Here is a 112,900-nt window from a genome sequence, read left to right on the forward strand (position 1 = left end):
GGCGGTCGTGATGGCCGAGGTCGGTGTCGGGGTGGCGGAGTCGGTGGAGCCGCTGGGGTCGGTGCAGTCGGTGCAGCCGACGGACTTGGTGAAGCCGGCCGTGGCCCGGCGGCTGCCCCGGGTGCGGGGCTTCGCCGAGCGGCCCGTGGAGGGATCGCCCAAGGAGGAGGGGAAGGCACTGCGGCGCCGGGTGCCACGCGCGGCACACGCCGAACTCGACCTCGACGCCTCCCGCCCCGACGCGGTCGCCGCCGTGGCGGAGTCCAACCGGGGCCGCATCGAGGAGCTGACGCCGATACGGGTGGGCAGGATGGCGGCCACTCCCTTCGCGTTCCTGCGCGGTTCGGCGGGCCTCATGGCGTACGACCTGGCCCGCACGCCCGTGACCCGGATCCGCGCCCAGATCTGCGGCGACGCGCACGCCGCCAACTTCGGCCTGTACGGCGACGCCCGCGGCGGCCTGGTCATCGACCTCAACGACTTCGACGAGACCGTCCACGGCCCCTGGGAGTGGGACCTCAAGCGGCTCGCCGCCTCGCTCGTGCTCGCGGGCCGGGAGGCCGGCGCCACCGAGGACACCTGCCGCAAGGCGGCACGGGACGCGGTCGGCGCCTACCGCCGCACCATGCGGCTGCTCGCCAGGCTCCCGGTGCTGGACGCGTGGAACGCCATCGCGGACGAGGAGCTGGTCTCCCACACCGACGCCCACGACCTGCTCGGCACCCTGGAGCGAGTCTCCGAGAAGGCGCGGGCCAACACCAGTGGGCGCTTCGCGGCGAAGTCGACCGAGCTGACCGAGGACGGCGGGCGACGTTTCGTCGACGCCCCTCCGGTGCTGCGGGGCGTCCCGGACGCGGAGGCCGCGGCGGTCGCCTCGTCCCTCGAGCCGTACCTGGCCACGCTCTCCGAGGACCGCCTGCCGCTGCTCGCCCGGCACGCGGTGCACGACGTCGCCTTCCGCATAGTCGGCACGGGAAGCGTGGGCACCCGGTCGTATGTGGTGCTGCTCCTGGACCACCGTGGCGAGCCCCTGGTGCTCCAGGTGAAGGAGGCGCGGGCGTCGGCGCTGGTGCCGCACCTGGTGAGTGCCGGGTTCGAGGCGCCCTCGGTGGAACACGAGGGCCGCCGCGTCGTCCTCGGCCAGAAGCGCATGCAGGTCGTCAGCGACATCCTGCTGGGCTGGACGTCGGTCGAGGGACGGCCGTTCCAGGTCCGGCAGTTCCGCAACCGCAAGGGCAGCGTCGACCCGGCCGCGCTCGCCGCCGACCAGGTCGACGACTACGGCCGGATGACCGGCGCCCTTCTGGCCCGCGCCCACTCGCACAGCGCCGACCCGCGCCTGGTCGCCGGGTACTGCGGCAAGAACGAGGAGCTGGACGAGGCGATCAGCGCGTTCGCCGTCGCCTACGCCGACCGCACGGAGGCGGACCACGCCCAGCTGGTGGCAGCGGTGCGGGCGGGACGGATCCCCGCGGAGATGGGGGTGTGAGAGGCATCGACGTACTTCACGGGGTCCCGTGAAGTACGTCGGTCTCGACGGGCAGCCCGGTGGGCCGGCTGGGGTTGTCGACCGGAGGCGCGCGGCGGGGTGACGGGTGGGCCGGCCGGGGTCGTCGACCCGAGGCGCACGGCGGGGTGGCAGGCGAGCTGCCGGGACCTCTTCGTGCACCGGGTGGCCGCCGACCGTCCCCGGCTGGTGGAGCCGGACCGCCCCGGCGGTGGCCTACGCTGTTCGGGTGACGACCCCGGAAGCTGAGCAGGCGCGACCCGAGGAGCGGCTGGAGCGGGCCGTGCGGGCCGCCGAGCAGGCGCTGATCGAGTACGAGATCGCGGTGGAGACCTTCCGTGTGGAGGTCGAGAACTTCTCGCGGCTCCACCACCAGAAGCTCGGCCCGATGTACGCCCGGCTCGACGAGCTGGAGGCGCAGATCGCCGAGGCGAGAGCCGCCCGCACCGGCGATCCCGAGGACGTGCGCAAGGCGCAGGAGGCGCGCGCCCGGGTGCTGCCGATGCCGGGGGTCGAGGAGCTGTTCCACGGCTGGATGGACGGCGACGGTCTGTTCCCGGAGGCCGCGGCGATGCTCACGGACCAGCCGGTGCGGCCCCCGCAGCGGGTGCGCCCCAGCGACGAGGCCCGCAAGCTCTACCGCGAGCTGGCCCGCAAGGCCCACCCCGACCTGGCGCAGGAGGACGGCGAGCGGCAGCGGCGCGAGGAGTTCATCACCCGGGTCAACGCGGCCTACGCCCGGGGCGACGAGGCCCTGCTGCGGGAGCTGGCCGAGGAATGGGCGGCCGGTCCGGCGCCCGCCGAGCCGGCCCCGAGCCCCAGCGAGGAGCTCTACGCCCGCCTCGAGTGGCTGGCCCAGCGCAAGGAGATGCTCGCGCACGTCGCGCGGGACCTGGAGGAGAGCGCGATCGGCGAGATGCTCCGACTCGCTCCGGACGACCCCGACGCCCTCCTGGACGAGATCGCCGAGAAGCTCCTGGCCGACGTCGCCGCGCGAGAGGCGGAGCTGGCCGCGCTGCTGGGATAGCCGTGGCTCCGTCGCGGGGCGGTGCTTCAGGTAGCGTCGGAGACATGAGTTTCGGAGCTGGTGTGCCCACGGTCGAGGTCACGGACCTCAAGGACAGCGACTTCCTGCTGGACGTCCGCGAGGACGACGAGTGGCAGGCAGGCCACGCCGAAGGGGCACTGCACATCCCCATCAGCGAGTTCGTCGCCCGCTACGGCGAGCTGACCGAGGCCGCGCCGCAGGACGGCCGCGTCCATGTGATCTGCCGCTCCGGCGGGCGTTCGGCGCAGGTCACGATGTACCTGGTCCAGCAGGGCATCGACGCCGTCAACATCGACGGTGGTATGCAGGTGTGGGCGGCCGCGGGCCGTCCCGTCGTGACGGACGACGGCCGGCCCGGACACGTCCTGTAGCGATCCAGGGGTTCAGATCCAGGGGTTCAGCCGAGCGGGTGGGCGGCCAGCAGGTCGCCCAGGATCTCCTCATGAGCCGCCGCCGGGCCGAGTGACAGCTCCAGGTGCTTGGCCCAGGCGTGGTAGCGGTGCAGCGGGTAGTCGACGTCGGCGCCGAACCCGCCGTGCAGGTGCTGTGCCGTCTGCACGATCCTCCGTACGCCGTCCGAGGCCCAGATCTTGGCGACCACGACGTCACCGGAGGCGGGCAGCGCGCCCTGTGTCCCGGAGGCGAGCCGCCACGCGGCCTGCCACAGCGTGGCCTCCATCGCGCGCAGGTCGATGTAGCGATCGGCGGCCTGTACGGCGACGGCCTGGAAGCTGGCCACGGGGAAGCCGAACTGCTCCCGCTTGCCGGTGTACTCGCCGGTCATCCGCAGCACGTTCTCGCCCAGCCCCAGAGCGAGCGCGCACGTCCCCGTGGTCAGCAACCGGCGCAGCCACTCCCAGGCGCCCTCGGCGTCGATGACGTCGCGTGCCGCGATCCGCGCGGACTCCAGCCGCAGCTCGGCCAGCCGCTCGCCGGTGGTGGAGACCTGCTCGGCGAGCACGACCGACTCGTGGACGCGGGGGACCAGGGCGAGGAGGGTGCGGTCGGCGCCGGTGTGCGCGGGCATGTGCGCAGGTACGTGCGCGGGTACGAGGGTGTAGTCCGCGTTGTGCGCCCACGGCACCGCAGTCTGTACCCCGTCGAGGATCCACGCGTCGCCGTCCTGCCGTGCGGTCACGGCGAGTTCGGCCGGATCGTGGCCGGTGCGGCCGTGGGAGGCGACGGTCAGGACGACCTGGCCCCGCCCCGCCGCCGCGAGCAGCCCGGCCTTCAGCTCCTGTCCGCCGTAGGCCTGTACGGCAGCCGCGGCCGCGCAACTCTCCAGCAGCGGGACCCGGGCCAGCACCTTCGCCGACTCGCGCAGCACCAGGCACAGCGCGATGGCGTCCAGTCCGGCCCCGCCGTACTCGGCGTCGAGCAGCAGGCTCAGCAGGTCCGCGTCGGCGAGCCTGGCCCACAGCGCCCGGTCGAAGTCGTCGGCGACGGCGCCCCGGGTGAGCGCGGGACTGGGCACCCCGTCGGGCGCGACCCCGGCGAACACCCCCCGTGCCGCCTCGGCCGCCGCCTGCTGCTCCTCGGTGAAGGTGAAGTCCACGGTCCCTGCCCTCCCACGCGCACCCCGGCCACGGACCGGGCCGGCGGCCTGATCTGACGGCCTGATCTGACGGAGCGTCAAGATAGAACAGGTTCTAAGAGAAGGGAACGGGCAGGAGCGGAGGTCGATTGCCCGGCGTGGAACAGGATGCCGACCGATCGTTCGGTACCCGAGACTTGATCGCGGGACGGCCGTCGTAAGGTGTCAGCCGCTGGGGGCGGTGTGCGAGCGCCCGGGCGAGGGGCACGGCTGTGACCATGGTGAGATGGGTGACGGCCCTGGCACGGGCGGACCGGCCGGGCCGTCGGGGCTGTGCCGGGCGGACGGGTCTGAGTAACGTTCCCGTGCGACCGCCGCGGGGCGGCGCGCGTGGGCGGTACGGTGCCCTGCGGCCGCGGGCCGGGGCCGAGGGCCTGCGGCCCGGGGGCCGGAAGACGGACGGGGATCGGGAATCGGGGCGGAATGGACGCGTACGGCGCAATGGACGCGGCCGGCGGAGGCGGGAACGCCCGGCTCGGGTCGGGTGCCCGGCCCGAGCCTGAGGCGCCGGACGAGGCGGACGCCTTGACCGAACCGGACGCCTTGACCGAACCGGACGCCTTGCCGGAACTGGACGCCTTGCCGGAACCGGAAGTCTGGACAGAATCGGACGCCTTGCCGGAATCGGACGGCGCGACGCCCGCGCCCCACGACCCCGGTCCCGCGACCGGCGCGCCCTCCGAGCCCCGCACCGGCGTCGCCGCTCTCTCCCCCCGCTACCAGGTCGGTGCCGCCCTGGCGCTCGCGGTCGTCGCGGTCGCCGTCTGTGTGCACATAGGCATGATCTTTCTGCACGTCGCGCCGTCGAACACGGTCACCAAGAAGCACGGCAAGGCGATCGAGGAGTGGATCTACCCGGAGTTCGAACAGAACTGGAAGCTCTTCGCGCCGAACCCGCTCCAGCAGAACATCGCGGTCCAGGTCCGCGCCCAGGTCCGCGCGGGCGGCGAGGTCCGGACCACCGGCTGGTACGACCTGTCCGCCGAGGACGGGCGGGCCATTGACGGCAACCTGCTGCCCAGCCACGTCGACCAGAACCTGCTGCGCCGCTCCTGGGACTTCTTCGCGGCCACGCACGGCGCCGACAACCGTCCGGTGGGGATACGTGGGGCTCTTTCCGAGACGTATCTGCGCCGCATAGTGGTGCTGCGGCTGGACCGTGACGGCGCGGCCGGGCGGGACGGCGTCCTCGACAGCGTCCAGGTCCGCACCAGCACCACCAACGTGCGTCCCCCCGAGTGGAGCGGCGAGCAGATCTCGCAGAAGCCGGTGTACCGGGTGCTGCCCTGGTGGTCGGTCCCGGCGGACGAGGCCGAGGGGGCCGTGAAGTGAACCGGTTCTCCCTGACGGTGTCCGGCGGCATCGCCCGCGTCACCGAGTCGGTCCTCGGCCCGTACCAGACCGCCGTGATCCGCATCGGCTTCAGCGCGACCTGGCTGCTGTTCCTGCTGCGCGAGTTTCCCCACCGCCAGGAGATGTACGGCCCCGACGGCCCATGGGACTGGGACCTCGCCCAGCAGCTGACCGGACTCAACGGCGCCTTCACGGCGCTGATGTGGACGGACGGCCGGGTCTGGTTCGAGGCCGTCTACGCGCTCGCCCTGCTGTCGAGCGCGCTGCTGCTGCTGGGCTGGCGTACGCGCGCGATGTCCGTGCTCTTCATGGTCGGCGTGCTGTCGCTGCAGAACCGCAGCGTGTTCATGGGGGACGGCGGCGACAACGTCCTGCACCTGATGTCGATCTACCTGGTGTTCACGCGCTGCGGCCGGGTGTGGTCCCTGGACGAGCGGCGCGCCCGCCTGGCGGGGCAGGCACGCGCGCGTGGAGAGCGGGTGACGGACCGGACCGGACCCGTGCTGTGGGCGGTGCTCGGGGCGGTGCTGGTCGGGGTGACCGTGGCCGGGCGGCTCGACGGCGACCCGACCGTGCCGGCCCTGCTGTGGGTGGTGTGGCTGGCGTCGGCGCTGTGGTGGGTCGTCGGACGGCGCGCCAAGTCCGCGGAGCCCCGGATCCTGCTCGACGTCATCGCCAACATCGTGCACAACGGCGCCCTGCTTGTGATCATGACCGAGGCCTGTCTGATCTACGCGACGGCCGGCTGGTACAAGATCCAGGGCTCGCGCTGGCAGGACGGCACCGCGGTCTACTACCCCTTGCACCTTGACTACTTCTCGCCGTGGCCCGCGCTCGCCGACCTGATGTCCCTGAGCGGCACGATCGTGATGCTCGTGACGTACGGGACGGTCATCGTGCAGGTCGCGTTCCCGTTCACGCTGTTCAACCGGCGGGTCAAGAACGTCCTGCTGGTGGCGATGATGACCGAGCACGCGGTGATCGCCGTGGTGCTCGGGCTGCCGTTCTTCTCGCTGGCGATGATCGCCGCGGACTCGGTCTTCCTGCCGACGTCGTTCCTGCACCGGCTGGGCGACTGGGCGGCACGCGCGCGTGGACGCCTGTTTTCGCGCGGTGGCCACAGCCTGCCGGCGCAGCGCGACCGGCGTACCGCCGAGGACGCCCAGGACGCCGAGGACGCAGAGCGCGCCCACGTAGGCTTCACGGCATGACCGACCCCGAGAGCGCCCGGCCCGATGCTGCGGTGCCCGGCCCCGTGGGCGCCCGGCCCGACGCAGTGGCCGTCTGGCACCGGCTCGCGGACGCCGCCGTGCTGCTCGACGGCTTCCACGCCCTCAAGCACGCCGTGCGCTTCGGGGCCGAGGTGCCGGTGGCGGTCACCGCCGACCGGCGGGCGGCGCTCGCGCTGGCCGACGAGCTGGCCCCCGACGTACGGGACACGCTGGACGTGCTGCTGACGGAGGTCCCGGAGACGACGTACACGTCCCTCGTCCCGCGCCCGCATCCCACCGCCGTGGCCGCCCTTGCCGTACGGCCCTCCCGCGACGCGAACCTGCGCGCGCTGGCCCGCATGCCCCGCAGCGCGCCCGTCGTCGTCCTCGACAACCCGCGCAACCTGGGCAACGCGGGGGCCGTGATCCGGCTGGCCGCCGGTTTCGGGGCGACCGGGGTCGTCACCACCGGCACGCTCGACCCGTGGCATCCCACGGTCGTGCGCGGCGGGGCGGGGCTGCACTTCGCGACCGCCGTGGAGCGGTTGAGCGTGGCCGAACTGCCGCCCGGGCCGCTGTTCGCCCTCGACCCGGAGGGCGAGGACATCCGGGGGCTGAAGCTGCCGGACGACGCGGTGCTCGCCTTCGGCTCGGAGCGCAGCGGCCTCTCCGCCGACCTGCGCGCGCGTGCCGACCACCTGCTGTCCCTGCCGATGCGCCCCCAGGTCTCCAGCTACAACCTCGCGACCAGTGTGGCCATGACGCTGTACCACTGGAGCGCCACCGGGGGCGCCTCGACCTGAGCGGTCAGACCTCCCGTCGCACCTCCACCACCCGGAAGCGGCCGGCGACGAACGCGCCGTCGGTGAGAGTCGCATTGGCCGCCGGGTTGCCGCCCGAGCCGTGGAAGTCGGAGAAGGCGGCCGTCTGGTTGACGTACACCCCGCCGGTGAGGTTCAGGGAGAGCTGGGCGGCCTCCTCCAGGCAGACCTCCTGGACGGCCCGCTCGACCTCCTCGTCGGTGGTGTACGCGCCCACCGTCATCGCGCCCTTCTCGCGGATCGTCCGGCGCAGCAGCTCCACCGCGTCCGACGCCGAGTCGACCGCGACGGCGAAGGAGACGGGCCCGAAGCACTCGTTCATGAAGGCGGCCTCGTCGTCCGCCCCCTCCCAGTATTTCCGCGCACCGTCCAGCTTCACGATCACGGGCGTACGGACGACCGCTTCGGGGAAGTCCGGGTTGCTGATCTGCCGTGACGCGAGGGCGACCTCGCCCAGCCCCGCGGCCGCCTCCAGGCGGGCCTTCACGTCCGGGTTGACGATGGCGCCGAGCAGGGCGTTCGCGCGCGCGTCGTCACCGAGGAGGCCGTCCACGGACCGCGCGAGGTCGGCGACGACCTCGTCGAAGGTCCGGGGGCCCTCGTCGGTGCGGATGCCGTCGCGGGGGATGAGCAGGTTCTGCGGGGTCGTGCACATCTGGCCGCTGTACAGCGACAGCGAGAAGGCCAGGTTGGAGAGCATCCCCTTGTAGTCGCCGGTCGACTCGACGAGGACCGTGTTGACGCCGGCCTTCTCCGTGAAGACCTGCGCCTGACGGGCGTTGGCCTCCAGCCAGTCGCCGAACGCCGTGGAACCGGTGTAGTCGATGATCCGGATCTCCGGGCGGGTGGCCAGGGTCTTGGCGATGCCCTCGCCGGGCCGCTCGGCGGCCAGCGCCACCAGGTTCGGGTCGAAGCCGGCCTCGGCGAGCACCTGGCGCGCGACCTGCACGGTGAGCGCGAGCGGCAGCACCGCGCGCGGGTGGGGCTTGACCAGGACCGCGTTGCCGGTGGCCAGGGACGCGAACAGGCCCGGATAGCCGTTCCACGTCGGGAAGGTGTTGCAGCCGATCACCAGGGCGATGCCGCGCGGGACGGGCGTGAACTGCTTGGTGAGCGCGAGCGGGTCGCGTTTGCCCTGCGGCTTGGTCCACTCCGCGGTGTCGGGGGTGCGGACCTGCTCCACGTACGCGTACGCCACCGCCTCCAGACCGCGGTCCTGCGCGTGCGGTCCGCCCGCCTGGAGCGCCATCATGAAGGCCTGGCCGCTGGTGTGCATGACCGCGTGCGCGAACTCGTGCGTCCGGTCGCTGATCCGCTTGAGGATCTCCAGGCAGACCACGGCACGCAGCTCCGCGCCCGCGTCCCGCCAGGCCCGCTGACCGGCCTTCATGGCGGGCAGCAGCACGTCCACGTCCGCGTGCGGGTACGTCACGCCCAGCTCGACGCCGTACGGGGAGACCTCCCCGCCCACCCAGTCGTCCGTGCCGGGCTGGCCGAGGTCGAGGCGGGTGTTCAGGACGGCGTCGAAGGCGGCCTTGCCCGCCGCCGCGTCCAGGCTGCCGTTCTCGCCGTAGGCCTTGGGGTGTTCGGGGTGCGGTGACCAGTACGCGCGCGTACGGATCGCCTCGAGCGCCTGGTCGAGGGTGGGCCGGTGCTTGGCGATCAGCTCGTGGGCGGTCGCTTCGACGATCGGTTCGGCGGCCATGCGGGACCAACTCCTCTTTTCAAGAACTCTTCGTCGAGCTCATGACCTGGGCAGAACATGGGCAGAAACAGCTAGTCAGAGTTAGAGTAACCGAACGATCGGTCGGGACAAGGGGGCCTGCCGCATCTGTGGAAAACCCCGTGCGGGAGGATCGCGCACATGACAGCACTCGACCTCAGCAGCCCCGTGGCCGTCGTCGGCGCCGGCACCATGGGCCAGGGCATCGCCCAGGTCGCGCTGGTCGCGGGCCACTGCGTACGGCTGTACGACGCCGCCCCCGGACGCGCCCAGGAGGCGGCCGAAGCGATCGGTGCCCGCCTGGACCGGCTCGTCGAGAAGGACCGCCTCACCGCCGCCGACCGGGACGCGGCACGCGCCCGGCTGCTCCCCGCGCGCGAGCTCGCCGACCTCGCGGACTGCTCGCTGGTCGTCGAGGCCGTCGTGGAGCGACTGGACGTCAAGCAGGAGCTGCTGCGCGAGCTGGAGGGAATCGTCAGTGACGACTCCCTGCTCGCCACCAACACCTCGTCCCTGTCGGTGACCGCGATCGGCGGCGCCCTGCGCAACCCCGGCCGCTTCGTGGGCCTGCATTTCTTCAACCCCGCGCCGTTGCTGCCGCTCGTGGAGGTCGTCTCCGGCTTCGCCACCGACGTCACCTCCGCCACGCGCGCGTACGAGACGGCCCGCGCCTGGGGCAAGACGCCGGTCGCCTGCGCCGACACCCCCGGCTTCATCGTCAACCGCATCGCGCGGCCCTTCTACGCCGAGGCCTTCGCGGTCTACGAGGCCCAGGGCGCCGACCCCGCCACCATCGACGCGATCCTGCGCGAGTCGGGGGGCTTCCGGATGGGCGCGTTCGAGCTGACCGACCTGATCGGGCAGGACGTCAACGAGTCCGTCACGCACTCGGTGTGGCAGTCCTTCTTCCAGGACGTGCGCTTCACCCCGTCGCTCGCCCAGCGCCGGCTGGTCGAGTCGGGCCGGCTCGGCCGCAAGAGCGGACAAGGCTGGTACGACTACCGCGACGGCGCCGAGCGCGCCGAGCCGCACACCGCGGAGAAGGCACAGCCGCCGGCGTATGTGGTCGCCGAGGGCGGCCTGGGCCCCGCCTCGGAGCTGCTCGCGCTGATCCGCGAGGCGGGCATCCAGGTGCGCGAGGAGGACGAGGACCACGGCACGCGCCTGGTGCTGCCCGGGGGCGGCCAGTTGGCCCTCGCCGACGGCCAGACCTCCGTGGAGTTCCGGGACGTCGTCTACTTCGACCTCGCCCTCGACTACCGCAGGGCCACCCGCATCGCACTGTCGGCCTCTCAGGACACCGCTCCGCAGACTCTCGCCGAGGCCATCGGCCTCTTCCAGGCCCTCGGCAAGGACGTCAGCGTCATCGGCGACGTGCCCGGCATGATCGTCGCCCGCACGGTGGCCCGGATCGTCGACCTGGCGCACGACGCCGTGGGCAAGGGCGTGGCCACCGAGGAGGACGTCGACACCGCGATGCGCCTCGGGGTCAACTACCCGCTCGGCCCCTTCGAATGGAGCCGCAGACTCGGCCGCAACTGGGCGTACGCCCTCCTCGACGACCTGCACCTGCGCGACCCCGGCGGCCGCTACGCGCCGTCCCTCGCGCTGTACCGCCACGCGTACGCCACCGACAAGCGGGAGGGCACCCCATGACCACCGCCAAGCGCGACACGTACACGCCGGAGACCCTGCTGTCGGTCGCGGTGCGGGTCTTCAACGAGCGCGGCTACGACGGCACCTCCATGGAGCACCTGTCCAAGGCGGCCGGCATCTCCAAGTCGTCGATATACCACCACGTCACCGGCAAGGAGGAACTGCTGCGGCGGGCCGTCAGCCGGGCGCTGGACGAGCTGTTCGGGATCCTCGACGAGGAGCACGCGCGCGTGGGGCGGGCCGTCGAGCGCCTGGAGTACGTCGTGCGGCGCATGGTCGAGGTGCTGATCACCGACCTGCCCTACGTGACGCTGCTGCTGCGGGTGCGCGGCAACACCGGCACCGAGCGGTGGGCCCTGGATCGGCGCCGCGACTTCGACCACCGGGTCGCCGATCTGCTGAAGGCGGCGGCGGCCGACGGGGACGTGCGCGGTGACGTGGAGGTGCGACTCGCGACGCGCCTCGTCTTCGGGATGATCAACTCGGTCGTCGAGTGGTACCGCCCGGGGGGCGGGGGGATAGCCGAGGGCGACGTGGCCGATGCCGTGGTGCGGCTGGTCTTCGGGGGGCTGCGCAAGGCCGAGTGAGTCACCCGCAGGCTTGGCGGGTCACGCTCGGGTTCGGCGGGTCACGCTCGGGTTCGGCGGGCCATCCTGAGACTCGGTCGGTCACCCTGAGCCTCGGTGAGTCGCCCTCGGGCGCGCGGATCACCCCTGAGGCTCCAGGTCCTCCTCCTCGAACACCAGCAGCGTGCGCGTGCTGAGCACCTCGGGGATCGCCTGGAGCCGGGTGAGCACCACTTCGCGCAGCGCCCTGTTGTCGGGCGTGTGCACCAGCAGCAGTACGTCGAAGTCACCGCCCACCAGTGCGATGTGGGACGCCCCTGGCAGCTGTCTGAGCTGCTCGCGCACCGTGCGCCAGGAGTTCTGCACGATCTTCAGCGTGATGTACGCGGACGTGCCCTGGCCCGCGCGTTCATGGTCCACGCGGGCCCCGAAGCCACGGATGACGCCGTCCTCGACGAGGCGGTTGATCCGCGCGTAGGCGTTCGCGCGCGAGACGTGCACCCGCTCGGCGACCGTCCGTATCGACGCCCGGCCGTCGCCCTGGAGGATCTGGAGGATGTCCTGATCGATGGCGTCCAGCGGACGCGGCGGCGGCAGGGCGGTGCCGCCGTCCGGGCGTTCGGCCATTTGTTCAGGTGGCATGTCCCCCCGCCTCTCCGTCATGGACGTACTGCGTCCATCTCAGGTTGTGGAGAACCGTTTGTCCACAGCCTGAGGGTGCATGTAGCCAAAATGTGCTGACGACCGAACAATCGGTAGGTGAGGCGGGTCACAGCCGACACGTCTCCCGTAGCCACTCCCACGAGGAGGTGCCGTCATGACGGTGATGGAGCAGCGGGGCGGGTACCGGCCGGCGCCGCCGCCCGCCTGGCAGCCCCGGACCGACCCCGCGCCGCTGCTGCCGGACGCGGAGCCGTACCGCGTTCTCGGCACGCAGGCCGCCGTGAAGGCCGACCCGGAGCTGCTGCGGCGGCTCTACGCGCACGTGGTGCGCGGCCGCCGCTACAACGCGCAGGCCACCGCCCTCACCAAGCAGGGTCGGCTCGCCGTCTACCCCTCCAGCACCGGTCAGGAGGCGAGCGAGGTCGCCGCCGCCCTCGCCCTGGAGGAGCGCGACTGGCTCTTCCCGAGCTACCGCGACACCCTCGCCGCCGTCGTACGCGGCGTGGACCCGGTTCACGCGCTCACCCTGCTGCGCGGCGACTGGCACACCGGCTACGACCCCCACGAGCATCGCGTCGCGCCGCTGTGCACGCCGCTCGCCACCCAGCTCCCGCACGCCGTCGGCCTCGCCCACGCGGCCCGCCTCAAGGGAGACGACGTGGTCGCGCTCGCCATGGTCGGCGACGGCGGCACCAGCGAGGGCGACTTCCACGAGGCGCTGAACTTCGCCGCCGTCTGGCAGGCCCCGGTCGTCTTCCTCGTCCAGAACAACGGCTTCGCGATCTCCGTCCCGCTCGCCAAGCAGACCGCCGCCCCCTCCCTGGCCCACAAGGCCGTCGGGTACGGCATGCCGGGCCGCCTGGTCGACGGCAACGACGCGGCCGCGGTGCACGAGGTCCTCAGCGACGCCGTACGGCACGCGCGCGCGGGCGGCGGTCCCACGCTCGTCGAGGCGATCACGTACCGCGTCGACGCCCACACCAACGCCGACGACGCGACCCGCTACCGCTCCGACGCCGAGGTCGAGGCCTGGCGGGCGCACGACCCGGTCATGCTGCTGGAGCGCGAGCTGACGGAGCGCGGCCTGCTCGACGAGGACGGCATCCGGGCCGCGCGCGAGGACGCCGAGGCGTTGGCCGCCGGCCTGCGCGAGCGGATGAACCAGGACCCGGTGCTCGACCCGATGGACCTGTTCGCCCACGTGTACGCCGAGCCCACCTCCCAACTGCGCGAGCAGCGCGCCCAGTTGCGGGCCGAGTTGGAGGCCGAGCACGACGACCAGGAAGGTGCCCTCCGATGACCACGGTCGCCGTCAAGCCGGCCACCATGGCACAGGCCCTCACGCGCGCACTCCGGGACGCCATGGCCGCCGACCCCACGGTGCACGTCATGGGCGAGGACGTCGGCACCCTCGGCGGTGTCTTCCGCGTCACCGACGGGCTCGCCAAGGAGTTCGGCGAGGACCGCTGCACGGACACCCCGCTGGCCGAGGCGGGCATCCTCGGCACCGCCGTCGGTATGGCGATGTACGGGCTGAGGCCCGTCGTCGAGATGCAGTTCGACGCCTTCGCCTACCCGGCGTTCGAGCAGCTCATCAGCCATGTCGCCCGCATGCGCAACCGCACCGGCGGGAAGATGCCGCTGCCGATCACCGTCCGCGTCCCCTACGGCGGCGGTATCGGCGGGGTCGAGCACCACAGCGACTCGTCCGAGGCGTACTACATGGCGACTCCGGGGCTCCAGGTCGTCACGCCCGCGACCGTCGCCGACGCCTACGGGCTGCTGCGTGCGGCCATCGCCTCCGACGACCCGGTCGTCTTCCTCGAACCCAAGCGCCTGTACTGGTCGAAGGACTCCTGGAACCCGGACGCCCCGGCGACCGTTGAACCGATAGGCCGCGCGGTGGTGCGGCGCTCGGGCCGGAGCGCCACACTCATCACGTACGGTCCGTCGGTGCCCGTCTGCCTCGAAGCCGCCGAGGCGGCCCGGGCCGAGGGCTGGGACCTCGAAGTCGTCGACCTGCGCTCCCTGGTGCCGTTCGACGACGAGACGGTCTGCGCGTCGGTACGACGGACCGGGCGCGCGGTCGTCGTGCACGAGTCGGGCGGGTTCGGCGGCCCGGGCGGAGAGATCGCGGCCCGGGTCACGGAGCGCTGCTTCCACCATCTGGAGGCACCGGTGCTGCGCGTCGCCGGGTTCGACATCCCGTACCCGCCGCCGATGCTGGAGCGCCACCACCTGCCCGGCGTGGACCGGATCTTGGACGCCGTGGCGCGTCTGCAGTGGGAGGCGGACAACTGATGGCACAGGTGCTGGAGTTCAGGCTCCCCGACCTCGGCGAGGGGCTCACCGAGGCGGAGATCGTGCGCTGGCTGGTGCAGGTCGGGGACGTCGTCGCCATCGACCAGCCGGTCGTCGAGGTCGAGACGGCCAAGGCGATGGTCGACGTGCCCTGCCCCTACGGCGGCGTGGTCACCGCCCGCTTCGGCGAGGAGGGCACGGAACTACCCGTCGGGGCACCGCTGCTGACGGTCGCGGTCGGCGAACCGGCCACGCGCGACGAGGACACGGGATCCGGCAACGTCCTGGTCGGATACGGGACGGGGACGGCTCCGGCGCGGCGGCGCAGGGTGCGGCCTGCGGCCGGGCCCACGCCTTCCGAGGGCCCAAGGACACCCGGGACCACGGCACCGGAGACCACGGCACCGGAGACCACGGCACCCGGGACCACGACCCCCGAGGCCGCGACCCCCACGACCGCGGCCCACGCGCGCGTGGGCGCATTGCCCGTGGCCTCGCCGCCCGAAGAAGAACGGCCCGTTCCTGTGATCTCGCCCCTCGTGCGGCGGCTCGCCCGCGAGAACGGGCTGGATCTGCAGGAGCTGACGGGCTCCGGGCCCGACGGGCTGATCCTGCGGGCGGACGTCGAGTACGCGCTGCGGGCCGCCACCGCACAAGGGCGGCCGGCCGAGCCGCACGTACGGCCGGCGCCCGCGCGGACCACGACCCCCGAACCGCACGCCCCAGCGACCGCCCTCGGCGGCACCCGTGTCCCCCTCAAGGGCATCCGAGGCGCCGTCGCCGACAAACTGACCCGAAGCCGGCGCGAAATCCCCGACGCCACCTGCTGGGTGGATGCCGACGCCACGGAACTGATGCGGGCACGGACGGCCATGCAGCGCTTTTCTGGGGGACACCCCCAGACCCCCACCACCGCGGGCCCGAAGATCTCCCTCCTCGCGCTGCTGGCCCGCATCTGCACCGCCGCCCTCGCCCGTTTCCCGGAACTCAACTCCACCGTCGACATGGACGCCAGGGAAGTCGTCCAGTTCGACCACGTGCACTTCGGCTTCGCCGCGCAGACCGAGCGTGGGCTGGTCGTGCCCGTCGTCCGGGACGCGCACGCACGGGACGCGGAGGGACTGACCGCGGAGTTCGCGCGGCTGACCGAGGCGGCCCGGACCGGGACGCTGACGCCCGGCGAACTCACCGGCGGGACCTTCACGTTGAACAACTACGGAGTGTTCGGCGTCGACGGCTCCACGCCGATCATCAACCATCCCGAGGCGGCCATGCTCGGCGTCGGCCGCATCGTCCCCAAGCCCTGGGTGCACGAGGGAGAGCTGGCCGTGCGACAGGTCGTCCAGCTCTCGCTCACCTTCGACCACCGGGTGTGCGACGGCGGCACGGCGGGCGGTTTCCTGCGGTACGTGGCGGACTGTGTGGAACAACCGGCCGTACTCCTGCGCAACCTGTGATCACGGCGCTGCCCACACGTTCCCTGTGATCAGGCCGGGCCGCATACTCGGGGGGGTGACCGCATACGAGCCCCTCGGTGAACCCGACGCCGCTGCCGACAGCGCGCCGGGCACGGCCGGGACCGCGTACGGCACCGCCTACGACGCCATCGTGCTCGCCGGCGGTGCCGCCCGGCGGCTCGGCGGGGCGGACAAGCCCGGCGTGCGCGTGGGCGGACGCCCTCTCATCGACCGGGTGCTGGCGGCGTGCGCCCAGGCCCGCACCACCACGGTCGTCGCCGACCCCCGGCCCACCGCGCGGCCCGTGACCTGGGCGCGCGAGGAGCCGCCCGGCGGCGGACCGGTGGCCGCGCTCGACGCGGGCCTTCGGCACACCACCGCCGAGCAGGTCGTCGTACTCTCCGCCGACCTCCCCTTCCTCGGCGAGCCGACCGTACGGCGGTTGCTGGCGGCCCTGCGTGCGAGCGGCGCCGAGGGCGTGCTGCTCACCGACGCCGACGGCCGGGACCAGCCGCTCGTGGCCGCGTACCGGGCGCCCGCGCTGCGCCGGGAACTGGCGGCACTCACCCTTGAGCACGGGGCTCTCACCGGCCTGCCCCTGCGCCGGCTGACCGCCGGGCTCGACCTCACTCGCGTCCCCGACCCCGTCGCGTCCTTCGACTGCGACACCTGGGACGACATCGCCATCGCCAGGGCACGCATCAGGGAGCATGGACACGTGTTGGATGAATGGATTTCCGCAGTCAAGGACGAGCTGGGCATCGACCTCGACGTCGACACCGGCGTGCTGCTCGACCTCGCCCGAGACGCCGCCCACGGCGTGGCCCGGCCCGCGGCCCCGCTGACCACCTTCCTCGTCGGCTACGCGGCCGCGCGGGCCGGCGGCGGCCCCGAAGCGGTGACCGAGGCATCCCGCAAGGCCGCGGCGCTCGCGCTCCGCTGGGCGGACGAGGAGAGCGGCGCGGCCAAGCCCGACGCCAAGCCCGAGGCCGACCCCGACGCGGGCCCGGACGCCGGATGACCGCCCCCGGCATCCGGGCGGACGGAGAGACCGGGAACGCCGAGGACGCAGAGGATCTCGACGTCGAGGAGGTGCTCGCGCTCGTGAACGACGGCAGCGGCCGCATCCCGGGGAGCCAGGGCCCCCCACCCACCGCGCGGCGCGGGGCCCACGGGGCCTCTCGCAAGCCGGACGCCCACCACAGGTCGACCCCCTGGCCCGAGGCCCGTGCGATCGCCGAACGCGCGGGCCGTGCCGCCGGCCGAAGCGCCCACCGCACCCCCGTCTCCGTCCCCCTCGACGGCTCCCTCGGCCTCACCCTGGCCGCTCCCCTCGCCGCCCTCACCGACCTGCCCTCCTTCGACACCTCCGCGATGGACGGCTGGGCGGTCGCGGGGCCCGGCCCTTGGGACGTACGCGACGAGGGCGTTCTCGCCGGCCACGCCCAGCCCGAGCCCCTCACCGACGGCGAGGCCGTCCGCATCGCGACCGGGGCCCGTATCCCGGCGGACACCACCGCGGTCCTGCGCAGCGAGCACGGCCGTACGGACGACAAGGGCCGCCTGCACGCCACCCGCGAGGTCCAGCACGGCCAGGACATCCGCCCCCGCGCTCAGGAGTGCCGCTCCGGCGACCAACTCCTCGCTGTCGGCACCCTGGTGACGCCCGCCGTCCTCGGCCTCGCCGCGGCCGCCGGGTACGACACACTCACCGTGGTCCCCCGCCCCCGCGTCGACGTACTCGTCCTCGGCGACGAACTGCTCACCGAGGGACTGCCGCACGACGGTCTGATCCGGGACGCCCTCGGCCCGATGCTGCCGCCCTGGCTGCGTGCCCTGGGCGCCGAGGTCATCGCCGTCCGCCGCCTCGGCGACGACGCGAAGGCCCTGCACAAGGCCCTCACGACCTCCGACGCCGACCTGATCGTCACCACCGGCGGCACCGCCGCGGGCCCCGTCGACCACGTCCACCCCACGCTCGGCCGGATCGGCGCCGAGCTCCTGGTCGACGGCGTCAAGGTACGTCCGGGCCACCCCATGCTGCTGGCCCGCATCAAGGAGAACCAGCACCTCGTCGGCCTGCCCGGCAACCCCCTCGCGGCCGTCTCCGGCCTGCTCACCCTCGCCGAACCCCTGCTGCGGACGCTCGCCGTACGCCCCGCCCCGGAGCCGTACGCGCTACCGCTCCAGGAGGCGGCGCACGGGCATCCGTACGACACCCGGCTCATCCCCGTGGTCCTGCGCGGGGACCGTGCCGTGCCGCTGCACTACAACGGTCCGGCCATGCTGCGTGGCGTCGCGGCGGCCGACGCCCTCGCGGTCGTACCGCCGGGCGGCGTCCGGCCGGGTCAGGAGACGGACCTTCTCGATCTGCCGTGGGCGGCCGCCGGAATCGGGGCGTGTTTCACGTGAAACAACGCCACCGCGCCGCTCTCAGGACTCGAGAGCGGGCACGGCCCGGCTCACCGTGATGACCCGGTCCCCCGCGCGCAGGCTTGTCAGCCGGGGGTCGGCGTAGTCCAGCAGCTTCCCGTCGCGTACGGCGGCCACGACCAGGTCCGCGCAGTCGCGGGGCGCTCGGCCCACCTCGTCGGCCGCGACCGGGCGCTCGGTGAGGTCCAGGCCGCTGCCGAGGGTCATGAGGTCCTCCAGGATCCGGGCCACCGACGGGCTCACCATGGACACCCCGAGCAGCCGGCCGGCGGAGCTCGAGCTGGTGATGACGGTGTCCGCGCCGCTCTGCTTGAGCAGGGGCACGTTCTCGTCCTCCCGGGCGGCGGCGACGATCGTGGCGCGCCGGTTCAGCTGCCGGGCGGTGAGCGTGACCAGGGCGGCCGTGTCGTCGCGCTGCGGGGCGACGATCACCCGGGAGGCGTTCTGGGCCTCGGCCTTGAGGAGGGTCTCCGAGCGGGTTGCGTCCCCGGTCACGGACACCAGCCCGTCGTCGCCGGCCAGGTCCGCGGCCTTGCGCTGCGCGTCCACGACGACGATCCGCTCCTTGGCGACGCCCTGTCCGACCAGTGTCTCCACGGCGTGCCGGCCCTTGGTGCCGTACCCGACGACCACCACGTGGTCCCGGATCCGGGCGCGCCACCGGTGGATGCGGACCTGCTGGCGGGTGCGCTCGGTGAGGACTTCGAGGGTGGTGCCGACCAGGATGATCAGGAAGACCACGCGCAGCGGCGTGATGATGAGGATGTTGGTGAGCCGGGCGGCGTCGCTGACCGGGGTGATGTCGCCGTACCCGGTGGTGGAGAGCGTGACTGTGGCGTAGTACGCGGCGTCGAGGAGGTCGAGGGAGCCGTCGGCGCTGTCGCGGTAGCCGTCGTGGTCGGCGTAGACGATCAGCGTGGTGGCGGCGAGCACCAGCAGGGCCAGGGCCAGGCGCCGCAGCACCTGTTGCAGCGGGGGCGTGGCGGTCTGGGTCGGCATCGTGATGGACCGGCCCGCCTCCGCGTCGTCGCGGGCCTCGGTGCGCGTCCGGTACCAGACGGCGCGCAGGAGGGAGAGCCTCCGCGCCCGGTACGGCGGTCGTGCCTCGTCGTTCATCGCGTGCCCCCTGTGGCGGTGATCCGGACAGTCGAACACCATGGTTCCCGACCGGCACCATGGTTCCCGACGTGGACGCGCGCGTCACGAAGCAACACGTCCGCCGCAGTAGCCTCCACCGCAACACCGTCAACGCAACACCCTCACCGCAACACCTTCACCGCGGCACACCAACATGGGAGGTCCACCTTGCGCGACCACACCGTCGTCGTCGGCTTCGGCACGAAGGGCCGGTCCGCGATCCGGACCGTCTGTGCGACGGGGCTGAAGAGGGGCCAGGTCGTCGTGATCGACCCCAGTGCCAAGACGATCGACGCCGCGACGGCCGAGGGCTTTGCGGGGATCGTCGGGGACGCGACGCGCAGTGATGTGCTGCGGCAGGCCGAGGTGCAGCGGGCGGGGCGGATCATCATCGCCACCCAGCGCGACGACACGGCCGTCCTGGTGGCACTGACGGCCCGGCAGCTCAATCGCGGGGCGAAGATCGTGGCCGCGGTGCGCGAGGAGGAGAACGCTCCGCTGCTGAAGCAGTCCGGCGCCGACGAGGTCATCACCAGCGCCGGTGCGGCCGGCCGGCTGCTGGGCCTGTCCGTGCTCAGCCCCGCGGCCGGGCGGGTCATGGAGGACCTCATCCAGCAGGGCGACGGGCTCGACCTCGTCGAACGGCCCGTCACCAAGGCCGAGGCGGGCCGCAGCCCCCGCGAGACCGACGACCTCGTGGTGAGCGTCCTACGCGGGCACCGGCTCCTCGGATACGACGATCCGGCCCTCGGCGTCCTGGAGCTGACGGACCGCCTGATCACGATCGTCCGGGCCGCGCCGGACGGTGAGCCGGACGCGTCCGACACGCGAGGCATCCCGCCGCTCCCCCCGGCCTGAGCACGGTCCGGCCCCGCTCGCGGTTGTACAGCCGCCGAGGAGGCCGTTACCGGCCAGGGCGCCCGCTCTTTTCCGGAGCACCTGCCCGGGAACGAAGGGGCAGCGGGGGTAGCGTCCCTCTCATGTATGCGATCACGATTCCCGAACCTGGCGGACCCGAGGCACTGGTGTGGGCCGAGGTCCCCGACCCGGTGCCCGGTGAGGGCGAGGTCCTGGTCGAGGTGGTGGCCAGCGCCGTCAACCGCGCCGACATCCTGCAGCGGCAGGGCTTCTACAACCCGCCGCCGGGCGCTTCGCCGTATCCCGGCCTGGAGTGCTCCGGCCGGGTCGCCGCGCTCGGCACCGGTGTCTCCGGCTGGAAGGTCGGCGACGAGGTGTGCGCGCTGCTGGCGGGTGGCGGTTATGCCGAGAAGGTCGTCGTCCCGGCCGGTCAGCTGCTGCCCGTACCCGAGAGCGTCGACCTCAGGCAGGCCGCGGCGCTGCCCGAGGTGGTCTGCACGGTCTGGTCCAACGTCTTCATGATCTCCCACCTCCGCCCGGGCGAGACGCTGCTCGTGCACGGCGGCTCCAGCGGCATCGGCACGATGGCGATCCAGCTCGCCAAGGCCGTCGGTGCCAGGGTCGCCGTCACCGCGGGCACCAAGGAGAAGCTGGAGAAGTGCGCGGAGCTCGGCGCGGACGTCCTGATCAACTACCGGGAGCAGGACTTCGTCGTCGAGGTCGACCAGGCCACGGGCGGGGCGGGTGCCGACGTCATCCTCGACAACATGGGCGCCAAGTACCTGGACCGCAACGTCCAGACCCTCGCCGTCAACGGCCGCCTGGCGATCATCGGCATGCAGGGCGGCGTCAAGAGCGAGCTGAACATCGCCACGCTCCTCAACAAGCGCGCCGCGATCAGCGCGACCTCGCTGCGGGCCCGCCCGCTCTCCGAGAAGACGGCCATTGTCGCGGCCGTACGCGAACATGTCTGGCCACTGATCGCCACAGGCCGCGTACGCCCCGTCGTCGACCGCGAACTTCCCATGAACGAAGCGTCCGCCGCACACCGGACGGTGGAGGACAGCGGCCACATCGGAAAGGTGCTGCTGGTCGTTCCCGAGAACCTGACCTAGAACCTGATCCGGGGACGGACCTGCGGCCCGCTCTAACCGCGCCGCAGCCGCAGCCCCACGAAGGCGAGGCCGAGGCCGAGGCCGATCAGGACCAGTCCGCTGCCGAGGGGCAGGATCTGAAGGACGGGTTCGGCGGACTGGTCGGGTTGCGCGGCCGTCTGCCGGCCGGGCTCGCTCGGGGGTGTGGAGGGCGTCAGACCGGCCTGCCCGGGCGACGCGGTGGCCCGGCCGGCCTCCGAGGCGTCCGGGCCGACGGTGGCGCTCCCGCTGTCCTCGTCCTCGTCCTCGTCCGTGCCGTCCGGATACCCCGAGTCCTCGCCCCCGTCCTCGTCCTCCCCCTCGACCTGCGCCGCCGTCTCCTCCCGCCGCCCGGGCCGCTGCCGTCCCTCACCCGCCACGCTTCCGGCCCGGTCCGGTTCGGCGGCCGAAGCGGATGACGAGGCGGAAGCGGACGCAGAGGCGGAGGCGGACACCGAGGCGGACGCGGAGGCGGACGCCGATGCCGATGCCGATGCCGATGCCGATGCCGAGCGGACCGGGGCGGGGTCGGGCGAGGTTTCGTACGCCGACCCGGTCCCGCCGGCCAAGGTCCCGGACAGCCCCAGCACCCCGCACACGCCCACCGTGCGCAACACGTACCGCCATGGAGTCACGTCGGTGACCCCCTCCCGGTGCCCAGTCGTCAGGTTGCCAAGATCGTGCGATCAGCGTCACACGGGGTGGCGATCCGGGCATTTCGGGTTCCGCCGAGGGAGGGAGGTGATGAGGTGTACGGGTGCGAGAGAATGACGGCATGGAGATGCCGAGGAACGAAAGGTCGCCGGAGAACGCCCAGAGAATCCTGGTCGTGGGCCAGGACGGCATGGCACTCGGTGGCACGGACGCGGACGATGACTCCCGTGAGATCCCGGTGACGGAGATGGTGGAGCAGCCCGCGAAAGTCATGCGGATCGGCAGCATGATCAAGCAGCTGCTCGAGGAGGTGCGCGCGGCTCCCCTGGACGAGGCGAGCCGGGTCCGGCTCAAGGAGATCCACGCGAGCTCGGTGAAGGAGCTGGAGGACGGCCTGGCCCCGGAGCTGGTCGAGGAGCTGGAGCGGCTCTCCCTGCCGTTCGCGGACGAGGCGACCCCGAGCGACGCGGAACTGCGTATCGCGCAGGCCCAGTTGGTCGGCTGGCTGGAGGGCCTCTTCCACGGGATCCAGACCACGTTGTTCGCCCAGCAGATGGCGGCTCGCGCCCAGTTGGAGCAGATGCGTCGCGCCCTCCCGCCGGGCGTCGGCCACGAGGGCCCCGAGGACCCGCGCGCGGGCGGCCGCTCGGGCGGACCGTACCTCTGATCACACCCAGACCAAGGGGCCCGGCGAAGACCGCCGGGCCCCTTCCCCGCTCACTGACTGGGATTGCCCGTCGAGACACTCAGTTCGATCTTGCCCATGCTCTTCGGATCGACATCGGTGCCCGCGGAGGGGAACTGGTCGAGGACGGTCCCGTCACCCCAGGTGTTGTTGTCCTCTTTCTTGATCTCGTACTCCCAGCCGGCAGCCTGGAAGCACGCCTTCACCGAGGCGATGTTCTTGTACCTGAAGTCGGGCAGCTGGATCTTGTCCTCGTCGTCGTACGACTCCTGCGGTTGCGTGCACTCGGTCTCGTCGACCGTCCTCGACGTGTCCGGACCCCGGTAGCCGGCCTTGTGGCTCGACGCCGATGCCGAGGGGCCGGCGCCGCCGCCCCTGTCGTTGTCCTCGGGGCCGCTGTTCAGTGTCAGCGCGACGACCAGGGCGACGACCGCGACGAGGGACACCGCGATCGAGCCGATGATCACCGGCTTGTTGCCCTTGCCACCGCCCCCGCCCGGGGACGGCACCGACATCTGGGGCGTGACGTTGTACGGCGGCGGGGTCGACGGGGCCTGCATGCCGTACCCGCCGACGGGGGGCGGCGTCCGGTAGCCGCCCTGCTGCGGGTAGCCGTACGCCGGGGTGGGGCCCGCCGGCGCCGGGGTGCCGTACGGGTTCGGTGCCGGTATCGGCTGGTACGGCGTCTGTACGGGGCCCGTCGGCGCCGGGGGCGCCTGGCCGACCGGCGGGAACACCGCGGAGCCGACGCCCGCGCCGCTCGACGTCTGTGCGCCGGGGACGATGCTCGGCGCGGCCGCCTGGAGGGAGGCCGCCACGCGCAGGCACTCGTCGTGCATGGCGACGGCGCTCGGGAAGCGCTCGTTCGGGTTCTTCCTCAGCGCGCGGGCGATCAGCGCGTCCACCGCCGGCGGCAGCGCGCGGTTGATCGACGAAGCGGCTACCGGCTCCTCCTGCACGTGCGCGTACGCGATCGCCAGCGGAGAGTCCGCCTCGAACGGCAGCCGCCCGGTGACCAGCTGGAACAGCATGATGCCGACCGAGTAGAGGTCACTGCGCGCGTCCACGCCCCGGCCGAGCGCCTGCTCGGGGGAGAGGTACTGCGGGGTGCCGACGACCATGCCGGTCTGCGTCATGGAGGTGACGCCGGACTGCATGGCGCGGGCGATGCCGAAGTCCATCACCTTGACGACGCCGCGCTTGGTCACCATCACGTTGCCCGGCTTGATGTCGCGGTGGACCAGCCCCATCTCGTGGCTGATCTCCAGCGCGGCGAGCACGTCCGCGGTGATCTTCAGGGCCTTGTCGGCGGGCATCGCGCCGAGCGTCCGTGCGTCCTCGTCGAGGACCGAGCCGAGCGGGCGGCCCTCGATGTACTCCATGACGATGTACGGAGTGGTCGTCCCGTCGACCTCGTCCTCGCCGGTGTCGAAGACGGAGACGATATTGGTGTGCGTGAGCTTGGCCACGGCCTGGGCCTCGCGGCGGAAGCGCTCGCGGAAGGCCTGTTCCCGGCCCAGTTCGGTGTGCAGGGTCTTGACCGCGACCTGGCGGTCGAGCACGGCGTCGTAGGCCAGGTGCACCGAGGCCATGCCGCCCTCGCCGAGCAGGTCGCGCAGCTGGTAGCGGCCGCCGGCGAGCGCCCGCCCCGCATACCGGCCGTACGCACCGTCCTGGCTCATGTTTCCCTGTCCCCCGTAGCCGTCAGGCGCCTTGGCCGTCGTTGATCGAATGTCTCAATCCGGGCCAAGTCTGCCGGAGGGCACTGACACGTCAAGCTCGGTGCCCGTTCCGTGACCGTACGCGAAAGAAGCGTCGCGCAAGCGTTACAGGTGGCGTACCGCCGGTACACAGAATTTGCACGACAGGGTGTGCTGCGGCTTTGATGGCCGGTCCGTCTCGGACCGGTCGCGGGAGCTGACCCGGACCGGAGGCTTGCGCTGAGGCTGTAGCGTGGCCGACGGAGACCGTGACAACACCGCGCGCACCGCGGGCAGAAACGACGGCGAGGACTGATGGCACAGCAGCAGCGCGCTCAGGGCCCGTCCGACCCCGAGGCGACTGGCGGCGGAATGTCAGATGCGCCGGAATTGTGGGGTAACGGCGGACTTGTTGGGGACGGTCGGTACCGGCTGACTCACAGACTCGGCCGGGGCGGCATGGCGGAGGTGTTCGCCGCGGAGGACGTGCGCCTCGGCCGCACCGTCGCGGTCAAGCTGCTGCGTGCCGACCTCGCCGAGGACCCCGTCTCCAAGGCCCGCTTCACACGTGAGGCCCAGTCGGTGGCCGGCCTGAACCACCACGCGATCGTCGCCGTGTACGACTCCGGCGAGGACTTCGTGGGCGGCCAGTCGGTGCCGTACATCGTGATGGAGCTGGTCGAGGGCCGCACCATCCGCGACCTGCTGCTCAACGCCGAGGCGCCCGGGCCGGAGCAGGCCCTGATCATCGTCTCCGGTGTCCTGGAGGCACTCGCCTACTCGCACCAGCACGGGATCGTGCACCGCGACATCAAGCCGGCGAACGTCATCATCACCCACAACGGCGCCGTGAAGGTGATGGACTTCGGCATCGCCCGCGCCCTGCACGGGGCGTCGACGACGATGACGCAGACCGGCATGGTCATGGGCACCCCGCAGTACCTGTCGCCCGAGCAGGCGCTCGGCAAGGCCGTCGACCACCGCTCCGACCTGTACGCGACGGGCTGTCTGCTGTACGAACTCCTCGCGCTGCGGCCCCCGTTCACCGGCGAGACCCCGCTGTCGGTGGTCTACCAGCACGTCCAGGACATCCCGACCCCGCCGTCCGAGGCCGCCGAGGCCTGCCCGCCGGAGCTCGACGGGCTCGTCATGCGTTCGCTCGCCAAGGATCCCGACGACCGGTTCCAGACGGCCGAGGAGATGCGCGGGCTGGTCCAGTACGGCCTTCAGATGCTGTACGACCAGGGCGGCCACACCGGCACCTGGAACACCGGCCCGGTGCAGACGCACGCCGGCCGTCACACCCCGTCGGCCGGCTTCGCGAGCACGACCGTGCTGCCGCACCACGGCGACGGCTCCGGCACCACGCAGATCCCGCAGCCGATCCTGCCGTCCGGATACGGCGGCGGTGACGACGGCGGTTTCGAGGGGCACGGCAACAGGGGCAGCGGCCGCGGCAAGCTGTGGATCCTCGCCGTCCTGGCCGTGATCGCCATCGCGGCGGGCGTCGCCCTGGCGCTGAACGGCGGCGGCGGCGACGGCGGCGGCGCCGACACCACGCAGTCGCCGACCACCTCGCAGACCAGCACGGACGACAAGTCCAGCGAGAGCCCGAGCGACGAGGCCACCGACAGGCCCACGGACACGGCGACGGACAACAGCGATCAGGGCACCGGCTCGGACTACACGCCGTCGTACACGCCCTCGTACACGCCGTCCGAGACCGCCACCACCCAGCCGTCGTACGAGCCGACCGACGAGCCGACCAGCGAGGACCCGTCGGCCGACCCGACGGAGACGGCGTCGGAGCCGTCCACCCCGACGGACCCGGCGGACGGCGGCACGGATGACGGCGGCACCACGGACGGAGTGACGGGCGGCCTCTGACGGGCCGTCGGCCTCCCCGACGTCACCAGCACGCGCGCGTGGACCCGTTGACCGGGCACCACGCGCGCGTGGCGTTTCACCGTCCGGGTGGGGTGGCCGTGCCTCACCCCGCGAACGCCTCGCACACCGCGTCGTACTCCCGCGTCCACCACACCACGAGCGCCGAGGCCGCGGGGAACTGGGGATCGGCGCGGGTGTCGCCGCGTTCGTAGTGCCAGCGCAGCATCCAGAAGTCGTTCAGGCGCTCCCACCACACACGGTGCACGGCCGCGGCCAGCTCCGAGGGCGTGGCCCCGGCCGCCCGTCGGTACGCGCGCGCGTACGCCCGCACCTTCGGCAGGTCGAGCGCACCGACGGGGCGTACGAAGAAGATCGCGGCGGCGCGTACGGCCTCCTCCGCGCGGGGCTGCACGCCCAGGCGGTCCCAGTCGACGATCGCGGCCGGGGCGTCGCCCTTGTAGAGCAGGTTGAACGGGTGGAAGTCCCCGTGCACCCAGCCCACCGAGGCCCCGCGCGGGGGCCGCCGGTCCGCGTGCCGCTCCAGGAGGGCGCGGCGCTCGAGCAGCCGGTGCCGGGCCAGTTCGTCGAAGGAGTCGGCGGGGCGGTGACGGCGTACCCGGGCGAGCAGGTCGTCGATGAGGGCGAACGTGGAGTCCGGATCGGCGCTCTCCACGGGGTGTGGGCTCGTGGCGGGGCGGGTGCGCCCCTTCGGTGGCATCACGCGCTCCAGGCAGGCGTGTACGGCGCCCAGGAGCGCACCGAGGCGCGCGCACTGACCGGTGGTGAGCTGGCCGCCGTGGCGGTGGCGGCCGTCGATCCACGGGTGCAGGGCATAGGCGTGGCCGCCGACGACGGCGACGGTGCGCCCGTCACGGCCGGTCAGCGGAGGGGCCACCGGGACGCCGAGGGCGGCCAGGCGCTGGGTGGCCCGGTGCCGGCGTTCGATCGCGGCGGGGTCGGCGGTGTCGGGGTCGAAGTGGTGCTTCAGGAAGTAGCGGCCGCGGGTGGTGCACAGGCGGTAGCCGCGGTTCAGCAGCCCCTGGTCGACGGGCTCGCAGGCGAGGGCGGACCCGGCTGCGTACTGGCGGAGGAGGGCGCTCAACGGGGGCGCATGGGGCACGGGGGGTGGTACACATGGGCGCGGCACGCGGCAGATGCTAGGGCACGGGGCAGCCCTGTGAGCTGGGCGTTGTCACACTAAGTCGCGGATAGTCGCTTCTGGTCACATAGTGTGCTCGAACTGGCGCGGAGGGCCGTTGTCGGTGATGTGCACCGTCACCGACCGGGGAAGTTATGACACGGAGTAGGCCCGGTGGTGGTGGTCCACGCGGCTCAGTGCTTCTCGGCCTGCATGCGAGCCACATAAGCGGCCGCCTGAGAGCGCCGCTGCATACCGAGTTTGGAAAGCAGACTCGACACGTAATTCTTGATCGTCTTTTCGGCGAGGTGCAGCCGCTCGCCGATCTGGCGGTTGGTGAGGCCCTCGCCGATCAGGTCGAGGATCCGGCGCTCCTGCTCGGTGAGCCGGGCGAGCCTGTCGTCGTCCTTGGCCTCGTCCCCCTTGCGCAGCCGCTTCAGGACGCTGGCCGTGACCACCGGGTCGAGCAGGGACTTTCCGGCGGCGACGTCCCGGACCGCGGTCAGCAGTTCATTGCCCCGGATGGCCTTCAGGACGTATCCGGAGGCGCCCGCCATGATCGCGTCGAAGAGGGCCTCGTCGTCCGCGAACGAGGTCAGCATCAGGCAGGCGACGGAGTCGTCCCGCGACCGGATCTCCCGGCACACCTCCACGCCGCTGCCGTCCGGGAGCCTTACGTCGAGCACCGCCACGTCGGGCCGGATGGCCGGAATCCGCGCCAGCGCCTCGGCCGCCGTACCGGCCTCGCCGACCACCTCGATGTCGTCCTCGACCGACAGCATCTCGTGGACGCCCCGACGGACGACCTCGTGGTCGTCGAGGAGGAATACCCTGATTCGTCCCTCTTTGTGCATCTGATCAGTTTCACACACAAACTCTTCCCGTGACATGGCCGAGCGGGATAACGTGCCGTTGCTCCGGCCTCCTGCAAGGCTGTGACCAGCGACCTTCCCGTCCTTTCCGATTTACTTGGAAATCCAAGCAAAATCGCAGGTCAGGAGGGGTTTCACAGAAATGTGGAGCACTGGGTAACGTGACTGTTGCAGGGCGCTCGCCGGGGCACCTGTCACGCCTGTTCCCGGCCGAGGGCACACACCCCGTGCCCGGGTACCGGAACAGGTGAGCCGCACTGGCCTACCGGCAACCCCGGGGGCCGGACCGACGGAGGAGCACACGTGACCGTGGAGAGCACTGCCGCGCGCAAGCCGCGACGCAGCGCCGGTACCAAGCGCACCAGCGCCAGCAAGTCACCGGGCACATCGAGTCCAGGGCCCGAACTCGTCCAGCTGCTGACGCCCGAGGGCAAGCGCGTCAAGAACACCGAGAACGCCGTCTACGACAAGTACGTCGCCGACGTGACGCCCGAAGAGCTGCGCGGTCTGTACCGCGACATGGTGCTCACCCGCCGCTTCGACGCCGAGGCCACCTCCCTGCAGCGCCAGGGCGAGCTCGGCCTGTGGGCCTCGCTGCTCGGCCAGGAGGCCGCCCAGATCGGCTCCGGCCGGGCCCTGCGCGACGACGACTACGTCTTCCCGACCTACCGCGAGCACGGCGTCGCCTGGTGCCGCGGGGTCGACCCGACCAACCTGCTCGGCATGTTCCGTGGCGTGAACAACGGTGGCTGGGACCCGAACAGCAACAACTTCCACCTCTACACGATCGTCATCGGCGCCCAGACCCTGCACGCCACGGGCTACGCGATGGGCATGGCCAAGGACGGCGCGGACAGCGCGGTGATCGCGTACTTCGGCGACGGCGCCTCCAGCCAGGGCGACGTCGCGGAGTCCTTCACCTTCTCCGCGGTCTACAACGCCCCCGTGGTGTTCTTCTGCCAGAACAACCAGTGGGCGATCTCCGAGCCGACCGAGAAGCAGACCCGGGTGCCGCTCTACCAGCGCGCACAGGGCTATGGCTTCCCGGGCGTACGCGTCGACGGCAACGACGTCCTCGCCTGCCTGGCCGTCACCAAGTGGGCGCTGGAGCGGGCCCGCAACGGCGAGGGCCCGACGCTGGTCGAGGCGTACACCTACCGCATGGGCGCGCACACCACCTCCGACGACCCGACCAAGTACCGGGCCGACGAGGAGCGCGAGGCGTGGGAGGCGAAGGACCCGATCCTGCGTCTGCGCGCGTACCTCGAGTCCTCAAACCACGCGGACGAGGGATTTTTCGCGGAACTCGAAGCGGAGAGCGAGGCGTTGGGCAGGCGAGTGCGCGAAGCGGTCCGCGCCATGCCGGACCCGGACCACTTCGCCATCTTCGAGAACGTGTACGCGGACGGGCATGCGCTCGTCGACGAAGAGCGGGCCCAGTTCGCCGCCTACCAGGCGTCGTTCGCGAGTGAGTCCGAAAGCGGCTTCGCCGCGGGTGAGGGGGGCAACTGACATGGCGGAGAACGTGACGTCCAAGGCCGTGACATCCAAAAACATGGCGATCGCCAAGGCGATCAACGAGTCGCTGCGCCGCGCCCTGGACTCCGACCCGAAGGTCCTCGTCATGGGCGAGGACGTCGGCAAGCTCGGCGGCGTCTTCCGTGTGACGGACGGACTGCAGAAGGACTTCGGCGAGAGCCGCGTCATCGACACCCCGCTCGCGGAGTCCGGCATCGTCGGCACGGCGATCGGTCTCGCCCTGCGCGGTTACCGCCCGGTGGTGGAGATCCAGTTCGACGGTTTCGTCTTCCCGGCGTACGACCAGATCGTCACGCAGCTCGCGAAGATGCACGCCCGCTCCCTGGGCAAGGTCAAACTCCCGGTCGTCGTGCGGATCCCCTACGGCGGCGGCATCGGCGCGGTCGAGCACCACTCCGAGTCCCCCGAGTCGCTGTTCGCGCACGTGTCGGGCCTGAAGGTGGTCTCCCCGTCGAACGCCGGCGACGCCTACTGGATGATGCAGCAGGCCATTCAGAGCGACGACCCGGTGATCTTCTTCGAGCCCAAGCGGCGCTACTGGGACAAGGGCGAGGTCAACACCGAGGCGATCCCCGGCCCGCTGCACAAGGCACGCGTGGTCCGCGAGGGCACCGACCTCACCCTCGTCGCCTACGGCCCGATGGTGAAGCTCTGCCATGAGGTCGCCGACGCGGCCGCCGAGGAGGGCAAGTCGCTGGAGGTCCTGGACCTGCGCTCGGTCTCCCCGCTGGACTTCGACTCGATCCAGGCGTCGGTGGAGAAGACCCGCCGTCTGGTCGTCGTCCATGAGGCGCCGGTGTTCTTCGGCTCGGGCGCGGAGATCGCCGCCCGGATCACGGAGCGCTGCTTCTACCACCTGGAGGCTCCGGTGCTCAGGGTCGGCGGCTACCACGCCCCGTATCCGCCGGCGCGCCTGGAGGAGGAGTACCTGCCGGGCCTGGACCGGGTACTCGACGCCGTCGACCGTGCCCTGGCGTACTGAGGAGAGGGTCGTGACGACGATGACCGATGCGTCCGTACGCGAGTTCAAGATGCCCGACGTGGGCGAGGGACTCACCGAGGCCGAGATCCTCAAGTGGTATGTCCAGCCCGGCGACACGGTGACGGACGGCCAGGTGGTGTGCGAGGTCGAGACCGCCAAGGCGGCCGTCGAACTCCCCATCCCCTATGACGGAGTGGTCCGCGAGCTGCGCTTCCCCGAGGGCACCACGGTGGACGTGGGCACGCCGATCATCTCGGTGGACGTGGCGGGCGGGGCGCCGACCGCCGAGGCCCCGGCCCCGGCTGTCGCCGAGCCGCAGCAGGAGGAGCCGAAGCCCCAGGGCCGCCAGCCGGTCCTCGTCGGCTACGGCGTGGCCGAGTCTTCCACCAAGCGCCGCCCCCGCAAGGGCGCGGAGGTCCCGGAGACCCCGGTCCCGGAGGCGTCGGTGGCGGTCCAGAGCGAACTGAACGGCCAGGGCGGCCCGGCCCTTGCCGGCGAGCAGCGTCCGCTGGCGAAGCCTCCGGTGCGCAAGCTGGCGAAGGACCTGGGAGTGGACCTGGCGCAGGTGGTTCCGTCCGGCCCGGACGGCATCGTCACGCGTGAGGACGTGTACGCGGCGGCGGCTCCCGCGCAGCCGGCCACCGTCACCGCCCCCGCTGTCGCCACCGAGCCCGTGGCTCCGGCGGCTCCGGTTCAGGTTCCGGCGCCGGTCGCGACGTACGACGGTGCCCGCGAGACCCGTATCCCGGTCAAGGGTGTCCGCAAGGCCATCGCCCAGGCCATGATCGGCTCGGCGTTCACCGCGCCGCACGTCACGGAGTTCGTCACGGTCGACGTGACCCGCACGTTGAAGCTCGTCGAGGAGTTGAAGCAGGACAAGGAGATGCAGGGTCTGCGGGTGAACCCGCTCCTGCTGATCGCCAAGGCCCTGCTGGTGGCCATCAGGCGCAACCCGGACGTCAACGCCTCCTGGGACGAGGCCAACCAGGAGATCGTCCAGAAGCACTACGTCAACCTGGGCATCGCGGCCGCGACCCCGCGCGGTCTGATCGTGCCGAACATCAAGGACGCGCACGCCAAGACGCTGCCGCAGCTGGCCGAGGCACTGGGCGAGCTGGTGTCGACGGCGCGCGAGGGCAGGACCCCACCGGCGGCGATGCAGGGCGGGACGGTGACCATCACCAACGTCGGTGTCTTCGGCGTCGACACGGGCACGCCGATCCTCAACCCGGGCGAGTCCGCGATCCTCGCCGTCGGTGCGATCAAGCTCCAGCCATGGGTCCACAAGGGCAAGGTGAAGCCTCGTCAGGTCACCACACTGGCACTGAGCTTCGACCACCGGCTGGTGGACGGCGAGCTCGGCTCCAAGGTGCTGGCGGATGTGGCGGCGATTCTGGAGCAGCCCAAGAAGTTGATTACCTGGGCGTGAGGCCCTCTCGGCCGGATAGGTTGAACGGAGAGGGGTCGGTCGCAAATTCCGCTTGCGACCGACCCCTCTGCCTTCGCCGTCCCGGTCAGGGACGGTTGAGCACGTAGATCGGTGCCCCGTCCTCGCTGCCGCCCTGGGAGTGGTTGCAGGCGTGCTTGCGCAGCATGCTCACCCTGCTCGAGCAGGACCGGGACGATCACCACCGCCACCGCCCAGACGTCCGACGTCACGGACAACCGCTTCCGCCAGTCGGCCAGTACGGACTCCGTGGTCGGGTTGGCGGAGAAGGCTGTGGCGGGCGCCGGACGATCGACGGCCAGGACGTCTCGTCGCCACTCCCTACCTGCGGGAATGCTGAGACCGTAACTTCCAGTCACTGTCTCAAGACTTTCTCGATGTTCCTCTGGTACATGGTCGAGGAGCGCCTTCTGGGGCGTCGTGTACCCCAACTTCTTGCAGACATCCCCCGCCGGAACCGTTGAGCCCCTCCCGGCATGGTCAGCCGGCGGACCCGGCGCAATGATGTTCACCATTGCGAGTGAATCGAACGGGAAAGCAGTGAAGGGGACCTGCCGCTTTCGCGGGAGGTCCCCTTCACGATCACGCCGTGCGTGTCAGCCGGGAGTGTCAGCCGAGCTTCGCGAAGCCGTAGTTGAGGAGCTTCGTCGCGTCCGTGGCGCGCTGCGTCGCGTTCGTGTCGGCGAGAACCGTGCCGATGACGGTCTTGCCGTTGCGGGTCGCGGCGAAGACGAGGCAGTACTTCGCCTGGGTGCCGGAGCCGGTCTTCACGCCGATGGCGCCGCTGTAGCTGCTGAGCAGCGTGTTCGTGTTGGTCCACGCCGCCATGGTGCGGGTGGTGCCGGTCTTGGTGATCGTCTTCGCGGTGTACTTCTTGGTCTTGACGACCGTGCGGAACGTGGAGTTCTTCATCGCGCTGCTGGCGAGCTTCGTCAGGTCCTTCGCCGTCGAGTAGTTGGCGCCGTTGCCGATGCCGTCGAACGAGTCGAAGTGCGTGTTCGTCAGACCGAGGCTCTTCGCGGTGGTGTTCATCTTGCCGATGAACGACTTCACGCGCGCGGCCCGCGTCGAGCCGCTGCCGTACTTGTCGGCCAGCGCGTACGCGGCGTCGCAGCCGGACGGCAGCATCAGCCCGTACAGCAGCTGGCGGACGGTGACCTTGTCACCGACGATCAGGTGGGCGGACGAGGCGCCCTTCGACACGATGTAGTCGCTGTACGCCTTCTGGATGGTGACCTTGGCGTCCAGGTTGAGGTTGGTCTGCGCGAGCACGACCTTCGCGGTCATGATCTTCGTGGTGGAGCCGGTGGACAGCTTGGTGTCCTGGCCCTTGCCGTAGAGCTTCGCGCTGTTCGCGTTGTTCATCACGTAGCCGGTCTTGGCCACGATCGAGGGCGTGGTGACCGCCTGCGCGGGTGCCGCGGTGAGGGCTCCGGTGGCCAGCACGGCGCCGGTGGTGACGGCGACGGCGGCGGCACGACGGAAGCGAGTGCCCTGAATGCCCTTTATCAAGTGAGATACCCCGAATACGTTGAATGTCCCTGAGGTGCGGCCGAGTTGGAGGGGGAAAGCGAGTGGGGCCGCAAGTGTGTGACACGTAAGTAGCACAGATGGTTGTGCTGTTGCTGAGAGGGCTTCTCGATGGGGTGAAGGGCGCGCCCGGCGACGTCCGCATGATGAAACGAGCACATCATGCGTACGTGTTGTATCTATCCTGTAGGCATGAGCCTGGCCGTGAAGCAACCTCCCGCCACCGACCGCGTCTACACCCATGTCAAGCAGGGCGTACTGGAGCGCCGTTACGAGGGAGGGACCCTGCTCACGGAGGGCGAGCTCGCCGAGGCCGTCGGGGTCTCGCGCACACCGGTGCGCGAGGCGCTGCTGCGGCTGGAGGTCGAGGGCCTGATCAAGCTCTACCCGAAGAAGGGCGCCCTGGTCCTGCCCGTCTCCGCGCAGGAGATCGCCGATGTCGTGGAGACCAGGCAGCTGGTCGAGGAGCACGCGGCACGCAAGGCGGTGCCCGCGCCGGCGGGGCTCGTCGAACGGCTCGAGGAGCTGCTGGCCCAGCAGAAGGCGGAGGCCGCCGCCGGCGACCTGGCCGCCGCCGCCGTCACCGACCGCTGTTTCCATGCCGAGATCGTCCGCAGTGGCGGCAACGAGATCCTCTCCCGTCTCTACGACCAGCTCCGCGACCGACAGCTGCGGATGGGCGTCGCGGTGATGCACTCTCACCCCGACCGGATCGCCAAGACCCTCGCCGAGCACGAGGAGATCCTCAGCGCACTGCGCTCCGGGGACGCGGACGCGGCTGTCGCCGTCGTCCACCGGCACGTCAACTGGTTCTCCCACCTGGCCCGGGGTGAGGTCCGATGAGCAGCAGCTCCAGGACCGCGATCGCACTCCCCGGAGATCCGCCGGGCGGCCGACGCGCCGTCGCCGTCTGGTCCATCGGCGTCGCGGTCTACTTCGTCGCCGTCATCTTCCGTACGTCCCTGGGCGTGGCCGGCCTGGACGCGGCCGACCGCTTCCATGTGGGCGCCTCCGCGCTCTCCACCTTCTCCATCCTCCAACTCCTGGTGTACGCGGGCATGCAGATACCTGTGGGGCTGCTGGTGGACCGGCTCGGCACCAAGAAGGTGCTGACCATCGGAGTCGTGCTGTTCACGGCGGGACAGCTGGGCTTCGCGTTCTCACCGTCGTACGGCACGGCGCTCGCGTCGCGGGCGCTGCTCGGGTGCGGTGACGCGATGACGTTCATCAGCGTGCTGCGCCTCGGCACGCGCTGGTTCCCGGCGCGGCGTGGCCCGCTGGTCGCGCAGTTCGCCGGTCTGGCCGGCATGGCGGGCAACCTGGTGTCGACGCTGGTGTTGGCCCGGCTGCTGCACGGCATCGGATGGACGGCGGCCTTCGCGGGCAGCGCCCTCGCGGGTGTCGTGGTGCTCGTCCTGCTGCTGCTGTTCCTGAAGGACCACCCCGAAGGGTGCGAGCCGGAGCCGCTCCCGCACCAGGGCGCGGCCTACGTCCGCCGCCAGATCGCCGCGTCCTGGCGGGAGCCGGGGACGCGGCTGGGGCTGTGGGTGCACTTCACCACCCAGTTCCCGGCGATGGTGTTCCTGCTGCTGTGGGGGCTGCCGTTCCTGGTCGAGGCACAGGGGCTCACCCGGGCCACCGCCGGGGACCTGCTCACCCTGGTCGTGCTGTCCAACATGGTGGTCGGCCTGGTGTACGGCCAGATCGTCGCCCGGCATCACGAGGCCCGGCTGCCGTTGGCGCTGGGGACCGTGGGGGCTACGGCTGTGCTCTGGGCGGTGACGCTCGCGTGGCCCGGTGCGCATGCGCCGATGTGGCTGCTCATCGTGTTGTGCGCGGTGCTCGGGGCGTGCGGGCCGGCGTCGATGCTCGGCTTCGACTTCGCGCGGCCGGCGAATCCGCCGGAGCGGCAGGGGACCGCGTCCGGGATCACGAACATGGGGGGTTTCGTCGCCTCGATGACGACGCTGTTCGCGGTGGGCGTGCTGCTGGATGCCACTGGTGACGACTACACCGTTGCCTTCTCCGTGGTGTTCGTTCTCCAGGCGCTCGGGGTCAGCCAGATTCTGCGGCTGCGGAAGAGGGCGGCGAGGCGGGAGCGGGAGCGGTTGGTTGCCAGTCGGGTGGAGACGGTGCACGTCCCCGCGTGACGGTGCCCTGGGCCGGTGCGCGCGGGTGGGTTTCGCAGCCCGGCGCTCACGGGGGTGCCGCCTTGCTCTGGGACGGGTGCCGCTCCAGGCGGCACGCATGCCCGCGCCCGACGACTACTTGGTTACTTGGTCACCTTGAAGTTCCGCAGAATCGCCTCCGTGAGCTCCGGATCCCCCTCCGCCTTCACCCGGTCCGCCACCGCCTCCGGCGTCACGCGGCCGCAGGCCAGGCGCACGTAGGTTTCCCAGTCGAGGGTGAGGGTGGCGGCGGGGCCGAGGGCGGGGGCCGTTTCCAGGGTGCCGCGGCCCTGGATGTCGACACGGATCGTACGCAGGAACTCGATGGGACCGTGGACGTCGAAGACGACCGCCGAACTGCGGGGGGCCTCCGCCTTGTCGGCCACGACCTGGGGGAGCTCCGCGAGCAGCACGTCGCGGGCGATGTGCGCGCCGGGGGAGTCGAGGTTGCCGGGGCGGCCGAGGGCGGTCCGCAGGTCCTGCTCGTGCGCCCAGACGTTGAACGCGTGGGTGCGCATGGACTCTTCGAGGGTGATCTCGGTGCTGAGGTGGCCGCGGACCTTCGTGCCGGGGTCGCGGGACTCGTTGCGCAGCTGGCGGTTGCGGCGGATGACCGTGTACTCCAGCTCCGACGTCATCTCCGGCGCCGTGTGGTGGCGGCGGACGTCGACCTGCATCTCCATGTAGCGCTGGTGCTCGTTGGTGACGTGGAACAGGTCGCGCGGGAGGGTGTGGATGGGGCGCGGGTCACCCAGCATCTCGCTGTCCAGGCCGATGACGTGGGAGACGATGTCGCGGATCGACCAGCCCGGGCAGGGGGTCCGCCGGTTCCACTCGCCCTCCACAAGCGGCTGCACCAGCTCGGATATCGATTCGATGGAGTGGGTCCAGGCGTCGGCGTAGGGCTGGAGGGTGGGATGCAGACTCACGGAACGGGACCCCTCGGCGGTCGGTACACGGGTGGTTTGTGGCAGCGTTGCCAGCGGGACGTGGCTGTCGGCGGGTGTCTTGGAACTCCCCCAATTCTCGGCTGCGCTCGAATCGGGGGGACCCCCAAGTTACGCTGCTGTGAGGCACCCCGGCAGGCCTTTGGTGTGACGATCGTAGGCCCGTGTGGACGACTCGAATGCCAGGACGGTGGTAGTGTGCGCGCCTCTTTGATCCAGATCGCCGTGGACGATGACGAATCGGTCGAATCGCGTCGAGCGCGGGTGGCCTCCCTGGTACGGGATCAGGCCGATGCCGCGGACCTGGTGATGCTGCCTGAACTGTGGACCACGGGCGCCTTCGCCTACGAGCGGTTCGGCAGCGAGGCGGAGCCGCTCGAGGGGCCCACCTACGAGGTGATGGCGAAGGCCGCGAGCGATGCCGGGGTGTGGCTGCACGCGGGCTCGATTCCGGAGCGGGCTGCGTCCGACAGCGGCTCCGCCGCGGGGGACGGGCCGCTGTACAACACCTCGCTCCTCTTCTCCCCCTCCGGCGACCTGGCCGCCGCCTACCGGAAGATTCACCGTTTCGGCTTCGACAAGGGCGAGGCCGTGCTCATGGGCGCGGGTACGGAACTGGTCACGGCGCGGCTGCCCGAGACGACCGTCGGTCTGGCCACCTGCTACGACCTCCGTTTCCCCGAACTCTTCCGCGGCCTCGTCGACGCCGGCGCCGAGGTCCTCCTGCTCCCGGCCGGCTGGCCGGCCCGCCGCCGGTCGCACTGGACGCTGCTGGCTCAGGCGCGGGCGGTGGAGAACCAGGCGTTCGTGCTCGCGTGTGGAACGGCCGGGACGCATGCCCGAGTTCCCCAGGCGGGTCACTCGATCGTGGTCGATCCGTGGGGCGAGGTGCTCGCGGAGGCGGGCCCCGACGAGGAGGTCCTCACGGTGGAGTTCGACCCCGCCAGGGTCGCCACGACCCGGGAGCAGTTCCCCGCGCTGAAGGACCGGGTACTGGGGCTGGCGACGCCCCGCCGCTGAACCCCGGGCGGACACGCCCCGCCCTTGACTGGGGCGTACCGGTCCGCCTCACCGCGGGCGGGACGGACCGGCTGCCGCTGGTCCTGGCCGGAATGGACGACCAGAAGACGGCACAGGACGCCTGAGCGGCGGCGCGGTCGCGGTGCCGGTTCGAACAGTGCCACCCCGGCCGCCACCAGCGCGGTGGCGGCCACCCTCAGCGCCATGCTGTTCATCCACACTCCGGTGGCGGCCGGCGTGGCGCCTGCGGCGCCGGTGGTGCCGGCGCCGATCACTCTTCTGTGTTCGCCCTGTGACTTCGGCTCATACGCCGTATCCGTCGGAATAGCCGTCCCGGTGGTGATGGTGCCGTTCCTCCTCGATGACGGTCGTCGTCGGCGGCGGTACGAGCACGCGCCTGCGCTTGGCGATACCGCTGAACGTCGCCACGCCGATCAGCCCGACGAGCATCAGGATGATCCCGACCAGGTCGAGGTTGACCCCCTCCATGTGCCAGTCGGTCGCGAACGTGAGGATGGCTCCCACGGCGATGAGGATGATGCATCCGCCGAGGCCCATGAGTGTCGCCTCCCTGTCCGGACCGGTCGGTCCGGTCCGTGACACCGAGTACCCCCGCACCCGGCACCCATGCGGCCAAGGCCCTTGCGGTCACCGGCCGTTCTACCCCTCCAGGAACGCCACCAGCGCGTTCGCCAGCAGGTGCGGGTCGTCCGCGCCGCACAACTCCCGTGCGCTGTGCATCGACAGGATCGCGACCCCGATGTCGACGGTCCGGATGCCGTGCCGGGCCGCGGTGATCGGGCCGATGGTCGTGCCGCACGGCATGGAGTTGTTGGAGACGAAGGACTGGAAGGGGACGTTCGCCTTCTCGCAGGCGGCGGCGAACACCGCGCGGCCCGAACCGTCGGTCGCGTAGCGGTTGTTGACGTTGACCTTGAGGATGGGGCCGCCGTTGACGCGCGGGTGGTGCGTCGGGTCGTGCCGCTCCGCGTAGTTGGGGTGGACCGCGTGACCCGTGTCGGAGGACAGGCAGACGGTGCCGGCGAAGGCACGCGCCCGGTCCTCGTACGACCCTCCGCGCGCGAACACCGAACGCTCCAGCACACTGCCCAGCAGCGGGCCGTCCGCGCCGGTGTCGGACTGCGAGCCGTTCTCCTCGTGGTCGAAGGCGGCGAGTACGGGGATGTACGGCAGGTCTCCCACGGCCGCCACGGCCGTCAGCGCCGCCGTACCGGCGTGCACCGACAGCAGGTTGTCCATGCGCGGGCCGGCCACGAGGTCCTCGTCGCGGCCCAGGTAGGCCGGCGGCTCCACGGAGTGCACCATCAGGTCCCAGCCGGTCACCTCGCCCGCCGGAAGCGCCGACTCCTCCTCCAGGAAGGCGATCAGGTCGCCGTCGCGCACGTCGTTGCCCAGACCCCAGATGGGCTGGAGGTGCCGCTGCTTGTCGAGCTTGAGGCCCTCGGTGTTGACCGCACGGTCGAGGTGGATGGCGAGCTGCGGGACCCGCAGCAGCGGCCGGCCGATGTTCACCAGGCGCGTCGAACCGTCCCGCAGCGTCAGCCGGCCCGCCAGGCCCAGGTCGCGGTCGAGCCAGGAGTTCAGCAGCGGCCCGCCGTAGATCTCCACGGCCACCTGCCGCCAGCCGTGCGCCCCGGTGTCGGGCAGCGGCTTGACCCGCAGGTTGGGCGAGTCGGTGTGGGCGCCGACGATCCGGAAGGGGGTGTGCGGCGCGGCGCCCTCGGGCACGTACCAGGCCACGATCGCACCGCCGCGCAGCACGTACTTGCCGCCGCTCGTCCCGTCCCAGGCGTCCGTCTCCGAGACCTGCCGGAAGCCGGCCTTCTCCAGCCGCTCGGCGGCGTTCGCCACCGCGTGGTACGGCGACGGGCTCGCCGTCAGAAAGGACATGAGGTCGTCGGTGTGGCCGCGGTCGAAGCGGGAGGGTTCGCTCATGGGGTTCACCTTAACGACGTACGAGGGCCCGCTCCCCCTCACCGGGAGCGGGCCCTCGTAAGGGCTGTGTGGAGTGCGTGTCCGTGGACCGGCTCCGATGGGGGCAGACCCTAGAACGCGGCCTCGTCCAGCTCCATCAGGTCCAGGTCGACGTCCGAGGCCACCTTGCGGGCCAGGGTGACGCCGGGCAGGACGTTGGCCGCGAAGAACTTCGCCGCCGCGATCTTGCCGGTGTAGAAGGCCACGTCCTTGCTCGACGCCGTCTGGAGCTTCTCGGCGGCGATGGCGGCGCCCTTCAGCAGCAGGTAGCCGACGATCACGTCACCGGAGGCGAGCAGCAGGCGCGTGGTGTTCAGGCCCACCTTGTAGATGTTCTTGACGTCCTGCTCGGTCGACGCCAGGTCGGTCAGCATCAGGCCGACGATGGCCTCCAGCTCGACGGCCGCCTTGGCGAGGTGCTCGCGGGCACCCGCCAGCTCCTCGCCGCCCGTGCCGAGCGCCAGGAACTTCTTGATGTCCTCGGCGAGGGAGTTCAGCGCCGCGCCCTGGTTGCGGACGATCTTCCGGAAGAAGAAGTCCTGGCCCTGGATCGCGGTGGTGCCCTCGTACAGGGTGTCGATCTTGGCGTCGCGGATGTACTGCTCGATCGGGTACTCCTGCAGGAAGCCGGAGCCGCCGAAGGTCTGCAGCGACTGGGCGAGCTGCTCGTAGCCCTTCTCGGAGCCGTAGCCCTTGACGATCGGCAGAAGCAGGTCGTTGAGCGCGTGCTCGGTGGAGGCGTCCTCGCCACCCGCCTCCTTGACCGCGATCGCGTCCTGCACGGAAGCGGTGTAGAGGACGAGGGCGCGCATGCCCTCCGCGTACGCCTTCTGCGTGATCAGCGAGCGGCGCACGTCCGGGTGGTGGGTGATGGTGACCTTCGGCGCGGCCTTGTCCATGAAGTTCGCCAGGTCGGGACCCTGGACGCGCTCCTTGGCGTACTCCAGCGCGTTGAGGTAGCCCGTCGACAGCGTGGAGATGGCCTTCGTGCCGACCATCATCCGGGCGAACTCGATGATGCGGAACATCTGGCGGATGCCGTCGTGCTTGTCGCCGATCAGCCAGCCCTTGGCGGGGTGCTGGTCGCCGAACGTCATCTCGCAGGTGTTGGAGGCCTTGAGGCCCATCTTGTGCTCGACGTTCGTGGCGTAGGCGCCGTTGCGCTCGCCCAGCTCGCCGGTCTCGAAGTCGAAGAGGTACTTCGGGACGAGGAAGAGGGACAGGCCCTTGGTGCCGGGGCCGGCGCCCTCGGGGCGGGCGAGGACGTAGTGGAGGATGTTCTCCTCCATGTCGTGCTCACCGGACGTGATGAAGCGCTTCACGCCCTCGATGTGCCAGGAGCCGTCCTCCTGCTGGATCGCCTTGGTGCGGCCGGCGCCGACGTCCGAACCGGCGTCCGGCTCGGTGAGCACCATGGTGGAGCCCCAGGTCCGCTCGACCGCGATCTGCGCGATCTTCTTCTGCTCCTCGGTGCCCTCGTCGAAGAGGATGCCCGCGAAGGCCGGGCCGGAGGAGTACATCCACACGGCCGGGTTCGCGCCGAGGATCAGCTCCGCGTACGCCCAGATCAGGGACGGCGGGGCGGTGGTGCCGCCGATCTCCTCGGGCAGACCGAGCCGCCAGTACTCCGACTCCATGAACGCCTTGTAGCTCTTCTTGAAGCTCGCCGGTACCGGAGCGGTGTTCGTCTCCGGGTCGAAGACCGGCGGGTTGCGGTCGGCGTCCGCGAAGGACTCCGCCAGCTCGTTCTCCGCGAGGCGCGTCAGCTCCTCGAGGATGCTCTTCGCGGTCTCGGTGTCCATCTCCTCGAACGGGCCGCTGCCGTACAGCTTGTCGCGGCCGAGTACCTCGAAGAGGTTGAACTCGATGTCGCGGAGATTCGACTTGTAGTGCCCCATGGCGACGGCTCCGTAGAGGGATCGGCGAGGCACTGACTCCTCGCGCTTTTCACGTACCAACTTCATGTACCAAGCAGTAGCTACGATGATGCTACCCGTCGGTAATAAGAAGCAACCCCGATTGGGTCATCTGTGACTCGTTACTCTTTGGGGCATGTACGGCTACGAGCAGAGCGCGGGTGCCCAGCAGGGGTACACCCCGCCGCAGCAGCAGATGCCCGGCGGTGTCGGCGGTTACGGCCAGCAGCCGCCGCTCTACCCGGAGCCGTCGCCCCCGTCCCTCGCGGACGCGGTGCGCGCCTTCACCACCGGCCAGCTGGCCGCCGAGGACTTCCAGCAGGTCTTCGCGACCTCCAAGGTCTACTGCCCGCGCGGCGACAACCCGGGCTTCCTCGCTCTGCACAACACCCAGCAGCCGGTGATCCCGATGTTCACCTCCCTCAAGGAGCTGCGCCGGTACGCGGGCAAGGAGTCCAAGTACTTCGTGATCACCGGCGCCGAGGTGATCGACCTGCTGCCGACCGGCTACGGCTTCGTCCTCGACATGGAGGGCGAGCACCGGATGGTCTTCGACGCGAAGGCCGTCGAACAGATGGTCGAATTTGCGATGCGGCGCATGTACGGCTGACCGGCCCCGTTCTCGTGGCGAGCCCGGAGGGAATTTCCTCCGGGCTTTCTCTGTTTGGGCTGGCAGAAAGTTCAACGCTCAACTAAACTGGGTGCACAAGGAGGTACCGACATGCCTGCAGTGACCGTCGAGAACCCGTTGACGCTGCCCCGCGTGGCCGCTCCCGCCGACGCGGTGGCTCGCCCCGTGCTCACCGTGACGACCGCGCCGAGCGGTTTCGAGGGTGAGGGCTTCCCGGTGCGCCGTGCGTTCGCCGGGATCAACTACCGCCATCTGGACCCGTTCATCATGATGGACCAGATGGGTGAGGTGGAGTACGCGCCGGGCGAGCCCAAGGGCACCCCCTGGCACCCGCACCGCGGCTTCGAGACCGTCACGTACATCATCGACGGGATCTTCGACCACCAGGACTCGCAGGGCGGTGGCGGCACCATCACCAACGGCGACACCCAGTGGATGACGGCAGGTTCGGGTCTTCTGCACATCGAAGCTCCGCCGGAGTCGCTGGTCATGTCCGGCGGTCTCTTCCACGGCCTTCAGCTGTGGGTGAATCTCCCGGCCAAGGACAAGATGATGGCCCCGCGCTACCAGGACATCCGCGGTGGCAACGTCCAGCTGCTCAGCACCCCCGACGGCGGCGCGCTGCTGCGGGTCATCGCCGGTGAGCTGGACGGTCACCAGGGCCCCGGCATCACGCACACGCCGATCACGATGGTCCACGCGACGCTGGCGGCGGGCGCCGAGCTCACCCTGCCGTGGCGCGAGGACTTCAACGGCCTCGCGTACGTGCTGGCCGGGCGGGGTTCGGTGGGAGCCGAGCGCCGGCCGATCCGGCTGGGCCAGACCGCTGTGTTCGGCACCGGCTCCTCGCTGACCGTCCGCGCGGACGAGAAGCAGGACTCCCACACGCCGGACCTCGAGGTCGTCCTCCTCGGCGGACAGCCCATCCGCGAGCCGATGGCCCACTACGGCCCGTTCGTGATGAACACCCAGCAGGAACTCCAGCAGGCCTTCGAGGACTTCCAGAAGGGCCGCCTGGGGACCGTCCCGGCGGTGCACGGAATGACCGAGGGCGGGCCGCAGGCCTGACATCCCGTCACCCGGGCGGGCCGTCCTGACGGGACGGCCCGCCCGGTACGTGGTCGGGTGGAGGCGTGCACCTGCTCCCCGATCCCGTCCGGCGGCTCGCCGCCTGGTGCGCCGTCGTCCTGCTCGTCGCCGGGGTCGGCTACGTCGGGATCCGGCTGTGCGCCGAGTTCCGTACGGCCGTGACGCCGGTGCTGCTCGCGCTGCTGGGGACCGCGCTGCTCGGGCCGCTGCACCGCCGTCTGGTGACGGCCGGGGTCAACCGGTCCGTGGCGGCTGCCATCACCTGCGTCGCCGTCGTGGCCGTGGTCGGCGGGGCCGTGTACATCGTCGTCGCGGCGCTCATCAACACCGGGGACGAGATCATCGCCTCGCTCAAGAACGCGGCGCAGGGGATCGCCGACCACTTCGGGGCCGCCGGGACCTCGCTGGACGACCTCGCCACCAACAGCAAGGACCTGCTCACCAAGTTCGGTGGGACCGCCGCCTCCAACGTCATCAGCGGGGTCAGCGTCGTCGGCGAGGGCATCGCCATGGCCGTACTGGCCCTGCTGCTCGTCTTCTTCTTCCTGCGGGACTCCCACCGGACCTCCGACGTGCTCAGGTCACTCGCCCCGCGCGGCACCGCCGACACCGTGGAGGCGATGGCGCGGCGGGCCTTCGAGGCCGTGGAGGGGTTCATGCGCGGGACCACCTTCATCGCGCTGATCGACGCGATCTGCATCACCATCGGGCTGCTGATCCTGCGTGTGCCCGGGGCCGCAGGGCTCGGCGCGCTCGTCTTCGTCGCCGCCTACATTCCCTACCTCGGCGCCTTTCTCTCCGGGTCCGTGGCCGTGCTGGTCGCGCTCGCCGACCGCGGGTTCGTCATCGCGCTGTGGGCGCTCGGCGTGGTGCTCGCGGTGCAGGTGCTGGAGGGGCATGTGCTCCAGCCCATGATCCAGAGCCGGACCGTGCAGATGCATCCGGCGGTGGTGATGCTGACGATCACCGCGGGCGCGTCGGTGGCCGGGATCCTGGGCATGCTGCTGGCGGTGCCGTTGACCGCGGCCGCCTTCGGCGTTCTGCACGAACTGCGCACGCGTTACGCGGCGCCCGAGCCGTCGGACACGTAGCGGGCCCTACGCCCTTCGACGCCGTCAGCGCGGGCCTCACGGCCCTCGGCGTCGTCCGGCTCGTGGAGATCGAACCAGATGCTCTTGCCCACGCCGCGCGGTGCCACGCCCCACGTGTCCGCGAGCAGCTCGATGAGGAGGAGGCCGCGGCCGGAGGAGGCCAGTTCGCCCGGTGTGCGCTTGTGCGGGAGGTCGTCGCCGGCGTCGGTGACCTCCACTCGTATCCGCCGTTCGCCCGGAAAGCCGGTCACCTCGGCGACCAGCAGTGCGTCGGTGTCGGTGTGCACGAGGACGTTGGTGAGCATCTCGGAGACGAGCAGCACGGCCGAGTCCACCTGTTCCGCGGAGGGCCAGTCGTGCAGCAGCTCGCGCAGTTGCTGCCGGCCCTCCGCGATCCGCTCGGGCTCGACCTGTGCGACCGTGAGCATCGTGCGGCGCACCGTGGGCCGTACGGCGCCCGGGGCGCCGCGGCCGCACGGCTCCTCCCCGTGCCGGCCGAGCAGCAGGACGGCGATGTCGTCCTCGCGCCGGTCGGAGAGCGGCCCGGTGGTGTAGTGGGAGGAGGGCCCGTGCACGGCCCGGACGAGCGCGTCGGCGAGCTCCTCCAGGTCGCCGTCGTGGTCCTCGAGGGTCTTGCGGAGGCGCATCCAGCCCGTCTCCAGGTCGTGGCCGCCGGTCTCCACCAGGCCGTCCGTGCAGATCATCATCGTCTCGCCGGGTTCCAGGGCGAGCCGGGTGGTCGGGTAGTCGGAGTCCGGGTCGACGCCGAGGGGCAGGCCGCCGGCCGTGGCGCGGATCAGCACCGTTCCGTCCGCCATGCGGATCACCGGGTCCAGATGGCCGGCCCGGGCGGTCTCCAGGACCCCGGTCACGGGGTCGACCTCGATGTACAGACAGGTCGCGAAGCGCAGGTCGGCCGGGTCGTCGGTGTGGGTGAGGCCGCAGAAGAAGCGGGATGCGCGGGACAGTACGGCGTCGGGGCGGTGGCCCTCGGACGCGTACGCCCGCAGGGCTATGCGGAGCTGGCCCATCAGGCCCGCCGCCCGCACGTCGTGCCCCTGTACGTCGCCGATGACCAGGGCGAAGCGCCCGTTGGGCAGCGGGATCATGTCGTACCAGTCGCCGCCGACCTGGAGGCCGCCGCCGGTGGGGACGTAGCGGGCGCTGAGGCTCATGCCGGGGATCTCGGGGCCCAGTGTGGGCAGCATGGAGCGCTGGAGTCCGTCGGTCAGCTCGCGCTCCGACTCGGCCGTGCCGGCCCGGCTCAGGGCCTGCGCGAGCATCCGGGCCACCGTCGTCAGCACGGACCGCTCGTCCGGAGTGAACGCGACCGGGTAGGCGAAGGCCGCCAGCCAGGCGCCCATCGTGCGGCCGCCGGCGGTCAGTGGCAGATACGCCCAGGAGTGCCGGCCGAACCGCTCGACGAGCGGCCAGGTGGCCGGGTAGCGCTCCTTGTACTCCTCGGGCGAGGACAGATACACGGCCCGGCCGGTGCGGACGACCTCCGTGGCCGGGTAGTTCGTCTCGAGGGGCATGTGCGAGAAGGGGGCCTCGGTGCCCGGCCGCTGTCCGTGGTGGCCGATGATCGTCAGCTGGTCGCCCTCCACGCCGAACACCGCCAGGCCGTCCGGTGAGAAGCCCGGCATCGACAGGGTCGCAGCGACGCGCAGCACCTCCTCCGTGGACCGCGCCTCGGCCAGCGCCCGGCCGGCGTCCAGCAGGAACGCCTCCCGGGAGCGCCGCCAGTCCCCGGTGACCGCGCTGCGCCCGGCCGGCGTGCCCGGTGACGGCTCGGCCACCTCCTGGAGGGTGCCGATCAGCTCGAACGCCCGCCGGACGGGGTCGTAGCTCGGCTTGGAGCGGCTGCGCACGGTGCGGATGATCCGGCCCCGCTCGTCCATGATCCGTACCCGCACCTCGGCGAGGGTGCCCTCGGTGACGGCGAGCCGGACCACTCCGGTGATCTCGTTCCAGTCGACCGGGTGGAGGCGGGCGCGCGCCTGGGCCTCCGTGAGGGTGGTCTGCTCGGCGGGCAGCCCGAGCAGCCGTGCTGCCTCCGCGTCGACGGTGACCAGCCCGGTTGCGGTGTCCCAGTGCCACATCCCGGTCGCGAGGGCGGCGAGGACATCCCCCACGCCGGGCAGGGGCTCACCAGTGCGCATTGCCCCACTTTATTGATAAATGATCCGATAGTGCCAATGATGGCGTGCGGAAGGCGGACCCTGACCCCCGGGGCAATGGACTCCGACTCCCCGGGTTAATGGTGGGGAGGCCATCTCGGGGTGCCCGGTACGCTTGGGTGAAGTTGTTTCACGTGAAACACGACCCCGATCCGCGAAGGCTGGATGAACGACGATGCATCGGTACAGGTCCCACACCTGCGGCGAGCTCCGCGCCTCTGACGTCGGCACCGACGTCCGGCTGAGCGGCTGGCTGCACAATCGGCGCGACCTGGGCGGCATCCTCTTCATCGATCTGCGCGACCACTACGGCATCACGCAGCTCGTGGCCCGCCCCGGCACGCCCGCCTATGAGGCCCTCGACAAGGTGACCAAGGAGTCGACGGTCCGCGTCGACGGCAAGGTCGTCTCCCGTGGCGCCGAGAACGTGAACCCCGACCTGCCCACCGGCGAGATCGAGGTCGAGGTCGGCGAGGTCGAGCTGCTCGGCGCCGCCCAGCCGCTGCCCTTCACGATCAACGCCGAGGACGGGGTCAACGAGGAGCGGCGCCTGGAGTACCGCTTCCTGGACCTGCGCCGCGAGCGCATGCACCGCAACATCATGCTGCGTACGGCGGTCATCTCGGCGATCCGTCACAAGATGACGGCGCTGGGCTTCAACGAGATGGCGACCCCGATCCTGAGCGCCACCTCTCCGGAGGGCGCCCGCGACTTCGTCGTCCCGTCCCGTCTGAACCCGGGCAAGTTCTACGCGCTGCCGCAGGCCCCGCAGCAGTTCAAGCAGCTGCTGATGATCTCCGGCTTCGACCGGTACTTCCAGATCGCGCCCTGCTTCCGCGACGAGGACGCCCGCGCGGACCGTTCGCCGGGCGAGTTCTACCAGCTCGACGTGGAGATGTCCTTCGTCGAGCAGGAGGACGTCTTCCAGCCCATCGAGAAGCTCATGACGGAGCTGTTCGAGGAGTTCGGGAACGGCCGTCACGTGACGTCTCCCTTCCCGCGCATCCCGTTCCGCGAGGCGATGCTGAAGTACGGCTCCGACAAGCCGGACCTGCGGGCCCAGCTGGAGCTGGTCGACATCACCGACATCTTCGAGGGCTCGGAGTTCAAGGCGTTCGCGGGCAAGCACGTGCGCGCTCTGCCGGTGCCGGACGTCTCGGCGCAGCCCCGCAAGTTCTTCGACCAGCTCGGTGACTTCGCCGTGACGCTGGGCGCCAAGGGCCTGGCCTGGGTCCGCGTCGCCGAGGACGGCTCGCTGACGGGGCCGATCGCGAAGTTCCTCACGGAGGAGAACGTCGCCGAGCTGACGAAGCGCCTGTCGCTGTCGGCCGGTCACGCCGTGTTCTTCGGCGCGGGCGAGTTCGACGAGGTCTCGAAGATCATGGGCGCGGTGCGGGTCGAGGCCGCCAAGCGGGCCGGCCACTTCGAGGAGGACGTCTTCCGCTTCTGCTGGATCGTCGACTTCCCGATGTACGAGAAGGACGAGGAGACCGGCTCGATCGACTTCTCGCACAACCCGTTCTCGATGCCGCAGGGCGGCCTGGAGGCCCTGGAGACCCAGGACCCGCTGGACATCCTGGGCTGGCAGTACGACATCGTCTGCAACGGCGTCGAGCTGTCCTCCGGTGCCATCCGGAACCACGAGCCGGACATTATGCTCAAGGCCTTCGAGATCGCGGGCTACGACCGTGAGACCGTCGAGGAGAAGTTCGCGGGCATGCTCCGCGCCTTCCGCTTCGGCGCCCCTCCGCACGGCGGCATCGCCCCCGGCGTCGACCGCATCGTCATGCTCCTCGCGGACGAGCCGAACATCCGCGAGACGATCGCCTTCCCGCTCAACGGCAACGCCCAGGACCTGATGATGGGTGCGCCGACGGAGCTGGAGGAGGCGCGGCTGCGCGAGCTGCACCTTTCGGTGCGCAAGCCGCAGCCGAAGTAGGCGCGAGCAACGGGAGTGGCCCGGAACCGGATGCCGGTTCCGGGCCACTTCTGTCTTCGGGTCCCCATGCCTTTGTGTTCCCCGGCGGCTCAACGGCACGGCGACGGACCTCGTCGCCGCGTACAACAGGCAGTAGAGCAGGCATGAGTGGGGCTGGGGTCCGGGAACAGTCCGTTCCCGGGCCCCCTTTTTATTGACCCTCACATGGCAATGCACAGTCTGTGCCCACGCTCCTGACAGGGTTCTTACCTAGCGTCGCCGCCCATGACGGGAATTCAAGGACCAGCACACAAACGGAACATGACCCGACGCAAGGTCGTCGTGGCGGGCGGAGCGGCCGTGGCCGTGGCGAGCGTGGGTGGCGGCATCGCCGTGAACGCCTTCGCGAGCGAGACGAGCGACAGCTCGACCTCGTCGGACGCCTCCACGGAGACGTGCTACAAGCTCACCTCGGAGACCACCGAGGGCCCCTACTACATCGACGCGGACAAGCTCCGCCAGGACATCACCGAGGACAAGGAAGGCATCCCGCTGACCCTGACCCTCAAGGTGATCGACTCCGAGACCTGCAAGCCGGTCAAGAACGCGGCCGTCGACGTCTGGCACTGTGACGCGCTGGGCATCTACTCGGGCTACGAGAGCCTGTCGACCGGTGCCGGTGGTGCCGCCCCGACCGACGCGCCTTCGGGCATGCCGTCCGACGCGCCCACGGGTGAGCCGCCGTCGGGTGCGCCGTCCGGCGGCCCCGGCGGTGGTGGCGGTGGCCACCAGGAGCCCACCGACGACGAGCGTTACCTGCGCGGCACCTGGAAGACCGACAAGAGCGGTCACGTCACCTTCAAGACGATCTTCCCGGGCTGGTACCAGGGTCGCTGCGTCCACATCCACGTCAAGGTGCACGTGGACGGCGAGTGGACCGACGCCGGCTACGAGGGCGGGCACACCTGCCACACCGGCCAGTTCTTCTTCAGCGAGGAGTCCGTCCTCGCCTCCGCCGAGGTCGAGCCGTACTCCACGAGCACCACCACCCGCACCACGCTCACCGAGGACACGATCTACGACCAGAGCGGTACGACGGGCGGCCTGCTGAAGCTCACGTACAACAAGAAGAACATCGCGAAGGGCGTCCACGCGTCGATCACGATGGGCGTCGACCCGGACGAGACCCACGACGGCACGGACGACGCGGTCCAGCCGGGGGCGTCGGCGTCGGCTTCGGCGTCGTAATTCCGCGTAGGTAGGTGAGAGCGCCCGGGACGGTGAAAGTCCCGGGCGCTTTCGGGGTGCGTCAGGCTTCGGCCTGGTCCGAGGTGTCCACTGCGTCCTCGGCGAAGAGATCGTGCACGCACTCCGCATGGGGCGTCCGGTCCAGCCAGCGGTTGAGGAGGTCCAGGTCGGTGCAGCCGGCGATGCGCTCCCGGGCGTCGTCCGGGACGGAGATGCAGCGCGCCTCCAGGAAACGGAGGATGGCCTTGGCCTCGCCCCTGGCCTCGCCCTTGGCCTCGCCGTCGAGGTAGACCTCTTCCAGGATGGTGCCCCGGCCGGGGAAGAAGTTGGTGAAACCCATCAGCTTTCTCCATGTCTGTCGGGCCGGAGTGTCTCCCAGGCCGATCTCCAACAGGCCGCCGAAGTACTGGGCGGTTTCCGTGTCTGTTGTCTTGAGAGCGCCGACCAGGGCCTCCAGTATGGCCGTGGCGTTCGGATTGCGGCTATGTGTGATGGCGGAGAACGTCGCCATCGCCAGGTTCCGACCGGCTGTGCGCTGGTCGGTGATCATCGGTACGTTGTCCGGGCCCAGGACCAGGGGATGTGCGCTTTGGGTGGTCCAGCCCCGGACCTCGCAGGTGAACGGTCCGGTCGCCCACCGCGCGGTGGGCCGGTCCTGGCAGGTCACGAGAAGGAGCACCGGAAGGCAGAACTTCTCCTGTAAGTACGTCACGTAGTACGGCCGGCTCGTCACCTTGCGCTTGTCGCGCCGCCCCTGTGTCTCGATGGCGAGCAGGAAGTGGTCCCCGTCGGACGGTTCGACGCGCAGGACCGTGTCCACTCTTCGCTCCAGCGGCTGGATCTCCGTCACGTCGGCGCTGAGGACCGCCACCGATGCCTTGGCGGACATCGGGACGCCGAGGAGGTCGAAGACAGGGGTGAGGAGCTCCGGCCGGTCCTGGAAGATCCGATGAGAGGCCTCGTGGGTGGAGGTGACCATGCGCGCAACCTAGGCGGACCAGGGGCCGGGGCGTCCGGCGGGCGGCATGGGTTCACCCGTTCGGGGAAGGCAAAAACGTTCACGCTGCCCTGGTCAGCTCGCACCACACGTACTTGCCCCGGCTGCCGGCCCCACAGGTCGGCGCGGACGAGGGCCAGGCCCCGCCCCCTCGCCCCCACCGCCCTGGCGGCCCTCCTGCGCCGGGTGCGCAGTGAGGGCCGCTGACGGGGCTACTTCGCTACGAACTGCGTCAGGATCGCCTGGACCTCGTAGATGTCCACACCCTTCGTGAACGTCTTCTCGATCGGGGTCGGCGAGCCGGAGATCCAGATCTTCAGCTCGGCGTCGAGGTCGAACGTGCCGGCGGTCTCGACCGCGAAGTGGGTGATGCTGCGGTACGGGACGGAGTGGTACTCCACCTTCTTGCCGGTGATGCCCTGCTTGTCGACCAGGATGAGGCGGCGGTCGGTGAACAGGATGGTGTCGCGGATCAGCAGGTACGCGGCGTGTACCTGCTCCCCCTGACCCAGCAGACGTGCGAAGTCCTGCTGCGCCTGGGTCGTGTCGATGCTGTGTGCGTTGCCGAACAGTGCCATGGATGGCCCCCCTCTTTACAAGATCTCCGCAATGTATACCGGGGTGAGAAGGCCGTCCAAGGGGCGCACGTCGGTCCGATGCGTCGGTCCAGGCGGGGCCGCTGAGTTCAGCGCCGGTCGACCAGGGCCCGTCGACCGGACGGCGTATCTCCGGACCGGCGTGAGACGTACGGCAGGGCTGTTGTGGACATGTAGATGTGCAGGTGGTGCGTGATGCGCACCCATGGACGCGACGGATGTGACGGACACGTACGAGGGAGAGCGATGAGTCTGCGAGACGACGCGAAGGCGATCCAGGGGGACCTGTCCGTGCTGCGTCGAGCACTGCACCGGGAACCCGAGATCGGCCTGCACCTGCCACGCACCCAGGAGAAGGTGCTGGCCGCGCTGGACGACCTGCCCCTGGAGATCAGCACGGGTACGTCATTGTCCTCCGTCACCGCGGTCCTGCGCGGCGGTGGTGGCGGTGAGGGGGGCGGTGGCGGCCCCGTCGTGCTGCTGCGCGGCGACATGGACGCCCTGCCCGTCACCGAGCGTACGGGCGAGGCCTTCGCCTCCCGCGTCGACGGCGCGATGCACGCCTGCGGCCACGACCTGCACACCGCCGGTCTGATCGGCGCCGCCCGGCTGCTGGCGGACCGGCGCGCGAGCCTCGCCGGGGACGTGGTGTTCATGTTCCAGCCCGGCGAGGAGGGCTGGAACGGTGCCGGGCACATGGTCGGGGAGGGCGTACTGGAGGCGGCCGGGCGGCCGGTCGACGCCGCCTACGGACTGCACGTCAGCTCGTCGACGTATCCCGCCGGCGTCTTCGCCTCCCGTCCCGGGCCGATGATGGCCGCCTCGGCCGGCCTGCGCGTGCGCGTCGTCGGCGCCGGCGGTCATGGTGCGCGGCCGCATGCCGCGCTGGACCCGGTGCCCGCCGCCTGCGAGATGGTCACCGCGCTGCAGACCATGGTCACCCGGCGCTTCGACGTCTTCGACCCGGTCGTCGTCACCGTCGGCACCTTCCATGCGGGCACCCGGCGCAACATCATCCCGGACGACGCGGTCTTCGAGGCGACGGTACGCACCTTCAGCGCGTCCGCCGCAGAGCGCGCCGCCGAGGTCGCCGTACGGCTGTGCCACGAGATCGCCGCGGCCCACGGCCTCACCGCCGAGGTGGACTTCCGCCCGGAGTACCCCCTCACCGTCAACCACGACGGCGAGCACGACTTCCTCGCCCATGCCGTACGCGAGGTGTTCGGCGAGGAGCGCTTCCAGCCGCTGGCCGATCCGATCACCGGCTCGGAGGACTTCTCGCGCGTCCTGGACCGGGTGCCCGGCGCCTTCGTGTTCCTCGGCGCCGACGCCACCGGTGAGCCGGGCACCGCCCCCTCCAACCACTCACCGCTCGCGGCCTTCGACGACGGTGTGCTGTCCGACGGGGCGGCGCTGCTCGCGGAGCTCGCGACGCGACGCATCGAGAAAATCGAGAAGGCGGAGGGATGAAGAGCGGGCCCCGGCTCGGTGGAGCCGGGGCCCGCTCTACGTCAGGCAGGTGTGCGGCCACTCCGCACGTCGGGCAGGTGCGCGGTTACTCCGCGGGCTCGCCGCCGAAGCGCTCCTTGTAGCTCTCCAGGTCCTCGTCCGTGAGCTTGGCGAACAGGACCGGCGGGACGGTGAAGGGGGTGCCGGCCGGGACCGCGGTGAGGGACCTGGCCTCGGTCTCGCTGATCCAGGTCGCCGTGTCGTCCGGGAGGGAGAAGGCCGTACGCATCTTCGCCGCCGTCGACGGGATGAAGGGCTCCGAGACCACCGAGTAGAGGTGGATGAGGTTCATCGCCGTGCGGAGGGTGAGGGCCGCGCCGTCCTTGTCGGTCTTGATCTCCAGCCAGGGGGCCTTCTCCTCCAGGTAGGAGTTGCCCGCCGACCAGAGCGCGCGCAGGGCGGCGGCCGCCTTGCGGAACTGGAGGCTCTCCATGTGCGACTCGTAGTCGGCCAGGAGCGTCGCGATCTCCTCGCCGAGCTTCGTCTCGGCCTCGCCCGGCTCGCCGCCCGCGGGGACGTCGTCGCCGAAGCGCTTGCGGGAGAAGGACAGGACCCGGTTGACGAAGTTGCCCAGGGTGTCGGCCAGGTCCTTGTTCACCGTCGCCGTGAAGTGCTCCCAGGTGAAGGACGAGTCGTCCGACTCCGGGGCGTTGGCGATCAGGAAGTAGCGCCAGTAGTCCGCCGGGAGGATGTCCAGCGCCTGGTCGGTGAAGACGCCGCGCTTCTGGGACGTGGAGAACTTTCCGCCGTAGTACGTCAGCCAGTTGAAGGCCTTGACGTAGTCGACCTTCTTCCACGGCTCGCGCACGCCGAGCTCGGTGGCCGGGAACATCACCGTGTGGAACGGGACGTTGTCCTTCGCCATGAACTCGGTGTAGCGGACGGTGTCGTCGGCCTCGTACCACCAGGACTTCCAGTCCCGGTTCTCCGGGTCCTGGTCCGCCCATTCCTTCGTCGCGCCGATGTACTCGATCGGGGCGTCGAACCAGACGTAGAAGACCTTGCCCTCCGCCGCCAGCTCCGGCCAGGTGTCCGCCGGGACCGGGACGCCCCAGTCCAGGTCACGGGTGATCGCGCGGTCGTGCAGGCCCTCGTTCAGCCACTTGCGGGCGATGGAGGAGGCCAGCTGCGGCCAGTCGGCCTCGTGGCGGGACACCCACGCCTCGACCTCGTGCTGGAGCTTCGACTGGAGGAGGAAGAGGTGCTTCGTCTCACGGACCTCCAGGTCCGTCGAGCCGGAGATCGCCGAGCGCGGGTTGATCAGGTCCGTCGGGTCCAGGACGCGGGTGCAGTTCTCGCACTGGTCGCCGCGGGCCCGGTCGTAGCCGCAGTGGGGGCAGGTGCCCTCGACGTAGCGGTCCGGGAGGAAGCGGCCGTCGGTGGGCGAGTACACCTGGCGGATGGCGCGCTCTTCGATGAAGCCGTTCTCGTTCAGCTTGCGGGCGAAGTGCTGGGTGATGTCCCGGTTCTCGGGAGACGAGCTGCGGCCGAAGTAGTCGAAGGCGAGTGCGAAGCCGTCGTAGACCGCCTTCTGGGCGTCGTGCGCCTGCGCGCAGAACTCGTCGACCGGGAGGCCCTGCTCCTTCGCCGCCAGTTCGGCCGGGGTGCCGTGCTCGTCCGTCGCGCAGATGTACAGGACGTCGTGGCCGCGCTGGCGGAGGTACCGGGAGTACACGTCCGCCGGGAGCATGGACCCCACCATGTTGCCCAGGTGCTTGATCCCGTTGATGTACGGAAGGGCGCTGGTGATGAGGTGTCGAGCCATCGCGGGCTGCTCCCAAGTCGCTACGTGGGGTGACGATCGTCGGTTCTCTGGTCGTCTGTGAACCTTGAAATCGTAGCTGACATGGGTAGGCCGCCCGCTTCCCGTTTTACGGGGCGGGAAGCGGGCGGCCTTCGGACGGCGGTTACGGGCGCCAGTTCGCCAGTACGCCCTCGTACAGCTCCGTGTCCGTGAGCTCGCGCGGGGTCTGGCCCGCGTGGAAGAAGGACGCGTTGTCGGTCTTCAGTTTGCGGAGGTAGTCGAAGGCCTTGTTCTCCGGGTCGCCGAAGGCGATGAAGGAGAAGAAGAGGGAGGGGTGGTTCTTCGCGGCGTCCGTGAGGGACTGGGTCGCCGGGGTCTTGGCGTCCGGGGCGCCGTCCGTCTGGAAGACGACGAGGGCGGGGTCCGTCGTGCCGGACTTCTCGTAGTGGGTGACGATCTCCTCCACGGCCGCGTGGTAGCTCGTACGGCCCATGCGGCCGAGGGAGGCGTGCAGCTCGTCGATCTTGTTCTCGTGGTCGGGGAGGGTGAGGTCGGCGGTGCCGTCCACCTCCGTGGAGAAGAAGACGACGTGGATCGTGGCCTCGGGGTCGAGGGTGGCGGCGAGGGCGAGGGTCTGCTCGGCGAGGGCCTGGGCGGAGCCGTCCTTGTAGTACGGGCGCATGCTCGCGGAGCGGTCGAGGACGAGGTAGAGCTTCGCGCGGGTGCCGGTGAGGTTGTTCTTCTCCAGGGTCGCTGCGGCGGCCTGGTAGGCGGTGGTGAGGGCGGGGGCGTCGGTCTTCAGGCGGGTGAGGGGGGTGGCGGGCTTGCCGGTCTCGGCCTGGGCTTCGCCCTCAGCCGGGTTGTTCCCACCCGCACCACCCGTGCTGCTTTCGTGGTCGGGTGCGAGTGGCCCCTGCGGGGCGTCATCGCCGTCGGCGGCCGCGGGTTCGATCACGGGCTCGGGGGCGGGCTCGGGCTCCGGGGCGACTTCAGCGGCGGGCGCGGGCTCTGCCTTCGGCGTCGCCTCGGCGGCGGGTGCGGGCTCTGCCTTCGGTGTCACCTCGGTGGCGGGTGCGGCCGCGTCGGCGGTGATCGGTTCCGGTGTGGAGACCGGCTCGGCCTCCGCCGCGAGCGGCTCCGGGGTCTCGGTGACGAGCTCCGGCTCCGGCTGCGGCTGCGGTTCGATCACGGGCTCGGGGGCCGGCTCCGCCTCCGGCGTCACCTCGGCGGTGGGCTGCTCGGCGGTGGGCTCCTCGGCCGGGGGCTCCTCTGTGCTCGGCTGCTCGGCCGGGGGCTCCTCTGTGGTGGGCTCCTGGGCCTTCGGCTCCTGGGCCTTCGGCTCCTCGGCGACGGGCTTCTCGGCGACGGGCTCCTCAGCCTTCGGCTCCTCAGCCTTCGGCTCGGGCTCCGGGGCGGGTGCGACCTTCGCGGTCGGCTCAGGGGTCGGCTCGGGCGTTGCCTCCGCAGTCGTCGGCTCTTCAACGGCTGGTTCGGCGGCAGCTTCTGCCTCCGACGCCGGTTCAGCTGCGGCCGCGGTCACTGCCGCGGCCTCTGCCACCGGCTCCGGCTCCCGCTCCTGCACAGGCTCCGGCGTCGGCGTCGGCTCAGCCTGAGTCACCGGCTCCTGATCCAGTCCAGGCTCCAGCTCCGCTTCAGCTCCGGCCGTCGGCTCTGACGGCGCCTCGACAACCGGCTCGGCCTGGGTCACCGGCTCCGGCTCCGGCTCCGGCTCAGCTTCGGCCGTCGGCTCTGACGGTGTCTCGGCCACCGGCTCGGCCTGGGGCTCGGCCTCGGCCACCGGCTCCGGCGCAGGCTTCGAAGCGGGCGGCGTCGGCTTCGTTTCCACCGATTCCGCCGGCTTCGGGACCGTTACGTTGTCGAAAGCCGCGGCCACCAGTTCGTGTTCGTCGTTCGCCTCGGACGTGCGCGGCTCGGGTACCTGGACGGTCGCCGCAGGTTCCCCCTTTGCTTCCTGGGCGGGGACCGTCTCCTGCGAAGGAATCCGTTCCGCACCCTCTGCTTCGGCGGCACGATCCTTGTGTGATCGGCCGAATGCGTTCCGCAGGAGAGTCAGAATGCCCATGTGCGCAACCCTTCGCGTGAGTTGATGCCCGTCAATCCCTGGCCAGGACGGACACGTAAGGTTAGCGGCCCCGGATGAAGATCTTGGGCAGGGGTGAGTGGCGCCAGGCCGTCCGTGTCAACACCGCCTTCCCGGCCACCCCGCCTTCCCGGCCACACCGTCTGCCAGGCCCACCGCCTCCCAGCCAACCGTCTGCCCGGCCACGCCGTCTGTCCGGCCACACCGCCTCCCAGCCGGACCGCCTCCCGGCCACCCCGCCTTCCCCGCGAACCCCCGTGCCGCGAACGAAGCCGGTACGGCTCAGTGCGGGGACGCGATCGACCGCGCCGCCGCCACCTCCTGGCGTACCGGCTCCAGGACGCTGTCCGCCGGGCCCGTGAGGTCCGTGCGGACGGCGATCAGGGTTTCCGCCTCCCGGACGCCCTCGGACAACTCCCGCAGCTGAAGTGCCACCTGGGACACCTCGGCCGGTGACGGCGGTGCGGCTCCGTGCTTGACGCGGACCCGTGCCGCCGTGGTCGCGTCCACGATGCGTTCGACGGCGACGACGAGGGGCAACCAGCCGGCGGCGCGGCGGCCGGTGGGCGGCGGTTCGGTCAGGGCGCGCTGGAACTCCGTACGGATGACGGACAGGTCGCGGTAGAGGCGGCGGCGCATCCGGGCACGGGCGGCGGGGTCGGTGGTGTCCAGGAAGGCGGACTCGACGTAGTGGGCGGTGTCCGCGACCGCGTCCGCGAGGCGGTCGCCGACGCGGGTGTGCCAGCTCTCCGGCCAGAGGAGGTAGCCCGCCACCAGCGCGATCGCGCAGCCCATCAGGGAGTCCACCAGGCGCGGGAGGAGGAGGGCGGTGCCCAGGTGGTTGAGGATGTCGGAGAGGAGCAGGATCACCGGGGTGATGGCCGCCGTCTGGTAGCCGTACCCGCGTGGGGTGAGGGCCGGGATCAGCGGGGCCAGCAGCATCATCGTCGGTACGTCCCACCAACCGCGCGGCACCTCCGCCAGCACCGCCGCCGCGATGACCAGGCCGGCCACCGTGCCCAGCGCGCGCAGCAGCGCCCGGGAGAAGACGGAGCCGAAGTCGGGCTTGAGGACGAAGGTGACGGTGAGGGCGACCCAGTAGGAACGGGGGACCGGGATGATCGACACCAGGGCCTGGGCGATGCCGATGCACAGGGCCAGCCGCAGGCCGTAGCGCCAGGAGGCGGCGGAGAGGGTGACGTTGCGGGCGGCCCGGGCGGCGCGGATGCCGAGTGCGGCGGGACGGCCGAGGCGGTCGTCGATGCCGAGGGGGTCCACGTCGGGGGAGGCGACCACTTCCGCGGCGTGGCGCACGGCGTGTTCGATGGCCCGGCCGGTCTCGCCGGTGGGGGTGGGGAGGTTGAGACCTATCGGGCCGGTGTAGCCCGTCTCCACGGCCTCGGCGAGGTGGCGGACCGCCTGCGGGACCTCGGGCGGGAGGGGCCTGCCGGTCTGGTGGGCGGCGAGGGCGGCCTCGATGACCGGGGTCGTGGCGTTCAGCTGGGCGAGCAGACGGGTGAGCTCGGGGCTGCGGCCGTGGTGGCGGGTGCGCCGGGCGAGGATGAGGTCGTACGACTGGTTCAGCGACTGGGTGACGGTGTGCCGGGCCTCGTCCAACTCGCCGGGTACGTCGCTGCCGCCGGCGGCGAGCAGGTCGGCGACGGAGCGGTAGCTGTCGGCGACCGCGGCCCGTTCCGGCACCCCGGAGCGCAGCGGCCAGGAGAGCAGAGCGAGGAGCAGCACGAGCAGGCCGCCGCCGGTGATCAGGGCCGGGGCCAGCCACCACTCGCCCGGCAAGGGCAAGCCCGCGCCGATCACGGAGTCGAGCAGCAGGAGCAGGCCCGACACGGAGGCCACGGCACCGATCGTCGAGATCATCCCGGAGACGAGCGCGATGCCGGTGACGGTGGCGACGGCGATCCAGCCGTGGCCGTAGACGAGGGTGCCGAGGGTGATGCCGACGGCGCCGAACAGCTGCGGGATCGCGATGTTGAGGATCCGCATGCGGTACGCGTCGGCGGTGTCGCCGATGACGCCGGACAGGGCGCCCATGGAGGCGAGGGCGCCGTACGCGGGCCGGCCGGCCGCGAGTCCGATGGCCAACGGGAGCGCCATCGCGATGGAGGCGCGGGCGACGGCGGCGCGGTTGACGGGAGAGTGCTGGGGTTGGAGGTTCCGGACCAGCCAGTCGGGAGGGGTGAGGCCGATGGGGAACTCTCGAGACATGGCCCCATTATGGGCACCTTCCCGGGCCGTCAGGGCTGGTGGAGCGTGATGTCGACGAGCAACGCGCGGTGGTCGGTGTCGGCGAGGTCCAGGAAACGGGCGTGGGTGGCGGAGAAGTCCGCCGAAACGAGCACGTGGTCGATCTGGGCGCCGAGGGTGGGGGCGGTGCGGGCCGGCCAGCTGGGGGTGCGGTCGGAGCCGGCGAGGCGGGCGGCGTCGCGCAGACCGGTGTCGAGGATGCGGCGGAAGGCGGCGTGGTCCTGGGAGGCGTTGAAGTCGCCGGCCATGACGGTGGGCGCCGTGCCGTCCCCGGCGGCGAAGTCGCGCAGGCGGCCGAGTTCGCGGCGCCAGAGGCCGAGCTGGCCGGGGAGCGGGGGCATGGGGTGGGCGAGCTGCAGCCGTACGGCGTGGCCGCGCACGTCGGCGACGGCACCGGGCATGCCCATCGTGCCGGGGACCCCGTCCGCGGCCTCGAGGGGGAAGCGGCTGAGGATGACGGACCCTTCGGAGCCGCCCGCCTCGACGGCCTGCCGGTAGGGGTAGACCGTGTCGAAGGCGTCCTTCAGCGCCGCCTGGCACGCGTACTCGCACTCCTCCACGAACACCACGTCGGGCTTCTCGCGCCGGACGGCGCCGACGAGGGCGCCTGTGCCCCGCCCGAACTCGACGTTCGACGTCAGCACGCGGAACGAGGCGACGGGGGCGCCGCCGGGATCGTCGCTCTTCCCGTACGGCTCGATGAACCACGCGAGCAGCCCGAGGACGACGAGCCCCCACACCACTCCGGTCCACCACCGGGCGAGCAGCGCCAGCAGCAGTCCGGCACTCGTGGGCACGAGCAGCCACGGCAGGAAGGCGAGCAGCTGGGGCACCGGCGTGATCCCGTCGGTGTCGGCGACCCGGCAGCCGACGACCACGCTCACCCCGGCGAGCAGCAGCCCGCCACAACCGATTCCGAACCGTCGTCGCCCCCTGCGTCGCGGGGGCGTGTCACCGGGAGTCGTCGTCCACTCGGCAGCCGCAGTGTCCAAGTCCCGGCCTCTCCCTCGAGGGATGGATGTCCGAATCCTCCCTCAAAGACGGTGCCCATGGGCGGAAAGTTGAGTGCTTACCCCGGTCGCGAAGCGTGCTCCCCCGGTCATGAAGCGTGCTCCCCCGGTCATGAAGCGTGCTTCCGCGTCACGAACGCGTGCTCCCGCGGTCACTGTCGTGCGTCCACCCGCTCCAGGAACTTCCCCAGCACCGCGTTGAACTCCGTCGGCCGCTCCAGGTTCGGCATGTGTGCCGTGCCCTCGATCACGTGGAGTGTGGAGTCGGGGAGGAGCGCGTGCATCGACTCCGCGTCCGAGACCGGGGTGTACTCGTCGTCCGCTCCCACGACGACCAGGGCGGGGACCGTGACCCGGGTCAGCGGGTCCTGGTAGTCGGGGCGTTCCGCGCGACCGCGGAGCGCTGCCGCGGCGCCCTCGGGCGAGGTGGCCGTCATCATGCGGTGGACGTGGGACTTGACGGCCGGGTCGGCGTAGGGGGCGACCATCTTCTCCAGGACCTCGTCGGCGTAGCCGCGCATGCCCTCGCGCAGGAGACGGTCGGCCATGGCGTTGCGGGTGACCTTGCCCTGCGGGGTCTCCGCCGCCGGGAAGGTGTCCGCGAGGACCAGGCCCCGGACACGGTCGCCGAAGAGGGCGTGGCACTCCATCGCGATCTGGCCGCCCATCGACAGGCCGGCCAGCACGAAGGTGTCCACCTTCAGATCCTCCAGGAGCGCCTCGATGTCCTGGGCGAAGCGGGACAGCGGGGTGATGCCGGGGGTCACCGGGGAGGCGCCGTAGCCGCGCAGGTCGGGGGCGACTACGCGGCGCTCGGGCGAGAACGCCTCGATCTGCGGGGTCCACATCGTGCGGTCGAAGGGATGGCCGTGGATCAGGACAAGAGGGGCTCGGGAAGTATCCGTGCGGCCTTTGTCCTCGTATGCGAGGAAGGGGGGCATGGGTTCGACCCTAGGGGCGCCAACTCCTCGGTGCAATAAGATCTTTGCCCTCGGTGCAATCCAGCAGTGCGGTCCAGCAGGGGGCTCGGATGGACGACTATCGGCGCATCGCCGACCGCGTGGCCGACGACATCGCCGCCGGGCGCCTGCGTCCCGGCCAACAGCTGCCTCCGCAGCGGCTGTTCGCGCGGCGGCACGGGATCGCGGGGTCCACCGCGGGACGGGTGTACGGCGAACTCGTGCGGCGCGGGCTGGTGGTGGGCGAGGTCGGGCGCGGCACCTTCGTACGGGCCTCCGCGGCCGGGCCCGCCGGGCGGGCGCTGACCGAGGCCGCGACCTCGGCGCCCGTCAACCTGGAGCTCAACTACCCGTCCGCGCCTGGCCAGTCCGAGCTCCTCGCCCCCGCCCTCGCGCCCCTTCTGCGCCCCGACGTCCTCACCGAGGCGTTGCGCCCGGCGGCCGCCACCGGCACCGCCGAGGCCCGCGAGGCCGTGGCCGCCCTGCTGGCCACCCCCGGCTGGCGCCCCGACCCCGCCCACCTGCTCTTCACCGGCAACGCCCGCCAGGCCATCGCCGCCGCGCTCGCCTCCCTGGTCCGCCCGGGCGGCCGGCTCGGCGTCGAGGAGCTGACGTACCCGCTGGTCAAGGAGATCGCGGACCGGCTGGGCATCACCCTGGTCCCCGTGGCCACCGACGCGGACGGACTCCGGCCCGACGCACTCGCCGCCGCCCACCGCTCCGCTCCCCTGTCCGCCCTCTACCTCCAGCCGACGCTGCACAACCCGACGTCGGTCACGACCCCACCCGAGAGGCGGCGGCGGATCGCGCAGACCGTGACCGACCTCGGGCTGCCCGTGGTGGAGGACCGCATCTGGTCGTTCCTCCGCCCCGGCGACACCCCGCTCGCCGCCTGTGCCCCCGGCCTCAGCCACGTCGTCGACGGCCTCTCCAAGCGGGTCGCGCCGGGGCTCACGGCCGGCTTCCTCGTCGTACCGCCCGAGCGCGTCGAGGCCGTGGCAGCGGCGGTCCGCTCCGGGGGCTGGAGCGCGGGGCGGTTCGCGCTGGCGGCCGCCGTGCGGTGGGCCGGGGACGGGACGGTGGAGCGGCTGGTGGCGGCCAAGCGCGCGGACGCGGTACGGCGGCAGGAGATCGTCGCGCGGGAGCTGGCCGGCTTCACCGTACGGACCGACCCGCACTCCTGCTTCGCCTGGTGGGAGCTGCCCGCCCCCTGGCGCGCCGACACCTTCACGGCCGCCGCGGCCGCACACGGAATCGCCGTCACACCGGGCCCCGCCTTCACCGTGGACCCGGGCCGGACCCCCGACGCGGTCAGACTTGGTCTCGCGTCGGCTCCTGAGGCCGAGTTGGGGTGGGCGCTGCGGACGCTTGCCGGCGTCGCGCGAGGTACAGGGCGTGCAGGTGGCGGGTGAGCCAGGTGACGGCCGCCACCGACAGGCCCAGGGTCAGCAGAAGCCACGCGGCCGTGCGAACCGTGGACGTGAGGGCGTCGTAGACCGCGCCGGCGGCCGGGTGGGAGACCTCGTCGGGCAGGTCGCCCAGGGTCAGGCGGCGGCCCAGGGCGACCGCGAGCCCGAGCAGGGCCCCGCCCAGGGCGGTGCCGAGGGCGGTCGCGGTGACCGCGCGGCGGCGGTGGACGGCCAGGGCGATGCCGGTGACGGCGAAGACGCAGGCGGCGACGGGGAGCCAGAAGCCGGCGACTTCGAGCACGTGGTATCCCTTCCGGAGGTGGCCCAGGTCCTGGGCGGCGAGGACGGCGACCTCGGTGTGCTGGACCGGGATGCGGTTCGCGAACGGCACATGGTCGTGGGCAAGCTGACGTTTCACCTGGGCGGTGACCGGGGCGAAGTCGACGGTGACCGCGCGGTCGCGCTCGCCCCTCAGAGCCTGCAGGACGGCGTCGTGGGTGGCCCGGTTGCCCTCGTCCCACGCCGTACGGAAAGCCTGGGTCCGGGTGAAGGAGCGCACCGCCTCGTGCACGAACGGGGCCACCGCGCCCCGCATCGGGCGCACATCGGTCTCATGCCGGTCGACCTCGCGCATGATGCCGGCGCCGACCGTGTCCGCCACGGCCTCGCGCACGTCCGGGTCGGCGGCGAGCGGCGCCATCGTGGTGACGTACCGGCCGGTGTCCGCGAGCCCGTACGCCGCCCAGGCCGCCAGCGCGCCGAACGGCGCCAGGAGGCACGCCAGCGCGAGCAGTACGGCCGACAGGGCGGTACGGAGTCGTCGGGACACCCTTCCAGGGAAGGGTCCGGAGGCGCGGTGCGCGAGCGGTGTGACTGCGTATGGGTGCACGCGTCGAGCCGGACCGGGATCCCTTGGCGGAACTGGATGCTCCGCTCTCCGGTGGAGGGTTCACCCGAACGGGTGTTTCCTGGTTCTGAGGGACGGTTTCAGCATCTCGGGTTCCTGCTCCTGGGCCTGGAACACGTCCGGATCCTCGTCGGGTGACCGGGTCTGGCTCCCCGTCGCCCGGTGAGTGGAGGGATGAGGGAAACGCGTGGGTCCCGGCAACAGCCGGGGCCCACGCGCCGTTCAGGACGAGCCGGAATCAGGAGATGCGATGGCCCTCCGCGTCCTCGTGCGTGTAGTAGCGGTAGAAGAAAACGGCGAAGCAGGCCGCCGAGACCGCCAGCGCCATGCCCGTCGACCGCAGGACGCTCGCGCCGGTCTGGCTGTACAGGAAGCCGAACGCACCGCCCGCGAACGCGGTCCACACCAGGGCGTGCTGCTCGCGCTTCATGTGCGGGGCGAGCGCGCGGACACCGATGTACAGCGCGATGAACGCGATCGTCGTCACAAAGCCGAACAGGAGGTTCCAGCCCGTGATGGGACCGCCGCTGCGGCGGTTGGCCGCGGCCCAGTAGCCGTAGACGAGCCCCAGTCCGACGGGCACCGCCCACTTCGCGACCATGTGTCCGCGTTCACCGAGGATGTCCGGTGATCCGCGCATTCCCGGCGTGGGTGCCGCATGAGCCATGAGAGCGCTCCTCTCTCTCCTCGCCCCCGCTACCAGGGCACACCTGGGGAGTGGCGCTGGCAAGTCGGCGGAGATGCAGCGCGCCCACCCCCATGTTTCGCTGGGCACCGTGAGTGACCGCGCCCCGGGTCAGCGCATGCTCGTCCGGTATCCCCGGGCCGGGCGGCGAGACGACGTGCACCGGCAGGAGCTGCTGCGCGTGCGGGGCCGCAGTGTCGCCTGGCTGCTGCCGCTGCTGCTGCTCGTCGGCATCGTGGTGGCCGACTTCAACACCGGCGGCGAGTTCCGGATGATCTCCTGGATCGTGCTCGTGCCCGGCATCGCCGCCGCGATCTGCGGAGTGTGGGGCACGGCCGTGTTCGCGGTGCTCTCGCTGAGCACGTACGTCGTCGTGGACAGCGCCTGGCCGCACGAGTTCCAGACCGGCCTGCCCGACTTCATCCTCGTCGTCATCGGCGGCATCCTCGCCACGCTCGCCTGCGCGATCCGGGCGCGGGGCGAACAGCGGATGCTGCACATGATGCGCATCGCCGAGACCACCCGCCGCACCGTGCTGCGCCCGATGCCCCCGGGCTGGGGCGACCTGGACCACGCGGCCGTCTACCTCACCGCCGACACCGACGCCCGGGTCGGCGGTGACTTCTACGACATCCAGCCCGGCCCGCACGGCACCCGGGTCCTGCTCGGCGACGTCCAGGGCAAGGGACTGGGCGCGGTGGAGGCGGCGGCCGCGCTGCTGGGCACGTTCCGGGAGGCGGGGTACCACGAGGCGGACCTGGCGACGGTGGCCGCGCGCCTCGAGACGCGGATGCTGCGCCACCGCGCGCACACCAGGGCCCTCGGCCGGCACGACGGCGACCGTTTCGCCACCGCCGTGCTCCTCGGCTTCCCCGTGGCCGGGCCCGCGGTGGTGGAGGTCGTCCTCTTCGGCCACGAGCCGCCGCTGGCCGTGGGGCCGGACGGCGTACGGGCCCTGCCGGACGGGGACGGGCTGCCGCTCGGCCTCTGCGACCTCGCGGGCGCCGCCGGGACACCGACCGTGCGTCGGGTGCCCCTCGCCCCCGGTGAGACCCTGCTGCTCGTCACCGACGGCGTGACCGAGGCCCGGGACGCGGCCGGGGTGTTCTACCCGCTCGCCGACGAGGTGGCCCGCGCGGTCGCCGCGGACCCGCGCACCGCCGACCCCGGCCGACTGGTCGCCTTCGTCCGGGACGGCACGCTCCGGCACAGCGCGGGATACCTGGCCGACGACACGACGGTCTTCGCCGTACGGCCGAGCCCGAGGGCCGCCGAAACTCCTGTACGCGGACGTTTGCAGTCCTGAGGCCCCTCTTTGCAGCCGCAGCGGTTACCGTGCTGCCGTAGGTGATCGACAGGGGAGGGACCATGCCCGGTACCGTGCTGCTGCTCGCGGCCTCGCCCGTGGGCAAGGGGTGTCTGGTGGACGCGGCGTCCGTGCTCCCCGTGCTCGCGGCCGTGCCGCCCGCCGTGCTGGCGGGCGCGGACACCGCGAACGTCGTCGAGCTGGCCGACCCGCTGGAGCCGCAGGCGGTGCTCACCCGGCTGCGCGCGGCCGCGGCCGCCCCCGGTCCGCTGACCGTGTTCGTGACCGGTCAGCTCCAGCTCGACCGCCGCCAGCGGCTGCCCCATCTGGCGCTGGCGCGCACCACCCCGGCGACCGTGCGCTACACGGCGTTCCCCTGGCACTGGTTCCGGGACGAACTGAGGCTGCGGGCGCCAGGCGCAACGACGCTCGTGCTCGACCTGCACGCGGACGCGGAGACCTGGGAGCACCTGCGCACCGCGCCGCTCGACTGCGGGCGCAACAACGCCGTCTACGGGCGTGTCGCGCCGCCGCCGGGGCGACGGACGGTGGCCGTGCCGACGTACATGAAGGCGGTCGCGACGATTCTGCGCAGCGGGCACCGGCCCGCGCTGGAGCAGCTGCACCAGCAGGCGTGGGGGAGGCTGGCCGGTGAGGGGGAGGCCGACGGCATCGTGCTGGCCACGCACGCGCCGGTGACCGGCGATCCGCACGCCTCCATCACCGCCGCCGTCCAGTCCGGGCGGCACGCCGAGGCCGACGCGCTCGCCGCCCGCTGGCAGCAGGCCGCCGTCCAGGCCCGGGGGCCCGCCTCCGACGACGCCCTGCACTGGGCCGAGGTCCGGGCGGACCTGGCGATGTTCGCGGGCGACGCCGAGCGCAGCTGCCGTACCTGGCTCGCGGTGGCCGGGACCCGGCTGGCGGCCGGGCAGGCCCCGGACGAGCCGGCGGTGGAGGCGGCCGTCGACCGGGCCCACCATCAGTGGGGGAAGATCCGCGACAAAGCGCGGGCCCGGGAACTCGGGCCCGCGCTCGCGGAGCTGCGCGGCCGGGTGCCCGGCCGGCGCGAGGGCGCGCTGGGACATGTCCAGCGGCAGCTGCGTCAGCTGCAGACGCAGGGGTGAGCGACCTCAGCCCCTGCGCCCGCCGTCTCACTTGGTGAAGATGAAGTACTTCCAGCCGCCGTACGTCGTCGTGTTGACGTTGTCACCGGACTTCGTGTCGATGTAGTTGGAGCGGACACGGAAGCGGACGCCCGTCGGCGGGGTGTCGTCCAGGAGGACCGAGTCCTTGCCGGTGGAGTCGAGCGACCAGTACTCGGTGAACGTGGTGTGCCAGGCGCCGCTGTAGAACTCCTGGATCTGCATCTGGTACTTGCGGCCCTTGTACGCCGTCATCGTCGTGTTGACGATCGGGTCCTTGGTCTTGTGGAAGTAGGAGTACGTCGCGTTCCACGCCCACGCGGTCTTGTAGGCGCCGCTGAGCGACGTCGAGACCTTGACCTTGGTGTAGACCGTGGCGGCCGTCGACTTCGCCGCGTACCGCGTGTCGCCCGTGAACTTCGCGGTGACCTTGGTGTCGCGGGTCAGGTGCAGCGTGGCCGTCAGGTTGCCGCTGGAGTTGACCGTGCCCTTCTTGACCAGGGCGTTGGGCTTGTCGGAGCCGTACGGGTCGGCCCAGATCTCCACGGTGCGGTTCTTGTAGGTGGTGCCGAGGTGCGCGGTGAACGTCACGTCGGTGCCGTAGCCGTACACCTTGCCGGCGTTGTTCAGCGTCACCGTGGTCGCGGTCTTGGCGACGGCCACGGAGTCCGACGCGGTGGCGCCCGTGTGGTCGGCGTCGCCCGCGTAGGTGACGGTGTACTTCACCGTGCCGCCGGCCGGCGGGGTGTCGGCGAAGGAGTAGGAGCCGTCGGCGGCGACCGTGGCCGTGCCGAGCGCCTTGCCGGCGGGGGACTCGTCGTCGGTGCGGGTGACGGTGACCGTGGTGCCCGCGGGGAACGCGGCGGTGGACGTCAGCGTGCCGGTGACGGTCAGCGCCTTGCCGCGGGTGGCGGTGGCGGGCGCGTCGGCCGTCAGCGTGGCGGCCGTCTTGGTGGGGTCGTCGTAGACGCGCAGCGAGTAGTTGTCCGAGCCGTCGAGGGACACCGCGAACAGCTTGCTGCTGTCCGGCGCCCAGGCCAGGCCCCGCGCGGCGAGGGTGTCGGAGGCGCTGCTGCCGGTGCTGCTGCCGAACTCGTACTCCTTCAGCGGCAGCGAGGTGCCCGGCTTGAAGACGTGGACGTCCGGCTCGTACCAGGAGTTGGTGCCCGCCGCGACGTCGCCGTTCGGGGCGATGTCCACCGCGTTCGGGTACGTGTTGGTCGCGTACTTGCCGTCCTTGGACAGGTCCGAGAGCTTGTAGACCGCCTGGTAGTACGGGGCGCCGCTGGCCGTGACCACGTCCTGGCCGTCCGGCGTGACCGCCATGTCGGTGAGGTTGCCGCCGCCGGTGTCACCCGGGTCGAAGGCGTACGCGGTCTGCGTCGGGGTGCCCGAGGAGACGTCGTACACCGCGAGGACGACCGGGCTCTGGCCGGGCGCGCCCGCGACGAGCGTGTCCGGGGCGCCGGCGGAGGCCTCCAGGATCGGGGCGGAGTACCAGGTGTTGACGGGGGCCTGCGCGAGGGAGACGACCGGGTCGGTGCCGGTGAGGTCGAGCGAGCCGATGTTGCCCTTGGCGGCGCCGCCGTAGCCGAACCAGAGCTTGCCGCCCGCCTCGGCGAGGTACTGCGGGTCCGCCGTGCCGGTGGAGTAGCGGTGGGCCTCGGTCGCGGTCGCCGTGTCGATGGCGACGATCGCGTCGGCGTCGCCCACGGCCGCGTAGAGGGTGGCGGAGTCGGCGGACAGTTCCAGTCCGCGGACGCCGGGCAGCGAGCCGACGGTCGCGACGACCGAGCCCGCGTAGTCGGTCACGACGACCTGACCGCTGGTCGGGTCGCTGATGAAGACCCGGTGGTGAACCCCGTCGACGACCATGTCGCCGGTCGCCTTCAGGGGCAGGAGTGTGCTGGAGTCGGCTGCCGCCGACCCGGCGCCGCCCGCGACCAGCGCGACGGAGCCGAAGAGAACCGCGAGTGCTGTCGCGGCGGGAAGAGTGCGTCTGCGCACGTGTTTCGAACCCCCCGGAACGAAAGTGGAATCAGACTGCGCAGATTAGGTCACGGTACTGACATCGAGGTGAACTGGTCAGTAAGAGGCTGGTGAGAACCGTGAGAGCGGTGCGGCAGGTGCGCTCGCGGGCGGTCGGGTTGCCCGCGGCCCCTCTTCCGCGGCCCGCGCCGGTCCCGCGTTCGCCGCGAGGATCAGGCTCGCCGTGGCGAGCACGGCTGCCGCGAAGCCCCTGGTGTAACGCGCGGATGTGGGTCCGGGCACGGCGACCTCGCAAGGGGTGACAGTGAAGTGTTAAGCGTGTTTAACTCGCGGTTTAACCTAGGGCGTGTCATGGTCGAACCGCAAGAGTTCCAGGGGTAGTTGGGGGTAGCGGGGGCGTGGGCGAGAGGGACGAGCCCGAGGTCATCGGGCGTCGCGTGCAGCGGCTGCGCAGCGAACGCGGGCTGACCCAGCGGCAGTTGGCCGAGCCGACGTACACACCTGCCTACATTTCCACCCTGGAGGCGGGACGGGTGCGGCCCTCCGACGAGGCGCTCAGGCATATCGCCGAGCGGCTCGGGGTCGATTTCGGGGAGCTGGCCACCGGGCGGTCCGCCCGGCTCGTCACCGATCTGCGGCTGCGGCTGACCGAGGCCCAGCGCACCCTCGCCACGGGCGAGGCCGAGGAGGCGGCCGAGCGATACTCCGTCCTGCTCGCGGAGGCGGAGGCGCAGGGACTGGCCGAAGTGCAGGCCACCGCGCTGCTGGGGCTCGGTGAGTGCGGGATAGAGACCGGTGACCTGGGGACGGCCCGGGCCTGCTTCGAGCGGGCGGAGGCGTGTCTCGCCGAGGCTCCGCTGCCGGCCAGGGTGCCCGCGCTGCGCGGGCGGGCCCTGTCCCACTACCTCGCCGGTGAACTCCGCTACGCCGTGTACCTGCTGGAGTCCACCCTCGACGAGCTGAACCGCGGCGGACTGCACGACCCCGACGCGCTGCTCCTGCTGTACGCCTCCGCCATCGGGCCCTACATGGACATGGGCGCCCACGCCCGCGCCGCCCAGGCCGCCGAGTTCGCCCTCGCCCTCGCGCCCCAGGTCGGCGACCCCGCCCTGGTCGCCCACATGCACCGGTCGGTCGCCCGCACCCTGCTCGCCGAGGGGCGGCTCGCCGAGGCCGACGCCTCGCTCGCCAAGGCCGCCGAGCTCTACCGGCAGCTGCAGATCCGTACCGAGCTCGCCAACTGCCACTGGATGCGCGGCTACGTCTACGCGCAGAACGGTGACATGGAGCGGGCGGAGGGCGAGCTGCGCGAGGCCCTCGCCATGCTCGCCGCCAAGCGTGCCGCCCTCTACAGCAGCCAGGTCGCCGTCGAGCTCGCCGACGTACTGCACCGGCGGGGAAAGTCCGAGGAGGCCGCCGCCCTGCTGCACGACGTCCTCGGCGACCTCTCGCCCGAGCGCGGCGCCGTGCACGCGGCCGGCGCGCACCGCCTCCTCGGCATCATCGCCGACGACGCCCGCGACACCGAGGCCGCCGAGGAGCACTACGTGCGCGCGCTGAGCCTGCTGGAGCGGGCGGGAGCCGCCGGCGACCTCGCCGACCTGTGCCGGCTCCTCGGCGACCTGCTGCGCCGCACCGGGCGGGTGGAGGCGGCGCTGGACGCGTACCGGACGGGGCTCGGACACCGTACGGCGCCGGGCACGACGACTCTGGGACCGGCGCCCGCCCAGCCGCCCCTGTGAGAAGCCGCCGGCAGGAGATCGCGGCACCGACGCCCTGGCGTCAGACCTGCGCCCGGCCCTGCTTGCGGATCTCCGTCAGACGCTGGGCGCCGAGTTGTACGGCCGCCTGCGTGGCGTCGTTCGGTACGTCGCCCATCCCGCCGTTGGTGAGGGCGAACGCGTCCTGGCCGACGCGGACGGCGGCGACGTCCAGGGAGAGGGTGGCGGGGTCGCCGTCGAGCGTCTGGCCCTCCGGCCCGGTCACCGCGGCCACCGTCACCCGCAGGCCCTGCCGGGCGTCGCCGACCTCGGGCAGCGCCTCGTCGGAGACCTGGACGTCCAGTACGGCGGCCGTCGTCGACGAGGCAGTGAACCGCGCGCACTTCTGCGGCATGGTCCGCAACCAGGCCAGCGCGCTGTCCACGGCCGCCGGTGACCGGGCGGAGACCTGGTAGCGCAGCTGCGCCTCGGTGTCGGTGTCGTCGAGGCCGGTCACCGCGCGGGCGGGGGCACCGAGGATTTCGTCGGCGTAGAGCGCGTCGAGCAGGCGCTGGCACTCGGTCACGGAGGTCTTCGCCTTCAGCAGTCCGTCCCGCCAGGTCGCCGCGCCACGCGTCGGGACCCAGGGGGCGCCCAGGTCGGTGTCCGTGACGAGGGCGGCGCGGGCCTGGGCGTCGGTGAGCGCGGAGGAGGACGCGGAGGAGGCGTGGGCGGAGGGGGCCGCGGAGGAGGCGGGAACTATGGGGGCATGAGGAGCTCCCTCGGCGGCGCCCAGGCAGGCAGACGTGGTCAGGAGCGTGGCGGCGGAGAGGGCGGAGGCGAGAAGGGAGCGGACGCGGGTCATCGGGGTGGCTCCAGGGGGTGTGTCGGGAGTCCGTCCCTTCACGGCAACACCAGGGGTACGGGGGCACCAGCGCGGCGGTCCGTACGGGTGAGCGGGCGGGCGCCGGCCAGGGCGGCACGCCTGCCCGCGACGCGCGAGCGCGACAGCCGTGGCCCGGCCGGCGGTCGAGCCGGCGGAGCGGATCGTGCCACGGGTCGCGGGCCGGGGCAGCGCGCGCTGTGGGACGGCGACGGTGCGCAGCGTCGCTCCGAGGGCTCCTGCGGCCGACCCCGAGGGTGAATCATCCGGCCCGGCTGGGCCGGGCCAGGGAACTCCTGCCGGGCGGGGCTCGGACACTTCGGCTCTGCCCTGACCGGATGGTGCCGGCGCGCCGGTACGTAAGCCTCACCCGGGCGCGGTGGACGGCCGGCAACGGGGGGCTGCCGGCCGTCTCAGGGCTCGGCCGAGATCTGTTCAGGGCCGCCCGGGGTGGCTGTTCAGGTGGTGTCGGCGGGCCGTACCGCCCACTTCTCCTCCACCTTCGCCAGCCGCCAGTACGCCACGGCCGCCGCCCATACGACGACGAACAGGCCGACGATGACGTAGCCGACGCTGTCCAGGTTCAGGTCGGCGATCCAGCCGGTGACGTCGTCGCGCAGGTCGAGCTTCTCGTGGAGGACGCCGACCAGTTCGATCGTGCCGATGAAGAAGGCGACGGCGATGGACAGGCCGGTGATGGTGAGGTTGTAGAACACCTTGCGGACGGGGTTCGAGAACGCCCACTGGTAGGCGAAGTTCATGAACGTGCCGTCCAGGGTGTCGAACAGGCTCATGCCCGCGGCGAAGAGGAGCGGCAGGCACAGGATCGCGTACCAGGGCAGGCCCGCCGCCGCGCCCGAGCCGGCCATCACCATCAGCGTGACCTCGGTGGCGGTGTCGAAGCCGAGGCCGAAGAGGAAGCCGAGGGGGTACATCTGGCCGGGGCGGGAGACGGACTTGGTGAGGCGGCCCAGGATGCGGTTCATGAAGCCGCGGGAGTCCAGGTGCTGTTCGAGTTCCTTCTCGTCGTAGGTTCCTGCCCGCATCGCCTTGAAGACCTTCAGGATGCCGAGCAGGGCGACCAGGTTGAGGGCGGCGATGAGATAGAGGAAGGTGCCGGAGATCGTCGTACCCATGAAGCCGAGGACCTGGTGGGTGCGCGAGTCCTCGTTCATCACCCGGCCGGCGAGTTGGGTGCCGCCCGCGATCAGCAGCGCGAGCAGCACCACCACGCTGGAGTGCCCCAGCGCGAACCAGAAGCCCACCGACACCGGCCGCTTGCCGTCGGCCATCAGCTTGCGGGTGGTGTTGTCGATCGCGGCGATGTGGTCGGCGTCGAAGGCGTGCCGCATGCCGAGGGTGTAGGCGGTGATGCCGAGGCCGACGCCGAAGGCCTTGCTGCCGACCTCGTAGTGCTCGGGTACGACGAGGAGAAACAGGATTCCGAAGGCGACGACGTGCAGGGCGGCGATCACCGCCATCAGCCCCGCTGTCTTCAGGGTGTCCTCGCGCCGCCACTTGAAGGACGTCGGGGCAGGGTCGGGCAGGGTCATCCGGTTCACGCTCCAGCACCTCGTGGATCACTTCGTGAGATGCCGTGGCCGGTCTCCTGGCTTGGGGGTACCTCCCGCTCGAGCGAAGTCGAGAGTGGGGGAGGGTCGTACGTTTCCGCCCCTGCCTTCCCGGTCGTACGACCAGTGGCCCGGCTGGTGCCGGACGGGACGGGAACTCCCCGATCACAGTGGCGAGGGCCGCTCCGGCATCACACCGGCTTCCCGAACACCACGGCCCGCCCACCGTAGGGGGGCGGGCGGTCTCCTGCATAGCTGCATACCTGCGCAGGTATTCAAGATCACACAGTGCTGCCTGCGAGGATGGCGTCATGCATCTCGTCCCGGCCGACCGCGCCGACCGCCGCACGATCGACGGCCACCGGGTGTGCGACGCGATCGCCGCCATCGGCGAACCCGGTCACGTCCGCACCTGGGCCGACCGCTTCTCCCTGCTCGCCGACCCCAAGCGCCTCGCCCTGCTGCTGGCCCTGCACCGCACCGGCCCCCTGGCCGTCTCCGACCTGGCGATCGCGACGGGCATGAACGACCCGGCCGTGTCGCAGGCGCTGCGGCTGCTGCGGGCGGCCGGGGTCGTGGAGGGGGAGAAGGAGGGGCGGGTCGTGCGGTACCGGGTGGTGGACGGGGACGTGGGGGCGCTGCTCAAGCACTGTTCCGCGGACGGGGGATGACGCACGGGCGCCCCGGAACCCGGGGGAGGCCGGGCGAGGGTGCCGGTCACGCCCACACGGGGAGTGGTCCCTTCCTGGCGATGTAAAACGTTCGCCTTCCGGGCAATGTGGACAGGCTTCTGGAGTTGCCCGACCACGTCCAAAGGGAGACCGCGTGCCCGATCTGCCCGACCTCTCCTCCCGGAACCCCGACTGGTGGCGCCAGGCCGTCGTCTACCAGGTCTATCCCCGCAGCTTCGCCGACGCCGACGGCGACGGCCTCGGCGACATCCGGGGCGTCACCGAGCGCCTGAGCCACCTCGCCGCCCTCGGTGCCGACGCCCTGTGGCTCAGCCCCTTCTACCCCTCCGAACTCGCCGACGGCGGCTACGACGTCGCCGACCACCGCGACGTAGACCCGCGCCTGGGCACCCTGGACGACTTCGACGCCATGGTCGCCGAGGCGCACCGGCTGGGCCTGAAGGTGATCGTCGACATCGTCCCCAACCACACCTCGCACCGGCACCCGTGGTTCCAGGAGGCGCTGCGCTCCGGCCCCGGGTCCGCCGCCCGCGACCGGTACGTCTTCCGCGACGGGCGGGGCGCGCACGGCGAACTCCCGCCCACCGACTGGCAGTCCGTCTTCGGCGGCAGTGCGTGGCGACGGGTCCCGGACGGGCAGTGGTACCTGCATCTCTTCGCCGCCGAGCAGCCCGACCTGAACTGGGACCACGACGACGTCCGCGCCGACTTCCGCACCACCCTGCGCTTCTGGTCCGACCGCGGTGTCGACGGCTTCCGCGTCGATGTCGCGCACGCGCTCACCAAGGACCTCACCGAGCCGTTGCGGGACCTCGGCGACGTCGGCGCGACCGGCGAGGAGGCCCTCGACCGGATGCCGCCCGGCAGCCATCCGTACTACGACCGCGACGAGGTCCACGAGATCTACCGCGACTGGCGCAAGATCTTCGACGCCTACTCCCCGCCCCGCACGGCGGTCGCCGAGGCCTGGGTGCCGGGCGCCCGCCGCGCGCTGTACGCGCGCCCGGACGAACTGGGCCAGGCATTCAACTTCGAGTATCTGCAAGCGCGATGGGACGCGGACGAGCTGCGCCAGGTCATCACCGACTCCCTCGCCACCGCCCGCACGGCCGGCGCCTCCGCCACGTGGGTGCTGTCCAACCACGACGTCGTACGGCACGCCTCCCGGCTGACGCTCCCCCCGGGCACGGACGAGAACGCCTGGCTGCTGTCCGGCGGCCGGGCGCCCGCGGTCGACGCGGACGCCGGGCTGCGGCGGGCCCGGGCGGCGACCCTGCTGATGCTGGCGCTGCCCGGGTCGTCGTACCTCTACCAAGGTGAGGAACTCGGCCTGCCCGAGGTCGCCGACCTGCCCTTCGAGGTCCTCCAGGACCCCATCTGGGAACAGACGGGCCACGCCCGCAAGGGCCGCGACGGATGCCGGGTGCCGCTGCCGTGGACACCCACGGGTCCGTCGTACGGCTTCGGGGCGGGTCGTGCCTGGCTGCCGCAGCCGGCGTCCTTCGCGTCGTACGCCGTCGCCGCACAGGACGGTGTGGCGGGCTCGACCCTGGAGCTGTACCGCACGGCCCTGCGGCTGCGCCGCAAGCTGCTGGAGGGCGAGGACCTGACCTGGGCGGAGGACACACCGGCCGGGGTGCTGGCGTTCGCGCGCTGCGACGGCTGGCGGTGCGTCACCAACCTGACGGACGCACCGGTCCCGCTGCCGCCCGGGGAAGTGCTGCTCAGCAGCGCGCCGCTGGACGGGGACGGGCGGTCGCTGGGAGCGGACACGACCGTCTGGCTCGCCCAGTAGGGCTCGGTCAGTTCCTGGTCCAGGAGTTCCGGAGTCCTGGAGTCCTGGAGGGCTCACCCTCCCGTCGGAAGCGCGATCGGGCTGGAGGTGGCGTTCGGCGGCGGGGTGAGCACCACCTCCGGCTGGCCCGCGGCCGGGGGTGGTGGGGTCAGGTCCGACGAGGGCAGCTTCGGCGGGGTGGTCTGCTGGAAGAGTGCCTGGTCGAAGTCGACCAGACCGGTCTTCTCCATCACCGTGATGTGGTCCAGGACGGTGTCGTTGGCCTGGTCGGCGAGCGCCCGCACCAGGGTGTTCTTGGTGGTGGAGCGGATCTTGGCGACCGTGTTGAAGATCGAGCCGTGCGTGATGCGCAGGATGTTGGCGAAGTCGCTGTCGAACTGCTTGCCGGTGTCCGCGTTCAGCTGGTTGACGAAGCCCTGCTGCTGAGGACTCGCCACGTTGGGGAGCGCGATGTTCAGCATGGGGGCGATCTTCCGGCAGGTGGTGTCCAGTGCCGCGTGCCCGTCGATCAGGTGCTGACTCGCCGTGAGGACACCCTTCGACTGGCCCTTCTGCAGCCCGATCTGACCGACCGGGTACTCCCACAGGCCGGCCGCCCGCACCTTCACCACGAAGTCCCGGTCCGCCTCCGTCAGCGGTCCCCACTGGGTCTGGGCGATGACGCGCGAGGACGAGCTCGACACGGTGCTGAGGCCCAGCATCGAGGGGTATGCCAGTGCGGCGAGTGTCAGGCTCAGGGCACCGCCCACGAAGATGGTTCCCATCGCGTTCCGCGAAAAGCGCACCGTGTCTCCTGCCCGGTCGGGGATACCGCCCACCGGCAGGGCGGGAGCGGGTCGGACGCACTGGAGTACGGACGCGGGGGTGGATCCAACCTCTAGATTTGGCAAAGAAAAGGCAAAGGAGCCGTCGCAACGACCCGCCGGGCAGCCGTGGTTGACGAAACGTTGACCGGCTCGCGGCGGAGTCCAGACCAGTTCACGGGAGAGTCCTGGCGAAGCCCGGACCTACATTCGGCCCCATGCCCCCACAGCCCCGACGCGTCCCCACCGCGCTCCCCGTCCTCCCCTACCGCAAGCCCACCAAGGGCCGCGACTACTGGGTCCTGGACGATGTCCTGCCGGACGTCGACGCCGTACGCGAGCGCTGTCTCGCCAAGGACGACTGGGTCAAGGGCTACCCGTACACCTCGGAGACCTGGCCCGGGCTGCGCACCATGCCGGGGCTGGAGCCGGGTGAACTCGCCCGCGTCGAGCGGCTGGTGAAGAAGGCGACCAGGGCCGGGGAGCTGTGGGTGCAGAGGGCGCCCGGCGGGGGCACCCTCAACCACAACTGCGTACAGGTGGTGGGGGAGGGCGAAAGCACGCCCAGGCCGCACACCGACTCGCGCGCCCTGTGCCGGTACGCCGCCGTGCTCTACCTCAATCCCGGCGTCCCCAAGGACTGCGGGACCAGCTTCTACCGGCAGTCACTGCCGGGCGGCCGCCTCGGCGGCAACGTCGTCCAGGCCCCGCACAACAACCTCGTCGAGGCGCTGGGAACGCGGTTCGTCGCGCCCGACGCCTTCGAGGAGGACGTACAGGTGCCGCACAAGTACAACCGCCTCCTCCTCTACAACGCCAACCTCGTGCACAGCGCGACCGGTTACTCCGGTACGACGCTGGAGGAGAAGCGGATGACGGCCGTCTTCTTCTGGATGGCGTGAACGGCCGGTTCGTCACGGGTGCCGGTCTCAGTACCGCAGCGCCCGCCGGACTCCGTCTTCACCTCGCCGGACAGCTTGTGCGTGCTGCGCGCGGTGGCCGGGCCGTCCGTCCGGTCCACACCGGGGAGTGGGCCGTTCGGGCGGAACCTGGGGCGGGTGGACAGCCGCCTCGCGGGGTCGGGGTGCCAAGCGTCCGACGATCTGACCATGCGACGAGACCGACCCCGACGACTCCTGCGCCGTGGCGGCGTGGCCCTGGCCGCGCTGCTGGTCGCGCTCCTGCTGTTCGCCCCGCCCGCCGAGGGCCACGTGTCCGGCCTCGACGATGCCCGCCTGGGGCCTGCCGACGCCGGCCGGCTCCTCGACCCGTTCGACCGGCTGCTCCGTACCGCCGCCCGGCAGACCGCGGCCTACGAAAAGGTCCGCCGGCGTGCCGAACTGCTGCGGGGCGAGGTGTCCCGCCTGCGCACGAAGACGAAGGACGCGGAAGCGCGGGCTCGGGCGCGTGCGCGTGCACGCGCGCTGGCGCTCGCGCCGGCGCTGCCACGGGGGACGGGGGCGGGTGCCGGTCCGACCATCCTCCCGCCCGGCGCCCTGTCCACTGCCCTGGCCACCGGCCCGGCCACCACCTCGGACCTGCGAACCCTCCGCGCCGCCCTCGGCCGGGCGGTCACCGAGCTGCGCGTGGCCGAGCGCCGTCGGATCGCTATTCGCAGGAAGCTGTGGCGGGCGCTGGCGTCGGCCGAGCCCGGTACGGCGGGGCCCACGCCCGGCTGCGCGCTGGGCGAGCGGAGCGGGAAGCCCCGTCGCGTCACGTCCCGCTGGCGGACGCCGACCATCGACTACTGGCTGTCCGCCGGGTACGCAGCCGAAGGGGCCCACTGGCGGCACCGCCACACCGGCCAGGACTTCGCCGTCCCCACGGGCACCCCGGTGTACGCCGTCGGCCCCGGCACCGTCTCCGTCGTCACCTGCGGGGACGCTTTCGGCAACCAGGTCGTGATCCGGCACCGCGACGAGTACTTCACCCAGTACGCGCACCTGTCCCGCATCGACGTACGCCCCGGCCAGAAGCTGGCCGCGGGCCAGCGCGTCGGAGTCTCCGGCGCCACCGGCAACGTCACCGGCCCGCACCTGCACTTCGAGGTGCGCGTCACCCCGTACCTGGGGTCGGAGGTGCCACCGCTGCCGTGGCTGCGACGGCACGGCGTACACATGTGACGCCCGGTGGCATCACCGCGGCCCGCCCTTCGCTCCCATCAGCGAGCGGTAGACGGCGGACGCCCCGGGATTACCGGGGCACCGCCACACACCGTGCGGGCAGTAGTCGCTGATGGACTGGTACAGCGGCCGCTGCCGGTCGAACCAGTCGAGCATGCCGCGCATGTACGCGGGGTTGTCGCCGTTGCGGTACAGCCCCCACTCGGGGTACGAGACGGGCTTGCCGTGCGCCCGCGCGAACCGCACCTGGTCGCGCAGGCCGTACGGCTCCGCCACCTGCTCGGCGAAGGACATCCCGCGGGGCTGGTCGTAGGCGTCCATGCCGATGACGTCGACGACGTCGTCGCCCGGGTAGCAGCGGGTCCAGGGGACGGCGTCCAGGCCGCGGCTGGGCGCGAAGTCGAAGCGGAACCGCTGCCCGGGCACGGACCGCATCGCGGTGACGATGTTCCTCCAGTACCGCTGCCACGCCTGCGGGTCGGGCCCGCAGCGGTGGCTGTAGGTGATGCCGTTCATCTCCCAGCCGAGCACGACGACCGTGTCCGGCACGCCGAGCCGGACCAGCCGCTCGGCCAGGACGCGGAAGTGTCCGTCGTAGCGGCCCTCCGCGCCGAGCCGGAGCTCGGCGCGGACCGTCGGGTCGGGCAGGGCTGCCTCGGTGCGCTCCAGCATCGGCACGTTGAGCACGAACAGGCGGTCCGGGCGCGCCCGGCGCCAGTTCGCCCAGAGCTCCAGGTAGCCGGGTGCGCCCTCGATGTTGCTCCACCGGTCGCCCGGCAGATACACGTGCCCGACTCGCGGTGCCGACGCCTGCCCGAGCCAGGCCGCGAGCCCCGCGACCCGGCGTACGGCGTCGGAGCCGTAGCCGACGTACGCGCCGAAAGCGGGCGGCGGCCCGGCGGGCGCCCGCGCGGCCGGGGTGCGGGACGGCTCCCCGGCGGACGTCGCCGCGCGCGTCGTGTGGGACGCCGCCGCGCCCGGGGCGTGGGACGCTTCCCCGCTCGGTGTGCACGCCGACCCCGCCAGCACGCCGAGCGTGGCCAGCATCGCGAGGAGGCCGAGCACCGGCCGGCGGCACATCCCGTCCAAGGCCACGAGGGCGCCTTCCTGCCAAGGGGTTCATGAGGACGGGGAAATGATGTCCCACCCTCGGCCGCCCCCGGCCGTCGCCGGGCCGCTCCCGCGACCGACCTCCCCCGAACCGGTGAAGCCGCCGGCCCGTGTCACGGAAATTGAATCCCGTACTGAACGAGCGAATTCAGCGTTCGGCGTCCCACGCCGACAGAAGTCCGTACACCGGGCTCGGATGGTGGTTCCGTGCTACGGTCGAAGGGAGTTGCAGTCTTGGTTCCCAACGCATTTCGAGCACCACTGCCGGTCCGGTTCGGCGGCGTGTCTCTGAATTTTCCGGTCTCTCCCGGACGGGGCAATCATCACGGCGACGTGGAGGTATCACACGGTGTGACACCTCCGGTACGGCCCTGAAGGAGAATGTGTATGGCTACCGGAACCGTGAAGTGGTTCAACTCGGAAAAGGGTTTCGGGTTCATTGAGCAGGACGGCGGCGGTCCGGACGTCTTCGCCCACTACTCGAACATCGCCAGCCAGGGCTTCCGTGAGCTTCAGGAAGGCCAGAAGGTGGAGTTCGACATTACGCAGGGTCAGAAGGGCCCGCAGGCGGAGAACATCCGTCCCGCCTGACGCGGAGCACGAAACAGACTGAAGACAACGGCCCGGAAAGCGGAGACGCTTTCCGGGCCGTTGTCTTTTCTGGCGATGTCGATGTGGAAGTCGCCCGCCGTCGATACCGATGCCGCCCGTGCCGTCAGCCGGGCTCGTCGGTGTGCGCGCGCCGGGCCTGGGAACGGCTGGTGAGCAGCCACGGCGACTCGACGGGCGGCTTTCCGGCGGCGTGCCCGGTGTCCACCGTCAGATGGAGCAGCGTGCCGCGCCCGTCCTCACCCGTGGGATAGCTGCGCGGCTCGTCGCAGCGGAAGTTCAGGCGCAGGAGCTGAGCGACCAGCTGCGCCGTGTCGGGATGCTCGGCGACGATACGGACCTCGGCGAGCCCGCTCATGAGATCTTCGGGAACGTCCTGGGTGTCGTCGTTGCCGCAGATGCGGCAGGGCCACCAGCGCATGGCTTCACCTCTCCTCCACGGTACTCCCGCGAGGGCCGACCACCGCCTCTCCTTCCGGCCCGCCGGCCGGCTACTGATCCGAGTAGCCCATGTCCCCGATGGTCCAGGCGCTCACGTCCTGCAGCGCCACGCGGTACATGCCGCCCGTGTCGGGGATGCCGAAGCTGCCCTGGAGGATGCGCGCGACGTGGAAGTGGAGGTGGGTGGGCCGGTCACCGCGCCGCGGCTGCTCGCCGCCCGCGTCGGACGGGGTGAACGCGGCGGCGAAGTGCGCGAGCTGCTCGGAGTCCCGCAGAACCTCCGCCACGCGCTCCTTCCACAGGGCCTCGGGGGCCAGCCGGCCCGTGATGACGGCACCCGGGACCACCACCGTGAGGGACATGTGACTGCTGTGCTCCGACTCCACCATGGCGGCGATGCCGACAAGCAGATCATCAGGGTGTGACATGGGTGAGGAGCCTAGTCCAACGCGGCGGCACCAAGGGGACGAAACGGCCGGGACGGACTGATGGGGATGAAACGGCGGAGGGGGGAGGGTAGAACGACGGGACGAAACGACGGGCCGGCCGGTCCGGGAGTACCGGAGCGGCCGGCCCGAGGTGACCGGTGGGTCTCAGCCCAGCTGTACGGCCGCCGAGTGGCAGGTGAAGCCGAGCCGGACGAGCGCCTTCTCCACCTCGGCCGCGGTGAAGTCACGGCGGTCCTGCCGGGTGATCACTTCCCCGACCTGCTTGACGGGGTAGACGCGGTCGCCGATGGTCACGGACACCACTCCCGAGACAGGTTCGGGCTGGACGCCCTGCATCGACTGCTCAACTTCGCTTTTGACCAGGTCGAACGGGAATCGGGCGATGACGCAGCGCATGATGCCTCCGCTGGTTTGAGGGGGAACGCCGGAACGGACTGATCTACCGAGGGTCGTGCCGAGGTCGTGCCGAGGTCGTACGGAGGCCGGTCGGGTCAGCGACCGCTGCCCTGGGCGGAGGAGCGACCGCCGCCCTGCGCGGAGGGGCGACCGCTCCCTTGGGCCGAGGAGCGACCGCTTCCCTGGGCGGAGGAGTGACCGCTGCCCTGGGCGGAGGAGCGGCGGCGGGCCTGGCCCGGACGGCCGCGTCCGCGGCTGCCTCGGCTTCCGGACCCGCTTCCGTTTCCGCTGCGGCGCGCGGAGGACCCCGCGCCCTGGGGGCGTTCGACGACCGGGGGTGCGAGGGTGACGGGCACGCCCGAGGGGGCCTGGGCGCCGGTGATGCGGCTCAGTTCGGCCTCGCCCGAGCGGACCTTGGTGGTCTGCGGGGTGATCCCCGCGTCCGCCATCAGGCGGGTCATCGCACGGCGCTGGTGCGGCAGGACAAGGCTGACCACGGTGCCGGACTCGCCCGCGCGGGCGGTACGGCCGCCGCGGTGCAGGTAGTCCTTGTGGTCGCTGGGCGGGTCGACGTTGACGACGAGGTCGAGGTTGTCGACGTGGATGCCGCGGGCCGCGACGTTGGTGGCCACCAGGACCGTCACATGGCCGTCCTTGAACTGGGCCAGGGTGCGGGTGCGCTGGGGCTGGGACTTGCCTCCGTGCAGGGCCGCGGCGCGGACACCGACGGCCAGCAGCTTCTTGGCCAGCCGGTCCGCCGCGTGCTTGGTGTCCAGGAACATGATCACTCGTCCGTCGCGGGCGGCGATCTCCATGGTGGTGGCGTGCTTGTCGGCTTCCTCCACGTGCAGCACATGGTGCTCCATCGTGGTGACGGCGCCCGCGGACGGGTCGACCGAGTGGACCACCGGGTCGTCCAGGTAGCGGCGTACCAGGAGGTCGACGTTGCGGTCCAGGGTGGCCGAGAACAGCATTCGCTGGCCCCCGGGGCGTACCTGGTCGAGCAGGGCGGTCACCTGCGGCATGAAGCCCATGTCGGCCATCTGGTCGGCCTCGTCGAGGACGGTGATGGCGACCTGGTTCAGGCTGCAGTCGCCCCGGTCGATGAGGTCCTTGAGCCGGCCGGGCGTCGCGACGACGACCTCGGCGCCGCCGCGCAGGGCGCTCGCCTGTCGGCCGATGGACATGCCGCCGACCACCGTGGCGAGCCGCAGGCGCAGCGCCTTGGCGTACGGGGTGAGCGCGTCGGTGACCTGCTGGGCCAGTTCCCGGGTGGGCACCAGGACCAGGGCCAGCGGCTGGCGGGATTCGGCCCGCTGTCCGTCGGTGCGGGCCAGCAGGGCGAGGCCGAAGGCGAGCGTCTTGCCCGAGCCCGTGCGGCCGCGGCCCAGGACGTCCCGGCCGGCCAGGGAGTTCGGCAGCGTCGCCGCCTGGATCGGGAACGGCGTGGTCACGCCTTCGGCGCCGAGCGCGGTCAGGAGACGTCCGGGCATCTCGAGATCGGCGAACGCCTCGACCGCCGGCAGTGCCGGGGTGCGGGTGACCGGGAGTGCGAACTCCGCGGGGCGCGCGGTGGAAGTGGGGGTACGGCCTCCGTGATTGTTCCGCCCGGTGGATTTGGCCGACCGGGAAGAACCGCTACGGGAGCGGGTGGGGGCGTATTTCTTGCGAGCTGTGCGGTCCATTCAGAACCCTTCCTCGATGCGGCACGTATCGAGGAATTCCTGTCGTCGGCGCCGAGCCGTACGAGGATTCGCAAGAATGAGCCGTAGAAAATGCAATGAGCTGGGGCCCGCACCCAAAAGTGCGGGCCCCAGCCACGTAGTACGCGTCAGCGTCAGGCGGGAACGATGTTCTCGGCCTGGGGGCCCTTCTGGCCCTGCGTGACGTCGAAAGTAACCTTCTGGCCCTCCTGAAGCTCACGGAAGCCGGAGGTGGCGATGTTCGAGTAGTGGGCGAACACGTCAGCGCCGCCACCGTCCTGCTCGATGAAGCCAAAACCCTTTTCCGAGTTGAACCACTTCACGGTGCCAGATGCCATATTGAATCTCCCTTGGGGCATTGCCCGGAGTCCGCACCTTGCAGACCCGGAGTCGCAACGATGGCAAACAAAAAGAGTGCTCGTCGACGGAAGGTCGGGAGAGCACTCGAAGTCTCTGGTAACCAAAACTGCAACTGCTATCACGTTAGCACAGGTCGAGGCACACTGCCCATGTTTTTTTCCCTTTGTCATCCGTCGGGGCGGCGAACCTCGCGAAGCCCTGCCCGTATTTCTACAGTCGCCGGTATAGATATCTGCGGGCTTCGGCCGGCCTCGGCGGGCTTCAGCGGGCTTCGTCCGTGGTGGGACCGTCGGCCTGTCGGCGCATCGCCTCGTTCAGTCGGAGAGCTTCGTCGAGCTGGTCCTCGAGGATGACGATGCGGCAGGCGGCCTCGATGGGCGTGCCCTGGTCGACGAGCTCGCGGGCGCGGGCGGCGATGCGCAGCTGGTAGCGGGAGTAGCGGCGGTGGCCGCCTTCGGAGCGGAGCGGGGTGATCAGCTTGGCCTCGCCGAGCGCCCGCAGGAAGGCGGGTGTGGTGCCGAGGACGGCGGCGGCACGCCCCATGGTGTACGCGGGGTAGCTGTCGTCGTCGAGGTTGTCGATGCCGGGGGAGTTCTCGGCGGGCATAGCACCTTCGTCGCTGGAAACCTACCGCCACTGAGATCCAAAGCCTACTGCCGCCACAGCAGAGTATCCACTTACCGCCTTCACGCACCGGCTTCACTCACCGCCTTCAGGCTCCTCGCCGAACGCGCCGCGGATCTCCTCCTCGCCCGCGTTCGATCGACCTTGTTGATCGGCTGTGGCGTGTGGGATAGCAATGGCAGGTGATACGTGGCGAGAAGGTCGGGTTGCGGACTCGGCGAGACGATGATGTCCCGGTGTTCCAGGCGGAGTTGTACGAGGACGTGGTGATGCGCTCACGCTCCGACTCCCTTCCCTGGCGGCCCCTCCCGCCGGACGCGGCGGAGTCTCCCTCCGCGGCGGCTGCGCCGTCGGACGCGAAGGCGTACTTCTCGGTGGTGGAGCTCGAGTCGCAGAAGCTGGCCGGCGAGGCCCTGCTGTGGGGCATCGACACGCACAGCAGGAAGGCCCACCTCGGGATATCACTGCTCCCCGGGTTCCGGGGGCGCGGGCTGGCGGGCGACGTGGTCCGGGTGCTCTGCGAGTACGGCTTCGCGGTACGGGGCCTGCACCGGCTGCAGGTCGAGACCCTCGCCGACAACACCCAGATGATCGCGGCGGCGACCAGGGCCGGCTTCACCGCCGAGGGCACCCTGCGGCGCTCCGCCTGGGTGTACGGGGCGTTCGTCGACGTGGTCGTCCTCGGTCTCCTCGCGGAGGAATGGGCTCGGTAGGGCGCCTGCCCGGGAGGCTCCGCCCCGCGCAGATGTATATCTGTGTCCGCGGAAATAGATATTCGGACAATTTCCGGTGAGGGTTCCTGCCCGGTGGGGTATGTTGCGTCGATATCTCTCCGTGGTCGACTTGCGTCGTGCTACGGTTGAGCGCAGTTGCAGTTGTGGTTCCCAAAAAAGTGGCCGGTTCTTCCGGGCGGGGCAATCATCACAGCGGCGTGGGGTTCGCACAGTGCGGGCCTCCGGGTACCGTCCCGTAAGGAGAATTGACATGGCTACTGGCACCGTGAAGTGGTTCAACGCGGAAAAGGGCTTCGGCTTCATCGAGCAGGACGGCGGCGGCGCCGACGTCTTCGCCCACTACTCGAACATCGCCACCTCCGGCTTCCGTGAGCTGCAGGAAGGCCAGAAGGTGAGCTTCGACGTCACGCAGGGCCAGAAGGGCCCGCAGGCCGAGAACATCGTTCCCGCCTGACGCGTACACGTACTTCCCGGCTCGGGCCCGCACCGTCAGGTGCGGGCCCGAGCCGTTTCCTTTTCCAGGTGCTCCAGATTTCCAGCTCATCGGATGCGCCGGCTTCGGCTGTATCCGCTGTTCGGGTCGCTCTCGTGGTTCCCCGTGCGGCTCATTACAGCCGGAAATTCCTTGATGCTGATGCGTGCCGTATCGAGGCAGATTCTTCATGAACTGTTCAACTCGAAGCGTGCGCGCGCCGCGCGTCAGCGGTCGGTCTCCGTCCGTGCTTCGGCCGCTGCTCGCCGGTACTCGGCGTTGAGGCGCTGGGCTTCCTCGAGCTGGTCTTCGAGGATGACGATGCGGCAGGCGGCCTCGATGGGCGTGCCCTGGTCGACGAGCTCGCGGGCGCGGGCGGCGATGCGTAGCTGGTAGCGGGAGTAGCGGCGGTGGCCGCCCTCCGAGCGCAGCGGCGTGATCAGGCGGGCTTCGCCGATCGCGCGGAGGAAATTGGGTGTGGTGCCGAGAAGCTCGGCGGCTCGGCCCATGGTGTAGGCGGGGTAGTCGTCGTCGTCGAGTCGACCGTATGAGCTCTCTGCTGTCATTTCACCTCTTTGGGGCACGCGTGGAGGGGCCCTGGCGCCTGTGGCACCAGAGCCCCGAAGGAAATACAACACCATCTGCCAACCGTCAGTGCGGCTGGCTCTCTGTATCCGCAGACCTACCCGGGAGAGGGCTCGGCTGCGGGAATCGTGGATGCGTGACCGGGGACCACCTTCCAATCCGGGGTCTTACGGTGCCCGGAGAGCTGCCTGAGCGCCCGGGCCATCCTGATGGCGTACGGATCCTCCGATCCTCACTTGACCTTGCCGATGAGAGAAACGCTAACCAGGCGACCGCCCAATGTCTACCCTGGCAAGCATAGATTTCAGTGTCTGTGTGGCGCAGGTATGTGTGCGCGGCCCTTCGTGCGGCGCCTTCGGCCGCTCCGAAAGTCGTATGAAATCCGACATTGGGGGCAGGATGGAAGGGCACCCCGCACCCCTGCGTTGGGAGGTCAGTGATGTTCGAGGCGGGCGACATCCGTGAGTGGCGCGGGCACGACGTGGTCGATGAGAAGGGCCGCAAGATGGGCACCCTGGAGTCGGTCTACGTGGACACCGCGACCGACGAGGCCTTGTTTGCGACAGTCACCATGGGCCTGCCCACCCGGCGCCGTCTGGTCTTCGTCCCGCTCGTCGGCGCGACCGTCGGCCCGGGCTATCTGAAGGTCATCCATCCCAGGAACCTGGTCAAGAAGGCTCCCTCGATCGACACCGACGGCGTGCTGGCCGCCGAAGCCGAGCCGGCCGTCTTCGCGCACTACGGACTGGACTACGTGCCCGGTGCCGGCGGCGAGCGACGCCTCGCCCGCCGCTGACACGGGGAACCACAAGGAGAAGGCCACAAGGAGAAACGGAGAGAGGAGGACGGATGAGATGAGCCTGTTCCTGCTCCTGATCATTGTGGCGATCGTTCTGGGAATCATCGGGGTCGCCGCCCACGGCCTCTTCTACCTTCTGATCATCGGCGTCGTCGTCCTGGTCGCCGACCTCGTCTACGGGGCGACGCGGCTTCGCCGGAGAGGCAAGCGCCACCGTCTCCTCCGCTGACGTCAGGGCCGTCGGCGGCGTCGGTCACGGCGTTGCCCGACTGCCGCCGAAGGTCACGACGAGCTGGCCGTCCGAGGCGAAGGACCAGCCCAGGGCGCCGGCGTACGAGGAGCACCGGGACCCGTTCGTGCCGGACCAGAACTGGTTCGAGCTGTCGGCGTCACCGACGGTCTTGTCGTTCGACCCGCTGACGCCGAACCGGCACGAGGTGTTGTTCCGGAACACCGAAGTGCCGGCGTCCCAGGAGAAGTTGCGCTCGGCGTTGTTGATGCTGGCGTTGTTCGAAATGGTCATCGAGCCGGGGTTGCTGTTGTAGGTGAACCCGTGATGGCCGTTGCCGTAGGCGATGCTGTGCTGGACGACGTGGTTGACCGCGATGTCGTCGCCGCCGAGCTTGTAGCCGTTGCGGTCGCCGCTTGCGTTCACGGTGCCGTCGCTGAGGGTGCCGTTGGCGTAGGAGAGGGAGTACTCGACGGTCACGGGGCCGATGGCACCCGTGTCGGTCTTGGTGTAGAGGTCCCAGCCGTCGTCGATGTTGTTGTGGGACACGGCGTAACGGAAGACGTTCCCGGTACCGGTGGTGAGCTTCGCGGCGAAGCCGTCCGCGTCCTCGCCGTCGGAGTCGGCGTTGTCGTGCGACTCGGCGCTCAGGATGAGGTTGTTGGACGGCCACTGGCTGCTCGGGGTGCTGGAGGCGATCCGCCCGAGCTGAAGCCCTGTGTCCCGGTTGTAGCGCGTCACCGTGCGCTCGATGACGTTGTTGCTGCCGCCGACGTAGATCCCGTTGTCACCGGCGCGCTCGACGACGAGGCCGTAGACGTGCCAGTACGAGGCGTTCAGCTGGAGCCCGCGGTTCGAGGAACTCTCGCTCTGGGCCGAGAAGTTCAGCACCGGGGTCTCGCCCGGATAGGCGGACAGGGTGGTGCGGGCGCCGGCGGTGCCGTCGGTGCCGGCCGGGACGGTGACCGTCGACGAGTAGGCGTACGTCCCGCCACGCAGGTAGATCGTGCCGCCGGCGGTGATGCGGCTGATCGCCGAGGTGAGCGTCGTCGGGGCCGACACCGTTCCGGCCGCGCTGTCGGTGCCGTTCGGGGCCACGTACAGCGCCGTGCCCGACGGGGGCGTGGTGGTGGAGCTGTCCTGGACGTCGAGGTGGTCGACATTGGGCAGGCCGGCCGCGGTGGTGGGGTTCAACCGGATGGTGTTGCTGCCCGCCGTCAGCGGCACCGAGAGCGTCTTCGTGACCCACGTCCCCCACGTGGCGGTGGTCTCGAACGACGCGGACGTGGCCGCCGAGCCGTTCACGGTGATGTCCGCGGGGCGTGCGGTGGTGGTTCCGTTGGCGAAGCGGACGTTCAGCGTCGCCGTGCCCGCGGTGGCGGCGTTCACGGTGAACTGCGCGTAGGCGCCGACCGCGTTGGTGCCGTTGCAGAACCCGCTGCCGGAGTAGCCGGTCCAGTCGGAGTCGATGGTGCCGGTGCAGACCGCCGGGGAGCTCTCGGCCTCATAACGGGTGGTCGCGGCCTGCGCCGTGGTGCCGGACAGCGCGACGAGCGCGCCGGCCACGAGGCCGGCGGACGCGATGACTGATCTCAGGTGCATCGTTCGTCTCCAGGTTCGGTTCGTTGGTTCGTATGACCAAGGTTCGGTCCGGAGATGGAAAGCGCTTTCCCGGGACGCTAGGCTCTTGCTATGGACGCGTCAATAGACGCGTACGTGATTCATATTCACGAATATGAACGACGGCATGAGGGTTGCCGGTGGACTCCGGCCCTCACCAGCCCGTCAGCAGCAGGTGGTTGAGGAGCAGGGCGAGGGCGGCCTGTGCGGTGAGCCAGGCGCGGGGGCGGGTGAGGAGAGCGCACGCCGGCAGCATCCACAGCGCGAACGGGAGCCAGATGCGTTCCGTCTCCGCCTTGCTCATTCCGGACAGGTCGGCGACGAGCAGGGCGAGCACGGCGGACAGCACGAGCACGGCGAGGCGGGCCTCGTCGGCGGCGGGGAGGCCCGATACGGGCTTGGTGCCACGAGTGCGGACGAGTGTGACGCAGGCCCGGTTCAGTCCCGCCGCCGTCGCGAGGCCGGTGAGGAGAACGGCGCACGCGAGGTTCGCCCACACCCAGTAGCCGTAGGGGCGAATGCCGCCGACTCCTTCGTGGTAGCGCTTGATCAGTAGGTGGTACGCCTCCCACCAGTCGAAGCCGGCGAGGGTGAACAGGGCCGGGACGACGGCGAGTCCGGCGAGCAGGAAGGGGAGCGCCCGGGCCAGCGATCCGACCCCGGGCCGGCCCCGGTCGCGCGCCGTCACCACCACACCCGCCGCGATCAGCGCGAACAGCGTGAGTCCGTAGGAGAGGTAGCAGGTCAGGCCGAACAGCAGGCCCGAGCCGAACGCCGTGGCCCGCGCCCGGTGTCCCGTCGCCGCGAGCGCGAGCAGTGCCACGGCCCAGGCGGCGACCGCCGTGAAGTAGCCGTCGGCCGAGACGCCCACCCACACCGCGGCCGGCGCCAGCACCAGGAACGGTGCGGCCCGCCGGGCGAGGGCCTCTCGGGCCAGTACCCGTACCGTCACCAGCACGGCCACGCACGCCGTGGTGCCGACGGCGATGCACCAGGCCCCGGCCCAGCCCCCGCCGCCCAGGCCGATCCGGTCGAGCAGCACGAAGGTCAGGGTCGCGCCGGGCGGGTGTCCGGCCACGTGCGCGGGCCAGGGGTCGGGGGAGCCGCTCAGGATGTGGCCGTCGAAGCCGCGCAGGGCGCCCGGGATGTCGTGGAAGCGGTCGATGACCCGCAGATACTCGTTACGGGTGGTGAGGCGGCCCGCGACGCCCCGCTGCCAGCCGTCGACCAGTGCGAGCGACCATGTCCAGGCCAGCGCCGTACCCCAGGCCGTGGCGAGCAGCGCCCGCCACGGCAGCCGGACGGCCAGGACCGGCCCGTACGCCACCACGGCGACCGCCACGGCCACGGCGGCCGGGGTGCCCGGTCCGACGTGCGGGTCCCACTCCGCGAAGAGCGGCGGCCAGTGGACGAACAGCGTGTGGTGGGCGTGCTCGATGTGGCGGCCGACCAGCACGGCCGCCAGGACGAGCAGGGCGGCGGCCAGTGCCGCGGTCAGCGCGGCTGCCAGTACGGCGGTCAGTGCGGCGCCGAGGTCTCGAAGACGAGCGTGGATCACGCCGGGAACGCTAGGCCGAAAGGCGGCGGACCACGTCACACCCAGCCGGGACGTCAGCGTTTCGTCATGCGTCGCGCACCCTTCCGGCGGCCCTCGCCGCGTTCGTCGGGTACGACGATCCGCCCGACCTGCTCATGGAGTCCCTCCAGCGGCACGGCGCCTTCCGCCGGGCCGCCCTGCGTGCCAGCCAGGTGCGTGACCCGCGCTCGCTCCTCGCCCTGTACGCCAACGGCGAGGACCTGACCCCCGACCACGGCTACATCCTGCCCGCGGCCCCCGGAGGGTCCCTCGGCTCGTGGTCGGCAGTCCGCTGCAACTGCTGCTGCTCGTCTGCTCGTTCGCCCTCGCCGGGTACGCGGGCGTACGGCTGCTCGCGGGTGACTGGTTCCGGGTGGCGCTGTGGTTCGTCGGCGTGGCGCTGATCCACGATCTGGTGCTGCTGCCCCTGTACTCGGCGGCTCGGCGCTGCTGCTGGGGCTGCGGCCGCGCAGGGCGGCGAAGGAACGGCCGCCGGCGGTCCACCGACCTCGGGCGCCGCCGTGGGCGCCCGCCGGCCGGGAGAGACGCGTTCCGGCACCGAGGGCCGGGCCTCGGCCCCGTGCGGACGCATGGGCTCGTCATCCCTGCGGTTGACCTGCCGGCCGCTCGTACTGCGTTCTCAGTAGCGCGGATTGTCGGTAGCCGCACGACGACAGGACACCCCGGTCCCGGACAGCCTTGGCAGGACGATCGACACCCAGATGTGGAGACCTCCTGTCGTGGCAACTTTCCTGTATCGAGTGGGCCGTCTGGCCTTCCGGCGGCGCTGGTACGTCGCCCTGGTCTGGGCGGCCGTACTGGCCGCCGTCGGGCTGGGCGCGATGAAGGCCCCGGGAGCCGTCGACGAGGAGTTCTCGATGCCGGGCATCGAGTCGCAGAAGGCTTTCGACCTGCTGGAACAGCGCTTCCCCGGGGCCAGCGCCGACGGTGCGACCGCTCGGGTCGTCTTCGTCGCGCCGAGCGGTCAGAAGGTCACCGCCACCGAGAACAAGACGGCTGTCGAGGAGGCCGTGACCGAGCTGGCCGACGGCTCGCACGTGGCGGGCGCGGTCGACCCGTTCCAGGCGAAGGCGGTCAGCGCGGACGGCACGACGGCGTACACGACCGTCACCTACAAGGTCGCGGCCAGCGACCTCACCGACGCCGACAAGACCCACCTGGAGCAGGTCCTCGACGAGGCCCGCGACTCGGGGCTGACCGTCGAGGTCGGCGGGAACGCGCTGGACGACGGGCGCGGGGCGGGCGGAGTCGCCGAGGTGATCGGCATCGCGATAGCCGCGGTCGTGCTGCTGATCACCTTCGGTTCCCTGGCCGCGGCCGGGCTGCCGCTGCTGACGGCCGTCATCGGCGTCGGCGTGAGCATGGCCGCGATCACGGCCCTGAGCAGCGCTCTCGGACTGTCCACGACGACCGGCACCCTGGCGATGATGCTGGGCCTCGCGGTCGGCATCGACTACGCGCTGTTCGTCGTCTCCCGCTACCGCGAGGAGCGCGCCAACGGCCGTACGCCCCAGGAGGCGGCGGGGCTGGCGGTCGGCACCGCCGGGTCGGCGGTGGTCTTCGCGGGCCTCACCGTCGTCATCGCGCTGGCCGGACTCACGGTGGTCGGCATCCCGATGCTCACCAAGATGGGCCTGGCCGCCGCGGGCGCCGTCGTCATCGCCGTACTCATCGCACTGACGCTGGTCCCGGCGCTCCTCGGCTTCTGGCCGAACGCCGTGCTGCCGCGGCGGGCCCGCACGAAGGGCCGTGGCAAGGACGCCACCGAGAACAACGGCGGCACCCGCTGGGCGCGGTTCGTGCTGCGCCGCCCGCTGCCCGTGCTGCTCCTCGGCGTGGTGGGTCTCGGGGCGCTGGCGCTGCCCGTGACGGACCTGCAGCTGGGCATGCCCGGCGACGAGGCCAAGCCGACCTCCACCACCGAGCGCCGGGCCTACGACGCGCTCGCCGAGGGCTTCGGTGCCGGCTTCAACGGGCCCCTGACCGTCGTCGTGGACGCCCGGGGCGCCGACGACCCGAAGGGCGCCGCGGAGTCGGTCTCGAAGGAGATCGGTGCCACGAAGGGGGTCGTGTCCGTCTCCCCGGCGCGGTTCAACGAGGCCGGTGACACCGCGGTCTTCTCGGTCGTGCCCGCCACCGCGCCGACCGACGAGAAGACCAAGGACCTGGTGACGACGATCCGGGACGAGCGTCCCGGCGTCGAGGCCACGACCGGAGCGTCCTACGAGGTCACCGGCACCACCGCCCTGAACATCGACATCTCCGACAAGGTGCAGGGCGCGCTGGTCCCGTATCTCGTGGTCGTGGTCGGCCTGGCGATCGTGCTGCTGCTGGTGGTCTTCCGGTCGCTGCTCGTCCCGCTCAAGGCGGCGCTCGGCTTCCTGCTGTCGGTGCTGGCGTCCCTCGGCGTGGTCGTCGTGGTCTTCCAGCAGGGCCACGGCGCCGGAATCTTCGGCGTGGAACAGACCGGGCCCGTCATGAGCCTGATGCCGATCTTCCAGGTGGGCATCGTCTTCGGCCTGGCCATGGACTACGAGGTCTTCCTCGTCTCCCGGATGCGGGAGGCGTACGTCCACGGGGAGCGGCCCGGCCAGGCGGTCGTCTCCGGGTTCCGGCACAGTGCCCGGGTGGTCGTGGCCGCCGCAATGATCATGATCGCGGTCTTCGCGGGATTCATCGGCGAGAGCGAATCCATGATCAAGATGATCGGGTTCGGACTCGCCTCCGCCGTCCTGTTCGACGCCTTCGTCGTACGGATGGCGATCGTGCCGGCCGTGCTCGCCCTGCTCGGCGACAAGGCCTGGTGGCTGCCGAAGTGGCTGGACCGGCTGCTGCCCCACGTGGATGTGGAGGGCGAGGCGCTCAGCCGCCGTCCCGAGCCGGACCCGGATCCGGCCGACACGGCCGACCTGGAAGCGGCGCGCGCCTGAGCCGACCGCCCACCCCCCACCAGGGCCGCCCGTGTCGAAGGACACGGGCGGCCCGTGCGCCGTTCGCAGCCGAAGCCGTCCACGATGGATGCAGCCCACCGACCGGAGAGCCCGATGAGCACGGACATGGAGCGCTACACGGACCGCTTCGAGCAGTACGCGGACCGCCGCCCCCTCGTCTTCGACGTGGCGGTGGCCCTGGCGCTGATGGGCTGCGCGACCCTCGGCGGCTCGCTCACCCTGCCCGGCGCCGAGCTGCCCGACACGAGGACCGCCACCCTCCTCATGGGCGTCTCCTGCCTGGTCCTGCTGAAGCACCGTAGCCACCCGCGCACCGCCCTCACCGTGACAGCGCTCTGCACCGTGGGCGCGGTCGCGATGGGATACCTGGTCACCCCCCTGCTGCTCGCGCCCGTCATGGCGGCCCTCTACTGGCTGGCCACGCTCACCGACCGGAAGACCACACGCGTCTACGGCATCACCACCATGGTCGCGGTGATGATCGCGGCGGCGTGCTCCGACACCATGGGCCACCTCTCGGTGCTGCTCAGGACGATCGGCCCGTTCTTCTGGCTGCTGCTGCCCCTCGCCGCCGGCAACATGACCCGGCTGCGGCGCGCCTATCTGAAGGCGGTGCAGGCCCGCGCCGAACACGCCGAGCGCACCCGTGAGGAGGAGGCGCGGCTGCGCGTCACCGAGGAGCGCATGCGCATCGCCCGCGAGCTGCACGACGTGGTCGCCCACCATCTGGCCCTCGCCAACGCCCAGGCGGGCACCGCCGCACACCTCGCGCTCACCAGACCGCAGCAGACCAAGCAGATCCTCACCGACCTGACCGGCACCACGTCCTCCGCGCTGCGCGAACTCAAGGCCACGCTGGGACTGCTACGGCAGAACGACGACCCGGACTCCCCGTCCCTGGAACCGGCCCCCGGCCTCGCCCGCCTGCCCGAGCTGGTCTCGACGTGCGCGTCCGCGGGACTCACCGTGACGGTCACCACGGAAGGGGCTCCGCAGCCGCTCTCCCCCGGAGTGGACCTGACCGCCTTCCGGATCGTGCAGGAGGCGCTCACCAACGTCACCAAGCACGCCGCCGCCCAGAACGCGTACGTCCGGTTCGTGTACGCCGACGCCCGCCTGGTGATCACGGTCAGCAACGACGGCCCGGCCGCGATCCCCACCCCCGCTCCCGCTCCCGAGTCCGCGCCGAACCGGGGCTTCGGTGTCCTGGGCATGCGCGAACGCGCCCACTCCTTCGGCGGTGAGCTGCGTGCGGGCCCCCGCCCCGAAGGCGGCTTCGAGGTCACCACCGAGCTGCCGCTCCAGCCCGACGCCGGAGAGAAGTCCGCGGCGTCCGCAACATCCGTAGCATCCGCGGAATCCGCAGCGGTCAACTCCGGCGACGACATGACGGCGGTCGGCGAGGCCTCGGACGGTGCGCGCGCGATGAACTGACCCGCGCCCACCAACCGGGACAGGTTCCTCGAACCTCTCCGCCGACCGCTCGGCAAGAGAAGCGGCGGAGATCAACCGCCGGCCACCGGCTTCATGCGCCGACCACCGGCCTCATGCGCCGAGGCCGTCGAGCAGCAGGGCGAGCCCTCCCAGGAACTCCTGGTCGGCGCCGACGTTCCGGGCCTGCCGCGCGGTCTCGGTCATGAGCGGGAACTCGACGGGCGGCAGTTGGGTGATGGCCACCGTGCCCGAACCGGACAGGGCCCCCAGGTGTTCCAACTGGATCGCTCCGATGACGTAACTGAGCAGGCCGCGCAGCGCGACGACCCGCCGCTCGCCCTCGATGCCCGCCTCGGTGAGGACGGCGAGCACGGTCTCCGACCAGCGCAGCACTCCAAGGGAGTGGTGTCGATGAGTGATGGTGAGGGGGACGACCGCGGGATGGGCGCCCACGGTGTCGCGCAGGCGCCGCGCCAGGACCTCGATCCGCTCGCGCCATGACGTTCCGGGACCCGGCGGCTCGGTGTCCACGGCGCTCAGTACGAGTTCGACGACAAGCCTTTCGAGCTCCTCGCGATCATGCACGTAGCGGTAGAGCCCCATGGTGCTCATACCGAGCTCCTGGGCGACGGCGCGCATCGACAGTCCGGCGAGCCCGGCGCGGTCGATGACGGCGAGGGCGGCCGAGGCCGGCTGATCCTGGGTGAGTGAACGGGGGCGCGGCATGACGGTTGACAGCGTACGGCATACGCCTAACTCTGGTAGGAGTATCCCGTACGCCTACGGAGGGGAACCCCATGCGCATGTCCCGCAGTCCGGTGGAGCCCGGTTCCACCGTGAAAGAGCGAAGTCTTACCGCTGTCTCGGGCGGCCAGGTCGCCGTTCCCGCCCCTGACCGGCTGATCCACCTCCAGTTCCGGCGGTTCGCCGGCTGCCCGGTCTGCAATCTGCACCTGCGGTCCGTGGTGCGGCGGCACCAGGAGATCGAGGCCGCCGGGGTATGCGAGGTCGTGGTCTTCCACTCACCCGCCGAGGAACTGCTGCGCCACACCGCCGACCTCCCGTTCGCCGTCATCGCCGACCCCGCGAGGCGGCTGTACACGGAGTTCGGTGTGGAACGGTCGTTCCGGGCCCTGCTCCGTCCGCGCGCCTGGGTACCGATCGTCCGGGCGGTCCTGAGCGGCTTACGGGAGGTCGCCCGCGGGCGGGAGCACCTGCCCTCGACCAGCCCGAACGGCGGTCGGCTCGGCCTTCCCGCCGACTTCCTCATCGCACCCGACGGCCGCGTCCTCGCCGCCAAGTACGGCGAGCATGTCTACGACCAGTGGTCGGTCGACGAACTGCTGGAACTGGCAGCCCGCACATCGCGTACGCCCCGTACGAACCGCACGGATCCCATGGCTCGGTGAGGAAGGCTCACACAGACGAGGAAGTGATCGACCGTGCGGCGGACGCCGTACGTTACGAGCGGACTGGGGCGACGACTACGAGCCCGCGGAGCGTGTCGCGGTGCAGGGGCTGGTCGGCTCGCCCGGCTGGATCGCCTTCTGTCGGTGGCCGACCACGCCGACGAGGTGGCCGACCGGGTCGACGACCGGCGGCGGCTCGCAACGGCGCTCACCGCGCTGGCCGCGCTGCGCAGACCGGAGCGCGAGGTCATCACGCTCTGTCCGGGGGAGGGCCTGGACTACGAGGCCGCGGCCGAAGCGCTCGGGATCCCGGTCGGAACGGTGGCCTCCCGCCTCTCCCGGGCCCGCAAGTGCGCCCTGCCTTCATGCGGACGCCGGGTCGGAACCGGCGGAGAATACCCCCGGCAACGCACCAGCCCCACGCCGTGAACTCCGTGCGGCCTTCGCGGCGTCTGCGACTGGGACGCTGCCGCGATGGCGACGCCGGTTGCAGTCGCGGTGCCGCCGGATTGCGGTGATCCTGTCAGGAGAGCGTGGCTGGCCTCGCACGGCAGTGTGCGTCGGTGACCGCGCTGTACAGGAAGGCTGCGGCCATGACAGCGATGCCGAACAGGACACAGCGAGGGCACGGGGGGCCCGGCAGCGGCGAAATGATCGACGGCGCGTCCATGTTCGCTGGAGCCATGCTGATGCTCAGTGGGCCGCTCAGCATTCTCATGGGCGCATCCGGCATCGCACAGGACACCTTGTTCGCCGCCTCCCGGTACGCCTACCGGTTCGACCTGACCGCTTGGGGCTGGATTCACCTTGTGGTGGGAGTGGTGCTCGTCATCGCCGGCCTGGGAGTTCTGACGGACCGGAGCTGGGGTCGCGGGGCCGGCGCAGCGGCGGCGGGGATCAGCCTGATCACCCAGTTCATGTTCGTTCCGTACTACCCGGCGTGGTCCATCCTCGTGATGACAATCGACGTCCTGATCATGTTTGCGCTGACGAGGTTCCATATCGAGACCAGCGGCGGTCGGTGAACCCGGCCGGGACGTCCGGCGACCTCGTCACTCGTTCGGGTCCGCACGGTGACGCACATGAGGGTGCCCGAGTGCGGGGCTGCCGGAGCGCGCTCACGCTGGGACCGTCGGCGTCGGGACCAACGGTGAGGACCATGATCGTAACGGTGGTGTCAATGCCGGAGGTGACGGTCACCCGTACGGACGTGTCCGAGGCACGTGAGCGGCTCGCCGCGGCCCGCTTTCTGCTCGTCGACGTCGAGCTGCCGGAAGAAGCGCCGGCGGATGGAGAGCCTGTGGCCCGGCAGCTCGGCCTGGAGGCTGACGACCTGGCCTGGCTCGGCAGGAAGGACGAGCCCGCGCGCGCCGAGTTCCTGGGGGACAGGGCCGGTTTCGTCGTGCCCGTGGTCCATGGCGACCGGGTGGCTCACATCCACGCGCTGGTGACCGAGCAGTTCCTGGTCACCGTTCACCATGGCCAGGCGGGCCTGGCGTCGAACATGTCCGCGCAGCTGCGGCACGAGAGGCCTCCCGACGTCGTGGCCATGTTCTTCCTGCTGCTCCAGGAGTCGCTGGCGACCTTCCGCCGGGCCGCCGTGCAGGACCTGCTGCTGGTGGAGGAACTCGAGGACGACATGTTCCAGGAACGGCGCCCCGAGCAGGTCTACCGCCTGGCACAGCTGCGGCGGCGCTCCGCCCTCCTGCATCACTCGCTGCTTCCCTACCTCCAGGTGATGGACGAGGTCTTCACCCGCCGGATGATGAACCGCAGCTTCCCGGAGGAGCGGCAACAACTCGCCCGGGAGTTCCAGCACGCGGCGAGGCTGGTCCTTGCGAACATCGAGTCCCTCCAGGATGCCGCCCGTCGTGCTTTCGCCAGCTATTCCTCCCTCGCCGCGGGCGAGCAGAACAGTGTGATCAACCGGCTGGCCATCGTGTCGACGATCTTTCTGCCGCTGACGTTCCTGACCGGATTCTTCGGTATGAACTTCACCTATCTGACCGATGAGCTGGAGAGCAAGGTCGTCTTCTGGCTGCTCGCCGTGGGGCTTCAGGCGGTCTCCCTGCTCGTGGCCTTCTACGTGCTGCACCGCACCCGCGTCTGGCGGCGGCTGCGGGACGAGGACTAGGACCGCCGCCCGGGCCGTCGCGGGTTCCCGGGTGGCCTCCCGCGCGGTGGCGGATGCGGACGCGTGTGCTCATAGCCGACCTCCGGGCTGGTGCGGGGTTCCCCCCGGTACGGGCCACCGGGTACCCCGGAAGTCGACGTCCTTCGCCAGGACGATCCGGGCGCCCATGTTGCGTTCCATCATTTCCAGCGCGGCGGCCGCCAGATGCGGGTGGATGGAGGCGACGGCGTCCCTCGGCACCGTGACGTCCAGGTGGCGGATGTGCGCGTCCAGGGCGGAGTACAGGACGCACTGCTCGGTGACCTGACCGGTCAACACCACTGTTCCGACGCTCAGTTGCCACAGCAGATAGGACATGGGCGTGTCGTGGAAGATCGAGTGCCGGGCCTTCACCACGAAGAGGGAGGCGTCGTCCGGCCGGATCGGCTCGACCAGGCCGGCGTGCGGGCGGGACAGCGCGGACTCGACCAGTTCACCGTGGTGGGAGCGCCAGAGGCCGAAGTTGTCGTTCGCGTAGATCACCGGTACGTCCGTCTGCCGGGCCCGGCCGATCAGCTCCGCCAGGACGGGCACGACCCGCTCGGCGGAGGGTGCCAGCAGCTCGGCGTCCTCGTGGTCGTACGTGTTGATCATGTCGATCACGACGAGTGCGCTGCCGTCGGTCGCTCCGGATCCGGACACGGTGTTCCACCACCTCGTGCGGTCAGTTCCGCAGCCGCGGCAGGACCTTGGTGCGGTAGAAGTCGAAGAAGCCCTGCTGGTCCTTGCCGATCTGGTTGACGTACACGGTGTCGAACCCCGCGTCGACGAACGCGGTCAGCGCCTCGGCATGGGCATCGGGATCGTCGCCGCAGGTCACGGACTCGGCCACCCGCTCCTCGGTGACCAGCTGGGACGCCTGCTCGAAGTGGGCCGGGGTGGGCAGGACCTGCGGGAGTTCGCCGGGCAGCTGCTCGTTGGCCCACAGCCGGTGGGCGGTGCGGACCGCCTCCCGCTCGTCGGCGCCCCAGCACACCTTGAGGCCGCCGTACACCGGCTTGGCGCCGCCGCCACCGCGCCGGAAACGCTCCACCAGGGACTCCTCGGGCGTCATCGTGATCAGCCCGTCGCCGACGCGCGCGGCGACCTCGGCGGCCTGCGGGCCGAACGCCGACACGTCGATCGGCACCGGTTCGCCGGGCAGCGTGTACAGCCGGGCGTTCTCCACCGTGTAGTGCTTGCCGTGATGGCTGGTCTGCTCTCCGGTGAACAGCTGCCGGATGATCTGGAGCGCCTCCTCCAGCATCTCCAGCCGTACCGGCGCCTCGGGCCAGCCGGTGCCGAGGATGTGCTCGTTGAGCGCCTCGCCCGTGCCCACCCCCAGCCGGAATCGCCCGCCGAGCTGCACCGCGCTGGTCGCGGCCGCCTGGGCGATCACCGCGGGGTGGGTGCGCACCAGCGGGCAGGTCACCGCCGTCTCCACGGGCAGCGAGACCGCTTGGGACAGGGCGCCGATCACGGACCACACGAACGGGCTCTGGCCCTGCCCGTCGTGCCATGGGTGGTAGTGGTCCGATATCCACAACGACTCGAACCCGGCCTGCTCGGCCATCCGCGCCTGCTCGACGAGTTCCGCCGGGGTGTGCTCCTCGCACGACAGGAAGTATCCGAAGCCGGCCATCGTGTCTCCTGAACCGCGTCTGTGACTGGGGACCGCTGCCGAGTACCCGGTGACCACCGGGTTGTGCATGGCGTGGCGCCACGGACGAGGAGGGGCACCGGGAAAGCGGCTCCTCGGCCGACGCACGGCACGGAGGTCTGCATGCCACCGCGCGTGCTGCCCCGCAAGGCCTGGCGGAACCGGCGGCGGGCCGCCCGGTCGGCGGATTCCGCTCCGCTTCGACCGAGGTGGAGGACGCGAGCCGCCGGTTCCCGCCGCACGGCGTGCTCCCGGCGCACGCGCCCTGCCTGCGCTCGAAGTCTGGGCCCGTCCATCCGGAGCGCTCCGGATCAGTCGCAGATTGTCGATCTGCACGGCGGCGGTGGCCTGACGCGGGCGGGGCACTCGGTGACCCTCGAGGTCTCGGTGACCGGAGGGAGAACCATGAAACCGACAGCACACGGATCGGCCGACGAACCAGGGCGGCAGAGGATCCTGGACGTGTACCTGAACGATCACCTGGCCGGCGCGACAGCCGGTACCGAGCTCGCTCGACGTATGGTCGCAGAACACCGGGATTCGGCTTTCGGCAGCGAGTTGAAAGCCCTGGCAGCCGAGATCTCCCACGACCGGCAGCATCTGCTGCGGCTCCTGGACGATCTCGACGTGGCTGTGAGCCGCTACAAGGTGTACGGCGCCTGGCTGGGCGAGAAGGCCGCGCGGGTGAAACCCAACGGCCGGCTACTGCGCCGCTCCGGCCTCACGATGCTCGTCGAGCTCGAAGCCATGCGGTTGGGGGTGCAGGGCAAGGTGCTGCTGTGGCGCGTCCTGCTCTCGGCCTCGGCAGACGAGCCGCGCCTGGAGACCGACTGGCTGGAACAGCTGCTGCACAGGGCGGAACGACAGCTCAGGACGTTGGATTCGCTGCACGCCAGGGCTACGACGGCGCTGCTGTCCGCCACACCACAGAAGGCGCCGGGCGCGGCGAGGTGAGGTGCGGTAACCCCGGCCGCGCACAGAGAAGCGCGACATCCAGGTGACCGGCCACGGAAGGCTCGGTGGTCGTGGGGCGGCCCGCCCGTTGTGACGGCCCGTACCCCGGCGGGCGGCATCACCAGCCGCAGCGACGCCCTCCTCTGTTACGCCCGTTTCTCAGGGGTACCCGTGGGACATGGTCGGTCCGCGACGCCGACGAAGGCGTCCGGCTGAGGCGAGGTACCGCGATGACCGTCGATTCACTCACCGCCGCTCCCCGGCTCCGCTGCTGGACCCCGCCGGGGGTCTACCGCCCGCAGACCGACACCGCGCTGCTCACCCGGGCGCTGCGCCGGGAGCGGATCACCAGCCGCACCAAGGTCCTGGACCTCGGCACCGGCAGCGGTGCGCTCGCGGTGGAGGCGGCCCGGCGCGGCGCCCGGGTCACGGCGGTGGACATCTCCTGGCGAGCACTTGCCGCGGCCTGGTGCAACGCCCTGCTGAACGGGCAGACGGTGCGGGTACGCCATGGTGACCTGGCGTCCGCCGTGGCCGGCTGTCGTTTCGACCTCGTGGTCACCAATCCGCCGTATGTACCCGCACCCGGAGGCGCTCCGCCGAGGGGGCGCGCCCGGGCCTGGGACGCGGGCACGGACGGCCGACTGCTGATCGACCGCATCTGCGCGGTGGCTCCGACGGTGCTGCGCCCGGCCGGAACACTGTTGATGGTCCACTCGCACCTGAACGGCGTCGAGGAGACCCTGGCCCGGTTCCGTGCGGCGGGTCTGCACGCCGAGGTCGTCGACCGCGTCCGGCTGCCGTTCGGGCGCGTACTGCGTTCCCGGCTCACCTGGCTGCGCGAGCGCGGACTGGTGGCCGACCGGACGACGGAGGAACTGGTGGTGATCCGTGCCGAACACGCCTGAACGCCCCCGTCGCATCCGCGTCCAGCGCGACGGGCCGCTCCTGATCGAAGGTCCCGTCGAAGTCGTGGACGAGACCGGCGAGGTGACGGTGTCACACCGTTTCACGGTCGCCGTCTGCACCTGCCGTCGTACCCGGACACCGCCCTGGTGCGACACCAGCCACCGCCGTCGTACGAAACGGGACGAGACGTCATGACCGACGTGCGCCTGCCCGAACCACGCGGCCCGCTCTCGGCCGCGCTCGTCGCCGTAGTGCGCGGATCGGACTTCGGCGTGCCACCCCTGCCCACCGACGCCTACGGCGACGACCTCCAACTCGCCCTGCACGTCCTCTACGAACTCCACTACCGCGGTTTCGCCGGCGTGTCCGACGACCGCGAGTGGGACCCCGAACTCCTCGCCCTGCGCGCCGCGCTGGAGGACCGCTTCCTGAGCGCGCTGCGGGCGGACGTGCCGGTCGGCGCGCCCGACACCGCCGAGCGGGCCCTGGACGAACTCCAGCTCGAACCCGTCGGCGACGACAGCGGAAGCCTCTCGTACTTCCTCCGCGACCACGGCGACCTCGAACACTTCCGGGAGTACGCGGCGATGCGCTCGCTCTACCACCTCAAGGAGGCAGACCCGCATGCGTGGGTGATCCCCCGGCTGCGCGGACGGGCCAAGGCCGCCATGGTCGCGGTGGAGTTCGACGAGTTCGGCGCGGGCCGCGCGGACGAGATCCACGCGCAGTTGTTCGCCGACCTGATGACGGACCTGCACCTGGACCCGTCGTACGGGCACTACGTCGACGCGGCACCGGCCGAGGCGCTGGCCACCGTCAACATGATGTCCCTGTTCGGCCTGCACCGGGCGCTGCGCGGGGCGCTCGTCGGTCACTTCGCGACCGTCGAGGTCACCTCCTCCCCGGCCTCCCGCCGCCTGGCCGAGGCACTGCGCCGGATGGGCGCGGGCCCGGCGGCCGTGCGGTTCTACACCGAGCACGTGGAGGCGGACGCGGTTCACGAACAGGTCGTACGGCACGAGGTCGTCGCCGGCCTGCTGGCGGACGAGCCGTCACTGGAGGCCGACGTGGTGTTCGGAATCCGCGCGACCGGTCACCTGGAGGACCGGCTGGCCGACCGGCTGCTGACAGCCTGGCGCGACGGCCGGACGGCACTGCGCACAGGCCGCATCACCCCCGCCGCCGTGGCTGCGCGGAGCGGATGAGAGTGAGCGTGGTGGGCACCGGATCCGGTGCCCTCATTGTGCCGGGCCAAGTACTTCGTCGGCGCTTCGGGGCTCTGTCCGCGGCTGCTGGTTGAGCTTGTGGCGCTCGATGGAGGAGCGCCGGTAGACCTCCTTGCGGGCCCGCATGATGTTGCCCAGGGGCGCGTGCTCGGCGGTGACCCGCCAGGGCGTGAAGGACAGTGCGTCCATCTTCTCCAGGTTCTCCGGGCTGGAGATGTCCTGCTGCGGCAGCCGCAGCTTGGCTACGGTGACGGACGGCGAGAGCCGCTCGGGCCACTCCACGGTGGTGTCCTCCACCGGCATGCGCTCCAGGTCGGTGCAGAGTTGGACCTGGATGTCGAAGGCGTAGGGCCGCTCCTGCAGCTCGCCTTGCAGGGCCGGTCGGAAGACCTCCGCTGCCGAGGCCGGGTCGATGGTGCGCCGGACCACCGCGGCGGCGGAGTCCGGGTCGGGGGTGATGCGCACCTTGGCGATGTAGTCCCCGTGCCTGACCGCGCCCATCGTCCAGTAGCTCGACAGCAGCACGTTTGCCGGAGGGGTCTTCGACAGGCGCAGGAAGGCCAGGAACTCGTCCCACGCCCAGTTGTCCTGGTCCAGCGTTCCCTTCCCGGTCACGAACTCGGTGAAGAAGCGATGTGCGCCGGGTCGGCCCTGGGAGAAGTAGGCCGGGGCGTTCAGGAACAATTCCTGGATGAACAGGTAGTGCTCGACCGTGTTGCAGAAGAAGATCGGCCCGTTGATGTTGGCGTAGTCGAAGGTGCCCGTGTCCGGTTCGTCTTCCAGCAGGGTCGGGCCGGGGATGTCGAACATCTTCAGGGCCAGTCCGGTGGCGGCGCCCAGTCGCGCGTCGGCTCCGGCGTGGGGCGAGCCGTTGGAGAAGCGGATGAGCGCGTCGTGGGTTCCCGGAGTCGCGTAGATGCCTTGGGCGTACTCGGCGGGAAGCCCGTCCAGGATCTCAACTTCCCCTCGGACCAGCCCATAGCCCTTGGCGTGGGCGTCGCGAAGGGCTTGTCCGGTGCCGCCGGCGTCGACCGACTCGGCGATGTAGCTCTCGGTTTTTTCGATCACCGTCCGCACGTTGCGGTCGAAGTTCGGGTCGTCGTCTTCGACGTCGGGCGTGTAGCGGACGAACTGTGCTGCCATGACTTCGACCTCTCCTCGGAGAGCGAGATCGGACCTCAGGGGGTGGGAATCGCCGTCAGTCCTCCAGTTCGGCGAGCCAGCGCAGGGCGCGCAGCCCCGGCACGAAGCAGTACTCACCGCCACGGGTGACCACGAAGCTCGGCAGGTTCTGCAGACGACGCCGGACCGGCTTCTCGGGGATGGTGACGCTGCCGGTTCCGCCGTGATGCCCGGCCACCGGGTCCTTCTCGCCGGGATAGCCGATGAAGTTGCCGTCGTTGACCCACTCGGCCTTGATGAACTCAAACTGCCGTTCCAGATGGGCTCCGAGGAACACTCCGACCAGGCCCCGGTCGGCGCCGTCGTCCTCCAGCACACCCTCGGGCAGCGGGGGGCCGTAGGTGGTGCCGCGGCGGATGAGCCGGTGCATCCGTGCGTCGCCGATGATGGTGGCATCACGGGGGTTGGTGCGCCGGATGTGCGCACCGGCGGGGCACCGGTAGCCGCGGTCGTCGTTCTCCCGGTACAGGAAGTTGTTGACGCGGTGCGGATCGGCCGCCAGCTCCGGATCGTCGTGCTCCGGCGTCAGCGTCAGCGGCGCCCCGCTCGGCCAGCGCCCGACCATCTTCGCCGCCAGGAGCGCCTCCTCCTCGGCGCTGGAGGTGTTCGCGCGCAGGTACCGGCGCCAGGCCGCCACGTTGGTGTGGATCTTGCGAACGGCCGCGTAGGTCCCGTTGCGCCCCAGCACATCGGGGCTGGGCATGGGCGGCAGGCTGCCCGTTTCGTCGAGGTAGCCGAGGATGAACTCGCCCGCCTTGATGGGGGCTTCCTGCGGGTTGGAGCCGGGCAGTCCGACGCCCTCGATGTTCGGATGGCTGATGCCGTCCCGGAAGCCGAAGGTGGTGCGCCCGGTGGGGAGTTGGTGGACGTCCTGCTGCCAGATCACCCGGACACCGGGTGTGTCCTCGTAGGCGACACGGGCCCGCTCCAGCTCCTGGTCCAGCTGCGCCGTATCCGAGGAGAGGGCACTCAACGCGATGTGGACATCGCCTGTTCCGAACGGTGCCTCCCAGTGGGCCGGCGCACTCTCGCCCACGTCGCCGATCAGCTCCGCCCGAGCGGCCATGCCCTCACGAAACGCCTGCGGAAAGCTGTCCAGCGACTCCTGGGGCACCCCCAGGGCCCTCAGCCCCTGAAAGGTGAACGCCACAGCGACCCAGGCATCCTGGCTCCGGTCCGCGCTCGGCAGACCACCCGAGGTCACCGGGAGCAGCCGCCGCAGCAGGGCGCGCCCGGCATGGCGGTCATCGACGCGCAGGAAGACGAATTTTCCCTCGTACGGCACGGGCCTCGGACGCAGGGCCCCGCTCTGGACGTCGTCGATCTCGACGCTCACGCCGGCCGCGCTGCCGCTGTCCGCTGTGTTCATGGTCGCTCGTGCCTCCACATCGGTCTCTGCCTGGACAGCCCCGCAACGGCCGACTCGCACCAGCCGGAGCGGTTCACCGATGGTGGGTGGGTTCCGAGGGCCGGCTGTGTCCGGGTTCTAGGCCGAGGCTTCCTCCAGCAGCTTCTGGAAGGCCGGCGTGGCCACCAACTCCGCGTTGGCCGGGTTCTCCAGCGCCGCCCGGAACTGGGGGGTGTCCAGCACCTCTTGGAACGCGTCGTCCACGCGGTGGTCCTTGTAGATCTGCTGAACGGTCAGGTCGGGGTAGGCGCTGACGAAGACCCCCGCGGGCTCCTGGTGGGCGAGGAACCAGTCCTTGACCCCTGGATCTTTGATGCCGGGGAACCCTTCGCTGTGTGAGAAGACCTTGTCGAAGCGGGCCCCGACCACCGTCTTGGCGAAGTCGTCGATGTAGGTGTCCCAGGAGCCGTCGAAGACGCTGGCGAACATGAACCTGGTGTCGTTGTCGAAAATGACGTGCCGTGCGTCATGCAGCGTGCCGATCTGGCGCAGCGCCGCATGGACATTCTCGTCATTCGCCGCGTCGCTGAGCCAGGTGAGATCCTCACGCAACGCATCGGCCTCGCCCGGCTTGATCTCGGTGAAAACGGTGAACTCGTTACTGACCCCGTCCGTCCTGCCCGGGTGCTCGGGGTGAGCCGGCTGGGTTCCACCACTCGTCGCAGTCATCGCGAGGTTCTCCTGCCACGGATCGGTGCGAGGGTCGCCAAGCGCCCGAACATGAGGCGCCATCGCCCTCACGCATCAATCCTCACTGCGGATGCACTGCCTCGCATCCCGGGCGCTGGGCACTGTGGTCACCTGAGGCGGATTCCCGGGAAACTCCGGCACTGCGGGATCCAGCCTGATCCCTCCCGTCCCGAGAAGCTCCCGAGGACAGATCCGGCCAGGCGCAGGACGATGGAACCGGTGGGGCGTGCCGAGTACGTCGTCGTCACCCATCTCGGGCAGCCACTTTCGCACGGCCGTGCAGACAGTGGCGCAGCCGATCGCCCACCGACCCGTTGCGCCGCCGAGGCGGTCGGGACTCCCTCTCCCGCCGAGCCCCACTCAACTGGATCGCCACCCTGACCCCCACCCGGAGGCAACCATGGGCGCAGTTCTCGGTGACGTACTGGGTTTCGCGGCCGCCGTCGCGGTCAGCCCGCTCCCGATCATCGCCGTCATCCTCATACTCGCCACGCCTCGGGGACGTCTCAACGGAGTCCTCTTCACGGTCGGCTGGATCCTGGGACTCGCGGTACTGGGCGCGGTGATGCTGGCGATCGCTTCCCCCGCAGGCGCCTCCGCCCACAAGCACCCGGCCACCTGGGTGGGAGCCCTCAAACTCGCCTTGGGCCTGCTCCTCGTCGTCTTCGGCGCCCGGCAATGGCACCGGCGCCCGAAGGACCCCTCGCAAGCCCAGCTGCCGAAGTGGATGAGCGCGATAGACAGCCTCACGCCGGTCAAGATCTTCGCACTCGGACTGGCCCTGGCCGCCCTCAACGCCAAGAACGCCCCGCTGACCATCGCCGCGGGCGCCGCGATCGGCTCAGCCGGCCTGCCGGTGGGGCAGCAGATCGCATCTCTGGCGATCTTCGTCCTGGTCGCCACCCTCGGCCTGCTCGCCCCACTGGGAGTCTTCCTCCTCGGGGGAGAGCGAGCCAAGACCACGCTCGGCAACTGGAAGGACTGGGCAGCTCAGCACAACGTCGCCGTGATGGCGGTCCTGTTCTTCGTCCTCGGGCTGAAACTGCTCGGAGACGGCATCGGCATCCTCACCTCCTGACGGGCTCGACCGAGACGGACAAGCCCGGCCTTCGGACGCCGGTGCGTCGAGCACCCCCATCTACCGGCAGTAGCCGAAGAACTGGTTTCACGTCAGAGGGCCCCGAGGGGCTTCCCTTCGCCTCGCGCGAGGCCTGGTCTCCCAGCGCGCCCTCGCCTTGCGAGACCTGGGCGGAGGGCCGAAGCTGAAGGTGAGGCATGCCCACCGACCACATGGACCGAGCGCAGAGGGCTGCGGGGCTCGGCCACCGCGGCCCGTGCAGGGAGCGGATTCCAATGAGGCTTGTCGTCGATCTCAACCGGTGCCAGGGGTTCGCGCAGTGTGTCTTCCTCGCCCCGGACGTCTTCGCGCTGCACGGGGAAGAGGCACTGCTGTTCTCCCCTCGCTTCGACGAGGCACAGCGTGACCGGGTGGCGAAGGCTGCTGCTGCCTGCCCGGTCCAGGCCATCCTCGTCGACTACTCCGATGAGCCGACGAAGCGGGTGGAGCCCCATGTCGGCTGACACGGACGTCGAGGTCCTGCGGCGCCAGGGCCGCATTGTCGTCGTCGGTGCCTCGCTGGCCGGTCTGCGCGCGGCGGAGACCCTGCGCGACAAGGGCTTCACCGGATCACTGACCATGATCGGCGACGAGCCGTACGAACCCTACGACCGGCCGCCGCTGTCCAAGCAGGCGCTGCTCGGACGGGCACGGCCCGAGGACACCGCGCTTCCGCGGCGGCGGGACATCGACGCCGAGTGGCGTCTGGGCGTCGCAGCCGAGGGCCTGGACCGGAACGCCAAGCAAGTGGGCCTGACGAACGGCGACGCCGTCCCCTACGACCGCCTGCTGATCACCACCGGGACCAGAGCGCGGCCCTGGATCCACCCGGAAGAGGCCGCACTGGACGGGGTGTTCGTGCTGCGCACCCGCGACGACTCCGCACGCCTGTCCCAGAAGCTGACCGGGGGTGTGTCCCGGGTGTTGGTGATCGGCGCCGGTTTCACGGGCTCCGAGGTCGCCTCCGCCTGCCGGGAACAGGGCCTTCAGGTCACGGTCGCCGAACGCGGACCGGCACCGCTGGTGGGCGCGCTCGGCGGAGTGATCGGTGCGGTCGCGGACCGGATGCAGCGCAGGAAGGGCGTCGATCTGCGCTGTGGCATCAGCGTCACCGCCCTCGAGGGCGACTACGGGGGGCGGCTGAGGCGCGCCCATCTGTCCGACGGTTCGGCGATGGACGTGGAGGTGGCGGTCGTCTCGCTCGGTGCCATCCGGAACACGGAATGGCTCGCAGGCTCGGGGCTGGCCGCGGGTCCCCGGGGGATCGCGTGCGACGCCGGGTGCCGGGTGTTCGACGTCAATGGCATCGTCACCGACGACATCTACGCCGCCGGTGATGTCGCACGCAGCCCCCACCCGCTGTTCGATTACCAGTTCCTGTCGCTGGAGCACTGGGGCAACGCGGTCGAGCAGGCCGAGATCGCCGCCCACAACATGATCTGTGCCGGGCCCGAGCGCCGCCCGCATCTGTGGCTGCCGATGTTCTGGTCTTCCCAGTTCGGTGTCAACATCAAGTCGGTGGGTGTGCCCTCGCTGGGCGACGGGCTGGTCGTCGCCCAGGGGACGCTCACCGAGGAACGGTTCGTGGCGGTGTACGGGTACCGAGGCCGCGTCATCGCCGCAGCGTCCTTCGACGGAGCCAAGTGGCTGGGGTTCTACGAGCAGCAGATCGCGTCCGGCGCGCCCTTCCCGCCGGAGTACCGCACGGTCGACCGTCGCATCGAGACGTTGCAGTCGATCGACCCCGCCTTCCCGGATCCCCATCTGCCCACCCACGGGGCCACGGTCACGCTGACGGGCCACTCGCCGAGCGAGCGGCGTGTCGCGTTCGTTCCTTCGCATGCCTGATCACCGGCCCTGTGCCGCCCGGAGCCCTCAGGAGTCACCATGACGTCCGGCACCCTCGTCGCGCAGATCACCGACTACGCCAACCGGGCCGATCCGTACCCGCTCTACGCGGAACTGCGCAAGACACCGGTCAGGCGGGAGGACGACGGCTCCTACGTGGTCAGCACCTATTACGAGGTGCGGAGCCTGGCCAACGACCCACGGCTGAGCAACGACACGAGCAACCGCCCGTCCGGCTACGCCCGCGTCGGACAACCGGACCCGGAGACCGGTCTGCCGCCGAGCTTCATCTTCACCGACCCGCCCGTGCACGACCGGCTGCGCGACACCATCAACCGGCCGTTCGGTCCCCCGCACAGCCCCCGATTCCTCGACGGCCTGCGCGCAGAGCTGGCCACGGTCGTCACCGAACTCCTCGACGCCTTCGAAGGCAAGGACCAGGTCGACATCGTCGAGGACTTCTCCTACCCCCTCCCCGTCACCGCCATCTGCAAGGTCCTCGGCGTACCGCGTGAGGACGAATCACGCTTCCACGTCTGGGCCGACGCCCTGGCGTCGTCAATCGATCCCCAGGCGGGCGAAGACGGTCAGGCGAAGGGACAGCGGGCACGCCAGGACCTGGGCGCCTACCTGACCGATCTGATCGAGACCAAACGCCGCCACCCCGGCCCCGGGATACTCAGCGCACTCGCCCCTGCCATGACCCCGACGGACCTGGAGGCCACCGCGGTGCTGCTCCTGGTCGCCGGCCACGAGACCACCGTCAACGCGATCACCAACACGACCCTCACCCTGCTGCGCCACCCCGACGTCCTCGACCGCTTCCAGAAGGACCCGGACCTGGCCGTCCCGCTCATCGAGGAAGTGCTGCGCTACGAGCCTCCGGTCCAGTTCGTTCCGTGGACCACCGCCCTGGCCGACATCGACGTCGCCGGCACCACCATCCCCAAGGGCTCGCCGGTCTGGCTCATGCTGGCCGCGGCCAACCGCGATCCCCGGCGCTTCGACGACCCCGACCGGTTCGATCCCGACCGCAAGGACAACGAGCACCTGGGCTTCTACACCGGCATCCACTACTGCTTCGGCGCCCCTCTCGCCCGCATAGAACTCCATCTGGCTGTGCCCGAACTGTTCCGCCGCGTCAAGTTCTCCCGGCTGCTCGAGGACCCGCCGCCGTACCGCGCCAACGCGGTGCTGCGCGGCCCGCGCCATCTTCCCGTGGCCATCGAGGGCCTGACGGCCTGAGCGCCACGGCCCGACGGAACCTGCTCCCCGACGACCTCCCGATCCGACGCAGGACCGTCGGCGGTCAAGTGCCCGCTGAAAGAAGCCCCAGGCCGCTGACCCGGGGCTTCAAGAGCGGGTGACGAGAATCGAACTCGCGCTCTCAGCTTGGGAAGCTTGGGTCTTCTGGTTGCCACTACGGCACCCTCACCGCGTGTCAGCGGCGACTGCTCCGGCGCCCGCCGCGGATCAGGTGCTGGGCCACGAGGTGCCCCGACCCGCCGCCGAGGCCGGGGCCGGGGTGGGTCGAGGCGCCGATGTGCCACAAGCCGGGTACAGGTGTGGCGTGCCGGGCCGCGCCCGGTAGAGGGCGCCACAGCAGGGCCTGGTCGAGTTCGGCCGAGCCGCCGTAGGGGTCGCCGTCGACCGCGTTCGGATTGTGCGCCATCAGGTCCGACGGTGTGACGGCGTCCCAGGCGAGCAGCTTCTCCGGCAGGTCGGGCGCGTGAAGCGCGATCCTGGCCAGGACCCGTTGGACGTATCCCTCGGTCAGCTCCTTCGTCCAGCGGCCGTGGGCGTCCAGTTCGCCCGCCGCGTCGCCGGTCGGCTTGTAGGGCAGTTCTTGGAGCTGGATCCACAAGGTCGCCGCGCCGTCCGGCACGCGTGAAGGGTCCAGGACATACTGCTGGCCGACGACCAGTGTGGGCCTGCGCGGCAGCAGCCCCGCCTCGGCCTCCGCGCATGCGATCGCGGTGCTCGCGGACCCGTCGCTGAGATGGACCAGCGGTATGCCGGCCAGGCGCGCATCGCGCCAGCCGAGCGGGGCGGAGAGGGCGACGTGGAGCTGCATCGCAGCGCGTCCGTACCGGTAGCGCAGGGCCTCGTCGCGGATGGCGGGCGGGACGGGCGCGTTCTGTGGCAGAAGCTCGCCGTACAGCGCGGTCGGGGTTACCGAGACCAGGACGGCGTGGCGGGCCCGGATGGTTTCGCCATCGGTGGCGACGCCCATGACCCGGCCGCCTGTGAGGAGCAGCCGCTCCGCCGACTGCCCCGTGGAGATGTGCACCCCGAGCTCGCCGAGCAGTGCCTCGAAGGCGCGGACGAAGTTCCGGGCGCCGCCCGCCACCACGGGCATGCCGAAACCGTGCAGGGTCGCGGCCATGACAGGCAGCATCAGGCCGCCCAAGGCGTGGTCCGGGGACAGTCCGGCGTGCAGCAGCCAGGGTGTCCACAGCACATCAGGCTCCTCGCCGCGGAAGGTGCCGCGGCAGTAGGAGCGGCCGCTGGTCACGGCGGCCCGCAACCACTGCTCGGTGCCACTGAAGCGCTCGCGGCGCAGCAGTTTCAGCACATGCCGGAGCACACGGGGCGAGCGTGGCTCACCGCCCAGGATGCCGCCCAGTGCGTCGGCGTTGTCGAGGAACCTCTGCAACAGGGTGAGGTAGGCGGTTCGGTCCTCGGAGTGGCCGAACATCTCGGCGGTGGCCGCGGGGTCGCGGTGGGCCAGGACCACGCGCCCTTCGTCGGTGACCGTGCCCGTGATCAGTCCGTCGGTGTTGCGATACTCCAAACCGTGACGGTGCAGGTCCTCACCGAGGGCGGCGTAGGCGCCGCCGGACACGAACAGCGGGTGCCACGAGGAGTACGTGTCGTGCAGGTAGCCAGGCAGAGTCCGCTCCTCGGTGGCGATGAAGCCGCCCAGCCGGTCGCTTCCTTCTATCAGGGCCACCGACCAGCCGCCCTTGGCCAGCTGGGCAGCGGCGACCAAGCCGTTCACGCCGGACCCGATCACGACCGCGTCGAAGGTAGGTGTCATCAGCGCTCCTCTGACGTGAGGGGGGGTGTCAAGGCTCCGCCTGAGCGAGCCACCACCAGCGAGGACGAGGGCACGGCCCTCGCCAATCCAGCCTTCCCCACACGCGCCGGGCTGTCCAACGCTTGCAGCCGCCGCCCCAGGCCCTGAGCATCGCGCCGGGTCAGTGCCTTGTTCGCGAGTCGGCCGGCGACGCCCCCGTAGGACACGATGCCGATGGCCTTGTTGTTCCACTCGGCGAACACCACTTGTCGCCGGTCCACGGTCCGTTCTTCGGCGTGATGGGCAGCGCGAGCGCCATGGTCTTCTCCGCTCTCGGCGGAACGAATCCGGGCGCCCCGCGCTAGCCCGTCAACCTCGCCGTCGGCGGGGCCACTGTGGCGCTGTTCAGCATCAGGAATCAGTGAGACGGAGCACCGACGAACACGCGGCGGCTGTCCGACCCGCTGACCCACCCCGGTCATTCCGCCACCCCACGAGCCGCATTTCGCCGGTTCCCCAAGGCACCCGACAAGCGTTCTGGCACGCATCTGGCACGCGACAACTGATCACGGTGGACAGCAAAAAGGCCCGGGTCTCTGACCTGGGCCTTAGTCGTGGAGTGGGTGACGAGAATCGAACTCGCGCTCTCAGCTCGGGAAGCTGCGGGCATTTGGGGCCAGTTTGGGGGCTGACCTGGGCGAACGGGCTAGGCACTGCCTCGTCGGAGGCGGCGGTGGTCCACGGTACGCCGCCCACCAGCCACCGTGTGTTCTGGCACGAGAGTGGCACGGCCCAGAGACAAGGGCTAACGCCGGCGACGCCGGCCTCAGGCTTCCGTGGCCGTCTTCAACTACTGCCCTCCGCCCCCCTGCGGCGGAACAGGAGTCGTGTGCCGCGTATGAAGAGGATGAACACAACTCGGACGGCCA

Annotated in this window: 99 protein-coding genes, 5 pseudogenes and 1 riboswitch (1 of these 105 running past the window's edge); of the genes and pseudogenes, 58 read left to right on the forward strand and 46 right to left on the reverse strand. The window is 71.0% G+C overall.

Annotation, left to right across the window (positions count from 1 at the left end):
* The 3 genes from ACFY16_RS11625 to ACFY16_RS11635 form a co-directional block, all read left to right on the forward strand.
* Positions 1 to 1,489, forward strand: partial view of a DUF2252 domain-containing protein gene (locus tag ACFY16_RS11625; protein WP_390646896.1) — the 3' portion only. Its footprint begins 35 nt before the window's first position; only the last 1,489 of its 1,524 coding nucleotides appear in the window; its start codon lies beyond the left edge, outside the window; the stop codon is at positions 1,487 to 1,489.
* A gap of 247 nt (positions 1,490 to 1,736) precedes the next feature.
* Complete coding sequence (locus ACFY16_RS11630; RefSeq protein ID WP_390646897.1) at positions 1,737 to 2,534, forward strand: hypothetical protein; 798 nt, start codon at positions 1,737 to 1,739, stop codon at positions 2,532 to 2,534.
* 62 nt (positions 2,535 to 2,596) lie between these two features.
* Positions 2,597 to 2,926, forward strand: coding sequence for a rhodanese-like domain-containing protein (locus tag ACFY16_RS11635; protein ID WP_390647244.1), 330 nt, complete (start codon positions 2,597 to 2,599; stop codon positions 2,924 to 2,926).
* 26 nt (positions 2,927 to 2,952) lie between these two features.
* Here ACFY16_RS11635 and ACFY16_RS11640 read toward each other — a convergent pair whose 3' ends face one another.
* The gene (locus ACFY16_RS11640) at positions 2,953 to 4,110 is read right to left on the reverse strand and encodes an acyl-CoA dehydrogenase family protein (protein WP_390646898.1); all 1,158 of its coding nucleotides are present in this window, start codon (positions 4,108 to 4,110) and stop codon (positions 2,953 to 2,955) included.
* A 480-nt stretch (positions 4,111 to 4,590) separates the two neighbouring features.
* On the opposite strand from ACFY16_RS11640, the gene ACFY16_RS11645 reads away from it, so the two are divergent.
* The 3 genes from ACFY16_RS11645 to ACFY16_RS11655 are packed head-to-tail and all read left to right on the forward strand — an operon-like array spanning position 4,591 to position 7,516.
* Positions 4,591 to 5,481: a DUF5819 family protein gene (locus ACFY16_RS11645; protein ID WP_390647245.1), complete on the forward strand. Its 891-nt coding sequence runs from the start codon at positions 4,591 to 4,593 to the stop codon at positions 5,479 to 5,481.
* Positions 5,478 to 6,713, forward strand: coding sequence for an HTTM domain-containing protein (locus ACFY16_RS11650; protein WP_390646899.1), 1,236 nt, complete (start codon positions 5,478 to 5,480; stop codon positions 6,711 to 6,713). The genes ACFY16_RS11645 and ACFY16_RS11650 overlap by 4 nt, the downstream gene beginning before the upstream one ends.
* Positions 6,710 to 7,516, forward strand: a complete 807-nt coding sequence (locus tag ACFY16_RS11655; protein ID WP_390646900.1) for a TrmH family RNA methyltransferase — start codon at positions 6,710 to 6,712, stop codon at positions 7,514 to 7,516. The genes ACFY16_RS11650 and ACFY16_RS11655 overlap by 4 nt, the downstream gene beginning before the upstream one ends.
* 4 nt (positions 7,517 to 7,520) lie before the next feature.
* Here ACFY16_RS11655 and paaN read toward each other — a convergent pair whose 3' ends face one another.
* Positions 7,521 to 9,239, reverse strand: a complete 1,719-nt coding sequence (paaN, locus tag ACFY16_RS11660; RefSeq protein ID WP_390646901.1) for a phenylacetic acid degradation protein PaaN — start codon at positions 9,237 to 9,239, stop codon at positions 7,521 to 7,523.
* 159 nt (positions 9,240 to 9,398) lie between these two features.
* On the opposite strand from paaN, the gene ACFY16_RS11665 reads away from it, so the two are divergent.
* Entirely contained in the window at positions 9,399 to 10,913 is a 1,515-nt protein-coding gene (locus ACFY16_RS11665) for a 3-hydroxyacyl-CoA dehydrogenase (RefSeq protein WP_390646902.1), read from the forward strand.
* Positions 10,910 to 11,500: a TetR/AcrR family transcriptional regulator gene (locus ACFY16_RS11670; RefSeq protein ID WP_390646903.1), complete on the forward strand. Its 591-nt coding sequence runs from the start codon at positions 10,910 to 10,912 to the stop codon at positions 11,498 to 11,500. The genes ACFY16_RS11665 and ACFY16_RS11670 overlap by 4 nt, the downstream gene beginning before the upstream one ends.
* 120 nt (positions 11,501 to 11,620) lie before the next feature.
* On the opposite strand, the gene ACFY16_RS11675 is transcribed toward ACFY16_RS11670, so the two are convergent.
* Positions 11,621 to 12,106 (reverse strand): Lrp/AsnC family transcriptional regulator, encoded by a 486-nt coding sequence (locus ACFY16_RS11675; RefSeq protein ID WP_390647246.1) that lies wholly within the window; start codon positions 12,104 to 12,106, stop codon positions 11,621 to 11,623.
* Positions 12,107 to 12,296: 190 nt separating this feature from the next.
* On the opposite strand from ACFY16_RS11675, the gene pdhA (ACFY16_RS11680) reads away from it, so the two are divergent.
* The 5 genes from pdhA (ACFY16_RS11680) to ACFY16_RS11700 are packed head-to-tail and all read left to right on the forward strand — an operon-like array spanning position 12,297 to position 18,312.
* A complete protein-coding gene (gene pdhA, locus ACFY16_RS11680; protein ID WP_390646904.1) occupies positions 12,297 to 13,442 on the forward strand; it encodes a pyruvate dehydrogenase (acetyl-transferring) E1 component subunit alpha in 1,146 nt (381 codons plus the stop codon).
* Positions 13,439 to 14,443: an alpha-ketoacid dehydrogenase subunit beta gene (locus tag ACFY16_RS11685; RefSeq protein ID WP_390646905.1), complete on the forward strand. Its 1,005-nt coding sequence runs from the start codon at positions 13,439 to 13,441 to the stop codon at positions 14,441 to 14,443. Before pdhA (ACFY16_RS11680) ends, ACFY16_RS11685 begins: the two co-directional genes overlap by 4 nt.
* On the forward strand, positions 14,443 to 15,900 hold the full coding sequence (locus ACFY16_RS11690) for a dihydrolipoamide acetyltransferase family protein (protein WP_390646906.1): 1,458 nt from the start codon (positions 14,443 to 14,445) through the stop codon (positions 15,898 to 15,900). The genes ACFY16_RS11685 and ACFY16_RS11690 overlap by 1 nt, the downstream gene beginning before the upstream one ends.
* A 55-nt stretch (positions 15,901 to 15,955) precedes the next feature.
* A complete protein-coding gene (locus ACFY16_RS11695) occupies positions 15,956 to 16,921 on the forward strand; it encodes an NTP transferase domain-containing protein (protein ID WP_390646907.1) in 966 nt (321 codons plus the stop codon).
* Positions 16,918 to 18,312: a molybdopterin molybdotransferase MoeA gene (locus ACFY16_RS11700; RefSeq protein ID WP_390646908.1), complete on the forward strand. Its 1,395-nt coding sequence runs from the start codon at positions 16,918 to 16,920 to the stop codon at positions 18,310 to 18,312. Before ACFY16_RS11695 ends, ACFY16_RS11700 begins: the two co-directional genes overlap by 4 nt.
* 21 nt (positions 18,313 to 18,333) lie before the next feature.
* Here ACFY16_RS11700 and ACFY16_RS11705 read toward each other — a convergent pair whose 3' ends face one another.
* A complete protein-coding gene (locus tag ACFY16_RS11705) occupies positions 18,334 to 19,449 on the reverse strand; it encodes a potassium channel family protein (RefSeq protein ID WP_390646909.1) in 1,116 nt (371 codons plus the stop codon).
* Positions 19,450 to 19,629: 180 nt separating this feature from the next.
* Between ACFY16_RS11705 and ACFY16_RS11710 the strand changes: the two are divergent.
* Together ACFY16_RS11710 and ACFY16_RS11715 are read left to right on the forward strand one after the other, a co-directional pair.
* A pseudogene (locus tag ACFY16_RS11710) lies at positions 19,630 to 20,328 on the forward strand (potassium channel family protein); the annotation flags it as partial.
* A 122-nt stretch (positions 20,329 to 20,450) separates the two neighbouring features.
* A complete protein-coding gene (locus ACFY16_RS11715) occupies positions 20,451 to 21,443 on the forward strand; it encodes an NAD(P)H-quinone oxidoreductase (protein ID WP_390646910.1) in 993 nt (330 codons plus the stop codon).
* Between the two features lie 32 nt (positions 21,444 to 21,475).
* Here the strand turns inward: ACFY16_RS11715 and ACFY16_RS11720 are convergent, their stop codons facing one another.
* Positions 21,476 to 22,096, reverse strand: coding sequence for a hypothetical protein (locus ACFY16_RS11720; protein WP_390646911.1), 621 nt, complete (start codon positions 22,094 to 22,096; stop codon positions 21,476 to 21,478).
* 140 nt (positions 22,097 to 22,236) lie between these two features.
* Here ACFY16_RS11720 and ACFY16_RS11725 point away from each other — a divergent pair, with 140 nt between their 5' ends.
* Entirely contained in the window at positions 22,237 to 22,782 is a 546-nt protein-coding gene (locus ACFY16_RS11725; RefSeq protein ID WP_390647247.1) for a bacterial proteasome activator family protein, read from the forward strand.
* A gap of 50 nt (positions 22,783 to 22,832) precedes the next feature.
* Here ACFY16_RS11725 and ACFY16_RS11730 read toward each other — a convergent pair whose 3' ends face one another.
* Positions 22,833 to 24,482, reverse strand: a complete 1,650-nt coding sequence (locus ACFY16_RS11730; protein ID WP_390646912.1) for a protein kinase — start codon at positions 24,480 to 24,482, stop codon at positions 22,833 to 22,835.
* A 333-nt stretch (positions 24,483 to 24,815) separates the two neighbouring features.
* Here ACFY16_RS11730 and ACFY16_RS11735 point away from each other — a divergent pair, with 333 nt between their 5' ends.
* The gene (locus tag ACFY16_RS11735; RefSeq protein ID WP_390646913.1) at positions 24,816 to 26,387 is read left to right on the forward strand and encodes a protein kinase; all 1,572 of its coding nucleotides are present in this window, start codon (positions 24,816 to 24,818) and stop codon (positions 26,385 to 26,387) included.
* 103 nt (positions 26,388 to 26,490) lie between these two features.
* On the opposite strand, the gene ACFY16_RS11740 is transcribed toward ACFY16_RS11735, so the two are convergent.
* Together ACFY16_RS11740 and ACFY16_RS11745 are read right to left on the reverse strand one after the other, a co-directional pair.
* Positions 26,491 to 27,507, reverse strand: a complete 1,017-nt coding sequence (locus ACFY16_RS11740; RefSeq protein WP_390646914.1) for a phosphotransferase — start codon at positions 27,505 to 27,507, stop codon at positions 26,491 to 26,493.
* 212 nt (positions 27,508 to 27,719) lie between these two features.
* Entirely contained in the window at positions 27,720 to 28,379 is a 660-nt protein-coding gene (locus ACFY16_RS11745) for a response regulator (RefSeq protein ID WP_390646915.1), read from the reverse strand.
* A gap of 321 nt (positions 28,380 to 28,700) precedes the next feature.
* Here ACFY16_RS11745 and pdhA (ACFY16_RS11750) point away from each other — a divergent pair, with 321 nt between their 5' ends.
* The 3 genes from pdhA (ACFY16_RS11750) to ACFY16_RS11760 are packed head-to-tail and all read left to right on the forward strand — an operon-like array spanning position 28,701 to position 32,347.
* Positions 28,701 to 29,909 carry a pyruvate dehydrogenase (acetyl-transferring) E1 component subunit alpha gene (gene pdhA / locus ACFY16_RS11750; protein ID WP_390646916.1) on the forward strand — a complete coding sequence of 403 codons (1,209 nt, stop codon included), beginning with the start codon at positions 28,701 to 28,703 and terminating at the stop codon, positions 29,907 to 29,909.
* 1 nt (position 29,910) lies between these two features.
* Entirely contained in the window at positions 29,911 to 30,918 is a 1,008-nt protein-coding gene (locus ACFY16_RS11755; protein WP_390646917.1) for an alpha-ketoacid dehydrogenase subunit beta, read from the forward strand.
* A gap of 10 nt (positions 30,919 to 30,928) precedes the next feature.
* Positions 30,929 to 32,347, forward strand: coding sequence for a dihydrolipoamide acetyltransferase family protein (locus ACFY16_RS11760; RefSeq protein ID WP_390646918.1), 1,419 nt, complete (start codon positions 30,929 to 30,931; stop codon positions 32,345 to 32,347).
* An 85-nt stretch (positions 32,348 to 32,432) separates the two neighbouring features.
* Here ACFY16_RS11760 and ACFY16_RS11765 read toward each other — a convergent pair.
* Positions 32,433 to 32,861: pseudogene (locus ACFY16_RS11765) on the reverse strand (hypothetical protein); the annotation flags it as partial.
* Positions 32,862 to 32,974: 113 nt separating this feature from the next.
* On the reverse strand, positions 32,975 to 33,877 hold the full coding sequence (locus tag ACFY16_RS11770) for a D-alanyl-D-alanine carboxypeptidase family protein (RefSeq protein ID WP_390646919.1): 903 nt from the start codon (positions 33,875 to 33,877) through the stop codon (positions 32,975 to 32,977).
* Positions 33,878 to 34,087: 210 nt separating this feature from the next.
* On the opposite strand from ACFY16_RS11770, the gene ACFY16_RS11775 reads away from it, so the two are divergent.
* Complete coding sequence (locus ACFY16_RS11775; protein WP_390646921.1) at positions 34,088 to 34,738, forward strand: GntR family transcriptional regulator; 651 nt, start codon at positions 34,088 to 34,090, stop codon at positions 34,736 to 34,738.
* Positions 34,735 to 36,045, forward strand: a complete 1,311-nt coding sequence (locus ACFY16_RS11780) for a nitrate/nitrite transporter (RefSeq protein WP_390646922.1) — start codon at positions 34,735 to 34,737, stop codon at positions 36,043 to 36,045. Before ACFY16_RS11775 ends, ACFY16_RS11780 begins: the two co-directional genes overlap by 4 nt.
* 122 nt (positions 36,046 to 36,167) lie before the next feature.
* Here the strand turns inward: ACFY16_RS11780 and ACFY16_RS11785 are convergent, their stop codons facing one another.
* On the reverse strand, positions 36,168 to 36,992 hold the full coding sequence (locus tag ACFY16_RS11785; protein ID WP_390646923.1) for a maleylpyruvate isomerase family mycothiol-dependent enzyme: 825 nt from the start codon (positions 36,990 to 36,992) through the stop codon (positions 36,168 to 36,170).
* 216 nt (positions 36,993 to 37,208) lie between these two features.
* Here ACFY16_RS11785 and ACFY16_RS11790 point away from each other — a divergent pair, with 216 nt between their 5' ends.
* The gene (locus ACFY16_RS11790) at positions 37,209 to 38,030 is read left to right on the forward strand and encodes a carbon-nitrogen family hydrolase (protein WP_390646924.1); all 822 of its coding nucleotides are present in this window, start codon (positions 37,209 to 37,211) and stop codon (positions 38,028 to 38,030) included.
* Between the two features lie 303 nt (positions 38,031 to 38,333).
* Here the strand turns inward: ACFY16_RS11790 and ACFY16_RS11795 are convergent, their stop codons facing one another.
* The 3 genes from ACFY16_RS11795 to ACFY16_RS11805 form a co-directional block, all read right to left on the reverse strand.
* Entirely contained in the window at positions 38,334 to 38,588 is a 255-nt protein-coding gene (locus tag ACFY16_RS11795; protein ID WP_390646925.1) for a DUF6458 family protein, read from the reverse strand.
* A gap of 102 nt (positions 38,589 to 38,690) precedes the next feature.
* Positions 38,691 to 39,986: a M18 family aminopeptidase gene (locus ACFY16_RS11800; protein ID WP_390646926.1), complete on the reverse strand. Its 1,296-nt coding sequence runs from the start codon at positions 39,984 to 39,986 to the stop codon at positions 38,691 to 38,693.
* A gap of 110 nt (positions 39,987 to 40,096) precedes the next feature.
* Entirely contained in the window at positions 40,097 to 41,923 is a 1,827-nt protein-coding gene (locus ACFY16_RS11805; protein ID WP_390647248.1) for an acyl-CoA dehydrogenase, read from the reverse strand.
* 154 nt (positions 41,924 to 42,077) lie between these two features.
* Here ACFY16_RS11805 and ACFY16_RS11810 point away from each other — a divergent pair, with 154 nt between their 5' ends.
* From ACFY16_RS11810 to ACFY16_RS11820, 3 genes are all read left to right on the forward strand, one after another.
* A complete protein-coding gene (locus tag ACFY16_RS11810; RefSeq protein WP_390646927.1) occupies positions 42,078 to 42,551 on the forward strand; it encodes an SseB family protein in 474 nt (157 codons plus the stop codon).
* A 111-nt stretch (positions 42,552 to 42,662) separates the two neighbouring features.
* Complete coding sequence (locus ACFY16_RS11815; RefSeq protein ID WP_390646928.1) at positions 42,663 to 43,640, forward strand: pirin family protein; 978 nt, start codon at positions 42,663 to 42,665, stop codon at positions 43,638 to 43,640.
* Positions 43,641 to 43,705: 65 nt separating this feature from the next.
* Positions 43,706 to 44,752, forward strand: coding sequence for an AI-2E family transporter (locus tag ACFY16_RS11820; RefSeq protein WP_390646929.1), 1,047 nt, complete (start codon positions 43,706 to 43,708; stop codon positions 44,750 to 44,752).
* Here the strand turns inward: ACFY16_RS11820 and ACFY16_RS11825 are convergent.
* Positions 44,722 to 46,914: a SpoIIE family protein phosphatase gene (locus ACFY16_RS11825; protein ID WP_390646930.1), complete on the reverse strand. Its 2,193-nt coding sequence runs from the start codon at positions 46,912 to 46,914 to the stop codon at positions 44,722 to 44,724. The genes ACFY16_RS11820 and ACFY16_RS11825 overlap by 31 nt on opposite strands.
* A gap of 193 nt (positions 46,915 to 47,107) precedes the next feature.
* Here ACFY16_RS11825 and aspS point away from each other — a divergent pair, with 193 nt between their 5' ends.
* Both aspS and ACFY16_RS11835 read left to right on the forward strand, forming a co-directional pair.
* On the forward strand, positions 47,108 to 48,871 hold the full coding sequence (aspS, locus tag ACFY16_RS11830; RefSeq protein WP_390646931.1) for an aspartate--tRNA ligase: 1,764 nt from the start codon (positions 47,108 to 47,110) through the stop codon (positions 48,869 to 48,871).
* A gap of 264 nt (positions 48,872 to 49,135) precedes the next feature.
* The gene (locus ACFY16_RS11835) at positions 49,136 to 50,098 is read left to right on the forward strand and encodes an intradiol ring-cleavage dioxygenase (protein ID WP_390646932.1); all 963 of its coding nucleotides are present in this window, start codon (positions 49,136 to 49,138) and stop codon (positions 50,096 to 50,098) included.
* Between the two features lie 61 nt (positions 50,099 to 50,159).
* On the opposite strand, the gene ACFY16_RS11840 is transcribed toward ACFY16_RS11835, so the two are convergent.
* Positions 50,160 to 51,077 carry a hypothetical protein gene (locus ACFY16_RS11840; RefSeq protein ID WP_390646933.1) on the reverse strand — a complete coding sequence of 306 codons (918 nt, stop codon included), beginning with the start codon at positions 51,075 to 51,077 and terminating at the stop codon, positions 50,160 to 50,162.
* Between the two features lie 230 nt (positions 51,078 to 51,307).
* Positions 51,308 to 51,673, reverse strand: a complete 366-nt coding sequence (locus ACFY16_RS11845) for a PH domain-containing protein (RefSeq protein ID WP_355497782.1) — start codon at positions 51,671 to 51,673, stop codon at positions 51,308 to 51,310.
* Positions 51,674 to 51,937: 264 nt separating this feature from the next.
* On the opposite strand from ACFY16_RS11845, the gene ACFY16_RS11850 reads away from it, so the two are divergent.
* Positions 51,938 to 53,161: a M20 family metallopeptidase gene (locus ACFY16_RS11850; protein ID WP_390646934.1), complete on the forward strand. Its 1,224-nt coding sequence runs from the start codon at positions 51,938 to 51,940 to the stop codon at positions 53,159 to 53,161.
* 85 nt (positions 53,162 to 53,246) lie between these two features.
* Here the strand turns inward: ACFY16_RS11850 and metG are convergent, their stop codons facing one another.
* The 5 genes from metG to ACFY16_RS11875 form a co-directional block, all read right to left on the reverse strand.
* Positions 53,247 to 54,965 carry a methionine--tRNA ligase gene (metG, locus tag ACFY16_RS11855; protein ID WP_390646935.1) on the reverse strand — a complete coding sequence of 573 codons (1,719 nt, stop codon included), beginning with the start codon at positions 54,963 to 54,965 and terminating at the stop codon, positions 53,247 to 53,249.
* Positions 54,966 to 55,107: 142 nt separating this feature from the next.
* Entirely contained in the window at positions 55,108 to 56,562 is a 1,455-nt protein-coding gene (locus ACFY16_RS11860) for a VWA domain-containing protein (protein ID WP_390646936.1), read from the reverse strand.
* Between the two features lie 765 nt (positions 56,563 to 57,327).
* Positions 57,328 to 59,271, reverse strand: coding sequence for an FUSC family protein (locus tag ACFY16_RS11865; protein WP_390646937.1), 1,944 nt, complete (start codon positions 59,269 to 59,271; stop codon positions 57,328 to 57,330).
* A 29-nt stretch (positions 59,272 to 59,300) separates the two neighbouring features.
* Positions 59,301 to 60,302, reverse strand: a complete 1,002-nt coding sequence (locus ACFY16_RS11870) for an endonuclease/exonuclease/phosphatase family protein (protein WP_390646938.1) — start codon at positions 60,300 to 60,302, stop codon at positions 59,301 to 59,303.
* Between the two features lie 170 nt (positions 60,303 to 60,472).
* Positions 60,473 to 61,261 carry an alpha/beta fold hydrolase gene (locus ACFY16_RS11875; RefSeq protein ID WP_390646939.1) on the reverse strand — a complete coding sequence of 263 codons (789 nt, stop codon included), beginning with the start codon at positions 61,259 to 61,261 and terminating at the stop codon, positions 60,473 to 60,475.
* Between the two features lie 89 nt (positions 61,262 to 61,350).
* On the opposite strand from ACFY16_RS11875, the gene ACFY16_RS11880 reads away from it, so the two are divergent.
* The gene (locus tag ACFY16_RS11880) at positions 61,351 to 62,691 is read left to right on the forward strand and encodes a PLP-dependent aminotransferase family protein (RefSeq protein WP_390646940.1); all 1,341 of its coding nucleotides are present in this window, start codon (positions 61,351 to 61,353) and stop codon (positions 62,689 to 62,691) included.
* Here the strand turns inward: ACFY16_RS11880 and ACFY16_RS11885 are convergent.
* The gene (locus tag ACFY16_RS11885; protein ID WP_390646941.1) at positions 62,591 to 63,517 is read right to left on the reverse strand and encodes a hypothetical protein; all 927 of its coding nucleotides are present in this window, start codon (positions 63,515 to 63,517) and stop codon (positions 62,591 to 62,593) included. The two genes, ACFY16_RS11880 and ACFY16_RS11885, sit on opposite strands and share 101 nt — an antisense overlap.
* 316 nt (positions 63,518 to 63,833) lie before the next feature.
* The gene (locus ACFY16_RS11890; protein ID WP_390646942.1) at positions 63,834 to 64,262 is read right to left on the reverse strand and encodes a hypothetical protein; all 429 of its coding nucleotides are present in this window, start codon (positions 64,260 to 64,262) and stop codon (positions 63,834 to 63,836) included.
* A gap of 136 nt (positions 64,263 to 64,398) precedes the next feature.
* Between ACFY16_RS11890 and ACFY16_RS11895 the strand changes: the two genes are divergently transcribed.
* Both ACFY16_RS11895 and ACFY16_RS11900 read left to right on the forward strand, forming a co-directional pair.
* Positions 64,399 to 65,586 (forward strand): PP2C family protein-serine/threonine phosphatase, encoded by a 1,188-nt coding sequence (locus ACFY16_RS11895; protein ID WP_390647249.1) that lies wholly within the window; start codon positions 64,399 to 64,401, stop codon positions 65,584 to 65,586.
* A 62-nt stretch (positions 65,587 to 65,648) separates the two neighbouring features.
* Positions 65,649 to 66,710, forward strand: a complete 1,062-nt coding sequence (locus ACFY16_RS11900) for a hypothetical protein (RefSeq protein ID WP_390646943.1) — start codon at positions 65,649 to 65,651, stop codon at positions 66,708 to 66,710.
* A 27-nt stretch (positions 66,711 to 66,737) separates the two neighbouring features.
* On the opposite strand, the gene ACFY16_RS11905 is transcribed toward ACFY16_RS11900, so the two are convergent.
* Positions 66,738 to 68,735, reverse strand: a complete 1,998-nt coding sequence (locus ACFY16_RS11905; protein ID WP_390646944.1) for a YncE family protein — start codon at positions 68,733 to 68,735, stop codon at positions 66,738 to 66,740.
* A 78-nt stretch (positions 68,736 to 68,813) separates the two neighbouring features.
* Positions 68,814 to 68,999, reverse strand: a complete 186-nt coding sequence (locus tag ACFY16_RS11910; RefSeq protein ID WP_390646945.1) for a hypothetical protein — start codon at positions 68,997 to 68,999, stop codon at positions 68,814 to 68,816.
* Positions 69,000 to 69,115: 116 nt separating this feature from the next.
* On the opposite strand from ACFY16_RS11910, the gene ACFY16_RS11915 reads away from it, so the two are divergent.
* Entirely contained in the window at positions 69,116 to 70,459 is a 1,344-nt protein-coding gene (locus tag ACFY16_RS11915; RefSeq protein WP_390646946.1) for a helix-turn-helix domain-containing protein, read from the forward strand.
* Between the two features lie 40 nt (positions 70,460 to 70,499).
* Here the strand turns inward: ACFY16_RS11915 and ACFY16_RS11920 are convergent, their stop codons facing one another.
* Positions 70,500 to 71,282 carry a hypothetical protein gene (locus ACFY16_RS11920; RefSeq protein WP_390646947.1) on the reverse strand — a complete coding sequence of 261 codons (783 nt, stop codon included), beginning with the start codon at positions 71,280 to 71,282 and terminating at the stop codon, positions 70,500 to 70,502.
* Positions 71,283 to 71,758: 476 nt separating this feature from the next.
* Entirely contained in the window at positions 71,759 to 72,853 is a 1,095-nt protein-coding gene (locus ACFY16_RS11925; RefSeq protein WP_390647250.1) for a HoxN/HupN/NixA family nickel/cobalt transporter, read from the reverse strand.
* A 28-nt stretch (positions 72,854 to 72,881) separates the two neighbouring features.
* Positions 72,882 to 73,102: riboswitch (cobalamin riboswitch) on the reverse strand.
* Between the two features lie 80 nt (positions 73,103 to 73,182).
* Here ACFY16_RS11925 and ACFY16_RS11930 point away from each other — a divergent pair.
* Positions 73,183 to 73,542, forward strand: a complete 360-nt coding sequence (locus tag ACFY16_RS11930) for an ArsR/SmtB family transcription factor (protein ID WP_390646948.1) — start codon at positions 73,183 to 73,185, stop codon at positions 73,540 to 73,542.
* A 154-nt stretch (positions 73,543 to 73,696) separates the two neighbouring features.
* Complete coding sequence (locus tag ACFY16_RS11935) at positions 73,697 to 75,358, forward strand: glycoside hydrolase family 13 protein (protein ID WP_390646949.1); 1,662 nt, start codon at positions 73,697 to 73,699, stop codon at positions 75,356 to 75,358.
* A 53-nt stretch (positions 75,359 to 75,411) separates the two neighbouring features.
* Here the strand turns inward: ACFY16_RS11935 and ACFY16_RS11940 are convergent, their stop codons facing one another.
* On the reverse strand, positions 75,412 to 76,122 hold the full coding sequence (locus ACFY16_RS11940) for a DUF4142 domain-containing protein (protein WP_390646950.1): 711 nt from the start codon (positions 76,120 to 76,122) through the stop codon (positions 75,412 to 75,414).
* A 257-nt stretch (positions 76,123 to 76,379) separates the two neighbouring features.
* On the opposite strand from ACFY16_RS11940, the gene ACFY16_RS11945 reads away from it, so the two are divergent.
* Together ACFY16_RS11945 and ACFY16_RS11950 are read left to right on the forward strand one after the other, a co-directional pair.
* A complete protein-coding gene (locus tag ACFY16_RS11945) occupies positions 76,380 to 77,063 on the forward strand; it encodes a DUF6445 family protein (RefSeq protein WP_390646951.1) in 684 nt (227 codons plus the stop codon).
* Between the two features lie 207 nt (positions 77,064 to 77,270).
* Positions 77,271 to 78,284: a M23 family metallopeptidase gene (locus tag ACFY16_RS11950; RefSeq protein WP_390646952.1), complete on the forward strand. Its 1,014-nt coding sequence runs from the start codon at positions 77,271 to 77,273 to the stop codon at positions 78,282 to 78,284.
* A gap of 12 nt (positions 78,285 to 78,296) precedes the next feature.
* On the opposite strand, the gene ACFY16_RS11955 is transcribed toward ACFY16_RS11950, so the two are convergent.
* On the reverse strand, positions 78,297 to 79,331 hold the full coding sequence (locus tag ACFY16_RS11955; protein ID WP_390647251.1) for a glycoside hydrolase family 26 protein: 1,035 nt from the start codon (positions 79,329 to 79,331) through the stop codon (positions 78,297 to 78,299).
* Between the two features lie 450 nt (positions 79,332 to 79,781).
* Between ACFY16_RS11955 and ACFY16_RS11960 the strand changes: the two genes are divergently transcribed.
* On the forward strand, positions 79,782 to 79,985 hold the full coding sequence (locus ACFY16_RS11960; RefSeq protein WP_351138872.1) for a cold-shock protein: 204 nt from the start codon (positions 79,782 to 79,784) through the stop codon (positions 79,983 to 79,985).
* 124 nt (positions 79,986 to 80,109) lie between these two features.
* Here the strand turns inward: ACFY16_RS11960 and ACFY16_RS11965 are convergent, their stop codons facing one another.
* The 6 genes from ACFY16_RS11965 to ACFY16_RS11990 form a co-directional block, all read right to left on the reverse strand.
* Entirely contained in the window at positions 80,110 to 80,424 is a 315-nt protein-coding gene (locus tag ACFY16_RS11965) for a hypothetical protein (RefSeq protein ID WP_390646953.1), read from the reverse strand.
* Positions 80,425 to 80,494: 70 nt separating this feature from the next.
* The gene (locus ACFY16_RS11970) at positions 80,495 to 80,872 is read right to left on the reverse strand and encodes a hypothetical protein (RefSeq protein ID WP_390646954.1); all 378 of its coding nucleotides are present in this window, start codon (positions 80,870 to 80,872) and stop codon (positions 80,495 to 80,497) included.
* A gap of 165 nt (positions 80,873 to 81,037) precedes the next feature.
* A complete protein-coding gene (locus ACFY16_RS11975) occupies positions 81,038 to 81,289 on the reverse strand; it encodes an SCO5918 family protein (protein WP_390646955.1) in 252 nt (83 codons plus the stop codon).
* Positions 81,290 to 81,384: 95 nt separating this feature from the next.
* On the reverse strand, positions 81,385 to 82,974 hold the full coding sequence (locus ACFY16_RS11980; RefSeq protein ID WP_390646956.1) for a DEAD/DEAH box helicase: 1,590 nt from the start codon (positions 82,972 to 82,974) through the stop codon (positions 81,385 to 81,387).
* A gap of 152 nt (positions 82,975 to 83,126) precedes the next feature.
* Positions 83,127 to 83,330 carry a cold-shock protein gene (locus ACFY16_RS11985; protein ID WP_030379203.1) on the reverse strand — a complete coding sequence of 68 codons (204 nt, stop codon included), beginning with the start codon at positions 83,328 to 83,330 and terminating at the stop codon, positions 83,127 to 83,129.
* Positions 83,331 to 83,613: 283 nt separating this feature from the next.
* Positions 83,614 to 83,958, reverse strand: coding sequence for a MerR family transcriptional regulator (locus ACFY16_RS11990; RefSeq protein ID WP_390646958.1), 345 nt, complete (start codon positions 83,956 to 83,958; stop codon positions 83,614 to 83,616).
* Positions 83,959 to 84,158: 200 nt separating this feature from the next.
* Here ACFY16_RS11990 and ACFY16_RS11995 point away from each other — a divergent pair, with 200 nt between their 5' ends.
* Both ACFY16_RS11995 and ACFY16_RS12000 read left to right on the forward strand, forming a co-directional pair.
* Complete coding sequence (locus ACFY16_RS11995) at positions 84,159 to 84,689, forward strand: GNAT family N-acetyltransferase (RefSeq protein ID WP_390646959.1); 531 nt, start codon at positions 84,159 to 84,161, stop codon at positions 84,687 to 84,689.
* A gap of 271 nt (positions 84,690 to 84,960) precedes the next feature.
* Positions 84,961 to 85,164: a cold-shock protein gene (locus tag ACFY16_RS12000; protein ID WP_053661143.1), complete on the forward strand. Its 204-nt coding sequence runs from the start codon at positions 84,961 to 84,963 to the stop codon at positions 85,162 to 85,164.
* Between the two features lie 245 nt (positions 85,165 to 85,409).
* Here the strand turns inward: ACFY16_RS12000 and ACFY16_RS12005 are convergent, their stop codons facing one another.
* On the reverse strand, positions 85,410 to 85,748 hold the full coding sequence (locus tag ACFY16_RS12005) for a MerR family transcriptional regulator (RefSeq protein ID WP_390646960.1): 339 nt from the start codon (positions 85,746 to 85,748) through the stop codon (positions 85,410 to 85,412).
* A gap of 458 nt (positions 85,749 to 86,206) precedes the next feature.
* Between ACFY16_RS12005 and ACFY16_RS12010 the strand changes: the two genes are divergently transcribed.
* The gene (locus ACFY16_RS12010) at positions 86,207 to 86,563 is read left to right on the forward strand and encodes a PRC-barrel domain-containing protein (protein WP_390646961.1); all 357 of its coding nucleotides are present in this window, start codon (positions 86,207 to 86,209) and stop codon (positions 86,561 to 86,563) included.
* 58 nt (positions 86,564 to 86,621) lie between these two features.
* Complete coding sequence (locus tag ACFY16_RS12015; protein WP_390646962.1) at positions 86,622 to 86,795, forward strand: hypothetical protein; 174 nt, start codon at positions 86,622 to 86,624, stop codon at positions 86,793 to 86,795.
* Between the two features lie 24 nt (positions 86,796 to 86,819).
* On the opposite strand, the gene ACFY16_RS12020 is transcribed toward ACFY16_RS12015, so the two are convergent.
* Together ACFY16_RS12020 and ACFY16_RS12025 are read right to left on the reverse strand one after the other, a co-directional pair.
* Positions 86,820 to 88,397 carry a carbohydrate-binding protein gene (locus ACFY16_RS12020; RefSeq protein WP_390646963.1) on the reverse strand — a complete coding sequence of 526 codons (1,578 nt, stop codon included), beginning with the start codon at positions 88,395 to 88,397 and terminating at the stop codon, positions 86,820 to 86,822.
* A 172-nt stretch (positions 88,398 to 88,569) separates the two neighbouring features.
* On the reverse strand, positions 88,570 to 89,973 hold the full coding sequence (locus ACFY16_RS12025) for a hypothetical protein (protein ID WP_390646964.1): 1,404 nt from the start codon (positions 89,971 to 89,973) through the stop codon (positions 88,570 to 88,572).
* 92 nt (positions 89,974 to 90,065) lie between these two features.
* Here ACFY16_RS12025 and ACFY16_RS12030 point away from each other — a divergent pair.
* From ACFY16_RS12030 to ACFY16_RS12045, 4 genes and pseudogenes are all read left to right on the forward strand, one after another.
* Positions 90,066 to 90,278, forward strand: a pseudogene (locus ACFY16_RS12030) (hypothetical protein); the annotation flags it as partial.
* Positions 90,269 to 90,472: pseudogene (locus ACFY16_RS12035) on the forward strand (hypothetical protein); the annotation flags it as partial. The pseudogenes ACFY16_RS12030 and ACFY16_RS12035, both read left to right, overlap by 10 nt.
* A 259-nt stretch (positions 90,473 to 90,731) precedes the next feature.
* A complete protein-coding gene (locus ACFY16_RS12040) occupies positions 90,732 to 92,942 on the forward strand; it encodes an MMPL family transporter (protein WP_390646965.1) in 2,211 nt (736 codons plus the stop codon).
* 114 nt (positions 92,943 to 93,056) lie between these two features.
* Positions 93,057 to 94,397, forward strand: a complete 1,341-nt coding sequence (locus ACFY16_RS12045; protein WP_390646966.1) for a sensor histidine kinase — start codon at positions 93,057 to 93,059, stop codon at positions 94,395 to 94,397.
* A 111-nt stretch (positions 94,398 to 94,508) separates the two neighbouring features.
* Here the strand turns inward: ACFY16_RS12045 and ACFY16_RS12050 are convergent, their stop codons facing one another.
* A complete protein-coding gene (locus tag ACFY16_RS12050) occupies positions 94,509 to 95,123 on the reverse strand; it encodes a TetR/AcrR family transcriptional regulator (RefSeq protein ID WP_390646967.1) in 615 nt (204 codons plus the stop codon).
* Between the two features lie 77 nt (positions 95,124 to 95,200).
* On the opposite strand from ACFY16_RS12050, the gene ACFY16_RS12055 reads away from it, so the two are divergent.
* From ACFY16_RS12055 to ACFY16_RS12070, 4 genes and pseudogenes are all read left to right on the forward strand, one after another.
* Positions 95,201 to 95,806 carry a peroxiredoxin-like family protein gene (locus ACFY16_RS12055; RefSeq protein ID WP_390646968.1) on the forward strand — a complete coding sequence of 202 codons (606 nt, stop codon included), beginning with the start codon at positions 95,201 to 95,203 and terminating at the stop codon, positions 95,804 to 95,806.
* 138 nt (positions 95,807 to 95,944) lie between these two features.
* Positions 95,945 to 96,235: pseudogene (locus tag ACFY16_RS12060) on the forward strand (RNA polymerase sigma factor); the annotation flags it as partial.
* A 134-nt stretch (positions 96,236 to 96,369) separates the two neighbouring features.
* A complete protein-coding gene (locus ACFY16_RS12065) occupies positions 96,370 to 96,831 on the forward strand; it encodes a hypothetical protein (RefSeq protein WP_390646969.1) in 462 nt (153 codons plus the stop codon).
* A 155-nt stretch (positions 96,832 to 96,986) separates the two neighbouring features.
* Positions 96,987 to 97,940 (forward strand): CorA family divalent cation transporter, encoded by a 954-nt coding sequence (locus ACFY16_RS12070; protein ID WP_390646970.1) that lies wholly within the window; start codon positions 96,987 to 96,989, stop codon positions 97,938 to 97,940.
* A 69-nt stretch (positions 97,941 to 98,009) separates the two neighbouring features.
* Here ACFY16_RS12070 and ACFY16_RS12075 read toward each other — a convergent pair whose 3' ends face one another.
* Positions 98,010 to 98,621 carry a cysteine hydrolase family protein gene (locus ACFY16_RS12075; protein WP_390646971.1) on the reverse strand — a complete coding sequence of 204 codons (612 nt, stop codon included), beginning with the start codon at positions 98,619 to 98,621 and terminating at the stop codon, positions 98,010 to 98,012.
* Between the two features lie 22 nt (positions 98,622 to 98,643).
* Complete coding sequence (locus ACFY16_RS12080) at positions 98,644 to 99,600, reverse strand: LLM class F420-dependent oxidoreductase (protein WP_390646972.1); 957 nt, start codon at positions 99,598 to 99,600, stop codon at positions 98,644 to 98,646.
* Between the two features lie 480 nt (positions 99,601 to 100,080).
* Between ACFY16_RS12080 and ACFY16_RS12085 the strand changes: the two genes are divergently transcribed.
* The 4 genes from ACFY16_RS12085 to ACFY16_RS12100 all read left to right on the forward strand — a co-directional run bounded on the left by ACFY16_RS12085 (position 100,081) and on the right by ACFY16_RS12100 (position 102,686).
* Positions 100,081 to 100,572, forward strand: coding sequence for a hypothetical protein (locus ACFY16_RS12085; protein ID WP_390646973.1), 492 nt, complete (start codon positions 100,081 to 100,083; stop codon positions 100,570 to 100,572).
* Positions 100,573 to 100,802: 230 nt separating this feature from the next.
* On the forward strand, positions 100,803 to 101,480 hold the full coding sequence (locus tag ACFY16_RS12090; protein WP_390646974.1) for a HemK2/MTQ2 family protein methyltransferase: 678 nt from the start codon (positions 100,803 to 100,805) through the stop codon (positions 101,478 to 101,480).
* Positions 101,464 to 101,676 (forward strand): CDGSH iron-sulfur domain-containing protein, encoded by a 213-nt coding sequence (locus ACFY16_RS12095; RefSeq protein ID WP_390646975.1) that lies wholly within the window; start codon positions 101,464 to 101,466, stop codon positions 101,674 to 101,676. Before ACFY16_RS12090 ends, ACFY16_RS12095 begins: the two co-directional genes overlap by 17 nt.
* On the forward strand, positions 101,673 to 102,686 hold the full coding sequence (locus ACFY16_RS12100) for an iron-containing redox enzyme family protein (protein ID WP_390646976.1): 1,014 nt from the start codon (positions 101,673 to 101,675) through the stop codon (positions 102,684 to 102,686). The genes ACFY16_RS12095 and ACFY16_RS12100 overlap by 4 nt, the downstream gene beginning before the upstream one ends.
* Positions 102,687 to 102,719: 33 nt before the next feature.
* On the opposite strand, the gene ACFY16_RS12105 is transcribed toward ACFY16_RS12100, so the two are convergent.
* The 3 genes from ACFY16_RS12105 to ACFY16_RS12115 form a co-directional block, all read right to left on the reverse strand.
* Positions 102,720 to 103,850 carry a catalase family protein gene (locus ACFY16_RS12105; RefSeq protein WP_390646977.1) on the reverse strand — a complete coding sequence of 377 codons (1,131 nt, stop codon included), beginning with the start codon at positions 103,848 to 103,850 and terminating at the stop codon, positions 102,720 to 102,722.
* 55 nt (positions 103,851 to 103,905) lie between these two features.
* Positions 103,906 to 105,258, reverse strand: coding sequence for a Dyp-type peroxidase (locus ACFY16_RS12110; protein WP_390646978.1), 1,353 nt, complete (start codon positions 105,256 to 105,258; stop codon positions 103,906 to 103,908).
* Between the two features lie 117 nt (positions 105,259 to 105,375).
* Positions 105,376 to 105,966, reverse strand: a complete 591-nt coding sequence (locus tag ACFY16_RS12115; protein WP_390646979.1) for a hypothetical protein — start codon at positions 105,964 to 105,966, stop codon at positions 105,376 to 105,378.
* Between the two features lie 421 nt (positions 105,967 to 106,387).
* Here ACFY16_RS12115 and ACFY16_RS12120 point away from each other — a divergent pair, with 421 nt between their 5' ends.
* The 4 genes from ACFY16_RS12120 to ACFY16_RS12135 all read left to right on the forward strand — a co-directional run bounded on the left by ACFY16_RS12120 (position 106,388) and on the right by ACFY16_RS12135 (position 110,197).
* Positions 106,388 to 107,065: a GAP family protein gene (locus ACFY16_RS12120; protein WP_390646980.1), complete on the forward strand. Its 678-nt coding sequence runs from the start codon at positions 106,388 to 106,390 to the stop codon at positions 107,063 to 107,065.
* 275 nt (positions 107,066 to 107,340) lie between these two features.
* A complete protein-coding gene (locus tag ACFY16_RS12125) occupies positions 107,341 to 107,568 on the forward strand; it encodes a ferredoxin (protein ID WP_390646981.1) in 228 nt (75 codons plus the stop codon).
* A complete protein-coding gene (locus ACFY16_RS12130; protein ID WP_390646982.1) occupies positions 107,558 to 108,952 on the forward strand; it encodes an NAD(P)/FAD-dependent oxidoreductase in 1,395 nt (464 codons plus the stop codon). Before ACFY16_RS12125 ends, ACFY16_RS12130 begins: the two co-directional genes overlap by 11 nt.
* A 39-nt stretch (positions 108,953 to 108,991) precedes the next feature.
* Entirely contained in the window at positions 108,992 to 110,197 is a 1,206-nt protein-coding gene (locus ACFY16_RS12135) for a cytochrome P450 (protein ID WP_390646983.1), read from the forward strand.
* 196 nt (positions 110,198 to 110,393) lie between these two features.
* On the opposite strand, the gene ACFY16_RS12140 is transcribed toward ACFY16_RS12135, so the two are convergent.
* On the reverse strand, positions 110,394 to 111,992 hold the full coding sequence (locus ACFY16_RS12140) for a phytoene desaturase family protein (protein ID WP_390646984.1): 1,599 nt from the start codon (positions 111,990 to 111,992) through the stop codon (positions 110,394 to 110,396).
* Between the last annotated feature and the right edge of the window lie 908 nt (positions 111,993 to 112,900).

It is taken from the genome of Streptomyces sp. NPDC001315 (assembly GCF_042896175.1).
Classification (GTDB): Bacteria; Actinomycetota; Actinomycetes; order Streptomycetales; family Streptomycetaceae; genus Streptomyces.

Coding starts and splice junctions, on each gene's coding strand:
- ACFY16_RS12110 (WP_390646978.1), bottom strand. CDS start 105,258: ATGAACACAGCGGACAGCGGCAGCGCGGCCGGCGTGAGCGTCGAGATC.
- ACFY16_RS11815 (WP_390646928.1), top strand. CDS start 42,663: ATGCCTGCAGTGACCGTCGAGAACCCGTTGACGCTGCCCCGCGTGGCC.
- ACFY16_RS11800 (WP_390646926.1), bottom strand. CDS start 39,986: ATGAGCGAACCCTCCCGCTTCGACCGCGGCCACACCGACGACCTCATG.
- ACFY16_RS12000 (WP_053661143.1), top strand. CDS start 84,961: ATGGCTACTGGCACCGTGAAGTGGTTCAACGCGGAAAAGGGCTTCGGC.
- ACFY16_RS11685 (WP_390646905.1), top strand. CDS start 13,439: ATGACCACGGTCGCCGTCAAGCCGGCCACCATGGCACAGGCCCTCACG.
- ACFY16_RS11850 (WP_390646934.1), top strand. CDS start 51,938: ATGAGTCTGCGAGACGACGCGAAGGCGATCCAGGGGGACCTGTCCGTG.
- ACFY16_RS11895 (WP_390647249.1), top strand. CDS start 64,399: ATGCTCGTCCGGTATCCCCGGGCCGGGCGGCGAGACGACGTGCACCGG.
- ACFY16_RS11745 (WP_390646915.1), bottom strand. CDS start 28,379: ATGCACAAAGAGGGACGAATCAGGGTATTCCTCCTCGACGACCACGAG.
- ACFY16_RS12070 (WP_390646970.1), top strand. CDS start 96,987: ATGCCGGAGGTGACGGTCACCCGTACGGACGTGTCCGAGGCACGTGAG.
- ACFY16_RS11670 (WP_390646903.1), top strand. CDS start 10,910: ATGACCACCGCCAAGCGCGACACGTACACGCCGGAGACCCTGCTGTCG.
- ACFY16_RS11700 (WP_390646908.1), top strand. CDS start 16,918: ATGACCGCCCCCGGCATCCGGGCGGACGGAGAGACCGGGAACGCCGAG.
- pdhA (WP_390646904.1), top strand. CDS start 12,297: ATGACGGTGATGGAGCAGCGGGGCGGGTACCGGCCGGCGCCGCCGCCC.
- ACFY16_RS11990 (WP_390646958.1), bottom strand. CDS start 83,958: ATGCCCGCCGAGAACTCCCCCGGCATCGACAACCTCGACGACGACAGC.
- ACFY16_RS11705 (WP_390646909.1), bottom strand. CDS start 19,449: ATGAACGACGAGGCACGACCGCCGTACCGGGCGCGGAGGCTCTCCCTC.
- ACFY16_RS11890 (WP_390646942.1), bottom strand. CDS start 64,262: ATGGCTCATGCGGCACCCACGCCGGGAATGCGCGGATCACCGGACATC.
- ACFY16_RS12125 (WP_390646981.1), top strand. CDS start 107,341: ATGAGGCTTGTCGTCGATCTCAACCGGTGCCAGGGGTTCGCGCAGTGT.
- ACFY16_RS11875 (WP_390646939.1), bottom strand. CDS start 61,261: ATGCCCCCCTTCCTCGCATACGAGGACAAAGGCCGCACGGATACTTCC.
- ACFY16_RS11930 (WP_390646948.1), top strand. CDS start 73,183: ATGCATCTCGTCCCGGCCGACCGCGCCGACCGCCGCACGATCGACGGC.
- ACFY16_RS11775 (WP_390646921.1), top strand. CDS start 34,088: ATGAGCCTGGCCGTGAAGCAACCTCCCGCCACCGACCGCGTCTACACC.
- metG (WP_390646935.1), bottom strand. CDS start 54,965: ATGGCTCGACACCTCATCACCAGCGCCCTTCCGTACATCAACGGGATC.
- ACFY16_RS12130 (WP_390646982.1), top strand. CDS start 107,558: ATGTCGGCTGACACGGACGTCGAGGTCCTGCGGCGCCAGGGCCGCATT.
- ACFY16_RS11735 (WP_390646913.1), top strand. CDS start 24,816: ATGGCACAGCAGCAGCGCGCTCAGGGCCCGTCCGACCCCGAGGCGACT.
- ACFY16_RS12015 (WP_390646962.1), top strand. CDS start 86,622: ATGAGCCTGTTCCTGCTCCTGATCATTGTGGCGATCGTTCTGGGAATC.
- ACFY16_RS12100 (WP_390646976.1), top strand. CDS start 101,673: ATGACCGACGTGCGCCTGCCCGAACCACGCGGCCCGCTCTCGGCCGCG.
- ACFY16_RS12055 (WP_390646968.1), top strand. CDS start 95,201: ATGTCCCGCAGTCCGGTGGAGCCCGGTTCCACCGTGAAAGAGCGAAGT.
- ACFY16_RS11780 (WP_390646922.1), top strand. CDS start 34,735: ATGAGCAGCAGCTCCAGGACCGCGATCGCACTCCCCGGAGATCCGCCG.
- ACFY16_RS11985 (WP_030379203.1), bottom strand. CDS start 83,330: ATGGCATCTGGCACCGTGAAGTGGTTCAACTCGGAAAAGGGTTTTGGC.
- ACFY16_RS11795 (WP_390646925.1), bottom strand. CDS start 38,588: ATGGGCCTCGGCGGATGCATCATCCTCATCGCCGTGGGAGCCATCCTC.
- ACFY16_RS12115 (WP_390646979.1), bottom strand. CDS start 105,966: ATGACTGCGACGAGTGGTGGAACCCAGCCGGCTCACCCCGAGCACCCG.
- ACFY16_RS12080 (WP_390646972.1), bottom strand. CDS start 99,600: ATGGCCGGCTTCGGATACTTCCTGTCGTGCGAGGAGCACACCCCGGCG.
- ACFY16_RS12105 (WP_390646977.1), bottom strand. CDS start 103,850: ATGGCAGCACAGTTCGTCCGCTACACGCCCGACGTCGAAGACGACGAC.
- ACFY16_RS11755 (WP_390646917.1), top strand. CDS start 29,911: ATGGCGGAGAACGTGACGTCCAAGGCCGTGACATCCAAAAACATGGCG.
- ACFY16_RS11840 (WP_390646933.1), bottom strand. CDS start 51,077: ATGGTCACCTCCACCCACGAGGCCTCTCATCGGATCTTCCAGGACCGG.
- ACFY16_RS12045 (WP_390646966.1), top strand. CDS start 93,057: ATGAGCACGGACATGGAGCGCTACACGGACCGCTTCGAGCAGTACGCG.
- ACFY16_RS11845 (WP_355497782.1), bottom strand. CDS start 51,673: ATGGCACTGTTCGGCAACGCACACAGCATCGACACGACCCAGGCGCAG.
- ACFY16_RS11965 (WP_390646953.1), bottom strand. CDS start 80,424: ATGCGCTGGTGGCCCTGCCGCATCTGCGGCAACGACGACACCCAGGAC.
- ACFY16_RS11880 (WP_390646940.1), top strand. CDS start 61,351: ATGGACGACTATCGGCGCATCGCCGACCGCGTGGCCGACGACATCGCC.
- ACFY16_RS11865 (WP_390646937.1), bottom strand. CDS start 59,271: ATGTCTCGAGAGTTCCCCATCGGCCTCACCCCTCCCGACTGGCTGGTC.
- ACFY16_RS11805 (WP_390647248.1), bottom strand. CDS start 41,923: ATGGGGCACTACAAGTCGAATCTCCGCGACATCGAGTTCAACCTCTTC.
- ACFY16_RS11960 (WP_351138872.1), top strand. CDS start 79,782: ATGGCTACCGGAACCGTGAAGTGGTTCAACTCGGAAAAGGGTTTCGGG.
- ACFY16_RS11715 (WP_390646910.1), top strand. CDS start 20,451: ATGTATGCGATCACGATTCCCGAACCTGGCGGACCCGAGGCACTGGTG.
- ACFY16_RS11975 (WP_390646955.1), bottom strand. CDS start 81,289: ATGCGCTGCGTCATCGCCCGATTCCCGTTCGACCTGGTCAAAAGCGAA.
- ACFY16_RS11925 (WP_390647250.1), bottom strand. CDS start 72,853: ATGACCCTGCCCGACCCTGCCCCGACGTCCTTCAAGTGGCGGCGCGAG.
- ACFY16_RS11920 (WP_390646947.1), bottom strand. CDS start 71,282: ATGACCCGCGTCCGCTCCCTTCTCGCCTCCGCCCTCTCCGCCGCCACG.
- ACFY16_RS11810 (WP_390646927.1), top strand. CDS start 42,078: ATGTACGGCTACGAGCAGAGCGCGGGTGCCCAGCAGGGGTACACCCCG.
- ACFY16_RS11690 (WP_390646906.1), top strand. CDS start 14,443: ATGGCACAGGTGCTGGAGTTCAGGCTCCCCGACCTCGGCGAGGGGCTC.
- ACFY16_RS12010 (WP_390646961.1), top strand. CDS start 86,207: ATGTTCGAGGCGGGCGACATCCGTGAGTGGCGCGGGCACGACGTGGTC.
- ACFY16_RS12090 (WP_390646974.1), top strand. CDS start 100,803: ATGACCGTCGATTCACTCACCGCCGCTCCCCGGCTCCGCTGCTGGACC.
- ACFY16_RS12140 (WP_390646984.1), bottom strand. CDS start 111,992: ATGACACCTACCTTCGACGCGGTCGTGATCGGGTCCGGCGTGAACGGC.
- ACFY16_RS12005 (WP_390646960.1), bottom strand. CDS start 85,748: ATGACAGCAGAGAGCTCATACGGTCGACTCGACGACGACGACTACCCC.
- ACFY16_RS11730 (WP_390646912.1), bottom strand. CDS start 24,482: ATGAGCCAGGACGGTGCGTACGGCCGGTATGCGGGGCGGGCGCTCGCC.
- ACFY16_RS11725 (WP_390647247.1), top strand. CDS start 22,237: ATGGAGATGCCGAGGAACGAAAGGTCGCCGGAGAACGCCCAGAGAATC.
- ACFY16_RS12020 (WP_390646963.1), bottom strand. CDS start 88,397: ATGCACCTGAGATCAGTCATCGCGTCCGCCGGCCTCGTGGCCGGCGCG.
- ACFY16_RS11945 (WP_390646951.1), top strand. CDS start 76,380: ATGCCCCCACAGCCCCGACGCGTCCCCACCGCGCTCCCCGTCCTCCCC.
- ACFY16_RS11900 (WP_390646943.1), top strand. CDS start 65,649: ATGCCCGGTACCGTGCTGCTGCTCGCGGCCTCGCCCGTGGGCAAGGGG.
- ACFY16_RS12050 (WP_390646967.1), bottom strand. CDS start 95,123: ATGCCGCGCCCCCGTTCACTCACCCAGGATCAGCCGGCCTCGGCCGCC.
- ACFY16_RS11980 (WP_390646956.1), bottom strand. CDS start 82,974: ATGGACCGCACAGCTCGCAAGAAATACGCCCCCACCCGCTCCCGTAGC.
- ACFY16_RS11675 (WP_390647246.1), bottom strand. CDS start 12,106: ATGGCCGAACGCCCGGACGGCGGCACCGCCCTGCCGCCGCCGCGTCCG.
- aspS (WP_390646931.1), top strand. CDS start 47,108: ATGCATCGGTACAGGTCCCACACCTGCGGCGAGCTCCGCGCCTCTGAC.
- ACFY16_RS12135 (WP_390646983.1), top strand. CDS start 108,992: ATGACGTCCGGCACCCTCGTCGCGCAGATCACCGACTACGCCAACCGG.
- ACFY16_RS11825 (WP_390646930.1), bottom strand. CDS start 46,914: ATGCGCACTGGTGAGCCCCTGCCCGGCGTGGGGGATGTCCTCGCCGCC.
- paaN (WP_390646901.1), bottom strand. CDS start 9,239: ATGGCCGCCGAACCGATCGTCGAAGCGACCGCCCACGAGCTGATCGCC.
- ACFY16_RS12120 (WP_390646980.1), top strand. CDS start 106,388: ATGGGCGCAGTTCTCGGTGACGTACTGGGTTTCGCGGCCGCCGTCGCG.
- ACFY16_RS11950 (WP_390646952.1), top strand. CDS start 77,271: ATGCGACGAGACCGACCCCGACGACTCCTGCGCCGTGGCGGCGTGGCC.
- ACFY16_RS11940 (WP_390646950.1), bottom strand. CDS start 76,122: ATGGGAACCATCTTCGTGGGCGGTGCCCTGAGCCTGACACTCGCCGCA.
- ACFY16_RS11955 (WP_390647251.1), bottom strand. CDS start 79,331: ATGCTGGCCACGCTCGGCGTGCTGGCGGGGTCGGCGTGCACACCGAGC.
- ACFY16_RS11655 (WP_390646900.1), top strand. CDS start 6,710: ATGACCGACCCCGAGAGCGCCCGGCCCGATGCTGCGGTGCCCGGCCCC.
- ACFY16_RS11835 (WP_390646932.1), top strand. CDS start 49,136: ATGACGGGAATTCAAGGACCAGCACACAAACGGAACATGACCCGACGC.
- ACFY16_RS11970 (WP_390646954.1), bottom strand. CDS start 80,872: ATGTCACACCCTGATGATCTGCTTGTCGGCATCGCCGCCATGGTGGAG.
- ACFY16_RS11665 (WP_390646902.1), top strand. CDS start 9,399: ATGACAGCACTCGACCTCAGCAGCCCCGTGGCCGTCGTCGGCGCCGGC.
- ACFY16_RS11645 (WP_390647245.1), top strand. CDS start 4,591: ATGGACGCGGCCGGCGGAGGCGGGAACGCCCGGCTCGGGTCGGGTGCC.